119 protein-coding genes, 4 tRNA genes and 2 riboswitches (2 of these 125 running past the window's edge) are annotated in these 111114 nt (G+C 59.2%); of the genes, 69 read left to right on the top strand and 54 right to left on the bottom strand.

Features of this window, described 5'->3' with window-relative positions; translation table 11 throughout:
* From astB to astE, 3 genes are all read left to right on the top strand, one after another.
* A protein-coding gene (gene astB, locus GV818_RS07955) for an N-succinylarginine dihydrolase (protein WP_161756012.1) crosses the window boundary here: on the top strand, positions 1–498 show its 3' portion. Its footprint begins 849 nt before the window's first position; only the last 498 of its 1347 coding nucleotides appear in the window; its start codon lies beyond the left edge, outside the window; it ends in the stop codon at positions 496–498.
* A gap of 62 nt (positions 499–560) precedes the next feature.
* Positions 561–848 (top strand): topoisomerase II, encoded by a 288-nt coding sequence (locus GV818_RS07950; protein ID WP_161756011.1) that lies wholly within the window; start codon positions 561–563, stop codon positions 846–848.
* A gap of 12 nt (positions 849–860) precedes the next feature.
* Positions 861–1871 carry a succinylglutamate desuccinylase gene (gene astE / locus GV818_RS07945; RefSeq protein WP_161756010.1) on the top strand — a complete coding sequence of 337 codons (1011 nt, stop codon included), beginning with the start codon at positions 861–863 and terminating at the stop codon, positions 1869–1871.
* Positions 1872–1944: 73 nt separating this feature from the next.
* Here astE and GV818_RS07940 read toward each other — a convergent pair whose 3' ends face one another.
* Complete coding sequence (locus GV818_RS07940; protein WP_161756009.1) at positions 1945–2454, bottom strand: 6,7-dimethyl-8-ribityllumazine synthase; 510 nt, start codon at positions 2452–2454, stop codon at positions 1945–1947.
* A 117-nt stretch (positions 2455–2571) separates the two neighbouring features.
* Positions 2572–2742: riboswitch (FMN riboswitch) on the bottom strand.
* A gap of 220 nt (positions 2743–2962) precedes the next feature.
* Between GV818_RS07940 and ltaE the strand changes: the two genes are divergently transcribed.
* From ltaE to mgtE, 8 genes are all read left to right on the top strand, one after another.
* Positions 2963–3967 (top strand): low-specificity L-threonine aldolase, encoded by a 1005-nt coding sequence (gene ltaE / locus GV818_RS07935; RefSeq protein WP_161756008.1) that lies wholly within the window; start codon positions 2963–2965, stop codon positions 3965–3967.
* Between the two features lie 146 nt (positions 3968–4113).
* Positions 4114–6738: an alanine--tRNA ligase gene (alaS, locus tag GV818_RS07930; RefSeq protein WP_161776302.1), complete on the top strand. Its 2625-nt coding sequence runs from the start codon at positions 4114–4116 to the stop codon at positions 6736–6738.
* Between the two features lie 96 nt (positions 6739–6834).
* Positions 6835–8076, top strand: a complete 1242-nt coding sequence (locus GV818_RS07925) for an aspartate kinase (RefSeq protein WP_161756006.1) — start codon at positions 6835–6837, stop codon at positions 8074–8076.
* Positions 8077–8264: 188 nt separating this feature from the next.
* Positions 8265–8453 carry a carbon storage regulator CsrA gene (gene csrA / locus GV818_RS07920; RefSeq protein WP_002554426.1) on the top strand — a complete coding sequence of 63 codons (189 nt, stop codon included), beginning with the start codon at positions 8265–8267 and terminating at the stop codon, positions 8451–8453.
* 62 nt (positions 8454–8515) lie between these two features.
* Positions 8516–8606, top strand: a tRNA-Ser gene (locus GV818_RS07915).
* Positions 8607–8713: 107 nt separating this feature from the next.
* Positions 8714–8790 (top strand) — tRNA-Arg (locus tag GV818_RS07910).
* A gap of 72 nt (positions 8791–8862) precedes the next feature.
* Positions 8863–8939, top strand: a tRNA-Arg gene (locus GV818_RS07905).
* 422 nt (positions 8940–9361) lie between these two features.
* Positions 9362–10804: a magnesium transporter gene (gene mgtE, locus GV818_RS07900; protein WP_161756005.1), complete on the top strand. Its 1443-nt coding sequence runs from the start codon at positions 9362–9364 to the stop codon at positions 10802–10804.
* Between the two features lie 111 nt (positions 10805–10915).
* On the opposite strand, the gene GV818_RS07895 is transcribed toward mgtE, so the two are convergent.
* Positions 10916–11242 carry an Arc family DNA-binding protein gene (locus GV818_RS07895; protein ID WP_003204761.1) on the bottom strand — a complete coding sequence of 109 codons (327 nt, stop codon included), beginning with the start codon at positions 11240–11242 and terminating at the stop codon, positions 10916–10918.
* Positions 11243–11620: 378 nt separating this feature from the next.
* On the opposite strand from GV818_RS07895, the gene phnN reads away from it, so the two are divergent.
* Entirely contained in the window at positions 11621–12202 is a 582-nt protein-coding gene (phnN, locus tag GV818_RS07890) for a phosphonate metabolism protein/1,5-bisphosphokinase (PRPP-forming) PhnN (RefSeq protein WP_161776301.1), read from the top strand.
* Here the strand turns inward: phnN and GV818_RS07885 are convergent.
* A complete protein-coding gene (locus tag GV818_RS07885; RefSeq protein ID WP_161776300.1) occupies positions 12177–12356 on the bottom strand; it encodes a PA3371 family protein in 180 nt (59 codons plus the stop codon). The two genes, phnN and GV818_RS07885, sit on opposite strands and share 26 nt — an antisense overlap.
* A 23-nt stretch (positions 12357–12379) precedes the next feature.
* A complete protein-coding gene (locus tag GV818_RS07880; RefSeq protein ID WP_161756002.1) occupies positions 12380–12619 on the bottom strand; it encodes a hypothetical protein in 240 nt (79 codons plus the stop codon).
* Between the two features lie 290 nt (positions 12620–12909).
* On the opposite strand from GV818_RS07880, the gene GV818_RS07875 reads away from it, so the two are divergent.
* Both GV818_RS07875 and GV818_RS07870 read left to right on the top strand, forming a co-directional pair.
* Positions 12910–12986 (top strand) — tRNA-Arg (locus GV818_RS07875).
* A gap of 187 nt (positions 12987–13173) precedes the next feature.
* Positions 13174–14196 carry a hypothetical protein gene (locus GV818_RS07870; protein WP_161776299.1) on the top strand — a complete coding sequence of 341 codons (1023 nt, stop codon included), beginning with the start codon at positions 13174–13176 and terminating at the stop codon, positions 14194–14196.
* 251 nt (positions 14197–14447) lie between these two features.
* Here GV818_RS07870 and GV818_RS07865 read toward each other — a convergent pair whose 3' ends face one another.
* The gene (locus GV818_RS07865) at positions 14448–15071 is read right to left on the bottom strand and encodes a recombinase family protein (protein WP_161776298.1); all 624 of its coding nucleotides are present in this window, start codon (positions 15069–15071) and stop codon (positions 14448–14450) included.
* Between the two features lie 252 nt (positions 15072–15323).
* Between GV818_RS07865 and GV818_RS07860 the strand changes: the two genes are divergently transcribed.
* On the top strand, positions 15324–16211 hold the full coding sequence (locus GV818_RS07860) for a tetratricopeptide repeat protein (RefSeq protein WP_161776297.1): 888 nt from the start codon (positions 15324–15326) through the stop codon (positions 16209–16211).
* Positions 16212–16329: 118 nt separating this feature from the next.
* On the opposite strand, the gene GV818_RS07855 is transcribed toward GV818_RS07860, so the two are convergent.
* The 9 genes from GV818_RS07855 to GV818_RS07820 all read right to left on the bottom strand — a co-directional run bounded on the left by GV818_RS07855 (position 16330) and on the right by GV818_RS07820 (position 21011).
* Entirely contained in the window at positions 16330–16761 is a 432-nt protein-coding gene (locus tag GV818_RS07855) for a hypothetical protein (RefSeq protein ID WP_161776296.1), read from the bottom strand.
* Between the two features lie 72 nt (positions 16762–16833).
* Complete coding sequence (locus tag GV818_RS07850) at positions 16834–17439, bottom strand: tail assembly protein (protein ID WP_161776295.1); 606 nt, start codon at positions 17437–17439, stop codon at positions 16834–16836.
* Entirely contained in the window at positions 17436–18056 is a 621-nt protein-coding gene (locus tag GV818_RS07845; RefSeq protein WP_161776294.1) for a tail assembly protein, read from the bottom strand. Before GV818_RS07845 ends, GV818_RS07850 begins: the two co-directional genes overlap by 4 nt.
* 10 nt (positions 18057–18066) lie before the next feature.
* Positions 18067–18411: a hypothetical protein gene (locus GV818_RS07840; RefSeq protein ID WP_161776293.1), complete on the bottom strand. Its 345-nt coding sequence runs from the start codon at positions 18409–18411 to the stop codon at positions 18067–18069.
* Complete coding sequence (locus tag GV818_RS07835; protein WP_161776292.1) at positions 18408–18608, bottom strand: hypothetical protein; 201 nt, start codon at positions 18606–18608, stop codon at positions 18408–18410. The genes GV818_RS07840 and GV818_RS07835 overlap by 4 nt, the downstream gene beginning before the upstream one ends.
* Positions 18605–19051: a DUF5681 domain-containing protein gene (locus GV818_RS07830; protein WP_256679438.1), complete on the bottom strand. Its 447-nt coding sequence runs from the start codon at positions 19049–19051 to the stop codon at positions 18605–18607. Before GV818_RS07830 ends, GV818_RS07835 begins: the two co-directional genes overlap by 4 nt.
* Positions 19052–19054: 3 nt before the next feature.
* On the bottom strand, positions 19055–19891 hold the full coding sequence (locus GV818_RS07825) for a hypothetical protein (protein WP_161776291.1): 837 nt from the start codon (positions 19889–19891) through the stop codon (positions 19055–19057).
* A gap of 26 nt (positions 19892–19917) precedes the next feature.
* Positions 19918–20094, bottom strand: a complete 177-nt coding sequence (locus GV818_RS34085; RefSeq protein WP_177343012.1) for a hypothetical protein — start codon at positions 20092–20094, stop codon at positions 19918–19920.
* A gap of 467 nt (positions 20095–20561) precedes the next feature.
* Positions 20562–21011: a DUF2280 domain-containing protein gene (locus GV818_RS07820; RefSeq protein ID WP_161776290.1), complete on the bottom strand. Its 450-nt coding sequence runs from the start codon at positions 21009–21011 to the stop codon at positions 20562–20564.
* 349 nt (positions 21012–21360) lie between these two features.
* On the opposite strand from GV818_RS07820, the gene GV818_RS07815 reads away from it, so the two are divergent.
* The 4 genes from GV818_RS07815 to GV818_RS07800 all read left to right on the top strand — a co-directional run bounded on the left by GV818_RS07815 (position 21361) and on the right by GV818_RS07800 (position 22718).
* Positions 21361–21564 (top strand): hypothetical protein, encoded by a 204-nt coding sequence (locus GV818_RS07815; protein WP_017475873.1) that lies wholly within the window; start codon positions 21361–21363, stop codon positions 21562–21564.
* A gap of 380 nt (positions 21565–21944) precedes the next feature.
* Complete coding sequence (locus GV818_RS07810) at positions 21945–22163, top strand: hypothetical protein (protein WP_161776289.1); 219 nt, start codon at positions 21945–21947, stop codon at positions 22161–22163.
* 121 nt (positions 22164–22284) lie between these two features.
* Positions 22285–22470: a hypothetical protein gene (locus GV818_RS07805; protein WP_161776288.1), complete on the top strand. Its 186-nt coding sequence runs from the start codon at positions 22285–22287 to the stop codon at positions 22468–22470.
* Complete coding sequence (locus GV818_RS07800; RefSeq protein ID WP_161776287.1) at positions 22467–22718, top strand: hypothetical protein; 252 nt, start codon at positions 22467–22469, stop codon at positions 22716–22718. The genes GV818_RS07805 and GV818_RS07800 overlap by 4 nt, the downstream gene beginning before the upstream one ends.
* 98 nt (positions 22719–22816) lie before the next feature.
* Here GV818_RS07800 and GV818_RS07795 read toward each other — a convergent pair whose 3' ends face one another.
* The 4 genes from GV818_RS07795 to GV818_RS07780 all read right to left on the bottom strand — a co-directional run bounded on the left by GV818_RS07795 (position 22817) and on the right by GV818_RS07780 (position 24443).
* Positions 22817–23509 (bottom strand): hypothetical protein, encoded by a 693-nt coding sequence (locus tag GV818_RS07795; RefSeq protein ID WP_256679437.1) that lies wholly within the window; start codon positions 23507–23509, stop codon positions 22817–22819.
* A gap of 208 nt (positions 23510–23717) precedes the next feature.
* Positions 23718–23954, bottom strand: coding sequence for a helix-turn-helix domain-containing protein (locus GV818_RS07790; RefSeq protein WP_161776285.1), 237 nt, complete (start codon positions 23952–23954; stop codon positions 23718–23720).
* A 103-nt stretch (positions 23955–24057) separates the two neighbouring features.
* Positions 24058–24246, bottom strand: a complete 189-nt coding sequence (locus GV818_RS07785; protein ID WP_161776284.1) for a hypothetical protein — start codon at positions 24244–24246, stop codon at positions 24058–24060.
* Positions 24243–24443 (bottom strand): helix-turn-helix domain-containing protein, encoded by a 201-nt coding sequence (locus GV818_RS07780; RefSeq protein ID WP_161776283.1) that lies wholly within the window; start codon positions 24441–24443, stop codon positions 24243–24245. Before GV818_RS07780 ends, GV818_RS07785 begins: the two co-directional genes overlap by 4 nt.
* Before the next feature lie 162 nt (positions 24444–24605).
* Here GV818_RS07780 and GV818_RS07775 point away from each other — a divergent pair, with 162 nt between their 5' ends.
* Positions 24606–25103: a hypothetical protein gene (locus tag GV818_RS07775; RefSeq protein ID WP_161776282.1), complete on the top strand. Its 498-nt coding sequence runs from the start codon at positions 24606–24608 to the stop codon at positions 25101–25103.
* On the opposite strand, the gene GV818_RS07770 is transcribed toward GV818_RS07775, so the two are convergent.
* The 4 genes from GV818_RS07770 to GV818_RS07755 form a co-directional block, all read right to left on the bottom strand.
* Positions 25100–26311 (bottom strand): site-specific integrase, encoded by a 1212-nt coding sequence (locus GV818_RS07770; protein WP_161776281.1) that lies wholly within the window; start codon positions 26309–26311, stop codon positions 25100–25102. The genes GV818_RS07775 and GV818_RS07770 overlap by 4 nt on opposite strands.
* A 189-nt stretch (positions 26312–26500) precedes the next feature.
* On the bottom strand, positions 26501–27160 hold the full coding sequence (locus GV818_RS07765) for a DUF1266 domain-containing protein (RefSeq protein WP_161776280.1): 660 nt from the start codon (positions 27158–27160) through the stop codon (positions 26501–26503).
* A 7-nt stretch (positions 27161–27167) separates the two neighbouring features.
* Entirely contained in the window at positions 27168–28409 is a 1242-nt protein-coding gene (locus tag GV818_RS07760) for a hypothetical protein (protein WP_161776279.1), read from the bottom strand.
* Positions 28400–30736, bottom strand: a complete 2337-nt coding sequence (locus GV818_RS07755; protein ID WP_161776278.1) for a hypothetical protein — start codon at positions 30734–30736, stop codon at positions 28400–28402. Before GV818_RS07755 ends, GV818_RS07760 begins: the two co-directional genes overlap by 10 nt.
* Before the next feature lie 515 nt (positions 30737–31251).
* Between GV818_RS07755 and GV818_RS07750 the strand changes: the two genes are divergently transcribed.
* Positions 31252–32856 (top strand): tetratricopeptide repeat-containing response regulator, encoded by a 1605-nt coding sequence (locus GV818_RS07750; protein ID WP_161776277.1) that lies wholly within the window; start codon positions 31252–31254, stop codon positions 32854–32856.
* Positions 32853–33542: a sensor histidine kinase gene (locus GV818_RS07745; RefSeq protein WP_161776276.1), complete on the top strand. Its 690-nt coding sequence runs from the start codon at positions 32853–32855 to the stop codon at positions 33540–33542. Before GV818_RS07750 ends, GV818_RS07745 begins: the two co-directional genes overlap by 4 nt.
* On the opposite strand, the gene GV818_RS07740 is transcribed toward GV818_RS07745, so the two are convergent.
* Positions 33530–34459, bottom strand: a complete 930-nt coding sequence (locus tag GV818_RS07740; RefSeq protein WP_161776275.1) for a LysR family transcriptional regulator — start codon at positions 34457–34459, stop codon at positions 33530–33532. The genes GV818_RS07745 and GV818_RS07740 overlap by 13 nt on opposite strands.
* 318 nt (positions 34460–34777) lie before the next feature.
* Here GV818_RS07740 and GV818_RS07735 point away from each other — a divergent pair, with 318 nt between their 5' ends.
* Entirely contained in the window at positions 34778–36019 is a 1242-nt protein-coding gene (locus tag GV818_RS07735; protein ID WP_178124806.1) for a glutamine synthetase family protein, read from the top strand.
* Between the two features lie 73 nt (positions 36020–36092).
* The gene (locus tag GV818_RS07730) at positions 36093–37475 is read left to right on the top strand and encodes an MFS transporter (RefSeq protein WP_161755994.1); all 1383 of its coding nucleotides are present in this window, start codon (positions 36093–36095) and stop codon (positions 37473–37475) included.
* Between the two features lie 58 nt (positions 37476–37533).
* Here GV818_RS07730 and GV818_RS07725 read toward each other — a convergent pair whose 3' ends face one another.
* The 4 genes from GV818_RS07725 to flgA all read right to left on the bottom strand — a co-directional run bounded on the left by GV818_RS07725 (position 37534) and on the right by flgA (position 40121).
* Positions 37534–38280 carry a flagellar brake protein gene (locus GV818_RS07725; protein WP_161755993.1) on the bottom strand — a complete coding sequence of 249 codons (747 nt, stop codon included), beginning with the start codon at positions 38278–38280 and terminating at the stop codon, positions 37534–37536.
* Between the two features lie 96 nt (positions 38281–38376).
* Positions 38377–38844 carry a flagella synthesis protein FlgN gene (locus tag GV818_RS07720; protein WP_161755992.1) on the bottom strand — a complete coding sequence of 156 codons (468 nt, stop codon included), beginning with the start codon at positions 38842–38844 and terminating at the stop codon, positions 38377–38379.
* A 48-nt stretch (positions 38845–38892) separates the two neighbouring features.
* Complete coding sequence (flgM, locus tag GV818_RS07715) at positions 38893–39210, bottom strand: flagellar biosynthesis anti-sigma factor FlgM (protein ID WP_161755991.1); 318 nt, start codon at positions 39208–39210, stop codon at positions 38893–38895.
* A gap of 149 nt (positions 39211–39359) precedes the next feature.
* Positions 39360–40121 (bottom strand): flagellar basal body P-ring formation chaperone FlgA, encoded by a 762-nt coding sequence (flgA, locus tag GV818_RS07710; RefSeq protein ID WP_161755990.1) that lies wholly within the window; start codon positions 40119–40121, stop codon positions 39360–39362.
* 75 nt (positions 40122–40196) lie between these two features.
* On the opposite strand from flgA, the gene GV818_RS07705 reads away from it, so the two are divergent.
* The 6 genes from GV818_RS07705 to flgE all read left to right on the top strand — a co-directional run bounded on the left by GV818_RS07705 (position 40197) and on the right by flgE (position 45221).
* Positions 40197–41129 (top strand): chemotaxis protein CheV, encoded by a 933-nt coding sequence (locus GV818_RS07705; protein WP_161755989.1) that lies wholly within the window; start codon positions 40197–40199, stop codon positions 41127–41129.
* A gap of 43 nt (positions 41130–41172) precedes the next feature.
* Positions 41173–42000 (top strand): protein-glutamate O-methyltransferase CheR, encoded by an 828-nt coding sequence (gene cheR / locus GV818_RS07700; RefSeq protein ID WP_161755988.1) that lies wholly within the window; start codon positions 41173–41175, stop codon positions 41998–42000.
* 248 nt (positions 42001–42248) lie between these two features.
* On the top strand, positions 42249–42656 hold the full coding sequence (flgB, locus tag GV818_RS07695; protein ID WP_161755987.1) for a flagellar basal body rod protein FlgB: 408 nt from the start codon (positions 42249–42251) through the stop codon (positions 42654–42656).
* A gap of 3 nt (positions 42657–42659) precedes the next feature.
* Positions 42660–43103: a flagellar basal body rod protein FlgC gene (gene flgC, locus GV818_RS07690; RefSeq protein WP_161755986.1), complete on the top strand. Its 444-nt coding sequence runs from the start codon at positions 42660–42662 to the stop codon at positions 43101–43103.
* Between the two features lie 15 nt (positions 43104–43118).
* Positions 43119–43847 carry a flagellar hook assembly protein FlgD gene (gene flgD / locus GV818_RS07685; RefSeq protein WP_161755985.1) on the top strand — a complete coding sequence of 243 codons (729 nt, stop codon included), beginning with the start codon at positions 43119–43121 and terminating at the stop codon, positions 43845–43847.
* A 30-nt stretch (positions 43848–43877) separates the two neighbouring features.
* Complete coding sequence (gene flgE / locus GV818_RS07680; protein WP_161755984.1) at positions 43878–45221, top strand: flagellar hook protein FlgE; 1344 nt, start codon at positions 43878–43880, stop codon at positions 45219–45221.
* 248 nt (positions 45222–45469) lie between these two features.
* Here flgE and GV818_RS07675 read toward each other — a convergent pair whose 3' ends face one another.
* Positions 45470–48364, bottom strand: a complete 2895-nt coding sequence (locus GV818_RS07675) for a ribonucleoside-diphosphate reductase subunit alpha (RefSeq protein ID WP_161755983.1) — start codon at positions 48362–48364, stop codon at positions 45470–45472.
* 757 nt (positions 48365–49121) lie between these two features.
* Between GV818_RS07675 and GV818_RS07670 the strand changes: the two genes are divergently transcribed.
* On the top strand, positions 49122–49844 hold the full coding sequence (locus tag GV818_RS07670; protein WP_161776274.1) for a response regulator: 723 nt from the start codon (positions 49122–49124) through the stop codon (positions 49842–49844).
* Positions 49841–51451: an ATP-binding protein gene (locus GV818_RS07665; RefSeq protein WP_161776272.1), complete on the top strand. Its 1611-nt coding sequence runs from the start codon at positions 49841–49843 to the stop codon at positions 51449–51451. The genes GV818_RS07670 and GV818_RS07665 overlap by 4 nt, the downstream gene beginning before the upstream one ends.
* Before the next feature lie 11 nt (positions 51452–51462).
* On the opposite strand, the gene GV818_RS07660 is transcribed toward GV818_RS07665, so the two are convergent.
* Both GV818_RS07660 and GV818_RS07655 read right to left on the bottom strand, forming a co-directional pair.
* Entirely contained in the window at positions 51463–52188 is a 726-nt protein-coding gene (locus GV818_RS07660) for a 4'-phosphopantetheinyl transferase family protein (RefSeq protein WP_161776270.1), read from the bottom strand.
* 107 nt (positions 52189–52295) lie between these two features.
* The gene (locus tag GV818_RS07655; protein ID WP_161776268.1) at positions 52296–53087 is read right to left on the bottom strand and encodes a dienelactone hydrolase family protein; all 792 of its coding nucleotides are present in this window, start codon (positions 53085–53087) and stop codon (positions 52296–52298) included.
* A 145-nt stretch (positions 53088–53232) separates the two neighbouring features.
* On the opposite strand from GV818_RS07655, the gene GV818_RS07650 reads away from it, so the two are divergent.
* The 3 genes from GV818_RS07650 to GV818_RS07640 all read left to right on the top strand — a co-directional run bounded on the left by GV818_RS07650 (position 53233) and on the right by GV818_RS07640 (position 55975).
* Positions 53233–53835, top strand: a complete 603-nt coding sequence (locus GV818_RS07650; protein ID WP_161776266.1) for a hypothetical protein — start codon at positions 53233–53235, stop codon at positions 53833–53835.
* Between the two features lie 119 nt (positions 53836–53954).
* Complete coding sequence (locus GV818_RS07645; RefSeq protein WP_123726906.1) at positions 53955–54632, top strand: response regulator; 678 nt, start codon at positions 53955–53957, stop codon at positions 54630–54632.
* A complete protein-coding gene (locus tag GV818_RS07640) occupies positions 54629–55975 on the top strand; it encodes an ATP-binding protein (protein ID WP_161755976.1) in 1347 nt (448 codons plus the stop codon). Before GV818_RS07645 ends, GV818_RS07640 begins: the two co-directional genes overlap by 4 nt.
* Before the next feature lie 9 nt (positions 55976–55984).
* On the opposite strand, the gene GV818_RS07635 is transcribed toward GV818_RS07640, so the two are convergent.
* Complete coding sequence (locus GV818_RS07635; RefSeq protein ID WP_161776264.1) at positions 55985–56983, bottom strand: AraC family transcriptional regulator; 999 nt, start codon at positions 56981–56983, stop codon at positions 55985–55987.
* 332 nt (positions 56984–57315) lie between these two features.
* Between GV818_RS07635 and GV818_RS07630 the strand changes: the two genes are divergently transcribed.
* The gene (locus GV818_RS07630; protein ID WP_161755974.1) at positions 57316–58647 is read left to right on the top strand and encodes a dicarboxylate/amino acid:cation symporter; all 1332 of its coding nucleotides are present in this window, start codon (positions 57316–57318) and stop codon (positions 58645–58647) included.
* A gap of 148 nt (positions 58648–58795) precedes the next feature.
* On the top strand, positions 58796–59977 hold the full coding sequence (locus tag GV818_RS07625) for a CaiB/BaiF CoA transferase family protein (RefSeq protein WP_161776262.1): 1182 nt from the start codon (positions 58796–58798) through the stop codon (positions 59975–59977).
* 33 nt (positions 59978–60010) lie between these two features.
* Here GV818_RS07625 and GV818_RS07620 read toward each other — a convergent pair whose 3' ends face one another.
* Positions 60011–60505: a SprT family zinc-dependent metalloprotease gene (locus GV818_RS07620; protein WP_161755972.1), complete on the bottom strand. Its 495-nt coding sequence runs from the start codon at positions 60503–60505 to the stop codon at positions 60011–60013.
* A gap of 151 nt (positions 60506–60656) precedes the next feature.
* Positions 60657–61259, bottom strand: a complete 603-nt coding sequence (locus GV818_RS07615) for a Yip1 family protein (RefSeq protein ID WP_161755971.1) — start codon at positions 61257–61259, stop codon at positions 60657–60659.
* Between the two features lie 290 nt (positions 61260–61549).
* On the opposite strand from GV818_RS07615, the gene ttcA reads away from it, so the two are divergent.
* Positions 61550–62374 (top strand): tRNA 2-thiocytidine(32) synthetase TtcA, encoded by an 825-nt coding sequence (gene ttcA, locus GV818_RS07610; protein ID WP_161755970.1) that lies wholly within the window; start codon positions 61550–61552, stop codon positions 62372–62374.
* A gap of 59 nt (positions 62375–62433) precedes the next feature.
* On the opposite strand, the gene GV818_RS07605 is transcribed toward ttcA, so the two are convergent.
* From GV818_RS07605 to GV818_RS07595, 3 genes are all read right to left on the bottom strand, one after another.
* Positions 62434–63969: an ArnT family glycosyltransferase gene (locus GV818_RS07605; RefSeq protein ID WP_161776260.1), complete on the bottom strand. Its 1536-nt coding sequence runs from the start codon at positions 63967–63969 to the stop codon at positions 62434–62436.
* 132 nt (positions 63970–64101) lie between these two features.
* Complete coding sequence (gene arnT, locus GV818_RS07600; protein ID WP_161755968.1) at positions 64102–65754, bottom strand: lipid IV(A) 4-amino-4-deoxy-L-arabinosyltransferase; 1653 nt, start codon at positions 65752–65754, stop codon at positions 64102–64104.
* 343 nt (positions 65755–66097) lie between these two features.
* Positions 66098–66577, bottom strand: coding sequence for a histidine phosphatase family protein (locus GV818_RS07595; protein WP_372242071.1), 480 nt, complete (start codon positions 66575–66577; stop codon positions 66098–66100).
* Between the two features lie 36 nt (positions 66578–66613).
* Between GV818_RS07595 and GV818_RS34080 the strand changes: the two genes are divergently transcribed.
* Entirely contained in the window at positions 66614–67027 is a 414-nt protein-coding gene (locus GV818_RS34080) for a hypothetical protein (protein ID WP_178124782.1), read from the top strand.
* A gap of 203 nt (positions 67028–67230) precedes the next feature.
* Here GV818_RS34080 and GV818_RS07585 read toward each other — a convergent pair whose 3' ends face one another.
* The 4 genes from GV818_RS07585 to arsC form a co-directional block, all read right to left on the bottom strand.
* Complete coding sequence (locus GV818_RS07585; RefSeq protein ID WP_161776256.1) at positions 67231–67902, bottom strand: DNA-3-methyladenine glycosylase I; 672 nt, start codon at positions 67900–67902, stop codon at positions 67231–67233.
* Positions 67903–68028: 126 nt separating this feature from the next.
* Complete coding sequence (locus GV818_RS07580) at positions 68029–68451, bottom strand: DUF2069 domain-containing protein (protein WP_161755965.1); 423 nt, start codon at positions 68449–68451, stop codon at positions 68029–68031.
* On the bottom strand, positions 68444–69049 hold the full coding sequence (wrbA, locus tag GV818_RS07575) for an NAD(P)H:quinone oxidoreductase (protein WP_161755964.1): 606 nt from the start codon (positions 69047–69049) through the stop codon (positions 68444–68446). Before wrbA ends, GV818_RS07580 begins: the two co-directional genes overlap by 8 nt.
* Positions 69046–69399: an arsenate reductase (glutaredoxin) gene (gene arsC, locus GV818_RS07570; RefSeq protein WP_161776254.1), complete on the bottom strand. Its 354-nt coding sequence runs from the start codon at positions 69397–69399 to the stop codon at positions 69046–69048. Before arsC ends, wrbA begins: the two co-directional genes overlap by 4 nt.
* 138 nt (positions 69400–69537) lie before the next feature.
* On the opposite strand from arsC, the gene GV818_RS07565 reads away from it, so the two are divergent.
* Positions 69538–70002: a TlpA disulfide reductase family protein gene (locus tag GV818_RS07565; RefSeq protein ID WP_161776252.1), complete on the top strand. Its 465-nt coding sequence runs from the start codon at positions 69538–69540 to the stop codon at positions 70000–70002.
* A 60-nt stretch (positions 70003–70062) separates the two neighbouring features.
* Here the strand turns inward: GV818_RS07565 and GV818_RS07560 are convergent, their stop codons facing one another.
* The 4 genes from GV818_RS07560 to GV818_RS07545 all read right to left on the bottom strand — a co-directional run bounded on the left by GV818_RS07560 (position 70063) and on the right by GV818_RS07545 (position 74798).
* The gene (locus GV818_RS07560) at positions 70063–70467 is read right to left on the bottom strand and encodes an META domain-containing protein (protein ID WP_161755961.1); all 405 of its coding nucleotides are present in this window, start codon (positions 70465–70467) and stop codon (positions 70063–70065) included.
* On the bottom strand, positions 70464–70901 hold the full coding sequence (locus GV818_RS07555) for a hypothetical protein (protein WP_161776250.1): 438 nt from the start codon (positions 70899–70901) through the stop codon (positions 70464–70466). The genes GV818_RS07560 and GV818_RS07555 overlap by 4 nt, the downstream gene beginning before the upstream one ends.
* Before the next feature lie 90 nt (positions 70902–70991).
* Positions 70992–71981 carry a 2-hydroxyacid dehydrogenase gene (locus GV818_RS07550; RefSeq protein WP_161776248.1) on the bottom strand — a complete coding sequence of 330 codons (990 nt, stop codon included), beginning with the start codon at positions 71979–71981 and terminating at the stop codon, positions 70992–70994.
* Positions 71982–72044: 63 nt separating this feature from the next.
* Positions 72045–74798, bottom strand: coding sequence for a response regulator (locus GV818_RS07545; RefSeq protein ID WP_161776246.1), 2754 nt, complete (start codon positions 74796–74798; stop codon positions 72045–72047).
* A 218-nt stretch (positions 74799–75016) separates the two neighbouring features.
* Between GV818_RS07545 and GV818_RS07540 the strand changes: the two genes are divergently transcribed.
* The 7 genes from GV818_RS07540 (at position 75017) to GV818_RS07510 (ending at position 83261) form a co-directional block, all read left to right on the top strand.
* Complete coding sequence (locus tag GV818_RS07540) at positions 75017–75739, top strand: response regulator transcription factor (protein ID WP_161755957.1); 723 nt, start codon at positions 75017–75019, stop codon at positions 75737–75739.
* On the top strand, positions 75726–77099 hold the full coding sequence (locus GV818_RS07535) for a sensor histidine kinase (RefSeq protein ID WP_161776244.1): 1374 nt from the start codon (positions 75726–75728) through the stop codon (positions 77097–77099). The genes GV818_RS07540 and GV818_RS07535 overlap by 14 nt, the downstream gene beginning before the upstream one ends.
* 117 nt (positions 77100–77216) lie before the next feature.
* Positions 77217–78119, top strand: coding sequence for a cysteine synthase CysM (gene cysM, locus GV818_RS07530; protein ID WP_161755955.1), 903 nt, complete (start codon positions 77217–77219; stop codon positions 78117–78119).
* Positions 78119–79471 carry a 23S rRNA (uracil(1939)-C(5))-methyltransferase RlmD gene (gene rlmD / locus GV818_RS07525; RefSeq protein ID WP_161755954.1) on the top strand — a complete coding sequence of 451 codons (1353 nt, stop codon included), beginning with the start codon at positions 78119–78121 and terminating at the stop codon, positions 79469–79471. The genes cysM and rlmD overlap by 1 nt, the downstream gene beginning before the upstream one ends.
* A 122-nt stretch (positions 79472–79593) precedes the next feature.
* Positions 79594–81837 carry a GTP diphosphokinase gene (relA, locus tag GV818_RS07520; RefSeq protein WP_161776242.1) on the top strand — a complete coding sequence of 748 codons (2244 nt, stop codon included), beginning with the start codon at positions 79594–79596 and terminating at the stop codon, positions 81835–81837.
* A 24-nt stretch (positions 81838–81861) separates the two neighbouring features.
* Complete coding sequence (gene mazG, locus GV818_RS07515; protein ID WP_161776240.1) at positions 81862–82695, top strand: nucleoside triphosphate pyrophosphohydrolase; 834 nt, start codon at positions 81862–81864, stop codon at positions 82693–82695.
* 26 nt (positions 82696–82721) lie between these two features.
* On the top strand, positions 82722–83261 hold the full coding sequence (locus GV818_RS07510) for a DUF2058 domain-containing protein (protein ID WP_161755951.1): 540 nt from the start codon (positions 82722–82724) through the stop codon (positions 83259–83261).
* Positions 83262–83362: 101 nt separating this feature from the next.
* Here the strand turns inward: GV818_RS07510 and GV818_RS07505 are convergent, their stop codons facing one another.
* The 4 genes from GV818_RS07505 to purM form a co-directional block, all read right to left on the bottom strand.
* Positions 83363–83551 (bottom strand): hypothetical protein, encoded by a 189-nt coding sequence (locus tag GV818_RS07505; RefSeq protein ID WP_161755950.1) that lies wholly within the window; start codon positions 83549–83551, stop codon positions 83363–83365.
* A gap of 284 nt (positions 83552–83835) precedes the next feature.
* The gene (locus tag GV818_RS07500; RefSeq protein WP_161755949.1) at positions 83836–84549 is read right to left on the bottom strand and encodes a DUF3108 domain-containing protein; all 714 of its coding nucleotides are present in this window, start codon (positions 84547–84549) and stop codon (positions 83836–83838) included.
* 8 nt (positions 84550–84557) lie between these two features.
* On the bottom strand, positions 84558–85208 hold the full coding sequence (purN, locus tag GV818_RS07495; RefSeq protein ID WP_161776238.1) for a phosphoribosylglycinamide formyltransferase: 651 nt from the start codon (positions 85206–85208) through the stop codon (positions 84558–84560).
* 11 nt (positions 85209–85219) lie between these two features.
* Positions 85220–86278 carry a phosphoribosylformylglycinamidine cyclo-ligase gene (purM, locus tag GV818_RS07490; protein ID WP_161755948.1) on the bottom strand — a complete coding sequence of 353 codons (1059 nt, stop codon included), beginning with the start codon at positions 86276–86278 and terminating at the stop codon, positions 85220–85222.
* 385 nt (positions 86279–86663) lie between these two features.
* On the opposite strand from purM, the gene GV818_RS07485 reads away from it, so the two are divergent.
* From GV818_RS07485 to GV818_RS07460, 6 genes are all read left to right on the top strand, one after another.
* The gene (locus GV818_RS07485) at positions 86664–87713 is read left to right on the top strand and encodes a DUF2066 domain-containing protein (RefSeq protein ID WP_161776236.1); all 1050 of its coding nucleotides are present in this window, start codon (positions 86664–86666) and stop codon (positions 87711–87713) included.
* 37 nt (positions 87714–87750) lie between these two features.
* The gene (locus tag GV818_RS07480; protein ID WP_161755946.1) at positions 87751–88824 is read left to right on the top strand and encodes an AI-2E family transporter; all 1074 of its coding nucleotides are present in this window, start codon (positions 87751–87753) and stop codon (positions 88822–88824) included.
* Between the two features lie 229 nt (positions 88825–89053).
* On the top strand, positions 89054–89758 hold the full coding sequence (hda, locus tag GV818_RS07475; protein WP_007898944.1) for a DnaA regulatory inactivator Hda: 705 nt from the start codon (positions 89054–89056) through the stop codon (positions 89756–89758).
* A gap of 223 nt (positions 89759–89981) precedes the next feature.
* Entirely contained in the window at positions 89982–90602 is a 621-nt protein-coding gene (locus GV818_RS07470; RefSeq protein WP_161755945.1) for a C40 family peptidase, read from the top strand.
* A 164-nt stretch (positions 90603–90766) separates the two neighbouring features.
* Positions 90767–91300, top strand: a complete 534-nt coding sequence (locus tag GV818_RS07465; protein ID WP_161755944.1) for a C40 family peptidase — start codon at positions 90767–90769, stop codon at positions 91298–91300.
* 22 nt (positions 91301–91322) lie between these two features.
* Entirely contained in the window at positions 91323–91985 is a 663-nt protein-coding gene (locus tag GV818_RS07460; protein WP_161776234.1) for an O-methyltransferase, read from the top strand.
* Positions 91986–91987: 2 nt separating this feature from the next.
* Here the strand turns inward: GV818_RS07460 and GV818_RS07455 are convergent, their stop codons facing one another.
* Both GV818_RS07455 and GV818_RS07450 read right to left on the bottom strand, forming a co-directional pair.
* Positions 91988–93307: a PQQ-dependent sugar dehydrogenase gene (locus tag GV818_RS07455; RefSeq protein ID WP_161776232.1), complete on the bottom strand. Its 1320-nt coding sequence runs from the start codon at positions 93305–93307 to the stop codon at positions 91988–91990.
* 70 nt (positions 93308–93377) lie between these two features.
* Positions 93378–93959, bottom strand: coding sequence for a hypothetical protein (locus tag GV818_RS07450; protein ID WP_161755941.1), 582 nt, complete (start codon positions 93957–93959; stop codon positions 93378–93380).
* Positions 93960–94130: 171 nt separating this feature from the next.
* Positions 94131–94366, top strand: a riboswitch (cobalamin riboswitch).
* Positions 94367–94446: 80 nt separating this feature from the next.
* Here GV818_RS07450 and cobO point away from each other — a divergent pair.
* From cobO to GV818_RS07385, 14 genes are all read left to right on the top strand, one after another.
* Entirely contained in the window at positions 94447–95058 is a 612-nt protein-coding gene (gene cobO / locus GV818_RS07445; protein ID WP_161755940.1) for a cob(I)yrinic acid a,c-diamide adenosyltransferase, read from the top strand.
* Positions 95059–95068: 10 nt separating this feature from the next.
* Positions 95069–96421: a cobyrinate a,c-diamide synthase gene (locus GV818_RS07440; protein WP_161755939.1), complete on the top strand. Its 1353-nt coding sequence runs from the start codon at positions 95069–95071 to the stop codon at positions 96419–96421.
* On the top strand, positions 96414–97064 hold the full coding sequence (gene bluB, locus GV818_RS07435) for a 5,6-dimethylbenzimidazole synthase (RefSeq protein ID WP_161755938.1): 651 nt from the start codon (positions 96414–96416) through the stop codon (positions 97062–97064). Before GV818_RS07440 ends, bluB begins: the two co-directional genes overlap by 8 nt.
* Positions 97061–97969 carry an adenosylcobinamide-phosphate synthase CbiB gene (gene cbiB, locus GV818_RS07430; RefSeq protein WP_161755937.1) on the top strand — a complete coding sequence of 303 codons (909 nt, stop codon included), beginning with the start codon at positions 97061–97063 and terminating at the stop codon, positions 97967–97969. The genes bluB and cbiB overlap by 4 nt, the downstream gene beginning before the upstream one ends.
* Complete coding sequence (gene cobD, locus GV818_RS07425) at positions 97962–98954, top strand: threonine-phosphate decarboxylase CobD (protein ID WP_161776230.1); 993 nt, start codon at positions 97962–97964, stop codon at positions 98952–98954. Before cbiB ends, cobD begins: the two co-directional genes overlap by 8 nt.
* A complete protein-coding gene (locus tag GV818_RS07420; protein ID WP_161776228.1) occupies positions 98951–100402 on the top strand; it encodes a cobyric acid synthase in 1452 nt (483 codons plus the stop codon). Before cobD ends, GV818_RS07420 begins: the two co-directional genes overlap by 4 nt.
* A 41-nt stretch (positions 100403–100443) precedes the next feature.
* On the top strand, positions 100444–100965 hold the full coding sequence (gene cobU / locus GV818_RS07415; protein WP_161755934.1) for a bifunctional adenosylcobinamide kinase/adenosylcobinamide-phosphate guanylyltransferase: 522 nt from the start codon (positions 100444–100446) through the stop codon (positions 100963–100965).
* Positions 100962–102017, top strand: coding sequence for a nicotinate-nucleotide--dimethylbenzimidazole phosphoribosyltransferase (gene cobT / locus GV818_RS07410; RefSeq protein ID WP_161776226.1), 1056 nt, complete (start codon positions 100962–100964; stop codon positions 102015–102017). Before cobU ends, cobT begins: the two co-directional genes overlap by 4 nt.
* Positions 102014–102589, top strand: a complete 576-nt coding sequence (gene cobC, locus GV818_RS07405; protein ID WP_161755932.1) for an alpha-ribazole phosphatase family protein — start codon at positions 102014–102016, stop codon at positions 102587–102589. The genes cobT and cobC overlap by 4 nt, the downstream gene beginning before the upstream one ends.
* Position 102590: 1 nt before the next feature.
* The gene (locus GV818_RS07400) at positions 102591–103322 is read left to right on the top strand and encodes an adenosylcobinamide-GDP ribazoletransferase (protein WP_161755931.1); all 732 of its coding nucleotides are present in this window, start codon (positions 102591–102593) and stop codon (positions 103320–103322) included.
* A gap of 70 nt (positions 103323–103392) precedes the next feature.
* Entirely contained in the window at positions 103393–103797 is a 405-nt protein-coding gene (locus GV818_RS07395) for a MarR family winged helix-turn-helix transcriptional regulator (RefSeq protein ID WP_161776224.1), read from the top strand.
* Positions 103798–103848: 51 nt separating this feature from the next.
* Positions 103849–105051: an MFS transporter gene (locus GV818_RS07390; protein WP_161755929.1), complete on the top strand. Its 1203-nt coding sequence runs from the start codon at positions 103849–103851 to the stop codon at positions 105049–105051.
* Positions 105048–105170, top strand: a complete 123-nt coding sequence (locus tag GV818_RS34380) for a hypothetical protein (protein ID WP_256667466.1) — start codon at positions 105048–105050, stop codon at positions 105168–105170. The genes GV818_RS07390 and GV818_RS34380 overlap by 4 nt, the downstream gene beginning before the upstream one ends.
* A gap of 55 nt (positions 105171–105225) precedes the next feature.
* A complete protein-coding gene (locus GV818_RS07385; protein WP_161776222.1) occupies positions 105226–105777 on the top strand; it encodes a glutathione peroxidase in 552 nt (183 codons plus the stop codon).
* A gap of 92 nt (positions 105778–105869) precedes the next feature.
* Here GV818_RS07385 and GV818_RS07380 read toward each other — a convergent pair whose 3' ends face one another.
* The 3 genes from GV818_RS07380 to GV818_RS07370 form a co-directional block, all read right to left on the bottom strand.
* The gene (locus tag GV818_RS07380; protein ID WP_161755927.1) at positions 105870–107168 is read right to left on the bottom strand and encodes an OmpP1/FadL family transporter; all 1299 of its coding nucleotides are present in this window, start codon (positions 107166–107168) and stop codon (positions 105870–105872) included.
* Between the two features lie 144 nt (positions 107169–107312).
* Positions 107313–107795, bottom strand: a complete 483-nt coding sequence (locus GV818_RS07375) for a hypothetical protein (RefSeq protein ID WP_161756198.1) — start codon at positions 107793–107795, stop codon at positions 107313–107315.
* A 272-nt stretch (positions 107796–108067) separates the two neighbouring features.
* Positions 108068–108292 (bottom strand): hypothetical protein, encoded by a 225-nt coding sequence (locus GV818_RS07370; RefSeq protein WP_161755926.1) that lies wholly within the window; start codon positions 108290–108292, stop codon positions 108068–108070.
* A gap of 879 nt (positions 108293–109171) precedes the next feature.
* Here GV818_RS07370 and GV818_RS07365 point away from each other — a divergent pair.
* Together GV818_RS07365 and rmuC are read left to right on the top strand one after the other, a co-directional pair.
* The gene (locus tag GV818_RS07365) at positions 109172–109495 is read left to right on the top strand and encodes a sel1 repeat family protein (RefSeq protein WP_161755925.1); all 324 of its coding nucleotides are present in this window, start codon (positions 109172–109174) and stop codon (positions 109493–109495) included.
* Positions 109496–109670: 175 nt separating this feature from the next.
* Entirely contained in the window at positions 109671–111038 is a 1368-nt protein-coding gene (rmuC, locus tag GV818_RS07360) for a DNA recombination protein RmuC (RefSeq protein WP_178124798.1), read from the top strand.
* Positions 111039–111045: 7 nt separating this feature from the next.
* Here rmuC and GV818_RS07355 read toward each other — a convergent pair whose 3' ends face one another.
* Positions 111046–111114, bottom strand: partial view of a hybrid sensor histidine kinase/response regulator gene (locus GV818_RS07355; RefSeq protein ID WP_161776218.1) — the final stretch only. The gene runs 3405 nt beyond the window's last position; only the last 69 of its 3474 coding nucleotides appear in the window; its start codon lies beyond the right edge, outside the window — the gene reads right to left on this strand; the stop codon is at positions 111046–111048.

The raw sequence follows: 111114 nt of genomic DNA, 5'->3' as shown, positions 1-111114 counted from the left end.
GGCAAGCGCGGTGGCAACTTCCAGTCGATCTGTGTGCCGCGCTCGCAAGTCACGGTGGAGGACGCGGTGCGTTCCTACCTGTTCAACAGCCAACTGTTGTCCCGTGCCGATGGCTCCATGCTGCTGATCGTGCCGGAAGAGTGCCGGAGCAACGAGCGGGTCTGGCAGTACCTGCAAAACCTCACCCGCTCCGGCAGCCTGATCCGTGAGGTGAAGGTCTTTGACCTCAAGCAGAGCATGCAGAATGGCGGTGGCCCGGCTTGTCTGCGCTTGCGTGTGGCGCTCAATGAAACTGAGCTGGCGGCGGTCAATCCTGGGGTTATCATGACCGCGCCGTTGTACGACACCCTGACCCAATGGGTCGGCAAGCACTACCGCGACCGCCTCAGCGAAAGTGATCTGGTGGACCCGCAGTTGCTGCTTGAGTGCCGGACGGCACTGGATGAACTGACGCAAATCCTTAAACTGGGCGCGGTTTACCCCTTCCAGATCAATTGAAAGCCCGCGCCTGGTGCTTGCAACCGGGCGCGCCGCTTCACCCCCAGATGAGAGCTAACACCATGAGCGATACCCTGCAGCTGATCCTTGAAGACACCGATGGCACTCAACTGGAAACCTCCTGCACCCGCGTCGCGGTAATGTGGCAAGGCAAGGAACTGTGGATTCAACAAGACGGCCGTGGCCAGTTGTTGATTGGCGTGGACGTAGAAGAGGGCGATGCGGAATACGCCAACCTGCTGCTGCGTCCGTTGGCGACCAACCTGGTCAGCCTGCAACTGGAAATGGAACCGGCCGATGCTGGTGATGATGATCACGTGCACGGCCCTGACTGCGGCCACGATCACTAAGGAAGCCGCTCTATGCTCGCCCTCGGCAAACTGCTTGAACTGACCCTCGCCGGCCGCGAACCGGCAGAGAAGACTCAACTGACTGTCGACGGCGTGCGCATGCGCTGGCTGAGCGAGGGTGCGCTGGAAGTGCGGCCGCCCGAAGCGCGCGATAACGGTCTGGACCTGCTGCTGTCAGCGGGTATCCACGGCAACGAGACAGCTCCCATCGAGCTGCTTGACCGTCTGTTGCATGACATTGCCCGGGGCGATCTCAAGCCCCGCGCACGTATTCTGTTCCTGTTCGGCAACCCCGAGGCCATGCGTCGCGGTGAGCGTTTCGTCGAGCAGGACGTCAACCGGCTGTTCAACGGCCGACATGAATTGAGCAGCGGCTTTGAAGCCCTGCGTGCCTGCGAACTGGAGCGCCTGGCGGCGAGCTTTTTCAGCCTGCCGCAGCGTCAGCGCTTGCACTACGATCTGCACACGGCGATCCGTGGGTCGAAGATCGAGCAATTCGCACTGTATCCCTGGAAGGATGGGCGCCAGCATTCGCGCCGTGAACTGGCGCGCCTGCGAGCGGCGGGCATGGAAGCGGTGCTGCTGCAGAACAAGCCTTCGATTGTCTTCAGCGCCTACACCTACGATCAGTTGGGGGCCGAGTCATTTACCCTGGAGCTGGGCAAGGCACGGCCATTCGGGCAGAACCAGGGAGTGAATGTCGAGCGCCTGGAAACCCGCCTCAAGCACATCATCGAAGGCGCCGAGCCGCCGGCCGAGCAGGACAGCCTCGACGGTTTGAAGCTGTTCAGCGTGGCTCGGGAAATCATCAAGCACAGCGACAGCTTCCACCTGCACCTGCCGGCGGACATCGAAAACTTTTCCGAGTTGCAAGTGGGTTACCTGCTGGCCGAGGACATTGCTCAGACTCGCTGGGTCATCGAGGAAGAGGGGGCGCGGATCATTTTCCCCAATCCCAAGGTGAAGAATGGTTTGCGTGCGGGAATTCTGATTGTGCCGACCACGGCCGACAGCCTGGCCTGAAATAATTCGCCGGCGAGCCGGCTCCTACAGAGTGGTGTAGGAGCCGGCTCGCCGGCGATGTTCCTTCTAGCGGTTAAACCGCTACTGCGCGCTGCTCGTTACGACGCAGGGCACGAACCTTCTGCAGGGTGTCGGCGCAGGTTTTTGCCGCTTCCTGGCCTTTATGCACGAAGTGCTCGAAGAAGAACTTCTGATGTTCGTCGCCCGCGTGGAAATGATGCGGGGTCAGCACCACGGAGAACACCGGCACTTCGGTTTCCAATTGCACCTGCATCAGGCCGCTGATCACCGACTGGGCAACGAACTCGTGGCGGTAGATGCCGCCATCCACCACCAGGCCCGCGGCGACTATCCCGGTATAGCGACCGGATTTGGCCAGCAGCTTGGCGTGCAGGGGGATTTCGAAGGCCCCACCGACTTCGAAGAAGTCGATATCGCTTTCCTGATAACCCTGGGCGAGCATTTCCGTGACGAATCCCTGGCGGCTCTGGTCGACGATTTCCTTGTGCCAGCAGGCCTGGATAAAGGCGACGCGTTCATTGGCGTGGTGTTTGCTTTTGCTATCGATTGCGGTGGGTTGCATGTTCTGACTCCTGTTTGTATGAAAAACAGGGCATATATGAATCGAATGGGATTTAAGGGTGCGCGCAGAACCGACGTGGATTCCCCACGCCTGCCAGCAACGGCCCTTTGGTGCCAATCCCGTTCTCTCTTCATCCGGACTATGACCGTCGGCCCCGGAATCACACCGGGTCTGCTGTCCTTGTCGTCACCTGTGGCCGAGCCAGAGGAATCGCCAAGCGCTCGCGGGCTATGCGCATTGCGCGCAATTACCGCCGGTGGGGAATTGCACCCCGCCCTGAGAACGTTTGCCCGCGGACTTTTCGCGGGCGGTGATTTTTTAACACAGATCGGCCGGAGACGCATTGCGCCTTTTGGATAATTCCCATCGGTTTTTTCGCAGCCAGGCTCAGGGGGTTCTACAGTTGCTGCTTGATTAATTGTGCGGGCGACGGCAGTAATCCGTTTCGAAAGGGAGTTTTCCCTGTTTGAGGCGGACCTTGCCGGTCCCATAGTCGAGGCCAGATGTGATGAGCGTGATCGATCTTCGTAGTGACACCGTGACCCAGCCAACCCCGGGAATGCTCGAAGCCATGGCCAGGGCCCGTACCGGGGACGACGTGTATGGCGAAGATCCGACGGTCAATCAGTTGGAAGCCGAGTTGGCACGGCGTCTCGGGTTTGCCGCAGCGCTGTTCGTGCCTTCCGGCACCATGAGCAATCTGCTGGCGCTGATGGCCCATTGCGGTCGTGGCGATGAGTACATCGTTGGGCAGCAGGCCCACACCTATAAATATGAAGGCGGTGGTGCGGCCGTGCTTGGTTCCATTCAGCCGCAGCCGTTGGAGGTCCAGGCCGACGGTTCGCTGGACCTTGCCCAGGTGGCGGAGGCGATCAAGCCGAATGATTTCCACTTCGCCCAGACTCGTTTGCTGGCCCTGGAAAACACCATGCAAGGCAAGGTGCTGCCGTTGTCCTATCTGGCTCAGGCCCGAGCGTTTACCCGAGAGCGGGGCCTGGCGCTGCATCTGGACGGTGCGCGGTTGTACAACGCGGCAGTCAAGCTGGGCGTAGATGCTCGGGTGATCACCGAGCACTTCGACTCGGTCTCGGTGTGCCTGTCCAAGGGGCTTGGCGCGCCGGTGGGGTCGGTGTTGTGTGGTTCCGTAGAGCTGATCGGCAAGGCGCGGCGCCTGCGCAAGATGGTTGGTGGCGGCATGCGCCAAGCAGGCGGGCTGGCGGCGGCCGGTTTGTATGCGCTGGAGCACCAGGTGCAGCGCTTGGCGGATGATCATGCCAATGCGCAGTTACTGGCTGAGGGGTTGCGTCAGGCGGGTTACTCTGTCGAGCCAGTGCAGACCAACATGGCGTACGTACAGGTCGGCGAGCGTGCCGAGGCAGTCAAGGCGTTCGCCGCGGAGCGCGGCATTCGGCTCAGCGCTGCGCCAAGGTTGCGACTGGTGACGCATCTGGACGTCAATCGAGAGCAAATCGGGCAAGTGGTCAGCACTTTTGCCGAGTTTTCACGTAACTGACAGTGTTCTCCGTCCAATTGACTGTTTGTATCGTACAAACACGCTGTACCAAGTGATTAACGCCGATATAATGCGGCCCTTTGCCGTCGTTTCGTCTGTTGACGTTGCGCACAGGCCTTTGGCCGCAGTCTCCGTGGAAGAACCTAATGAAAAGCGCAGAAATCCGTGAAGCCTTCCTTCGCTTCTTCGAAGAGCAAGGCCACACCCGTGTAGCCTCCAGCTCCTTGATCCCAGGCAACGACCCAACCCTGCTGTTCACCAACGCGGGGATGAACCAGTTCAAGGACTGCTTCCTGGGCCAGGAAAAGCGCGCCTATACCCGCGCTGTCAGCAGCCAGAAGTGCGTTCGCGCCGGCGGCAAGCACAACGACCTGGAAAACGTCGGTTATACCGCTCGTCACCACACGTTCTTCGAAATGCTGGGCAACTTCAGCTTTGGCGATTACTTCAAGCGTGATGCCATCACCTTCGCCTGGAACTTCCTGACCTCTGACAAGTGGTTGAACTTGCCGAAGGAAAAGCTCTGGGTCACGGTCTACGCCAGCGACGACGAGGCTTACGACATCTGGACCAAGGAAGTGGGTGTTCCCGCCGAGCGCATGGTGCGCATCGGTGACAACAAGGGCGCGCCTTACGCCTCCGACAACTTCTGGACCATGGGCGATACCGGTCCGTGTGGCCCTTGCACCGAGATTTTCTATGATCACGGCGCCGACATCTGGGGCGGCCCTCCCGGCTCGCCGGAAGAGGACGGTGATCGCTATATCGAGATCTGGAACAACGTGTTCATGCAGTTCAATCGCACCGCCGATGGCGTGTTGCACCCGTTGCCAGCGCCGTCGGTGGATACCGGCATGGGCCTGGAGCGGATCAGCGCGGTGTTGCAGCACGTGCATTCGAACTATGAAATCGATCTGTTCCAGAGCCTGCTGAGCGCGGCGGCCAAGGCCATTGGTTGCACCAATGATGCCCAGGCATCACTGAAAGTGGTGGCTGACCACATCCGTTCCTGCGGTTTCCTGATTGCAGATGGCGTTCTGCCGTCCAACGAAGGCCGTGGTTATGTGCTGCGCCGGATCATTCGTCGCGCTTGCCGTCACGGCAACAAGCTGGGCGCCAAGGGCAGTTTCTTCTACCAGATCGTGGCTGCCCTGGTGGCCGAGATGGGCGAAGCCTTCCCTGAATTGAAGTCCCAGCAGGCACATATCGAGCGCGTGCTCAAAGCTGAAGAAGAGCAATTCGCCAAGACCCTGGAGCAGGGCCTGAAGATCCTCGAGCAGGATCTGGCCGAACTCAAGGGTTCAGTCGTGCCGGGCGACGTGGTGTTCAAGCTTTACGACACCTATGGGTTCCCGATGGACCTGACCGGTGACATCGCCCGTGAACGCAGCCTGACCCTCGACGAGGAAGGCTTTGAGCGCGAGATGGAAGCCCAGCGTGTGCGTGCCCGTTCTGCCAGCTCCTTCGGCATGGACTACAACAGCCTGGTCAAGGTTGATGTGGCCACCGAGTTCACTGGTTATCACGCCACCAGCGGTTCGGCCAAAGTGGTTGGCCTCTATAAGGGCGGGCAATCGGTCGACGTGTTGAGCGAAGGTGAAGACGGGGTGGTGATTCTCGACCAGACCCCGTTCTACGCTGAGTCTGGTGGTCAGATTGGTGACTGCGGGTTCTTGATCGCCGGCAACGCGCGCTTTGACGTGCGCGACACCACCAAGACCGGTGGCGCTTTCCTGCACCACGGCGTGCTGGCCAAGGGCAGCCTGACCGTTGGTGCTCCGGTTGAAGCCCAGGTTGATGCTGAAGTGCGTCATGCCACTTCGCTGAATCACTCGGCTACCCACTTGCTGCACGCAGCATTGCGCCAGGTATTGGGCGAGCACGTGCAGCAGAAAGGTTCGTTGGTGGACAGTCAGCGTCTGCGTTTCGACTTCAGTCACTTTGAAGCGATCAAGCCTGAGCAGATCAAGGCACTGGAAGATATCGTCAACGCTGAGATCCGCAAGAACACTGCGGTGGAAACCGAAGAAACCGACATCGATACCGCCAAGAAGAAGGGCGCCATGGCGCTGTTCGGCGAGAAGTACGGCGACAGCGTGCGCGTGCTGAGCATGGGCGGCGATTTCTCCGTGGAACTGTGCGGCGGTATCCACGCCAACCGCACCGGCGACATTGGCCTGCTGAAAATCACCAGCGAAGGCGGTGTGGCTTCCGGCGTGCGGCGTATCGAGGCGGTGACCGGTGCTGCGGCCCTGGCGTACCTGAACGCTGCGGAAGAACAACTCAAGGAAGCGGCGACCCTGGTCAAGGGCAGCCGCGACAACCTGATCGACAAGCTGTCGGCAGTGCTGGAGCGCAACCGCTTGCTGGAGAAGCAGCTCGAACAGTTGCAAGCCAAGGCTGCCAGCGCGGCGGGCGACGATCTGTCCGCTCAGGCGGCAGACGTCAAGGGCGTGAAAGTGCTGACTGCCCGTCTCGACGGCCAGGACGGCAAGGCGCTGCTGGCGCTGGTGGATCAGTTGAAAAACAAACTCGGTCGCGCAGTGATCCTGCTCGGCAGTGTCCATGAGGAAAAGGTCGTACTGGTTGCAGGTGTAACCAAGGACCTGACTGGCCAACTCAAAGCCGGTGATTTGATGAAGCAAGCCGCTGCGGCAGTGGGCGGGAAGGGCGGTGGTCGTCCAGATATGGCTCAAGGCGGTGGTGTTGATGCCGCTGCACTGGATGCCGCTCTCGCCCTGACCGTGCCATTTGTCGAGCAGGGTATTTAAGGCGCCGAGCCGGGCCCGTCGTCGAGTGGCGGGTCCTTGCGCTGTGCAGTTTGATTGTTAACGGGCGCCCCTTTACGGGCTGAGGCGGCTTAGAAAATGGCTTTGATCGTACAGAAATTTGGAGGCACTTCGGTCGGCTCTGTCGAGCGGATCGAGCAGGTCGCCGACAAGGTGAAGAAGTTCCGCGAAGCCGGCGATGACCTGGTGATCGTGCTGTCGGCGATGAGCGGCGAAACCAATCGCCTGATCGATCTGGCCAAGCAGATCAGTGGCGAAGCCAAACCGGTTCCCCGTGAGCTGGATGTGATCGTTTCCACCGGCGAGCAAGTGACTATCGCTTTGCTGGCCATGGCGTTGATCAAGCGCGGTGTTCCGGCGGTTTCCTACACCGGTAACCAGGTGCGGATTCTCACCGATAGCGCTCACAATAAAGCGCGAATTCTACAGATTGATGATCAGAGGATTCGCGGCGATCTGCAGGCCGGTCGTGTGGTTGTAGTTGCTGGCTTCCAGGGCGTTGACGAGCACGGCAATATCACCACTCTGGGACGTGGCGGTTCCGACACCACCGGTGTGGCGCTGGCGGCGGCCCTGAAGGCCGACGAGTGCCAGATCTACACCGATGTCGACGGCGTCTACACCACTGATCCACGCGTGGTACCCAAGGCTCAGCGCCTGGACAAGATCACCTTCGAAGAGATGCTGGAAATGGCCAGCCTCGGTTCCAAGGTGTTGCAGATCCGCGCGGTGGAGTTTGCTGGCAAGTACAACGTTCCGCTGCGCGTGTTGCACAGCTTTCAGGAGGGTCCGGGCACCCTCATTACTATTGATGAAGAGGAATCCATGGAACAGCCGATCATTTCCGGCATCGCCTTTAACCGCGATGAAGCCAAGCTGACTATCCGTGGCGTGCCAGACAACCCTGGCGTGGCCTTCAAGATTCTCGGCCCGATCAGTGCGGCGAATATTGAAGTCGACATGATCGTGCAGAACGTTTCGCACGATAACACCACCGACTTCACCTTCACTGTGCACCGCAACGACTACCTGGCGGCCCAGACCGTACTGGAAAACACTGCGCGGGAAATCAGCGCACGTGAAGTCGTTGGCGATACAGATATCGCCAAGGTCTCGATCGTTGGTGTCGGCATGCGGTCCCACGCGGGCGTGGCCAGCCGTATGTTCGAAGCGTTGGCAAAGGAAAGCATCAATATCCAGATGATCTCCACTTCTGAAATCAAGGTTTCGGTGGTGATTGAAGAGAAGTACCTGGAGTTGGCGGTGCGTGCGTTGCACACTGCTTTCGAGCTTGACGCTCCGGCCCGACAGGGCGAGTGATAGGTGTTTGAAAGGGGCGCGGTCTGACCGCGCCCTTTGTGTTTTTGATCGGCGCGGGAGAAAACTGTTCTTTTGCCCGTGCTAGTCAATACTTAGGCGTGTAGGACTACAGCCGACCCGGTTGTGGGCCGACACCCTTTTTTTTGCAGACTGTAGTCCCTGAAAATGTAATGCGTGAGGAGAAAGGTATGCTGATTCTGACTCGTCGGTGTGCAGAAAGCCTGATCATTGGTGATGGAGAAATCACTGTGACCGTGCTCGGCGTCAAAGGTAATCAAGTGCGTATTGGTGTCAACGCCCCCAAAGAAGTGGCGGTTCACCGTGAGGAAATTTACCTGCGAATAAAGAAAGAGAAGGACGAAGAACCAAGCCATTAATTTTTATCGTTTTTTTTGTTTGCAAACGGGGAGAAAGCTGGTTAATATACGCCCCGTGTTGCGGAGAGCTGGCCGAGTGGCCGAAGGCGCTCCCCTGCTAAGGGAGTACACCTCAAAAGGGTGTCGGGGGTTCGAATCCCCCGTTCTCCGCCATTATTTGTTTAGTACGTTGTAATCTGGCTTCTTCTGTAAGTTGTTGAAATTACTAGAAAAAGAGCTTTACAAAAAGATTTAACGGCCTATAATGCGCGGCAACAAATGCACTCGTAGCTCAGCTGGATAGAGTACTCGGCTACGAACCGAGCGGTCACAGGTTCGAATCCTGTCGAGTGCACCATTTAAGAGTTAGTTGCAGTGATGTAGTTAACTTTGCTTCAGCCAGTTGTGGTCTGGTCTAAAAACACAAAATGCACTCGTAGCTCAGCTGGATAGAGTACTCGGCTACGAACCGAGCGGTCACAGGTTCGAATCCTGTCGAGTGCACCATACATCAGAAAGCCCGCATCGTAAGATGCGGGCTTTTTGTTTTCTGCGTTGTATATTTCTGCCTCTCCTCTCTTCTGATTCATTTCTCTGGAACGGTGTCGTCCTGGCGAAGTCGAATTCAGTGTCCATATGCCTGCACGCGGACTTTTTTCTCCAGGTGTGTGTTTTCTTTTTGCACCTGTGCGTCGCAGTTTTATAGATTCGGTTACTGCTCAGGTTTATGCCGCAAGCGCTTGTTCTTGCCGCGATTTTTAGCGTTTAAAACCGCCAGGCGGTGTATGATTGCGCCCGTCAGCCCCGCCGGGGCTTGTGGAATACCTCCATGGACTTACCCAGTAGTTGCTCAGTATCCCGTTTTTACAATCATGAACTGACTGATTGATCCTTCCGGCGTGCTCCTCTGCTGGGAGTGGAGTTCGCCTATGACCGAAGTAGAAGTAAAGAAGACGCAAGAAAGCCTGCAGGACCGCCTCGCTCAAGTCGTTGAGCTGTTACAGCGCCAGCGGGTGGTCGAAGACCTGACGCACCGTCAGGAAGGCCATCATCAAGACCGGGTCGAGAACCTGGTCCATCGGCAGAACCTTGTCGAGCTGCAACGCAAGCTCGATGACCTGCACTCCGCCGACGTTGCCTACATCCTCGAAGCCTTGCCTCTGGACGAGCGTCTGACCGTCTGGCAGTTGGTCAAGGCCGAGCGTGACGGCGACATCCTTCTCGAAGTATCCGATTCCGTACGTGAAACCCTGATCGCCGACATGGACGATCACGAGCTCCTGGCTGCCGCCAAGGAGATGGACGCTGACGAACTTGCTGACCTGGCTCCCGAGCTTCCGCGAGACGTTGTCCATGAGCTGATGGAGACCCTCGACGGCCAACAGCGTGAGCGCGTTCGCTCCGCGTTGTCCTATGACGAGGAGCAGGTCGGCGCACTGATGGACTTCGAGATGGTGACCATCCGCGAGGACGTCAGCCTAGAAGTGGTTCTGCGGTATCTGCGCCGGCTCAAAGAATTGCCAGGCCACACCGACAAGCTGTTCGTGGTGGATTACGACGGCGTGCTCAAGGGCGTGCTGCCGATCAAGCGCCTCTTGGTCAATGATCCGGACAAGCAAGTGGCAGAAGTCATGGCCAGTGACCCGGTGAGCTTTCATCCGGATGAAGATGCCTATGATGCGGCCCAGGCATTTGAGCGTTATGACCTGATTTCGGCTCCGGTAGTCGACAAGAATGGCAAGCTGATCGGCCGTTTGACCATTGACGAAATGGTCGACCTGATTCGTGAGGAAAGTGAGACCGAAGTCCTCAATATGGCTGGTCTGCGCGAGGAAGAGGATATCTTCGCTTCGGTGTGGAAGTCCCTGCGCAACCGTTGGGCTTGGTTGGCAATCAATCTGATTACCGCCTTCGTCGCGTCGCGAGTGATTGGCTTGTTCGAGGGCTCCATCGAAAAGCTGGTGGCGCTGGCCGCCCTGATGCCGATCGTTGCAGGTATCGGCGGTAATTCGGGTAATCAGACCATCACCATGATTGTGCGGGCAATGGCTCTGGATCAGGTAAGCACCGGTAATACCTCGCGCCTGATGCGCAAGGAGTTGGCGGTCTCCTTGATCAACGGCCTGGTCTGGGGTGGGGTGATCGGCATTGTCGCCTACCTGCTCTACGGGAGTTGGTCGCTGGGAGTGGTAATGACGGCTGCCATGACCTTGAATCTGCTGCTGGCGGCCCTGATGGGGGTCTTGATCCCCATGACCTTGGTACGACTTGGGCGCGATCCAGCGATGGGGGCGAGTGTGATGATCACTGCGATGACGGACAGTGGTGGTTTTTTCATCTTTCTCGGCCTGGCGACGATCTTCCTGCTCTGACTCGTCCCTTGCATAGGTTTTGCCCGCGAAGCGCCTTTATGGCGCTTCGTTGCTTATTCGGCGGGCAAAAAAAAGCCAGCAACTAGGCTGGCTTGAGCATTCTGGGTCGAATCAGGTGGCGTCTGCGGCCATTTCAGCGTCATGGGCGATCAGCGAAACCAAAGCGTTTTGCTGGCGATGTGAAAGTTGGCGGAAACGCTGAAGCAGTTCGCGTTCATGCAAGGACAGCTCGGGGCTGTCCAGGCGCATGCTCAACTCTTCACCCAAGGCGCCTTCCTGAATAAGACTTTGTTCCAGGCGCGCGATGATTTCGGAGTTCATGCTGCGGTGATGATTGCGAGCCACCTCGGCAATGCGTTCACGCATCCCGTCTGGTAGACGTACGACGAACTTGTCAGCCGTACGGCTGGAATAAATTGCCTGTTTCAATGGGCGCATATATTTAACCGGTTAGTTCAGGGGAGCGGTTCTCGGAATTGGCCGCGGGCTGTCTTTTAGGACAAGCCTGATTGCCAAATGTTCAACCTGAATTGTTAAGAGGCCCGCATCATGCCTCAAAATTGCCAGATCATTGGCGTCAATTCTGTGACAAATATTGAACTGGATAAAGGCGTTATGCCAGCACCAATTATCAGAAATGCGGACTGGTTTGAAAAGATCGCTGATCCGCGTTATTGACCGCATTCTCCCTCCTGGTGGGAGTGTCAGTGCACTAGCGAAGGTGCATGCTATGCGGGTGAGCTACGTAATCCCTACCTGTTAGAGGATAGTGGCAAATGGCCGATTTACTAGTTGTGCTGTCTGGGGCAGCGACCTATGCCAGGTAGACTGATTTACATGATGGGGCCTTCAGGGGCCGGCAAGGATAGCCTGATTGATGCAGCCAGGCAGCCTTTAAGTGTTTTGCGTTGTAAGGTCGCAAGGCGGGTGATCACGCGCTCTGCGGAGTCTGTGGGCGAGGAGGCCCTCGAGGTCTCTGAGCTGGAGTTTGAGCGGCAGGTGGAGCGGGGTGATTTCGCCTTGTTCTGGCGGGCCAATGGCCTTGGGTATGGCATTCCCGTGGAGATTGATTGTTGGCTGGAGCAGGGCTGTCATGTGCTGGTCAACGGTTCCAGGGGCTATTTGTCCCTGGCCCGAGAGCGTTATCCCGATTTGATTCCGATAGTTCTGACTGTGGATACGGAAGTATTACGCCGTCGTTTGCTGCGTAGGGCTCGGGAAAGTCTGTCGGAGATCGAAAGCCGTCTGCAGCGTAATGAGCTGTTCGCCAGTGCTGCCTGGCTCGACGAAGAGTCGGTTGTGCGTCTAGATAACTCGGGAGAGTTGCAGGTTACTTTGCAGCGGTTGCTGGAAATACTTCGTCAGCGGGGCGTTAGCGCAGCACCGGGTCAAACTTGATCTTGCGTCCGGCGATCAGTGCCAGCAGGAGCAGGCTGGAAAATGAGCCGCAGGCGATCAGCAAAGCACTGCCGAGAGTCTCTTCAGGCAACAAAGCTGCAGCGAATCCGCTGAGCAGCGTCAGTATAAGCAGGCTTTTGGCTGCAGTGGACATGTGTAGCTCCTGATGTCTTGATCTCAAAATACCCAGTTTTCAGCTTGTGTATTGGCTGACCGCTGCGGGTTTTGTCCCTCAGTAACCCGGGTTGCGACTCCAGGCTGGATCTGGGTGTTCATGACTGCCAGTTGTGGTGCCTGGCTTTGGGGGTGACGGGCAGTTGCACTCCCAGTCAGTTCAGCGTTGTCTGCCGGCTGAAAGTGAAAGGCCATCAGTATTGCGATGGCTATCGCGTTCAAGAGAAACAGGGCGCTGCTCATGGGCGTGATCTCCGCGGTGTTTTATCCGTTGATAAAGCAGGCCACATGCCAAGAGTCTACATGCCATTAAATCCTTTAAAAACAACTAGTTGTGTTGTTTAAAAAAGCAAAGGCAATTGCATTTTGCAATGATGGCATTTTGCAGTGATGCAATTTGCACGAAGTTGTTGCCGGTCTGCTGACGGCTCTTGGTGTCTCGTGCAAAAAGCCCTATGGATGACATGACAAATGCGGCCTTGGCCGTTAACATGCACGCCGTCATTCGCGCCGTGTCAGGCGCTCGCCGTTCAGTCTCAGTAGCTCAATTGGATAGAGCATCCCCCTCCTAAGGGGAAGGTTGGCAGTTCGAACCTGCCCTGGGACACCATATTTCATGGGCTCTTCAGCTGAATTTGAGTTGCCCCAGCCAAACCCATGGGTGCATAGCGGGTGCAACAGCGGACCTTTCGGGGCTCGTTTTGCGTCTATGACCCTTCTTCCATCGTCTTTGCGAACATTGCCTACACTCGAGATTGCCGAGAATGACCTCGCGCTCGTTTGGGAGTGTTTCCACATTGACTATCAACATTGCGATCGCCACATACGACGCCATTGTTCTCGGCTGTGACAGTCTTTCCAGCCAGGTTGAGCAGGCAATTTTACCCTTTCGTAATGGTGGTGGATTCGCCCGGGATGCCGACGGAAACGAACTCATTGACGCTACTGGCCATAAAGTAGTGTCAGCTGCTGAATTGCGCCCTTACGTAACCAACGTCTTTGGCGGCGCTCAGAAGATGTTCTGCCTGTATGAGGACGAGGACACAACAGTGGCAGCGGTAACTGCGGGGATGGCCACTCTGTGCGGCGTGACCATCGCCGGCGTTGCTAACCGCTTCAAGAAGAAAAACTCGGGAGAGGGGACTGTTTATCGCACCGTTGAATCCGTCGCTGCCGCATTCTTGGCACACGTTCGTCAAGAGTGGGAGGCGGAGGTGGAATATGAAACCGCGGCTGAGGAGCTTCGGCCTTACTTTCCTGACGTCCAATTTATAGTCGGTGGGTATGGCACGGATGATGCTACGAGTAAGGTATTCAAGCTTTCTGTCAATTCCGGAAAGCTAGAGGAACAGTTCACTTGGAAAAGCCGATCAGGTACGTGCTTCGTAGGGCAGTCTGATTTTGTAGAGCGCCTATTGGTGGGAGTGGATGGCAGGCTAGCTGATCAGATCGATTCGACCGTTGGTCAATTAATGTCCAGTCAGACTCAGGCAATTGTGCAGGTAATTACTGATCAATTAAGGGCTGCAGGTGTCGAAATACCTGAGGGGATGACATTCGTGACGCCAGATTTCCCCATTGAGCTACCATGGGGGGAAAGCGTTGCCCGTATTGACTTTGGAAATCTGCCTGCACAGTATGCCGTCGATTTAGCGGAGCTTTTAGTCAATTTGCAGTCAGGAATGCAGCGCTTCGCTAGTGCCGTAGCTACCGTAGGTGGAAGGACGCACATCGGTGTGCTTAAGAGAGGCGAGAAGTTCGTCATGCTCAACGAGCCCAAATTAGTACATAACCACACGGGTTATTCTCATGATTTATAGCATCCGGGATTCATCTGGTCAGATCGGATCAAAAACACAAGAGGAGCGCGGAAGCTTCGAGCGGTCGTTTGCTTGTTCCGATCGGAGTGGCGCAATTCCTTCGTTGCAGGACGCGCGCCCTCCGACGCAACCCAGCACCCCAGTTAAGGGCTGCTCTGCAACCTTTCGCAATGGAATGATCGAAGTCGCTTGAACCATGCTTGAGATTGCCTAAAGGTCGGCTACCAGCCGACCTTTTTATTGGCTGTAAATTAGCTCGGTTTGGAAAGACCATCGCGAATCCTGAGTACTGTAGTGGTCGAACAACTCGCGTGCCGAGCGGTTGCGCGGATGCCTAGGCCTGCGCCGAGCAGTTCAGTCACGCGCTTATGTAGATCGGCGTTGATGGGGCGGCCCTGATACTTGCCAGCAGCCTTGGCCTTTTCGATGCCCTGGGCCTGGCGTTCGCGTCGCTGCTCGTAATCCTTACGGGCTATAGCTGCCATCATTTCCACCAGCATCGAGTTGATGGCACCCAGCATCCGCCCGGTGAATTCGTCACCCTTGGTGTCCTGCATTCCCTGGTGGCTTGTTGGCAGATCGAGCGCGACGATGCGCAGCCCCTTGGAGTCAATCGCAGCCTTGAGCTTCTGCCAATCCTCCACAGGAAGGCGTGAGAGGCGGTCTATTGATTCCACCAGCAACACATCACCTTTGCGAGCATCCTTGAGCAGGCGCAGCAGCTCAGGCCGGTCCGCGGTCGCTCCGCTGGCGTTCTCTAGGTACTCGCAGGCAATGACTTTGTTCTGGTCGCTCGCAAACTTCTCGAGAGCCGTACGAGCGCGGCCGGCATCTTGCTCGTCGGTTGAGGCTCTGAGGTAAGCGCGGATGAACATAATGCAACCTGTATCAGTTAGGGTGTTGTCCTAACACTGTTGCATTTTGGGTGTTACATATCAAGTGAAAAGGCTGGTAAAGGCATAATCTGCCTGTATCAGCCTAGGCATACTGTAATTGGTGCGCGTTAGATGGAAGGCGATCTGATTGACGACTGCAGATGCCCCGGACGGCCCGTCCTACTTCCAATCGTTACACTTGATTTGCTTGAACCGGCATAATGCCTTCATTTCAATGGATGAAATTCAGCTATGTTCAAAAATCTTTCTCTCCTATTGTTTTTGACTATGATCACGGGCTGTCAGAGCGTGATCCGCTCTGCCGATTCTGACTCCTCCTCGCTCGTTGGCTTGCGATGCGTGATGACCGCCGGTAAGAAGCCCTTTGAGCGGGACAATTTGAGATACATCGAAAGCAATGCCGATGATGGGAATGCAACGTGCAAGGCAGTGCTGGGTAAGATGTATCAAGAGGGTGGATACGGCGTCGATCAAGATTTCAGTAAGGCCCGGGCGCTGTTTGTCGAGTCTGCCAAGCTGAATCCGACCAGCAACGCTCTGTTAGGGCGGATGGCTGAGCGCGGCGAAGGTGAGCCAGTGGATTACGTCAAGGCGCGCAAACTCTATCGCCTCTCGGGCGAGAATGCCGCGGTGCCGCTGGGGCGGTTGATGGAGGAGGGTAAAGGTGGCCCGAAGGATGTGCCTGGAGCCTTTGCACTCTATCTGGAGTCGTCCAAATACTGTGGTGATGATGCCTGGGACGCGATGGATGGCTTGCGCAAACAGGGCCAGCCGCTCAGTGAGGTGCAGGCGAATCGATATCGGCAACTCTGGGTGGCAAGTTTCCTTAAACTGCAGATGCGCCGTCTGGCTGTTCGGGAAGTGTTCGAGGCTGTTAATGCTAAAGGCGAAGCTCAAAACGTGACGCTGTCCTATCGCTTCAAGGCAAACAGCGGTGCACCTCTGATTACGATGATCAAAGGTTCCGGCGATGCCAATGTGGATAGTTGGGTCATGAAGGCTGCGTCGCGGATCACGATGGGGGACCACGCGCCATTGACTGATAGCTCGGGCAAGTATGAGATCACTGCGCCGCTTACATTCTCACCTCGGAACACTCAGGGTTTGCAACGGATGTGAGGGCGCGAGCCCAGCAGAGGATTGTGCGTCTGGGTGTGGCTGATGGGGTTGTGGAGTGGTGAAAACGCCACAGTGTGTAGGTTTCAACACACTGTGTTGTTTTCGACACGGTGGAAGGTCAAAGAGAGGTTGGGCGAATATCCAGGCCGACATTGGTGTCACCACCGATCCTGAAGCGCTTTGTTTGCCCGGCTTTTAGAATGGTGGCTTGCTCCTTGAGTGCGCCCGACCAGCTACACATTCCCGATCCATTCTCATCGGCACCCAGGCCTACCAGATGCTCTCCAGGAGCAACGTACAAGCTGACCACTTCGCCAGTATCGATTCTGGCGACGGCCCGACCGTCGATGTGAACCGCAACAAAGCACCCGCCACCGACGAAACCAGTATCGCGCGCAATTTGTATGGTTGAATACGGTGTTACGGGCTTGTTCCCGTAGGTCAGCACCCTATCACCAGGAACAGGTTTAGCCTGGTCGAACGAAACTGGGGTGGTTGAGCATCCGCTCATCAGGGTAACCAGGGCGACAACAGCGGTAATTTTCAGCATGAGAGCTCCTATCCATGAGGCGGCCACTTTAGCACCGCCTGTATAGACCGGACACATGGTGCCGAATGGCTCCTACATCTGGTCCTCGGCGTAAATGGCAGCGCTAATGATCGCCCCACCGACACGGCGCTTGCCGTAGCACAGCGGAACCGGGTTGCCCGATGCCGTGGTGTTCTTGGCGCTACCGAAGGCGTAGCCGGGAGTATTCTCGGGAGCTGCGCTAGTCTTGAGGCCGCCAGCCTGAGGGCTGAGTATTTGGATTACGCCGCCCAGTGCGAGGGACGCGCCCATCATCATCATTCCTGACGTAAACGGCGTCGCCGTGCCACCAGATGCGTAAGTCAGAACCGCGCCAACGGCAAGCAAGACGACGCCTACAACCGTTTGAAGAATGCCGCCGCGTTTACTCCCTTCAATTACAGGAGCAATGATGATGTCACCTTCACCTTGATAGTGAAGCTCTGACTCACCGATGTTTTTCTTGCCTAGAAAAACAGCGAACACCAAGCCTTTCGACTTGGCATTAGAAATGAACCGCTCGAAGCCCGGGATCTGCACACAAAGTGCTTTGATAGCCTCTGCGGGGCTGCGCACAGCCAGCGGGTAGGATTTTCCGAACTGCCGCAACTGGCCATAGAGCTTTACGGTTCTGATCGGCTGGCAATAAATGGCACTCATGCTTTGTCCTCCGCGTAGATGCCCGCGCTGATAATTGCCCCGCCCCACCGGCGTTCGCCGATGCAGATGGGCACTGGATTGCCACTGGCTGTGGTGTTCTTGGCCGAGCCAAACGCATACGACGGAAGATTGTCTGGGGCCGCGCTTTGAGATAGGCCTTTGGCTTGAGGGCTTAGCATCTGGATCACACCACCGATCGCAAGGCCGTAACCGGCGGCCGCCATGGCGCTAGTAAATGGTGATGCCGTCCCGCCAGACGCAAAGGTGATAAACGCTGCGGCGGCGATCAAGACCACCCCCACAACCGTCTGCGCCAATCCCGCACGCTTACTGCCGCCGATCACCGGAACGATTTTCAATGTTCTGACGCCGCCGCGATCAAAGTCTTTTTCCCCTACGTTCTTTCCATTGCGGACGATGGCAAATCTCATGCCTAGCCGATCTAAACGGGAAATCTCCTCGGCAAAACCATCCACTGTCGCCCTCAATGCCCTGAAGACTTCCCATGCGTTACCGGTTTCGAGCTGATAATCCTTCTGCCGGAAGAACTTTCTTCCCAAGATGTTACTGAGCTGAATCGTTGTCCTGGGCTTGTAATGCGCTGCTGTTGCGGCCATTTGTGCTTTCCTATGGGTTGATTACTGGGGCTTCTAAACCCAGGCGGATGGCGAGGAGGGATCGCGACATACGCGCCTGGTCGAATGTCACCCGCTCTCGCCTTGGGTCGTAATTCCAAACACGGTCATAGATCACCTGGTAGGCCCGTGCGCCCCGGAACGTGCCGCGCAGCAGATCGGCAGAAACTCGCGCCTCATCCTCGGTGAAGAATGGTCCGTCAATGACGACCTTCTGGCCGTCACGGGGGTGTTGGACTTCCCATACCAGATAGCCCGCATCCGGGCCCTGTCTCAGTGGGTGCGATGCAAAACGGCTTGTCTTGCACGCCTCTGTGAAGCGCTCTTGAAAAGTCACTTGCTGGTACTCCGGATCGTTGGTGCGGTCGTTTCGTCAAAAACGGCACTGAGCGTGTCTTCTTTGCGGGATTCGCCTCCACCGGCGGCCTCCGCGGCTAGCTCATCCATGAGGTCACTGATTGCGCGCACGTCCCTGTTGAATTGGGTAGTCCCGGTCTGCTGGCGCAGCTTGGCCACCTGGCTACGGATGCTCATCGCTGCATACCCTCCATCTGCTGGCGGAGCTCTTCGACGGCCTTCTGTAGCTCCGCTACCTCGATCACTCGCGCGACGGCGCCCAGGCCCTCAATGAGAGAGCGACCTTGGTCGGGGGGAAGGCTGCCGGCCGCCACTGCGCGCAATATCGACTTGGCGGCGCTGGGCAGGTCGGTGTCGTCGAGGTCGAAGCTGACCACCTCGGCGGTGGCCTTCACTGGCGGCACCAGTCGCTCCAGGATCAGGCGGCACGCCTGCATATCGCCCTTCTTGGCGGCGGCCAGGATCTTGCGCGTTACCGCATCAGCACCTGCCGCGAGCTTCTCCCGGATGGCCTGGGTCTGGCCTGAGCGCCCCCCAGGGTTGCCGGAATGGCCGGGAGCGAATCGCCCCCCGGCAACCCGGCCCGGCGCCGCATCCATGGGTGGCAACGGCTTGGCCAATGATTAAGCCTCTGCGCCGGGTTGATCGGGAGCGGGTTTTACGGATTGGCGGGTGGGCATTTTCGCGAGCCATTCGCGAAGCGCTTCGGAGCCTTCGCAGCCCGATCGCCACTTCTCAAACCGGCCGGTATACCCGTTCGAATTGGCAACCATACCGCTGAGTGCAACGCCGGCATTGGAGGCTGTGGCCAGAACGTCGTCGTAGACCGCAAGCATTTGCTTGAGATCTTCGATGTCCTCGGCGCGTGATGCGGCAATACCTGCACGCGACAGGCTTTCGGCGACATCGGGGGATAGCCCGGAAAGCATCGGGTTTGCCCGGAGCACCGCCTCTACGATGTCGGGATGTCCACCGGCGCGCGCCTCAGTAACCAATGTGCGACGTTCCTCCTGGCTCAGTCCGCGCACGATGGCCCGGAGCTCTTGGTCAGCGAGAAAGCCAACTACATCAGAGCTTGCGCGCGGCGTAACCGGCGCGAAGCCCTCGGCGACAGTTTGGGCAAGCGCGAGCATATCCTTGGCCACCTTTTCCATTGCCGGCATGAGCGCTGGCGCTATGCCATCGATCTGCTCCTTACCCAGGCGCTCTACAGCGGATGCGTTCAGGTCTTTGTTATTGCGAACGGAGAGAATTTCCTCGCCGATATCCTTGAAGGTCTCCAACGCCAGACCCTGCAGGTGGCGCACCGACTTGAACAGGCCGCCGGCTTGCCAGGTGCACTTGGTGCCGTCTGGTCGCTGGATGCCGAATGTGCGGGCCTCGATCCGAGCGTGGTCATATTCGGAGTAGTGCAGGTTGGCCAAGCCAACCTTGAGGACAGAGCGTTTGCCGATATTCATTGAGTTACCTTTGATGTGTGGGCCGATTAGGCTGCGTCGACGTGAAGCGGGCGGTTCTCAACAAGCGCGATCAGCAGAGCGCTTGCTTGAACGCTTCCTTGTTCGGCGGCTGAACGCAGGCGGCCCCACGCGGCATTGATTTCGGCGCGGGTGGGCTTGGCTTGTGGGCCACGGGGTTTGGTAGTGCTGGCGCTGACTGACATGATCAATCCTCTGTGAGCTGTTGAAAGCCTTGCAAAGCTCACATTAGGCAGTATCTGGGCGCATATCCAGTGCTTTTAGGGTGCACCTCATGTGTTACACGTAGGTGGACGGAACCGGACTGAAATAGTTGGTTTTGGTGGGATTGGAGAGGTGGATTTTGTTGCAGTAAGTCTGCATCAGCCAAAATGATACAGGGCCGGGTTTCCGGCTCAGTCCGAACTCAGATTGAGGATGGAGCGGGGAGGGCTGACATCCCATTTCGGTAGATCAGGTTCTCGCGCCACGTTTTGCGAGATATGAAAACGTGGCGCGGATTTGATGTGTCCAGATTTGGACGCATCTCGGTTTTCGCTGATCGGTCGTCGAGCAGTCGTCGAATGGTCGTCGATTTGTGTTCATCCCCCATTGGGGGTTGGGCTTTCATGGGGTGTTTCCCCAATGGGGGAATACCTGCTCCGACCTGCTGTCAGGCGTCCTTGTGCGGCGCCAGGACGAATTCAACCTCCACGCGACCTGCGGGACAGGCCTGGCCGTCGGTCTTGGCCCTGCGGCTGGTGTAGATGTCGCCGCACTCCTTGGCTGCCTGCTCCAGTAGCTTCATGGCCATCACAATGTGCCCACGTGCCTCGGCCTCTTCATGCATTCGCCCAAGCGCACGCAGCCTCATGGACCGGTTAGCGATCGGCTCCTTGACGACCTCAGACCTGAAACCGTTTCTGGTGTCTTCGAACAGCGTCACCCAGCGCTTCGCCAGGCCCTTGCTGCTCTTGCGGGTTGGGTCGTGGGCTTCGACGTGCTGCCGCGACACGACCACGCCGAAACCTTCCCTGACGGCCGTTGCGACCTGTGAGGGCGAGTCGAAGCACGCCAGGGACTGAACGATGAAGGCTTTGATTTCGTTGTTAAGCGCGGCCATGGGCTGGAATCTGTCTAGGGTCTGTCAAGAATCCTCATGGTTGCCCAGGTGGCGCGCAATGGCAATGCCGGAGAGCGCACGTTAGGTAACGGTAAAGTAACGTTAGAAGCGTTACCGGCCAGTCAGGCCCTACGGTCCGATTCGGCTCATATGGTCTGTCTCGCAACGCCCGGGCTGAGTACCGAGAAAATCGGAATCACTCCCGATCTGCCAGATAGACCAAACCGTCTCAGTGAGACCAAATCGTCACACAGCGCGATAATTTCCTGTCTTTTCGTGATTTTGTAGCGTTTTCACCTGCATTGGCGTGGCAATATCCTCAAAACTGAGGACATTCCCAGGAGCCCCTATGTCAGTCATCGATTGCGATTACCTGCCCGACCCATCCAAGACCGCATTCCCGCCAGAACTGGCGCTGCTGATCGTGCGCAAGGCCGCCTCAATGGCCGAGGCATTCGAACAGCAGGCCCTGGACCAGTTGACCAAGGACGCCATCTCAGCAATATCCGCCGGTGCCGATCCGCGTCAGGTCATCCGGCAGATGCGGCTATAAGCGAGGTATTCCACCATTGGTGGAGAAGGTCCGGACGAACTTCCGGATATCAAATCCAGAAGGGTCAGATTTAAAATCGAACCCTTTTACGACTTGCTCGCGAAACTACCGGCATTCCGGTAGATGTCCGTGGCGCTCGGCTGTGATTTCAGCTCAGCACGAAGCGTGGACCAGTCGTGTACGAAACTACCCAGCACCCGGGTAGATAACGGAAATCCTTCCGGCATCTCCATCCCCCAAAGCTGGGGCCAGCTCCCAAGCATTCGGGAACTGCTACGGACGTAGCATTTTGGGGGCTGCAATTATTTTTCACCCACCCATTGCGTTACCGGTAATGGAGTGACATTATGGTTTCACGTTACCGGTAATGAGGAGTTCAGATGGCAGACAACCCAGAAAACCCGAACACACTGCGCCAACGAGCATTCAAGGAGCGACAGAAAGCGGCGGGCTACAAGAACACCACGGTGTGGATTCACACGGAGACGGAGCAGGAGGGTAAGCAGGCAGCACGCGACGGGAAGCCACTCAAGCCGATGGAGTCGAAAGACCCCTTGAGCTGGGCGGCGGGTTGGATCAGCGAGAAGGGTAAGCAGTAACCGGCGAAAAGTTTCGCCGATTGAATCGATGACCCAGATTTGGGCCATCTCAAAAGAGGTGCCAACCCGGTGTGCAACCACCGGGCCGGCTATCACACGACGAAACTTGAAGGTACACGCCATGCAATTTAAACAGAATATCATCCAAATTTTGGACGCGCACGGTCAGGTCATCACCACCATGGTACTGCCGGCCAATATCAAGCTGGCCCAGTTGGCACCGCTGAAGATACTCGGTGACATCAGCGTGAAGGTTCTCCCGGTCGCTCTAGCGTTCAGCGGGCTGAGCGTAGGGGGTGCAGCATGACTGCCGCCGACAAGTCTGTGCGCAACGTCGCGTCTGATGCTTTCGAGCATTTGCGGGGCTGTCAGGAGATCCTGCAGCAACTGGAGGCGCTGATGATCGCTCTCAAGGATTCTGCACCGCAACGCTCCAACCAGGCGCGTCTGGCCTCGCTCGGTGCATTCGTTGCAATGGACCACGCCAACGTCGTCGACTGCTTCATCGAGGACTACGGGCAACTCTTGGAGGTGGACCGCGAAGGAATTGACTGAACAACTACGAAGCGTTCGTTGTATCAAGGGCACTACCCCGTAACAGGGTGGTGCCCTTTTTCATTGGCGGGCGGTTGGTGCCATCTCGGCAAAGTGGATCAGGTGGAGCTGTACGCCTCCAACCACTCATCAACACTCTGATCCTGAGGAGACTTAGGGGTAGGTAAATCAGTTATCGAGGCTGTCTTGTTATCGTCCCTTCTTGTTAACTTGTTTTCGTAGTTTGAAACACACGTAGTTCGAATCGGCTGTAACCCGTGCAGTGCATGGGTTTGCGCTGTTTCCTTGTGCCCTGACGTTGTGCCCTCCTTGTGCCCTAGTTGTGCCTCAGTTGTGCCCAAGTTGTGCCCTAGAACTGCTAGGCGCGCTTGGTCTGCGGTGATGATCACGGGTTGGAGAGACTGCACATTAAGCCGGTCCTTTTTCACCTCGCCAGTCAGCAAGATGCTGGACAGCTTTCCCATGCACTTGTGGAACCGCTGCATCCGCTCAGGCAGTGGTAGACCAGCGCCCTGCCAGAACTTGCAAAACTGGCTTCGCTTGCCGACACGGAACTCACCGGCTGGAAGAGGTGCGCCAGCTTTGCCTCCTACCGTTGTACGTTTGCGGGTCAGGTCCACATTGAAAATGGCGTAGGCAGTTTCGCCAGTCAGTACCGATGTGAAGCGAAGGGTCACGCCGGCCGATTTGTGCTCTCCGTACCGGCCCGTGCTGTAGCCTTCATACCTGAATGCATCGACTCCAATTGCCGCCAGTACCGATCGGCAAATCTCCAGTGCTTTTTGATCCATCCACTCAGGCGGTACGGGTTTGCCGCTCGCCGGTTGAATGGCGAGCTGCCCAAGCTCGATGCTAACCGTGTCCCCACGGCTAAGTAGTTTTGTGGCTAGGCATTCCACTGAATCGACCTCAGCGTAATCCGGCTGGGTAACCAAACCAGTAGTTCACAGGCAGGCGCGGGGGTGTCCTCAAAACTGAGGACACCCCCGCTTTTCTGGTTTACGACGCTTCGCGCATGAGGATGTACTTGGCGACGCGGTGAGGCGGCCGCCCCGGCTCGGTGGACTGATGCGTCCAGTAGGTCTGGATTTCGTGCCCCTTTTTCCTGAGGCGGCGGATGGTGCTTGGTGGTTGAACGATGTCGAGTGCCTGGGCGGCCTCGACAGAGGTGATCGGGCCGTTTCTCAGCGCGTCGATCATCTTGCGGTCTTGCTCAGTTGAAGAATGGCGTGTCATAGTTTGCCCTTCACGTTGGTGCTATCCAGTGTGTTTTCGCCTAGGCGGTGTTCCCGCACCGCCTTGGCAACTTCTCGCGCGTTCCTGCGCAATTTCTCCCTGATCATTTGTCGCTCGGCTCGTCGACGAAGCGACTTAGAACAAGCCATAGGACGGCGGATTTCTCCTCCTCCCAGCGCTTGTACAGTCGTTCGTATTTGGTGGTAGTGGTGCTCATCCCCTGCAAGGCCCGGAACGTGTCGCAGGCGGACTGAAGCATCAGCTGCTCGTTATCGGTAAATTCCAAGATCATCGCGCACCTTCTTTCGCTGCCCGCTCAATCCAAACCTTAAGTTCGGTCATCAAAATCAAGCGACGCCGGCCAAGCTTGAACGTTTTGATTTCTCCCTTGGCAATCAACTCATAAACGCCCGATCGCGAATATCCCACGATCCGAGCTGCGTCTTCGACGCTAACGGACAAGGCTGCTGGTTGTTCTGCTGCAAGCATTTTGACTCTCCATCGACCATAGGATTTGGGTGGTCGTGGATCAATCCTAGTTTGATTGAATACTGTACGTCAACTGATGCTACATGATTTGTATGAACGTATGGACTCGGTCGGACGTACGGATTAGGATTGCCGCTCGATTTATGGCTCGGAGATTCTGAAATGGCCAAGAACAAACCCAATCAAGGATCGCGAAAGACAGAAACACTCACCCTCCGGTTAGACCCGAAGGTCAAATTCACGATTGATGTCATATCTCGGGTGAAACGGCAGTCAATTACTGGGGTGGTAGAGGCTGCAGTCGAGGCGTTGGTTTTTGATCTTGACGTCCCATTTCATGATGGTGGGAACACAGAGAGTTGGTCGGTAGCTAGTGCCGTAACCGAGGTGTGGTCTACGGACGAAAGCGAAAGATTTATAAACCTTTGCTACCACCTCCCTAACCTTCTCACGTACGAAGAGCAGCGAATCTGGGAAACCATCAAGGCATCCCCGGTGTTTCTGGATAAGGGGGCTGCAAAGATAGGAACCGATTGGCAGATCGAAGGTGTAGGGCGACTGGATCGGGGATACATCCGGATGTTCTGGAGCAACCTGTTAGAGCACATGGAAGAAAACAAAGAGAGCCGTACTATCGTGCCCTTTGAACCTCCTTTTTAAATTAGCTCTACAGCAGCAGCTTTTGTGCCGGGCGCGAGATGGGCATATCTCAGCGTCATCTTGATATCAGCGTGCCCCAGCAGATCCCGCACCGTGTTAAGTGGCACTCCGGCCATTACCAAGCGTGACGCGAAGTCGTGGCGCATATCGTGCCAGCGAAAGCCCTCGATATTGGCTCGCTCTAGCAGCTTGAGCCAGGCGCTTTTAACGTCCTCCAGACGGCCGCCTTCCTGACTCGGGAAGACGTATCGAGATTTGCCGGCCAGCTTCTTCCATTCCTCCAACACACGCACCGTTTCCTTGTTCATAGGGATGTGTCGTGTGTCGCTTGTTTTGGTTGTGGCGCCGGCGGCAGTAATCGTCTTCGTTTGGAAGTTCACCGCGGACCATTTCAGGTCGAACAGCTCTCCACGTCTCATGCCTGTATTCAGCGATACCAGGACCATAGGCTTTAGGTGGTCGGTGAATGGGACCTGCAGCAAGCTCGGCATCAGTTCCTTGCCGCGATCCGCTCTCCACTTGTTAGCACTCTCGCGCTCCACCCGCGCCTCGTCTTGACGGGCGTCGAGTGCTTCCCGAAGTCGTTTGGTCTCTTCAGCATCTAAGTAGCGGACCAGTCCCATCGAGTCGACCTTTAAGGCTTTGAGCCTGTCCATCGGGTGTGCATCGATGTACTCCCATTCAACGGCTCTGCTGAATACGCCGCTGATAGAGCCCATTTTGCGGTTGACCGTCGACGGCTTGTTGCCCGACTGCATCCAACCTGTACGGATCTGGTCCAGGTCGCGGCCGGTGATTGCGTCGAGGCGCTGGGGCATGATTGCTTCGAAGTTGTGGTCGAGCGTGTGCAGCGTTTTTTCATGCCCTTTGTGGTGCGTCTTGAACCAAGGCATGTATTTGTCATCGATGAACTCGCGTAAGGAGGGGAGGGTAGCGCCTTTACGTTCTTGGGTAACGGCTAGCGGTTCCCCCAGGGTTCTTGCCTCTGCGAGATATTGAGTAGCTTCCGCTCGCGCTTGCTCCAACGTCAGTATGCCAATGCGACCCAATGTCTTCTTGCGGCCCCTGGCCCAGGTCACTACATAGGACTTGGCGCCGGCGGCAGTGACGCGCACGAACAGACCGCCGACGGTGGTATCGTGGACCTCATATTCCTGGCCGGTTATCTGCAGGGACGCCAGCAGCTTGGCGGTGAGCTTCTCTTTCAATTTGTTCCCATGGGTGCATGGTGGGTGCAAAAAGAACTATACGGCGTCGTATTTACGGACACAACCGGACGGGAAGCCCAATAAATAAAGGGCTTGACCAGGCGGGCGGGTGGCTCTAATGACCCTCCTAAGGGGAAGGTTGGCAGTTCGAACCTGCCCTGGGACACCACTCCATTCTCCTTCGTCGCCTCACTGCGCCACTGGACAGAACGCCGGTAACCCTTGCCAGGCAACGCCTGCCCAAACGCCGCTGCCAGGGGCAAGTAGCCGGTTCAGGCTCGCCTCATCGAATGCTTCTCCCAGGGAGTCGGCCCTGAATGCTGCCACCCACTGCTGACGTCCGAGCATGTAGGCCTTGCCGAAATCCTCCCAGCTGTTGAAGCAGTCCCGGGCTCGTTGAGCATTGAGCAGCATGATGCGCCATCCGGTCTCGGGCTCGATCCAGTTCATCAGCATGGCGCAGCGAATAAAGAAGGCGCTTCGCACGCAGGCGAAGGCCATTGCTGCGCGTGGGTCATCGGTCGCATTCAGGCCATGCAGGTCAACACCAAACCAACGCCGTTCCAACGTACCGTTCAGGTGCTCGCTGACTTCGTCGTCGGTGGCGTTGCTGCGAAAACCGATCTGGTGCAGCAGTGGAGCCCTGAGTGAGGTTTTCGCCTGGTCCATGAAGTGGGTGGTGTCGGGGTCGAAGAAGCCGGTCATCCCCCTGGCGTCGACCATGGGTTGTGCCAGTGTCAGTGCCCAACGTTTGCGTGGGGTGAACATCAGCAGGGAGATGGGCGGCTGGCGGCGAAAGTAGCGCCAGACCAGCCAGGCGCCGAATAGCAGCGCAATTATCGTCATCATGGTCGTTTCACCGGGTTCTGGTTTGCCAGGCTGCGATTTCCTCGGCCAGGGCGGGGGACATGTCGGTCCAGGGCACGCCTTCGGTCTGGTACCGCGGATCGTCGGCCTGACGTGGTGGCCAAGGGGTTTTCTTGAAAATGTGGCGGGTGGCGTACTTCACCGATGGTGCTTGAGGAGAAACCTCCAGCAGTAAGTCGGACTGACGGGCTGCCACCAGCCATTCGACCATGGCTGAAGGCGCGTCCAGTCGATAGAACAGTTGTGGATAGCGAGCGACCAGGCGGGTCTGAGCCTCAGGGTCGCTGACGTCCTCAATGCGCAGCCAGCCCGACTCGGTGCGCGCGATGCCGATGGCAATGCAGTCGGCCGGGGTTTGCTGGTCGGTGCCTATGGCGTTGAGGAACAGCAGCAGATCCTGGAAGTAGCGTTCTACCGGTGGGCGGTTCTGCTTGCCTTTGACTTGCTCCACGGTGAGTGCGCCGTTGCCCTGGATGATCAGGCTGACGGTTATGTGAGGCTGGCCCTGAGCATCGCGAAGACTGAATACGCGCATGCCCTGTTGCTCCACGGCTTCGGCGTAGCGTTCGCCGTAGCCGCCGGTCAAGGCTCGGCGATTGGCGAACTGGCCCAGGCAGTGGCGCATCACGTAGCTTTCAAAGGCCATCTCGGCCCGTAGCAGCGCGCTGTCCGGGCGTAACTCCACCCAGCTGTGCTCGGCGCAGGTCACCGTCGTAGTCAGGGCTTCGGTCGAGCTCTGGCGCCAGCCCTGGTCGACCCGGGCGGACATCTGCGCATGTTCTTTTTCCCACAACGCCAGCGCCTGCGGGCAGGTGATGCGATCAAGCTTGCCTTCCAGTGCCGTGCCTTTGCGCGAGGTCAGGAACTCCACCAGCAAGGCCTCCTGGTGGAGCAGTTGTGGATCCAGTGGATCGATCCAGACCAGCGTGGCCAAGGTTTCAGAGGATGTCTCTGTGGGTGTTTTGGCTGTGGCACTAAAATACCCGGCGACCCAGTTCGGCAAGGCTTCGGTGCCCAGGGTTACACCGGCTTCTTCCAGGGTCTGGATCCGTCGTGCGGGTTCGAAGTTGCCTACCAGATGCCGATAGAAGTGATTCAGTAGCCAGCTTTGCACTGGCACTTCATCGTCACGCCCCTGGCTCCGCTGGCGGATGCCGTCTTTGAGTTGCTCGGCATTCAACAGGTTGCGTGGGGCGTAGCTGGAGGCGCGTTTGTCGACGCTTACTTCCATATCTGCCACCAGCTTTTCTTGCCGGAGGGTTGTTCCGGCGCTTGAAGCTCTGCCAGGAGCTGCTCGGTCCGGGCCCGGCACTCCACGTCGTAGTCATCGTGCGGGGTGCATAGCGCCAGAGTCCGTGCGCAGTAGTCGATGGCCTCGGCGGTGCGTCCACGCGCCTTGAGGAAATCTACCGAGCAGGACATGACCGAAACCTCGTTCATGGCCAGTACCAGCGGCTCGTAGCGTTGCCAGAGGCTATCGGCGTTATCCGGATGAGCGTGGGCCAGGTAGCGCGCCACCCTGATCCGGGCGAACAGTGCCGAGCTGTCCAGTTGCTGGTCGTTGACTCCTTGCTCTTCTTGCCACTTGAGCAGGCGTTCGAGCCAGATGAGGATTTCACTGTCACGGTCCAGCGAGTACAGAGCGTATGCCAACGGGCCCATGTAGTCATTCGGATCATGGCGGCTGTAGCCGAACTCCATCGAGTAGTGCCACAGCTGTTCTGCGGCTTCGATGATGCCGGGTTGGTCGTTCATACCGATGCGGGCACTGAGCAGGCCATTGTAGTGCTCAGCGAACGAGCTGGCGGCGATGCCGCGCAGGTGCAGGTCGATGGCTTCCTGGTAGCGCTTCTGTTCGTTGTAGCAGCGGTAGTTGATTGCCAGGTTGTTGCAGAGCATGGAATAGAGGTGCGCGCAGGCATCGAACGGATGGCCGTTACCTGTGGCGAAGTAGCGCTCCATATGCGCCTGGCCTTGCTCGTAGGCGTCTTTCTGCGCCTCGCGCAGCAGCGAGTAGGCTTCGTTTCGGGCGTCTGTCGGCAGCTTGTCCGCTTCAGCTTCTGTCAGATCGTCGATGGTCAGCGCGTAGTTGTAGGCGTATCTGCCGCTGGCCAGGATCGGCTTTGGCAGTTTCAGTGTTTCGATCACTCCCAAGCTTTTGACCCGCGCGGCAAACAGCGAATAGGCGCTGCGATTGTCCTGCAGGCGGCCGGCCTGAATGGCGTTTTGTAGCAGGCTGACTTCTGTGGCAGCGTCGATCAGGCCGCGCTCTCCATCATGCACGGCGGCCAGGCGGATGATCCAGGGCTGGTCGGGGGCGCGGCGTTGCGCCTCGGCCCGCGCCTCGGCAAACAGCGGGTCGAGCAGCTCTGGGTCATCCATGGCGCGATACAGGGCCGTCAGTAGCGGAGTGGTTGTGGGGTCGATGGATTCGATGGCCGGCAGGGCCGAGAGAAAGCTCTGCAGTACCTCTTGGTTGATGCAGGCGCGCATCACGCAGATCGGCCACCAGGCGCTGTGGTCTTCGGGATCTTGCAGGCGATGGAGAACCAGGCGGGCGGTGGCCGGCCACATTTCGGTTTGTCTGTCATACACGTCGATGAAGGCTCGGTGCCCGGCTTCATCGATGCGTCCGGCTTCTATCAGCCAGGGCAGTTCGTACTCGATGAAGTTGGTACCGCCGTCGGAGTCCAGGCTCAGCGCTGCAGCGTTGCAGATTTTCAAGGCTCCGCTCAGATCGTCCTGGGCATACAGGGCGCGGGCGGCCAGGCGTGCAGTACGCACCTCCCATTCGCGGCGCCGGGGCAGAGAGAGGCCGGCGGTCAGTTGGGCGATGGGTTGCTCGAACAGCGCGAGGCGTAGCGGGACGATATCGATCAGTGCGTTGCCCAGCCACAGCCAGTCGCCTTCATCGATGTCCTGTTCGGGGCTGGCAGTACGCACGGCGTTGACTGCATCCAGTGCGGCACTGCGGGCTTCGTCCTCACGCTCGTGGGCGGCCAGCACCCGGGCGCGGCGCCGATGTTGGTCGGCAGCGTCCCAGGCCCGTAATGCAGCGCGCGCAGGATTGACCAGAGTCAGCGCGTAACGCACATCGATGGTTTTCAGTGCGACTTCGGCGCTGCCTTGTTCCAGCTCGTCGAAGATCCGGTAGCGACGGTAGTGCTCAACGTCGAAGTCCAGAGTTTGCGTAGCCATCTGGTTGAGTTGCTCGAGTACCTCGAGAAGGGTCGACTCATCGTCGAGATAACTGGCGATTCGCAGGCGCAGGATGGCCAGGTTCATTTTCAGCTCAGCTTGGGCTGGCTGATGCGTGGCTTGCAGCAAGGCGTCGCCGTCCTGATCGATGACGGTCTTGGCCGCTGCTGAATCACCGGCCTGCATCCAGAGTGTGTGCAGGCGGTCGATGGATGCCAGCGAGTTGGCCTGCAGCGGTTGTGCCTGCAACTGGGCCAGCAAGGCATCGGTTTCCTGCTCCTGCTCTTGCTGTTGGGCCTCAAGGCGGTCCATGAACTGTTCCAGTTCAATGCCGGTTATCGCACTGCTGTTATGCGCCATCGTTAACTCCATTTGATAATGACCTGCGCATCGCTTGATGCACTGCCTGGCAGACCGGCACTTCCTCGTCGATGATACCGCCGTCGGGTGCCATGCCGATCCCTCGACACCCGGGTTGCAAATCTGTACAGCGTGCAGCTGATGGATCATTTGCCCCTTGGCCGATACCGTGCACAGCACTGGCATGGCAGGCAAAAACGATCGAGGTTTTGAGGCGCAGCACGCTATCAGGTGAAGTTTCAGAATCCAAGGTTTCAACAGCGGAGTGAGCAGTTTTCAGAGAGTTTTTTCGGGGGCGGATGGATTCTTGCGAACACCTATAAGGGAATGCCAAAGCCGGCCGATAACTTCAGTGGACAATTGTGTTCCCAAGTCGCGATCTGTATCACAGGGCGACTGGAAAATGGTTGATAGCCCGTGGCCAGCAGCTATTATCTGCGCGCCAAAAACAGGCTGTGAAGCCGGGCGGGTCCTGGTGTCTGTGGATTGATCTTCTTACTTGCCTGGAATCTTCGATGCTGGCGTACCACCAAAAGAGCTTTTTGATCGTCGATGATTTCTCGGACTTCCGCAGTTCGGTGCGTTCGATGTTGCGTGAGCTGGGTGTCAAGGATGTGGATACCGCCGATACTGGCGAACAGGCCCTGCGCATGTGTGCGCAGAAGCGCTACGACTTCATCCTCCAGGATTACCATCTGGGCGACGGTAAGAAAAACGGTCAGCAGGTGCTGGAAGACTTGATGCTGGAAAAGCTCATCAGTCATGAAAGCGTGTTCCTCATGGTCACTGCCGAGAGCAGCCAGGCCATGGTGCTCAGTGCTCTGGAGCACGAGCCTGACGCCTATCTGACCAAGCCTTTCAACCGCTCCGGCCTGGCCCAGCGCCTGGAGCGCCTGCAGCAGCGCAAGACTCTGCTCAAGCCGATTCTTCAAGCCCTTGACCGGGGCAAGCCGGTGGAAGTGCTTAACGCCTGCATCGCCCTCTGCAAGCAGGACCCGCGGTACGCGCCCCTGTGCCTGCGTTACCGGGCGGATGCCCTGCGCGACATGCATCAGAATGAGCCCCTGGAGCGCCTGTACAACAGTATTCTGGCGGACCGGCCTTTGCCTTGGGCCTATGTCGGGCTGGGGCGCTTGCTGTTCAAGCGTGGCCAAGCAGGTGAGGCCAAGGCGGTGTATGAAAAGGCCTTGAAGGCATTTCCGATGATGCCCGGGCTCTACGACGGGTTGGCGGATGTGCTGGTTGCCGAAGGCGATACCAAGCGCGCCCAGAGCGTGCTGGAAGAGGCGGTGCGCCTGTCGCCGCTGGCCGTGCGTCGTCAGGCGTTGCTGGGCAAGCTGGCCATGACCAACGAAGATTTTGACAGCGCCTCCAGAGCCTATCGCCAGGCGGTGTACCAGGGCGCGCAGTCGCGCTTCAAGGACCCGGAAAGCAACCTCGGCCTGGCCCATGCATTGATCAGCAAGGGCAGTGAGAAGGGCTTGGACACTCGCACTCGCCTGGAGATCAACCAGACCCTGAGCGCGGTGGCCAAGGAGAACCCCAGCGATCCGGGCCTGCAGATCCGCGCGCGACTGATGAAGGCCACCAGCCTGTTACTCAATGATGCGGAAACCGCTGAAAAGCTCACCGAGCAAGCATTGATACGCCTGGACGGCATGGAGCAATTCATGAGTCCCGAAGCGGCGCTGCTGGTGGCCAAGCAACTGCAGATGCTGGGGCAGGCCAGTGCGGGTGCGTCGATGTTGAAGAACTGTGCGGAGATCTACGGCGATGATCCGAAGGTCATGCAGAACATTGCCAAACTGACCGACGACCCGACGATCCTCAGTTCGTCCAATGCGGCGGCCGACATCAACCGTCAGGGCGTACGTAGTTACAAGGGCGGCAATCTGGTCGAGGCCCGGGACTTGTTCCGAAAAGCCCTGGCCATGCAGCCGAAGAACATCAGTATTGCCCTGAACATGGCACAGTCGCTGTTGCACGGCGCGGACGCCAATCCGGATGCGGCACTCCTGGAAGAATGCCAGGCGTGCCTGAAAATGGTCGGCATGATGCCCGATACCGACGCGCGTTTTCTGCGCTATCAGAAGCTGCGAAGCAAGGCGTTTGGCGAATGATCGAAAAGCAACAGGTGCTCGACTTTTCCACGGTGATCGCATCCACCGTACATGACATGAAAAACTCCCTGGCCATGCTGATGCAGGCTCACGCCCAGTGGCTGGCACGCTTGCCCGAGGCGCAGCAGGCGCCCGAGCAAGGAGTGATCGACTACCAGTTTGCGCACCTCAACGGCATGCTGGTGCAGTTGTTGGGGCTGTACAAACTGGGAGTCAACCAGTTGCCGTTGCAGCCGGCCTACCACGAGCTGGATGATTTCATCGAAGCGCAGTTGGTGAGTCATCAGGAGGTCTTCAAGAGCCGTGGTATCTCTGTCGCCTACGAGGTCGATCCGTTGAGTCCCCTGGGCTTTTTCGATCGTGAGCTGATTGCCTCGGTGTTGGCCAACTGCATCAACAATGCGATCCGCCATGCGCGTCATGCGTTGTTGATCACGGTCAGTGATGAAGAGGGGCAGGTAGTGCTGTCGATCAATGACGACGGCGAGGGCTATCCCCAGGTGATGATCGAGCGTCAGGCCGACTATGTTCAGGGCATCAATCAAAGCAGCGGCAGTACCGGGCTGGGGTTGTACTTCGCCGGGCGTATCGCCGAGCTGCATCAGCGCAACGGCGTGTGCGGGCATACCCTGATCAGCAACGGTGGCCCTTTGGGCGGTGGCCTGTTCAAGATTTACCTGCCCTGAGCGCTGGTGTTGCCCAGTTCTTGCCCGGCCAGATCCAGGCATTCGAGAAAGGCGGCCAGCGCCGCTTTGGGTTCCTGTCCCTGGCGAGTGATGCAGTGGAAGCTCGAGCGATAGGCCAGGCGCTGGGGTAGCAGGGCGCGCAGTTGGCCCTTGGCGACCCAGTTGGCGGCGTAGTGGCTGGGCAGATAACCCAGGTAGGTGGTCGAGAAGATCAGCGTTGCGATGGCTTCCATGGTGTAGGCGCTGACGGTCTGGTTGAAGGGCAGGTCGTGGGGCCGTTGATTTTCCGCCATATAGCCTCGACCCACGTAATCGGCGGCGCAGATGTCTTCCATGGTCAATGCTTCATCGCGGCGTAGAAACAATGGATGCCCGTTGGCGCAGTAGAGGTTCTGTTCTTCATCGAACAGGTGCTGATAGTGCAGCCCCGACAGTTGATGGTGGAAGGCGCCGATGGCCAGGTGCAGGCGCTCGTCGAGCACTGCCTGTTCCAGCTCATCGGGGCGCATCAGGTGCAGGTTCGGACGCACTTGTGGCAGGCGACGACGCAAATGATTCAGGGCCAAAGGCAGGGGCGCGCAGGGCAGGCTGACCAGGCTGTCGACGCTGCCGATCTGCAGGTGTTCACGGGCTGCCGGACCTAGCCGGTTGGCATGCTGGCGAAAGCGCTCGATGTCAGTGAACAGCAGTTGCGTGGCCTCGAACAGTTCCTGGCCCTGATCGGTCAGCTGAAAGCCGCTGCTGCCCCGTCTGCACAATGAGTATCCCAGGCGTTCCTCAAGATCGCGCACTACCACGCTGAGTCGTGACAGGCTGGTGTTGAGTCGTACTTGAGCTGCGGTGAAACCACCGGCTTCAACGATGGCGCAGAAAACCCGCAGCATCCGCAGGTCGATATCGGCAAGGCTTCCCAGCATGCGGGCCTCCATCGGTCAGGCTAGGGCAGGCGATTGAGCCTACTCCTTTCGCTGAGTGGCTGGATACTGGCTGTGTATCGGCAGTGAACGTGCGGGTTGTTTGCCGATGTGCAGACGGTTGGGGATTTTATTCTCGCCTGCTTGAAATCCTGAACGGGTGGTGCGTATTTTGTACGGGTCGCCGTTCGCGGCTCGTATAACAACAAGGATTGAGTCATGACAACCGATGGCCACAGTTCACTCGCCGAGCGATTGACGGGCATTGATGAGATTGAATGTGTCACTGCGGATTTGAATGGCGTACCGCGGGGCAAGGTGATGACCGCCGAGGGATTCCTTGAAGGGCGGCGTTTGCAGATGGCACGGGGGGTGCTGCTGCAATGCATCATGGGCGGTTACCCGCCTGCGCGTTTTTACGGCAGCGACGACGGCGACCTGGCGCTCAATGCCGATCCACAGCAGATTCATCGCCTACCCTGGAGCCAGGCTCCACGGGCGCTGGCTATCTGTGATGCGGATGAGCTCAGTGGCGAGAGTTCGCGACTGTCCACCCGTGGTCAACTCAAGCACGTGGTCTCCCGCTATGCGGCGCTGGGACTGGCGCCGGTGGTGGCTACGGAGCTTGAGTTCTTTGTGTTCGCTCCCAACGACGATCCCGCGGAGGTTTTCCGGCCACCAGTGGGGCTGGATGGTCGGCGGGAGGAGGGCTACTCGGCATTCAGTGTCAGCTCCAACAACGGCCTGCGACCGTTCTTCAAGGAGGTCTACGAGTGCATGGCCGCTCTTGGCCTGCCCCGCGACACCTTCATGCACGAGATGGGCGTCAGCCAGTTCGAGATCAACCTGCTGCACGGCGATCCGCTACTGCTGGCGGACCAGACGTTCCTGTTCAAGCACCTGCTCAAGGAAGTGGCGCTCAAGCATGGCCTAATCGTGGTTTGCATGGCCAAGCCACTGGCCCATACACCGGGCAGTTCGATGCATATTCACCAGAGTGTGGTGGAGATCGGTAGCGCTCGTAACGTCTTCAGTGACGAAACTGGGCAGCCGACGGCGATGTTCCGTCATTTCATTGGTGGCCAGCAGGCGGCAATGGCGGATTTCACGGCATTGTTTGCCCCCAACGTGAACTCCTATCAGCGCTTGTGCCATCCTTACGCTTCGCCGAACAATGCCTGCTGGTCCCATGATAATCGGGCGGCTGGGTTGCGAATCCCGGCCAGTTCGCCGGTGGCGCGACGGGTGGAGAACCGCTTGCCGGGCGCGGATGCCAATCCGTACCTGGCGATTGCCGCGAGTCTGGCAGCGGGCTTGCATGGGATCGAGAATGAGCTGGAGCCGACGGCTGCTATCCAGGGTGAATTTACAGTGCCGGACAATTTGTCATTGCCCTGTACCTTGCATGCGGCGCTGGAGCGTCTCAAGCGCAGCCAGTTGGCCAGGGAACTGTTTGGCAACGAGTTCATCGAAGGCTACATCGCTTCGAAGACCATGGAATTGACCAGCTTCTTTGATGAAATTACTCCCTGGGAACGGCGTGTGTTAGCGGCCCAGGCATAACCGAACCGTCGCTGGTCGGGCCCCGTCTTGCCAGGGGGCCGGTACCTCATTCAAGGAGCCGCTCGGAACGCCGATGCGCCAAATCTGGAAATCCTTTCGAGCGCTTTATTTTGCCTCGCTGATGATGCTGATCGGCTCGGGTCTGCTCAGTACTTATCTGGCGTTGCGTCTGGCCGCCGATCATGTCGATAGCCTGTGGGTGGGCGCGCTGATGGCGGCCAACTATTTCGGCCTGGTTCTGGGGGGCAAGCTGGGGCATCGGCTGATTGCCCGGGTCGGGCATATCCGCGCCTACGCCACCTGTGCCGGGATCGTTGGTGCAGCCGTGCTCGGGCATGGGTTGGTGGACTGGCTGCCGGCCTGGCTGGTGCTGCGGATGATTGTTGGCCTGGGAATGATGTGCCAGTACATGGTCATCGAAAGCTGGCTCAACGAGCAGGCCGATGCCAAGCAGCGTGGGTTGGTCTTCAGCGGCTACATGATTGCCTCTTATCTGGGGTTGGTTCTGGGGCAGTTGATTCTGGTCATGCATCCATCCCTGGGGCTTGAACTGTTGATGCTGGTAGCCCTGTGTTTTGCCTTGTGCCTGGTGCCGGTGGCCATGACCCGGCGTATTCACCCGGCGCCTTTGCATCCGGCGCCGATGGAGCCGCGGTTCTTTATCAAGCGGGTGCCGCAATCCCTGAGTACGGTGTTGGGTTCTGGGCTGATCGTCGGGTCGTTCTACGGCCTGGCGCCGCTCTACGCGTCGCAGCAGGGCCTGAGTACCGAGCAGGTGGGCCTGTTTATGGGTAGCTGTATTTTTGCTGGCCTGGTGGTGCAGTGGCCGCTGGGCTGGTTGTCCGATCGTTACGATCGGGCGCTGCTGATACGCTGCTTTGCGTTGTTCCTGGCGGTGGCAGCCTTGCCCTTGGCGATATTGCCTGCGGTGCCGCTTGAGGTTTTGTTCGTCCTGGGATTTTTCTGTTCCCTGGTGCAGTTCTGCCTTTATCCGTTGGCGGTAGCCTTCTCCAATGATCATGTCGAGGGAGACCGACGGGTATCGCTGACGGCGATGCTGTTGGTGACCTATGGCGTGGGGGCGAGTATCGGGCCGCTGGCTGCGGGGGTGCTGATGAAGTTGTTCGGCAGTCAGATGCTCTACGCCTTCTTCAGTTTCTTTGCGCTGGTCCTGGTTTGGCGGATCCGGCCAAAGGCTGTGACCAATCTGCATCAGGTGGACGATGCGCCACTGCATCACGTGGCGATGCCGGACAGCATGTCCAGTTCGCCTTTGGTGGCGGCCCTCGATCCGCGAGTGGATGAGCAGGTGGTTCAGGATCAAATGCAGACCACGCCTGCGCCAGACGCGGCACCTGGGGAGCCGGAGTCAGAGGCGCCCGACATGCCAGAAGTGGTGGATGAGGTGCCGCTTGAGGAGTGCGCGCGGGATCATCTCAGTGGGGCCAGGCCTTAGCGCCAAAAAAAACGGGCAGTGCCGCAAGGCACTGCCCGTTTTCATTGATGCCTGGTGATTAGATGTCGTCTTTATCGAAGCGCCGCGCTTCGCGCTGCAGTTGATAGACGAAGCGCTCGACCTGACGCTGTACCAGGCCGCTCATGTTATGAAAGCGCACACCGGCAAAGGTCGTGTTGATGCGTTCCTCATGGTGCAGGTAACGCAATTCAACTGGAGCGGTCATGCTGCCGAAGGGCAGGGCTGCGATAAAGCGCTCATAGACCTGGCCCAGTTGCAGGTGCGAGGAAATGTCGCCGTCGAAGCGCAACTTGCAACCGGTGGCGGAAATGTCCAGCAGTTTGCCGTTGAGGGGCGATTTTAGTTTCTCGCCGCTAAGTTCGATATCCACCAGTTGTGCCAACTTCAGTGCGGCACGGAAGGCGTTTCGACGTTGGTGGTAAACCACTTCGTCCGGCAGCGCGGTATGGTAGCAGCGGCCGCCGTTGGATTCATCCAGGGTTGGCAGGCCGTTGCTTTCCCAGGCAATGCGTACACCCTCATGGAAGCCTTCAACGCGAAATGGCTCGCCCGCCAACATGAAGCGTTCGCCGTCGCGGGGAATCATCTCGTCGAGGGCAATCATGTTGCTCTCGCGGTCGACTTCCACCAGATAGCTTTGGAAGCGCTGGCTACGCTCGTGGAAAGTGATGATCAGTGGGTCATGGCTCTCTTGCAGCAACCGCAGGTTGGAGGAAATTTCCAACGCAGTGGTGAGCACCTTAGGTGGCTGCGGAGCATCTTCCGCGTTTGAGGCGTTGAACACGGTTCATCAATCTCCAGACAAAATACAACAACACGCATGAGCTGGCATTTTGCCAGCATGTTTCACGGCTTGGTAGCGCGCGCTCATTTTTGGGGCTTAAGCCTGACTGAGTGGGCGGGGCTTCGCAAGCATTGAGGTAGAGCCGCGGGCGTCATAGAGGGCTGGAGGTTCGCCGCCATTGAGGATTTTCAACTGGTTGGCGGTGGTGGCTTGCTGAATCTGGATCGATCGACCGTTGAGCTCGTTGGTGGCTTGGCAGTCGGCCAGCAGTTGGGTAAGGAGATTGCCCTGCTCAAGCAGTTGCTCACCCAGGCTTGAGTGGCTGGCCAGTTGCTCGAGGCCGGCTCGATTGGTCGGCAGGTTCAGGCTCGCGAGGATCTCTGTGCGTTTGCGGCCATGCTGTTCCAGCAAAATGACCAGGGCTTGCTTCTGCGCCAGAATATTTTCCAACAGCGGCATGTCGCGGCCGTGCAGGGCTACGGATTCGGCTTTCAGCAGCTCCAGCAAGTGTTGAGCTGGAGCAAAGTCATCGTTGATCAGTTGCAGTAGATTGGTGTCGTGCATGGCTGGCCTTGGGGGTTAAGCGTCCAAAAGCCTAGCGCAAGCCTGTGGCTAGCGCAGGGCTTCGAAATTAAGCAGTTTGCTGGCTATACGGTTGCTATCGACCTTATAGCTGCCATCGGCAATGGCTTGCTTCAACTCGGCCACCCGGGCTTTGTCGACAGCAGGCTGATCGCGCAGCTTGTCAGTGATTTTCTGCAACTGTTGAGCCTCATTGCTGAGGTGTACTGATTCTCCGCTTTTGCTGGTCTCGGCCGAAGTCGTCAGCGGCGTGGATTTACCGGCATCGCCGGTTTCCTTGCTGGCGCTAGTACGCGTACTGCCTGTCAGTGAAGGGGAGCTGTTTAAACGGCTGAAGTCGATGACCATGATGGAGAAAACCTCTGGGTATTTGGACGCTTGCCATGTTTTCGGCCAAACCCTGAAAAACTTTAGGCCAAATCTCGACAAGCCAGCGCAGGTATCTGCGACCCGTTATCGACCACAGTTTAGGGAACGAGTGGGCCTAGCGCCAGTCACTACATAGCCACTTCCACTTGTCCGGGGGCGGTGACGCGCGCCTTGATCACTCGCTGCGAGTTCAAGTTCTTGACCCGGATCTGCTCGCTCATGCCGCCGTTGGACAGCGCCTCGCCCGGCATTCGTACATTCAAGGTGCCGCTGCGTGCCGAAATCACCACCTGGTCGCCTTTGCGCACCACTTCGGCCTGCTCCAGGTGAGCCAGGGTGATGAGTTGGTCGGCTACCATTGGTCGGACAAGTTTCTGCCCAATGGCTTGGTCCACCGAGGTCAAGTAGCCCTGATTGTTCTGGCTGATATCCCGCTCACGCAATACCACATCGTCCGGTTCGATGATTCCAGTACGTTTAAGGGCGCGCGAGCTGGTAACAACTTCGCGAAACAGTTTGACCTGCGCCGGTACAAACACCGTCCAGGGCGAGGCGCCTTCGCAGCGTACCTTGACCGTGACCCGTCCTAGTGGCTGCGCCGGACTTTCCAGGCTTGCTGTCAATTCCTTGTCGCAAGCGGGCATGTGCATGCGCGGGTCCAGTTGGTTGACCTGGATTTCGTAGCGTCCTTCCGTTTGACTGGTGGCCAGATAGTCTTCTACCGTGAATTCAAGAAACCCTTGAGTGACGCCGATAAGAAGATCAGGCAGGGTGAGCGAGTCAGCAACGGCAGGGCTGCCAGGGTTTAAAATGCACAGCGCCGACAACCCGCAAAGCAATTTGCGGTAGTGTGATGTCAGGCGTCGGAAAAATGTCGTTTTGGCGTTCATAACAGTTAAAAAGCAAGCCCCGTGCCGTTTAGTAATGAGCGTGCGTCGGATCTTAAAGCTTTGGGGAGTCTGGGCATGGCTGGTGTAATGGATTCGGTGAACCAGCGCACGCAATTGGTTGGGCAGAATCGCCTGGAGCTGTTGCTTTTCCGTCTTGATGGGGGGCAGCTCTACGGGATCAACGTATTCAAGGTTCGCGAGGTGCTGCAATGCCCCAAGCTGACCGTGATGCCCAAATCCAGTCCTGTGGTGTGCGGTGTCGCGAATATTCGAGGGGCGACCATTCCGATCCTGGATCTGGCAATGGCCACTGGCTCTGGCGGATTGAAAGATCAGAGCAATCCGTTCGTCATCATCACTGAGTACAACACCAAGACCCAGGGGTTTCTGGTGCGCTCAGTGGAACGCATCGTCAATATGAACTGGGAAGAGATTCATCCGCCGCCCAAGGGTACCGGGCGTGATCACTACCTGACGGCGGTGACCCGGGTGGATAACCAACTGGTCGAGATCATCGACGTGGAGAAGGTGCTCGCGGAAGTCGCACCTACTTCCGAAGCGATTTCGGTCGGTGTGGTGGATGTCGAGACCCAGCACAAGGCAGTTTCCCTGCGGGTGCTAACCGTCGACGACTCGTCGGTGGCGCGCAAGCAGGTCACTCGTTGCCTGCAGACTGTGGGTGTTGAAGTGGTAGCCTTGAATGATGGTCGGCAGGCACTGGACTATCTGCGCAAGTTGGTGGATGAGGGCAAGAAGCCGGAAGATGAGTTCCTCATGATGATTTCCGACATCGAGATGCCTGAAATGGACGGCTACACCCTCACGGCCGAGATACGCAACGATCCACGCATGCAAAAGCTGCATATCATCCTGCATACTTCGTTGTCAGGCGTATTCAATCAGGCGATGGTGAAGAAGGTCGGTGCCGATGACTTCCTTGCCAAGTTCCGCCCTGATGACCTGGCATCCCGGGTAGTCGACCGGATCAAAGCAGCAGACCATAGCTGAGGGCACCAGCCCTTGGCGAACATAGATTTAAGAGGCGGCAGCATTGTCTACGGGTAATTTGGATTTTGAACAGTTCCGGGTCTTCCTGGAAAAAGCCTGTGGTATTTTGCTCGGGGAAAACAAGCAATATCTCGTCTCGAGCCGTCTCAACAAACTGATGGAACAGCAAGGCATAAAAACCTTGGGTGAGTTGGTTCAGCGTATCCAGACCCAACCTCGCAGCGGATTGCGCGAGATGGTCGTGGACGCCATGACGACCAACGAAACCTTATGGTTTCGTGACACCTATCCGTTCGAGGTATTGAAGAACAAGGTGCTTCCCGAGGCGATCAAGGCCAGCCCCAACCAGCGCCTGCGGATCTGGTCGGCCGCCTGCTCGTCGGGGCAGGAGCCCTACTCGCTGTCGATGTCCATCGATGAGTTCGAGCGCAGCAACATGGGACAGTTGAAGATGGGGGTGCAGGTTGTGGCCACCGATCTGTCCGGAACCATGCTCAATAACTGCAAGACCGGCGAGTACGACAGTCTGGCGATTGGTCGTGGCTTGTCGGCCGAGCGTCTGCAGCGCTTTTTCGATCCCAAGGGGCCGGGGCGCTGGGTGATCAAGGCGCCGATCAAGAGTCGGGTGGAATTTCGCTCGTTCAACCTGCTGGACAGTTATGCCAGTCTCGGCAAGTTCGATATCGTATTTTGCCGTAACGTGCTGATCTACTTCTCGGCCGAGGTCAAGAAGGACATCCTGATGCGCATTCACAGTACTCTGAAGCCGGGTGGTTACCTGTTTCTGGGGGCTTCCGAAGCGCTCAATGGCTTGCCAGACCATTATCAGATGGTGCAATGCAGCCCGGGGATCATCTACCAGGCGAAGTAAGCAGCGATTGCGCAATGAAAAAGGAGGCCTATGGGCCTCCTTTTTTATGCGCGTCATTTGAGCTGTACAGGCTGAAAGCGGCAGAGCGATTGCCGCTTTGCCGGCGTTTCGCGGAAAGTCATTGCCGCTTTTCTGGCATTGCCGCGGCATCTGCGCCAGCAATCCCTTGATTTACGGGGCTTGCGGACTTGGCACGCAGCTTGCTACATCCAGGTTACGAAAAATCAGGTCACCCAAAGGTTTCCGACATGAGCATCAGCTTCGATAAAGCGCTCGGTATCCACGAACAGGCTCTTGGCTTTCGCGCCAAGCGTGCCGAAGTACTGGCCAACAACATCGCCAACGCCGATACCCCGAACTACAAGGCTCGGGATCTGGACTTCTCCGCGGTGCTCGCCGAGCAGAACGACAAGGTTAAGAACGGCGCTTTCGCGTTGAACATGACCAACAACCGGCATATCGAAGCGCAAGGCTTGAGCGGTGGCGATGAGTCCCTGCTGTATCGCACGCCGATGCAACCCTCGATCGACCAGAACACCGTGGATGCCCAGCTTGAACAGTCGAGCTATGCGCAGAACTCAGTGGATTTCCAGGCCAGCTTCACGCTGCTTAATAGTAAGTTCAAAGGGCTGGTTGCAGCCCTGCGCGGAGAGTAATCCATGTCCCTTGCCAGTGTTTTCAATATTGCCGGTAGTGGCATGAGCGCTCAGACCACCCGTCTGAACACCGTCGCCAGTAACATCGCCAACGCCGAGAGCGTGTCGTCAAGCATCGATCAGACCTATCGCGCTCGTCATCCGGTATTCGCCACCATGTTCCAGGGCGCGCAGAGCGGTGGCACTGATTCGCTGTTCCAGAATCAGGATGCTGCAGGCCAGGGCGTACAGGTGCTGGGCGTGGTCGAAGACCAGAGCAATCTTGAGGCCCGCTACGAACCTAATCATCCAGCCGCCGACGCCAAGGGTTATGTCTACTACCCCAACGTCAACGTGGTGGAAGAGATGGCCGACATGATCTCCGCCAGCCGTTCGTTCCAGACCAATGCGGAAATGATGAACACCGCCAAAACCATGATGCAGAAGGTCCTGACCCTGGGTCAGTGATAAGGGGCGAATCCAATGAGCGTTACTGATACCACCAACGCCCCATCCCTCAAGGATGTGCTGGCCAATTCGTCGAAAAAAACCACGACCACCAGCGCCGATGGCCTGGCGGCGGCCACTAACAGTGCGACCGGCAAGCAGTCCCTGGGCAAGGATGCGTTCCTCAAGCTGTTGGTGACTCAGCTGAACAACCAGAACCCACTCGATCCTCAGGACAACAGTGCGTTCGTTGCCCAGTTGGCGCAGTTCTCCACCCTCGAGGGCATTACTACCCTCAATACTTCGGTGAACTCGATCACAGGCAACTACAAATCGTCCCAGGCCTTGCAGGCTTCTTCCCTGGTGGGCCGTTCGGTCATCGTGCAGACCGGTACCACTCAGGTGGATACCAGCAAGAGCATGACCGGCTCGGTGACCGTACCGTCCAGCGTGAGCTCGGTCACCGTGACCGTCACCGACAAGGCTGGCAACACCGTCAAGACTATCGACATGGGCAGTCAGAAAGCCGGCAATGCCAGCTTCGTCTGGGATGGCACCAAGACCGACGGTACCAAGGCAGATCCGGGTAATTATACCTTCAAGGCCAGTACCACCATTGATGGCAAGGGCACTGACTTGGTCACCTACCTGCCGGCAACGGTCAACAGCGTCACTATCAGCCAGACCGGTGGTGAATTGATGTTGAACCTGGCCGGTATGGGCAGCCCGATTGCCCTGTCCAAAGTACAAACCATTGGTATCTAGAGCCGACTAAACCGGCACAAGGAGTGGAATATGTCTTTCAATATCGGCCTTAGCGGTCTCTACGCTGCCAACAAACAGTTGGACGTTACCGGCAACAACATTGCCAACGTCGCGACCACGGGTTTCAAGTCATCTCGTGCAGAGTTCGCCGATGTGTACTCGGCCACCAAACTGGGCAGCGGCACTCAGGTCGTGGGTAACGGTGTGCGCCTGGCCAACGTTTCCCAGCAGTTCACCAACGGTGATATCAGCAACACCGGCAACGTGCTGGACATGGGTATCCAGGGCCAGGGTTTCTTCGTGCTGAGCACCAACGGTTCCCTGACTTATACCCGTGCCGGTACTTTCAAGACCGACAAGGAAGGCTACATCACCAACAGTGATGGCACTGCTCGCCTGCAAGGCTATGCGGTCGACGCCAACGGCAAGATCGTCAACGGTGTGCTGACCGACCTGCGGATCGATACCTCGAACCTCGCACCGAAGCCGACCGACTCGATCTCCTCGACCATCAACCTGGATTCCAACGCAACCCCGATCAATACTGCCGCGACAACTCCGGCGTATGTGTTCAATCCGACCGACAACACCACCTACACCAAGCAGTTCAGCACGCCGGTCTACGACACCCAGGGCAACAAGCACGTCATGGATCAGTACATGATCAAGACGCCGAATGCCAACACTTGGCAGACCTATACCCTGATCGATGGTCGCAATCCGGATGGCTCGGCCTTCAGCATGGCCAACCAAGCACCGATCACCATGACCTTCGACTCGTCGGGTAAGCTGCAGGCTGTGACTCCGCCAACCCCGGCGACTGGCAGCCAGTTCACCGTCGTCGGTAACAACGTTGTCATGTCTGCTGCCGCCTGGACTCCAGGTACCGTTACCAACGGTGTATTCGCCCCCAACGGTGCCAAGGCCGCGCCGAACGGTGTCAGCATCGACATGACCAAGACCGGTTCGGTGTTCGGTGATAGCAACCGTTCGGTGATCGCGCAGAATGGTTACGCCACCGGCCAGATCAGCAGCCTGACCATCGACGGCACTGGCGTCATGCTGGCCAACTTCAGCAACGAGCAGACCAAGCCGATCGGTCAGATCTCCCTGGCAAGCTTCACCAATGAGCAAGGCCTGCAGCCAGTTGGCGGCACCAGCTGGAAAGAAACCTACTCGTCCGGTATTCCAGGTTATGACGCGCCGAAGACTGGCACCCTGGGGGCGATTCAGTCCAACTCCCTGGAAGAGTCCAACGTCAACCTGACCAACGAACTGGTCAACCTGATCAAGGCCCAGAGCAACTATCAGGCGAACGCCAAGACCATCTCCACCCAGAGCACCATCATGCAGACCATCATCCAGATGACCTGATGCCGGTGGGTTGAAGCGCTGTACGAAAAGCCCCTCCTGGAGGGGCTTTTTTGTGCCTGTTCCCTGCAGAATCTACTGCTGTAGGAGCTGGCTTGCCAGCGAAGGCGGCCTCGGAGGCAGTGCCGCCTAGATTCTCTTCGTCGGCAAGCCGACTCCTGTGGGTTTTTCGCAGGCAAAAGAAAACCCCCGATAAGCCGTAGGCGTATCGGGGGTTGTGGCAGGTGCCTGCAGGCACCTGTCAGCTCAGCTTATTGGCAAGCTTCGCAATCCGGCTCGTCGATGGCGCAAGCCTTCGGCACTGGAGCGGGGCCGGCAGGAGCGGCCAAGACCGAGTCGTCACCGTGGTTGCCGCCGCTGGAAACGGCGTTCAGCTTGCCGGTGTTGATGGTCGACTTCTCGGTGCTGGTCGCGGCCAGGGCACGGAGGTAGTAAGTGGTTTTCAGGCCACGGTACCAAGCCATGCGGTAGGTCACGTCGAGCTTCTTGCCCGAAGCGCCGGCGATGTACAGGTTCAGCGACTGAGCCTGGTCGATCCACTTCTGGCGACGGCTGGCGGCGTCGACGATCCACTTGGTGTCCACTTCGAAGGCAGTCGCGTAGAGCTCTTTGAGTTCTTGCGGGATGCGCTCGATCTGCTGCACCGAACCGTCGTAGTACTTCAGGTCGTTGATCATCACCGAATCCCACAGGCCGCGGGCTTTCAGGTCGCGAACCAGGTACGGGTTGATCACGGTGAATTCGCCGGACAGGTTCGATTTCACATACAGGTTCTGGTAGGTCGGTTCGATCGACTGCGATACGCCGGTGATGTTGGCGATAGTCGCGGTCGGTGCGATGGCCATGATGTTGGAGTTACGAATACCTTTCTGCACGCGGGCACGTACTGGCGCCCAGTCCAGGGATTCGTTCAGGTCAACGTCGATGTACTTCTGGCCACGCTGCTCGATCAGGATCTGCTGCGAATCCAGCGGCAGGATGCCTTTGGACCACAAGGAGCCCTGGAATGTCTCGTAGGCACCGCGCTCGTCGGCCAGGTCGCAAGAAGCCTGGATCGCGTAGTAGCTGACCGCTTCCATGGACTTGTCGGCGAACTCTACCGCAGCGTCCGAGCCGTAAGGAATGTGCTGCAGGTACAGCGCGTCCTGGAAGCCCATGATGCCCAGGCCAACCGGGCGGTGCTTGAAGTTGGAGTTCTGCGCCTGTGGTACCGAGTAGTAGTTGATGTCGATCACGTTATCGAGCATGCGCACGGCGGTGTTCACGGTGCGTTGCAGCTTGGCGGTGTCCAGCTTGCCGTTGGTGATGTGGTTCGGCAGGTTGATCGAGCCCAGGTTGCAAACGGCGATCTCGTCCTTGTTGGTGTTCAAGGTGATCTCGGTGCACAGGTTCGAGCTGTGGACCACGCCAACGTGCTGCTGCGGGCTACGCAGGTTGCACGGGTCTTTGAAGGTCAGCCATGGGTGGCCGGTTTCAAACAGCATGGACAGCATCTTGCGCCACAGGTCTTTGGCCTGGATGGTCTTGAACAGCTTGATCTTGCCAGGGTACTGCGACAGGGCTTCGTAGTACTCGTAACGCTCTTCGAAGGCCTTGCCGGTCAGGTCGTGCAGGTCCGGCACTTCGGAAGGCGAGAACAGGGTCCACTGGCCGTCATCGAAGACACGCTTCATGAACAGGTCAGGGATCCAGTTGGCGGTGTTCATGTCGTGGGTACGACGACGGTCATCACCGGTGTTCTTGCGCAGCTCGATGAACTCTTCAATGTCCATGTGCCAAGTTTCCAGGTAGGCACATACAGCGCCTTTGCGCTTGCCGCCCTGGTTGACCGCTACGGCGGTGTCATTGACTACTTTCAGGAACGGTACAACGCCCTGGGACTTGCCGTTGGTGCCCTTGATGTACGAACCCAGTGCACGCACCGGAGTCCAGTCGTTACCCAGGCCACCAGCAAACTTGGACAGCATGGCGTTGTCGTGGATTGCGTGGTAGATGCCCGACAGGTCGTCCGGCACGGTAGTCAGGTAGCAGCTCGACAGCTGTGGACGCAGGGTGCCGGCGTTGAACAGGGTCGGGGTCGACGACATGTAGTCGAAGGACGACAGCAGGTTGTAGAACTCGATGGCACGGTCTTCTTTGTGCTTCTCTTCGATCGCCAGGCCCATGGCCACGCGCATGAAGAAGATCTGCGGCAGTTCGAAGCGGATACCGTCCTTGTGGATGAAGTAACGGTCGTACAGGGTCTGCAGGCCCAGGTAGGTGAACTGCTGGTCGCGCTCGTGGTTGATCGCCTTGCCCAGTTTTTCCAGGTCGAAGGTGGCCAGAACTGGGTTCAACAATTCGAACTCGATACCCTTGGCGATGTAGGCCGGCAGTGCCTTGGCGTACAGGTCGGCCATCTCGTGGTGAGTGGCGCTTTCGGCGACCTGGAGGAAGCCCAGGCCTTCGGCACGCAGGGTGTCCATCAGCAGGCGGGCGGTGACGAACGAATAGTTCGGCTCACGCTCAACCAGGGTACGGGCAGTCATCACCAGGGCGGTGTTGACATCGGTCAGGGCCACGCCGTCGTACAGGTTCTTCAGGGTTTCGCGTTGGATCAGGTCGCCGTCGACTTCTTCCAGGCCTTCGCAGGCTTCGGTGACGATGGTGTTCAAGCGGCCCATGTCCAGCGGCGCCAGGCTGCCATCGGCGCGGGTGATGCGGATCGATGGGTGGGCTTGTACCGGCTCTTCGCTGGTGGAGCGGGTGGCGCGTTCCTTGGCTCGGGAGTCACGGTAGATCACATAGTCACGGGCGACTTTCTGTTCGCCGGCGCGCATCAGGGCCAGTTCGACCTGGTCCTGGATTTCTTCGATGTGGATGGTGCCGCCTGAAGGCATGCGACGTTTGAAGGTTGCGGTGACCTGTTCGGTCAGGCGCGCCACGGTGTCGTGGATTCGCGACGAGGCAGCGGCGGTGCCGCCTTCAACTGCGAGGAACGCTTTGGTGATAGCGACGGTAATCTTGTCATCGGTGTAAGCAACGACAGTGCCGTTACGCTTGATCACGCGCAATTGGCCAGGTGCGGTAGCAGACAGATCCAGGTTGGAATCGGCGGCCTGCGGCGCATTGACCTGCGAGTTCTCGCGAGTTGTGTCGGTTTGCATGGGTGTCTCCACGTTCTCTATGTTTGTTTGGGCACCATTGAGGTGCCCACCGTTCCGTCCTGAAGCACTACAGCCGGCAGAGGCCGGGCATAACGACTTCGGGACAGTTCAGGAAGGGGGCTATGGGCGCCGCTTCCATGCCGAAGTCATGGGTGTCGAGCCAGTGCTCGGCACCTTGTTCCTGATGGGTGACAGTCTCTTGCTGCAACACCCGTACCGTTTTCCCCTGAGTAGGGAGGAAAACGGCGCCATCCGCACACGCGGTCTTGGTCTTCTAAATCAGCGATTGGTTCCACCAAACAGGAGCAAGAAAAGGGCTTGAGTTTCTTGTCTGATTTGTGTTTGGTATTTTGTGAAAAACCCTAGATATAGGGATTTTTAGCCGCCGGGATACAAGATAATGCGTTTTGGGGACTGATTGCAACGTACTGCCTGTGGATAAGGCTGTGCGTAAATTGTGTATGAATCGGGTAAGACTCATGCAGCCCGCAGTCCCCGTGCATGCAACCGTTTGTCACTGTTTTTTACGTCCAGAAATTACCGTGGGCGGATTTTTGCGGGCGCGAACCCTATCACAAAAAAACGTCCTGACCGAATCGTTTTAGCCGCTTGTGTGGAGCCCCGCGCCGGTTGCTACAATCCGCCGCGATCTACTGGGTGTTATCTGCCTTTCTCATGGCAAGTTATCCGCCTTTTTCATGACAAAAAGACGGGTGTCTTCTTTCCGACGGTGTGCTGGCAATAAAAGAGGTCGAGCATGGAGCAAGAAGCCTGGCAGGTACTGATTGTCGAGGATGACCAGCGGCTGGCTGAGTTGACCCGTGAATACCTGGAGAGCAACGGCCTGCAGGTGGCGATTGAGGGCAATGGAGCACTGGCCGCCGCGCGGATCATTGCCGAGCAACCGGATCTGGTGATTCTCGACTTGATGCTGCCGGGAGAGGACGGCTTGAGCATCTGCCGCAAGGTTCGTGATCGTTATGACGGACCTATCCTCATGCTCACTGCCCGCACCGATGATATGGACCAGGTCATGGGTTTGGACCTGGGTGCCGACGACTATGTCTGCAAGCCGGTACGTCCACGGCTGTTGCTGGCGCGGATCCAGGCCTTGCTGCGCCGCAGTGAAGCGACAGAGCCTGTGGCGGAGAAAACCCGACGCCTGCAATTCGGTCCCCTGGTGGTGGACAACGCCCTGCGTGAGGCGTGGCTGAGCGACGCCGGGATCGAGCTGACCAGCGCCGAGTTCGACCTGCTGTGGCTGCTGGTAGTGAATGCTGGGCGGATTCTTTCCCGAGAGGAAATCTTCACCGCGCTGCGCGGTATCGGCTACGACGGGCAAGATCGCTCCATCGATGTGCGGATCTCGCGCATCCGGCCCAAGATCGGTGATGACCCCGAGCACCCGCGACTGATCAAGACCATTCGCAGCAAGGGGTATCTGTTCGTCCCTGAAGCCGCCGCCGACATGTCCCTGTGAACTCGATCTTTCTGCGTATCTATGGCGGCATGTGCGCCGCGCTGATTCTGGTGGCGTTACTTGGGGTGCTGGCCCTGCATCTGCTGAACCAGGTGCGCAGCGAGCAATACCGCGAGCGTCTGGCCCACGGGACCTTCTCGCTGATGGCAGATAACCTGCAGCCGATGAGCGAGATCGAGCGTCGTCGGGCGCTGGCGGTGTGGGAGCGGCTGCTGGGGATTCCCCTGAGCTTGAAGACGTTCAGCCAGACTGACCTGGACAGCAGCCAGCGTGGTCGGGTGCTACGCGGCCAGGCGCTGGTAGAGCAGATTGGGCCATTTGCCGCTCGGGTCTATCGCCTGGTCAGCGAGAAGGAGCAGTTGCTGCTCAGTGCCGAAGTGCAACAGATCAGCGAGCAATTGGCCCGGGCCACCATCTATCTGCTGGCTGACGAACTGGTGCGTTATCCGGTGGCAGAGCAGCCGCAGCGTCTGGCGGCATTGAAGGAAGCCAAGGGCTTCGGTTTCGATATGCACTTGTCCACCCTCGACGCCGCGGACATGGACGAGGATCAGCGCCGGCGGGTGGCCGAGGGCGATACGGTAATGGCCCTGGGCAAGGGCGGCGATTCGATCCGGGTCTTCGCCGGACTGGTGGGCACGCCCTGGGTGCTGGAGATCGGTCCCCTGTATCAGATGAATCCTTATCCTCCCGAATGGCTGGTGCTGATTACCGTGTTGGGCCTGAGCCTGATCGGTTTGATCGTCTATCTATTGGTCCGTCAGTTGGAGCGACGCCTCAGTGGCTTGGAATCCGCGGCCACGCGGATTGCCAAGGGCAGCCTGGAAACCCGGGTGCCGGCCCGTGGTGCGGACTCGGTGGGGCGCCTGGCGGCGGCATTCAACGGCATGGCCGAGCACCTGCAGCGCTTGCTGGCGATCCAGCGTGAACTGGTGCGGGCGGTCTCCCACGAGCTGCGCACACCAGTGGCGCGGCTGCGTTTCGGTCTGGAGATGATTGCTTCGGCGAGCACCGATCAGGCGCGGCAGAAGTACCTGGATGGCATGGATAACGATATTCAGGATCTCGACCGACTGGTGGACGAGATGCTCACCTATGCGCGCTTGGAGCAGGGCTCGCCGGCCTTGAACTTCCAGCGTATCGACCTGGATGCCCTGATCAACCAGGTGATCAGCGAGCTGGCGCCGTTGCGGGCCAACCTCAAGGTCCAGCGTGGCTTGTGCCTGTCTGCCGCAGAGTGTGATGGTGCCTGGGTCGAGGCTGAGCCGCGCTATCTTCACCGGGCGCTGCAGAACCTGGTGAGCAATGCCATGCGCCATGCGCGATCCCAGGTGACCGTGAGTTATCAGGTGGGCCAACTGCGTTGCCGAGTGGATGTGGAAGATGACGGTCCTGGCGTGCCGGAAAGCGCCTGGGAGAAGATCTTCACGCCGTTCCTGCGCCTGGATGACAGTCGGACCCGGGCCTCCGGCGGCCATGGGTTGGGGCTGTCGATTGTGCGGCGGATCATCCATTGGCACGAGGGGCGTGCCCTGATCAGCAACAGCAAGAATCTTGGAGGCGCCTGCTTCAGCCTGAGTTGGCCTCGACAGCAGGAGCCCCATTGAGTGTGAAAGGGTCAGGCCTTGATGGCGATCAGGCTTAGCAGTTGATCGCCCTCGACGGCGAATTGGCCCAGTAGCTCGCGTCCGTGGTGCCATTCCTCGGACAAGTCCGTGAGCAGGCGTACCCGCACCTGGCCTTCCGGGCTCCACTCCAGCACTTCGGCGTGTTCGAAGTAGAAGCTTTTGCGCACCAGCGGATACAGGGTCTTGAACAGGCTTTCCTTGATCGAAAAGGTCAGGGTCACCGCCAGGGCCTGCTGCTTGGCTGTCAGTTGGCCCCGGCGTTGCAACTCCGCGGGGGTGAGAATCTGCTCTGCCAGCTTGGCTGCGCGCTCTTCGCTCAGCAGTGTTTCCAGGTCCATCCCCAAGGCTTGCCAGTGTTGCTTGTCGGCGACGATGGCGGCAGCACGCCCGCTGCTGTGGGTGATCGAGCCGCAGATATGCGCAGGCCAGATCGGTGCCCGATCGGTATCGATGGGAGGCACCCAGTCCAGTTGCTGCAACTGGCGCAAGGCGGCCCGGGCACACAGGCGTCCGGCGAGGAATTCAGTCTGGCGCTTGGCCACCGAGCGCTGGATGCTCGGCGGTGCTTCAATTCCGCTGCGTTGGAAGTCATCCGTGGTCAACTGCCCGGGGTTGAACCGGGTGCTTAGCCAAAGGGTGTGGGGCAAGGCTTGCGGCAATGGCCAGGAAGCGTCCAGTGGGGTGCAGCAGGCTGGTAGGGGAGGGAGAGCATTCATGGTCGCTAGTGTGCCGGGTTGCGTTCATCGAGGGTAGTCGTCCATCGCGCGAGGGGTTGCCGCAGAGCCGTTGCGGCAACTCCATAACGCACGGGTTCGAGACGCTGTCAGCCGAACAGCTTCTTGAAGAAGGCTTGCATGTCCGCCCAGGAATGTTCATCGGCGGCCTTGTTATAGCCGATGTCCAGGCCGCCGTGTTCGCCATGGCTCAAGCGGTCGGCATCGGGATTACTGAAGCCGTGTTTGGCGCCTTCCAGGCTGACAAATTGATAGTCGGCACCGGCCTTGTCCATCTCTGCCTTGAAGGTGGCGACGTTGTCGGCCGTGACCATGCTGTCCTGCGCGCCATGCTCCACCAGGATTTTTGCTTTGACACTGCCAGGCGTCGCCGGTGCTTGTGTGACCAGGGCACCATGAAAACTCACCACGCCGGCCAGTGGGAGGCCCTGGCGGGCAGCGTCGAGGACGACCTTGCCGCCAAAGCAGTAACCAATGGCTGCGAGTTTTTGCGGGTTGGTCTGCGGCTGTTGCCTCAGCAGTTCAAGGCCGGCATCGAAGCGCGCGCTGGCGGCGGCACTGTCCTTGAGTGCGGCCTGCATGAACGCCATGGCGTCTTGCGGGTGTTCGGTGTGCTTGCCTTCGCCATACATGTCGATGGCCAGTGCGCTGTAGCCCAGGGCGGCAAGGTCCCGAGCCCGGCGCTTGGCGTAATCGTTGAGCCCCCACCATTCGTGGACCACGACCACGCCTGGGCGAGGACCCTGTACGGCGTCGTCGTAGGCGTAGTAGCCGATCAGCGGGGTGCCATCGGTACTGCGATAGGGGATTTCCTGGGTCTTGATTGCAGCCTGGCCGAGGTCGCTGAGGGTTAACAGAAAGACAGCCAAGAGCACGCGCATAGGAGGAACTCCGGTTGAAAAAGTGTCAAAACAGCCTAGTCGATCTGGTTCAGGCGAGGTTAAGGGTGTGTTCAGGGGGAGTTCAGGGCGGGCTGTTTACTCTAGCCCCGTACCCAAAAAGCCTATAGTGCAAAGGAAACTTCCTATGACTTTATTGAAAAAAATGCTCCTGGCCTTTACCGTTCTCGGCGCCAGCGCCGCTGTCCAAGCGGCTGATAGCAACTTCGCCAGCCTGACTTTTGGCCAGACCAGCGACAAGGTCAAGAAGTCCAGTCAGCTCAACAGCAACCTCGGCCATCCGAACGCCGATGGTGTGATTGGCAAGGACAACACTTGGGGTGTGCGCTTCGGTCAACAGAATGACCAGGGCCGCTACTACGCCACTTACGATTACGTTTCCGGCTCCCACAATGGCATTAAACTGCGTCAGCAAAATCTGCTGGGCAGTTACGATATGTTCCTGCCGGTGACCAGCAGCACCAAACTCTTTGGCGGCGGCACCGCAGGCCTGACCAAGCTGACTCAGGAATCTCCAGGGTTCAGTCGTGACAGTGATATCGGTTACGCGGTAGGGGGGCAGGCCGGTGTCCTGCAACAGGTTTCGCAAAATACCTCGGTGGAGCTCGGCTACCGTTACCTGCGCAGTAATGCCGGGACCGAGATGAGTGAACGCGGTGGCAGCAAGCAGGGTTCGCTGAGCCTCACCAGCAGTGCCCAGACTTACCTGTCGGCCAACTACGCTTTCTGATAAGCGGTTTGGCCTGACCCGCGCCGGATCGTGCCTTGGGCACGGTCCGGCGTTGTCGCATCAATCATCAGGGCGCAGGGGCGCCCATGGAGATGCTGAATTTTGCCTGGGAGCGCGTTATGAAATTGCTGGTCGTTGAAGATGAAGCGCTGTTGCGCCATCACTTGCAAACCCGCCTCACCGACAGCGGTCATGTGGTTGAGTCCGTGGCGAACGCCGAAGAGGCGTTGTATCAGACCGAGCAGTTCAATCACGATCTGGCGGTGATCGACCTGGGCTTGCCCGGCATGGGTGGGCTGGACCTGATCCGACAGTTGCGCGCCCGTGGCAAGACCTTTCCGATCCTGATCCTCACCGCCCGCGGCAACTGGCAGGACAAGGTTGAGGGCCTGGCCGCCGGTGCCGATGACTATGTGGTCAAGCCGTTTCAGTTCGAAGAGCTGGATGCGCGGCTCAATGCATTGTTGCGGCGCTCCAGCGGGTTCACCCAGTCGACTATCATCGCCGGCCCGTTATTGCTGGACTTGAACCGCAAGCAGGCATCCCTGGATGAACAGCCCCTGGCCCTGACTGCCTACGAATACCGGATCCTCGAATACCTGATGCGTCATCACCAGCAGGTGGTGGCCAAGGACCGGCTGATGGAGCAGCTGTACCCGGATGATGACGAGCGCGATCCGAACGTTATCGAGGTACTGGTTGGGCGGTTGCGCCGCAAGCTGGAGGGGCCGTCGGGCTTCAAGCCGATCGATACGGTGCGCGGCCTGGGTTATCTGTTCAATGAGCGCTGCCGATGATTCGATCGCTGCGCCTGCGGCTGATGCTGGCGGCCACCACCTTGGCGGTGCTGTTCATGCTGGCGTTGCTGCCGGCCATGCAGGGGGCTTTCAGTCTCGCGCTGCAGGACTCCATCGAGCAGCGTCTGGCCTCCGACGTCACTACCCTGATTTCCGCCGCGCGGATCGAAAACAACCGTCTGCAGATGCCGGCGCAGTTGCCTGACGAGCGCTTCAATCTCGCCGACAGTCGGCTGCTGGGTTACATCTACGACCGTGAAGGGCACCTGGTCTGGCGTTCGCGAGCAACCCAGGAAGAGAACATCAACTACCGGCCGCGGTACGACGGGCGCGGTAATGAGTTCGCCAGGATCCGCGAAGCCAATGGCCAGGAGTTCTTCGTCTACGACGTCGAGATCAAGTTGCTAGGGGGCAAGAACGCGGCGTTCAGTATTGTTGCGCTGCAGCCGGTACGTGAGTATCAGCAGACCCTGGAAGGGGTTCGGGAGAACCTCTATCTGGGGTTTGGCGCGGCGCTGCTGGTGCTCCTGGCATTGCTCTGGCTGGGGCTGACCTGGGGCTTGCAGGCCCTGCGGCGCTTGAGTCAGGAGTTGGACCAGATCGAGAGTGGCACTCGCCAGAGCCTGAGCGAGGAGCACCCTCGAGAGCTGCTGCGCCTGACGGGCTCGTTGAACCGCCTGCTGCAAAGCGAGCGTGAGCAGCGCGCCCGCTACCGGGACTCCCTGGATGACCTGGCCCACAGCCTGAAAACCCCGCTGACGGTGTTGCAAGGCGTCAGTGAGGACATGGCGCAACGGCCTCAGGATCGTGAACAGGCTTGGGTCCTGCAGGCGCAGATCGAGCGTATGAGCCAGCAGATCAGTTACCAGTTGCAGCGTGCCAGCCTGCGCAAGAGTGGCCTGGTGCGCCACCAGGTTCATTTGCGACCGTTGCTGCAAAGCCTGTGCGACACGCTGGACAAGGTCTATCGCGACAAGCAGGTGCGGGTGTCGTTCGATTTGCCCGAACACTGCCATCTGCCCATCGAGCATGGTGCTTTGCTGGAGTTGCTCGGCAACCTGCTGGAGAACGCTTATCGCCTATGCCTGAGTTCGGTGCGCATCAGCGTGCGCGAAACCCTCGATGGCTCGCAGCTGTGTGTGGAAGACGATGGCCCGGGAGTGCCACCGGATCAGCGGGCGCGGATCCTCCAGCGCGGCGAGCGTCTGGATCGTCAGCATCCGGGGCAGGGCATTGGCCTGGCGGTGGTCAAAGACATCATCGAAAGCTACGGTGCGCAACTGACCCTGGGTGATTCTGCCTTGGGCGGTGCGGCCTTCCGAATCCATTTTCCGGCCTTGTGACGCTCCCCCTCACTGCTCCCGAGCGCGATAGGCACCCGGAGTCAGGCCGGTCCATTTCTTGAACGCGCGATGAAAGGCCGAGGGTTCGGAAAAGCCCAGTTGCTCGGCGATCTGTTGCAATGACAGGTTGTCGCGGCCGAGGTGGTAAATGGCAATGTCGCGGCGCAGTTCATCCTTCAATTCTTGAAAGCTCGAGCCTTCTTCCCGTAGATGCCGACGTAGGGTTTGCGGGCTGATGTGCAGGTGTTGGGCCACGCTTTCCAGGTCCGGCCAGCGCTCACGGTCGCGGCTGAGCAGGTGTCGCAGCTGGCTGCTGAGGCTGTCGCCCTCATCCGGCCGGGATAGCAGGTCAGCGGGGGAGCGTTCGAGGAAGTGCTTGAGGGTGCGCTCATCCTGCAGCAGCGGCATGCTCAGGTAGCGACTGTGGAACAACAGGCTGCTGCGATCTTGCGCAAATTGCAGCGGGCAGGGGAAGAGCAGGTCATATTCTGCGCCGTGCTCAGGCTTTGCATAGCTGAAGCAGGCTTGCTCCAGGCGGATTCGACGGCCGATCAGCCAACTGGCCAGGCGGTGCCAGATCACCAGCAGGCTTTCACTGAGAAAGTGATCGGGGTCCCACAGTTCGGAATCATCCAGGCTCAGTCGAGCCATTTCCCCTTCGCGTGTCAGGTACAAGCGCGGGGCTTCCGGGAATAAGCTATAAAATAATAAGCCGCGATTGAGTGCTTTTTCCAAGGTGCGGCAGTGGATCAGTGCGTGACACATCATGGCAAAGGTCCCGCGTTTGCTGGGGCGATGACCGAACCCGAGGTATTCATCGTCCAGTTCCAGCCACAGTTGCTGCAGCAGTCGGGTGAATTGCTCGGGGGCGATACGGGCCTTGGGCTGATTCAGCAGTTCGAGGCTGATCCCCAGCTGTTGCAGGAGTGGCGCGCAGTCGTAGCCACGGCGGCGTGCCCCGCCTAGGGCGGCGCGGGCAAAGTGGCTGGCGATGGTGCGTTCGCGCATGCGGGATGGTCCGTCCGTTGAGTGGCGGATGTTAGCCAGCCGCTCGGCAAGGGACAAGGCGGATATCCGCCAAATTGTAGGACGAGAGCCGGTGAATGGGCGGGAATCCGCCATGTTCACTGTGCGAAATGGATGCAAAGGTCGGCCCGACCCCTGATGTCTAAAGGCCTGCAGGTTTTTTTGACGAGATGGCACGGGCTTTGCGATAGAGCCGAGAGATCTGCCAGCACGCAGCTCGACACAACAAATCCCTCCAGCGCAGGAGGGTTCGCACTATAGGCACCGCATGCATCGACGGAAGGTGTATGCCGGGGCTCTTGAGGAACTTTGCAATGACGACTCGTCAGCCACTGTACAAATCCCTGTATTTCCAGGTGATCGTTGCTATCACCATCGGCATCCTGCTCGGTCACTTCTACCCGCAGACCGGCGTTGCCCTCAAGCCTTTGGGCGATGGGTTCATCAAACTGATCAAGATGGTCATTGCGCCGATCATTTTCTGCACCGTGGTGAGCGGTATTGCCGGCATGCAGAATATGAAGTCAGTGGGCAAGACTGGCGGCTATGCGCTGCTGTATTTCGAAGTCGTCTCTACCATTGCCTTGCTGATTGGCCTGGTCGTGGTCAACGTCGTGCAGCCGGGCGCGGGCATGCATATTGATGTTTCGACTCTGGATGCCTCGAAAGTCGCGGCCTATGTGACTGCGGGTGCCGATCAGAGCATCGTCGGCTTCATCCTCAACATCATCCCGTCGACCATCGTCGGTGCCTTCGCCAACGGCGATATCCTGCAAGTGCTGATGTTCTCGGTGATCTTCGGTTTCGCCCTGCATCGCCTGGGTGCCTATGGCAAGCCGGTGCTGGATTTCATCGACCGTTTTGCCCACGTGATGTTCAACATCATCAACATGATCATGAAGCTCGCGCCCCTGGGTGCGCTGGGCGCCATGGCCTTTACCATTGGTGCCTACGGTGTGGGCTCCCTGGTGCAGTTGGGCCAGTTGATGATCTGCTTCTACATCACCTGCGTAGTGTTCGTACTGGTGGTCCTGGGCGCTATCTGCCGCGCTCACGGCTTCAGCGTGATCAAGCTGATTCGCTACATCCGTGAAGAACTGCTGATCGTGCTGGGGACTTCCTCCTCGGAATCGGCACTGCCGCGCATGCTGATCAAGATGGAACGCCTGGGTGCCAAGAAGTCGGTGGTCGGCCTGGTGATCCCAACCGGTTACTCCTTCAACCTCGACGGTACTTCGATCTACCTGACCATGGCTGCGGTGTTCATCGCCCAGGCTACTGACACCCATATGGACATCACCCACCAGATCACTCTGCTGCTGGTGCTGCTGCTGTCCTCCAAAGGTGCTGCTGGCGTGACCGGCAGCGGCTTCATCGTCCTGGCGGCAACCTTGTCGGCCGTGGGGCACTTGCCGGTAGCTGGCCTGGCGCTGATCCTGGGTATCGACCGCTTCATGTCCGAAGCCCGCGCCCTGACCAACCTGGTGGGCAATGCCGTGGCCACCTTGGTGGTCGCCAAGTGGGTCAAGGAACTGGATGAAGATAAGCTGCAGGTCGAGCTGGCTTCCGGTGGTCGGGCGATTACTGACACCCGTGAAACCGATGACCTGGGTGTGGCCGAAGGTCCGGCACCGAGCATCAAGTAAGCGTCACTGAACATGAGAAACCCGCTTCGGCGGGTTTTTTATTGCCTGGCGCTTGAGCGCAACGGTCAGTGAGGCTGACCGTTGCGGTAATTGTTGGAGCGCTCACGGCTGCCTACTCTGTGGGCAGTCGATCAACAGGAGAGGGCATATGCAAGGGCCGTTGGTGTCACTTAAGGTACTGGATTTCTCTACTCTGTTGCCGGGGCCGTTCGCCTCGCTGCTGCTGGCGGACATGGGCGCCGAGGTGCTGCGTATCGAGTCACCAACTCGCATGGACCTAGTGCGGGTGCTGCCGCCCCATGACAGTGGGGTGTCCGCCAGTCACGCCTACCTCAACCGCAACAAGCGCAGCCTGGCCCTGGATCTCAAGCGGCCCGAGGCACTTGAGGTAGTCCGGCAGTTGGTGCACGACTACGACATCGTCCTTGAGCAGTTCCGCCCGGGGGTGATGGAGCGCCTCGGCCTGGGGTATGAGGCGTTGAAGGCGATCAACCCACGGTTGATCTACGTCTCCATCACCGGTTATGGCCAGACCGGGCCTTACCGGGATCGTGCCGGGCACGATATCAACTACCTGGCCCTGGCCGGGTTGGCCAGCCAGACCGGGCGCCAGGACCAGGGGCCATTGCCCCTGGGCATTCAAGCCGCGGATATTGCCGGGGGCTCGCTACACGGTGTGATCGGTCTGCTGGCGGCAGTGATCGCCCGCCAGCACAGCGGCCTGGGCCAGCGCCTGGACGTGAGCATGACCGATTGCGTGTTCAGCTTGAACGCCATGGCCGGAGCCGGTTACCTGGCTTGTGGGGTTGTGCCTGGGATGGAGCAGCAGGTGCTCAATGGCGGCAGTTTCTATGACTACTATCGCAGCCGGGATGGCCGTTGGCTGTCCGTCGGTAGCCTGGAGCCAGTGTTCATGCAGCAGCTATGTCAGGCGCTGGGACGGCCTGAGCTGGCAGCCCAGGGTTTGTCTTCCAGGCCTGAGCAGCAACAGGCCCTCAAGCAGGCCTTGCAGTTCGAGTTCGAAAAACACGACTTCGCCGAGCTTTGCCAGTTGTTCTCAGGGCTTGATGCTTGTGTCGAACCGGTGCTGAGCCTGGCCGAGGCGGTGGCACATCCCCAGTTGCAGGCCCGCCAACTGGTCAGCCAGGTGCCCCGTGGCGATGGCAGCTTCCAGGCGCAAATGGCCTGCCCGTTGAAGTTTTCCGAAGGCTTGCCCGAGCCGCGACACATCGGTGCCCAGTTGGGTGCGCATTCGGCTCAAGTACTTGCGGAGTTGGGCTATAGCCCGGAACGTATCGAGGAGCTGCGGTGCAGTCGAGTCATCGCGTAGGAAGCTGATTGCCGACGAAGCGCTTTCGTCCCTTCACTCGACTCGGGTTTCCCCGCTGTAAACCAGGGTGTGCCGGCAGCGTCGGCACAGGTAGCGGCGCCCCTGGGCCACCAGCCTGTGGCGTTGTGCGGAGAACGGGAAGTCGCTCTCGGCACAGGGACAGCGGTAGATGTAGCGGGTCATGCTACGGCGTTTGATCTCATAGGTGTGGCAGCGATTGGGCGGCAGTTCGTACACCCCGCGCATGATCAGTTGCCATTCTTCGCCGTGGGGCTGAATGCGCTCGCCGAACAGCTGATGGGCGATCAGGTGCGCGACCTCGTGGGCCACGGTCTGCTTGAGGAAATCCTCGGTGTTTTCCCGGTACAGCTGCGGATTGAAGCGCAGCAGGTTTTCATGCAAATGAGCGACTCCGGCTTTCTGGCCGCGCAATTTGAGGCTGACCACCGGGCGTTTGAAAGGGCGTTTGAAAAAGGATTCAGCGAGTAGGAAACAGTCTTCGACGCGGGTATTGAGTGGCTCGGGCATGCTTAACGGTTCTCCAGAGCGACTGAGTATGCCGCAAAGACCGGAGAATCCGAATCCTCCGGGCGCCGAATGGTCGTCAGATCGTGCCCATAAAGAAGGCCGCCTTGCGGCGGCCTGTGGTGGCAGACAGAGGATTATTATTGGTGTGGCGTCAGTTGGTGTACACGGGGCCGACGCCCAGGCCCCAGACAATCACGGTGAAGGCCATGATCGCTACCAGTACCACCAGTCCCACCGCCAGTACCGAGCTGGAAAACAGGAATCCCTCATCCGACGGGATGTTCATGAAGGTCGGCAGCCCGACGTAGAGCAGGTACACCGTGTAGCAGATAGCTGCGGTGCCGACGATCATCCCCAACCACATATGGGGGTACAGCGCCGCCAGGCCTCCGACGAACAGCGGTGTCGCGGTGTAGGTGGCAAAGGCCACGCAGCGCGCCAGGCTCGGGTTGGCGTCATAGGTGCGAGCCATCCAGTGAATGAAGGCTCCCATCACCGCCACGCCGCCAAGCATGGCCAGGTACGACATGATGGTCATCCACAGGGCGCTTTCCATGGTCAGCATCACTGGCGCGCGACTGCCGATGACCCAGCCAACCTGAGTGGTGCCAATAAACGCCGAGATTGCGGGGATCGCCGCCAGAACCAGCGTGTGAGTGAGGTACATGTGGCTGATGCTTTCCTCGGCATCGCCACGGATGTCTCGCCATTCCTGATCGGGGTGGGTGAAGAGTCCTACGACATGATGAATCATGGTCAGTCACTCCTTGGTTATTGCCATCGCCCCCCAACGGAGCGCTTACAGCCAAGTGGCACAGTCAGTTAGGTCTACATATGCGTGCGACCTTATGTCGCAGTATAGGGAGGAGTTTTCGTCAGATGTGCGCACCTTTAGAGCAAATTGCGCTGTAAACCCCTGGGTTAATCGCTAGCGTCTCTGTCACCCGGGGGCTGTAGCCGCTGCTCGGGGGCGCTTTCGCGGGGTTGGGGTTTTTGCGTAAAATGTCCGGCTTTTCGTCACACACCTCGCGGATTTCAAGCGCCATGGGCACTCTTACGGTCAACCAGAACAAACTGCAGAAACGCCTTCGCCGACTGGCGGGCGAAGCGGTCGCCGATTTCAACATGATCGAAGACGGTGACAAGGTGATGGTTTGCCTGTCCGGTGGTAAGGACAGCTACGCCATGCTCGACGTGCTGCTGCACCTGCAGAAGGTGGCGCCGATCAAGTTCGAGATCGTTGCGGTGAACATGGACCAGAAGCAGCCGGGCTTTCCTGAGCATGTGTTGCCGGCCTACCTCAAGGCGTTGGGGATCGAGTACCACATTGTCGAGAAGGACACTTACTCGGTGGTCAAGGAGCTGATACCCGAAGGCAAGACCACCTGCTCGCTATGCTCGCGCCTGCGCCGCGGCACTCTGTATACCTTCGCCGACGAAATCGGTGCGACCAAGATGGCCCTGGGGCACCATCGCGACGATATCGTCGAGACCTTTTTCCTCAACATGTTCTATAACGGCTCACTCAAGGCCATGCCGCCCAAGCTGCGGGCCGATGACGGGCGCAACGTGGTGATCCGGCCACTGGCCTACTGCAGCGAGAAGGACATCCAGGCCTACTCCGACCTCAAGCAATTCCCGATCATTCCTTGCAACCTCTGTGGTTCCCAGGAGAACCTGCAGCGTCAGGTGGTCAAGGAAATGCTGCAGGAGTGGGAGCGCAAAAGCCCGGGTCGTACCGAGAGCATCTTCCGAGGCTTGCAGAATGTGATCCCGTCACAGCTGGCGGATCGCAATCTGTTCGACTTTACCAATCTGCGTATCGATGACAGCGCCGCATCGCGCTTCGTCAACCTGGTGAACCTCTGACCCACCCGTATTGAGCCTTTGCTGCGACGCCGGTGATTACCGGTGTCGCAGCGCAGTTTTCAAGCACCTGGTACCTGAGGGATAAAGGCCACGCTGCCCTCTGCGGATTTCTTGGCCAGGCGCTCGCCGTTGGTGGGGGTTGTGCGAATCATCTGATGATCGCCACTCAGGTAGCTCAGCATCAGCGGTTCATTCTCGCTCTGTTGCACGAAAATCAACGTGCGTTGGGGATCCCAGTGCTGGCCGCTGGTCTTATCCAGCCAGGCCATGAAGTCTGCACTGTTGCCTGTGCGAGGAAAGTCCAGGGTTTGCGCCACGTAATAGAACGGCATCCCCTGATTCTGCAGGTACATCGGCAACTTGTTGTCCACCTCGATCATCACCATGCGCCATTGGTTCCAGGGGGCGATGCGACTCGCCTCGGCTCTGACCTGCGCGCTGAACTGGAGCACACCGCCGCCGCCATTGCTCCAGGGGTAGGCAATCCCCAGTACCAGCAGTAGCACTCCAACTGCGCTGGCAAAGCCGATGACCCAGCGCCGCTCGCTGGGTTTGCCGCTGGCGCGTCTTTGCTGCAGGTGTCGGCTCAGCCACCAAGCCCCCAACAATTGGGCGAAGGGCACCAGTGGCAGGACGTAGTAACTGCGCCGGCTACCGCTGGCGGTGAAGAACAAAAACAGCAGGCCCAGAGCCCAGACCAGCCAGCGCTCGTTGGGTTGCAGCTGGCGCCAGTGACGGGCGGCTACCCAGAGGCCGATGATCCAGCAAGGGGCCCAGGGCAAGGTATAGGCCGGTAGGTAGATCAGGTAGGTGTAGATCGGCCCGACATGATCGAACGGGTCGAAGAAGCGCACCACATTTTCGCGGAAGACCAGGCTCAGGCCGCTTTCGCCGTAGGTCGGGGCACCGTACAGGTGCGAGAGTACGAACGGCACCATGTAGAACAGGCCGGCAATCAACAGCGCCAGGCACAGGCGCAGATTCAAGTGGCGTTTCCAGCGACCCTGGCTCAGCAGATGAGGCAGCAGAATCAGGCCCGGCAGGACGAAACCAATCAGGCCCTTGAGCAGCGAAGTCGCCGCCAGCAGCAGGAAGAACACGCTGTAGCGACCCAGGCGTGTGTCTTCCGGGCCACGCCAGTACCACCACACCGAGGCCAGGACGCCGCATACGGTGAGAATGTCGGCAGTGGCCACCCGTGCCCAGAACGCGAAGTAGAACGTGGTGGCCAGCATCCAACCGGCGATCAGTCCGGTGCCTTTGTGAAACAGTCGCTCGCCGATCAGATACACCAGCCAGATGCTCAACCACGCGGCGAGCACCGACGACAGGCGCAACGACCAGGGCCCCAGCCCCCCCATCAGCCAGGCGCTGGCGGTAATCAGCCAGTAGGACGGCAGGGGTTTGTCGTAGTAGGGGCTGCCCTTCAGATAGGGATCGAAGTAGTCGCCACTCTGCAGCATCTGCAATGCGATGTTGGCCCAGCGAGTTTCCGGCCCCCACAATTCACGGGAACCCAGGCCCAGCAGCAGGATCAAGGCCGATACGCCGAGGAGCAGGATCAGCGCCTTGCGCTCGCTGTTGTAGAAATTCATACACGGGTTTCCCAAAGGAGGAGGTCGAAAGAGTCGCAGTCATCCATGGCGCAACTGCACCTAAAAAAACGCCAGCGCCAACCGCAGTCGACGCTGACGCTGTACCTCATGCGTCAGGGGAGCCTGTGCAGGTCAGGGTTGGCTCTGTGGCAGGATCAGGATCAGTATGTTGCCTTCCTCGTAGCGTTTGCCGCCGGTCGGCAGCAGTGCCACTTCCTCATTCTCGACCACGTCCTTGACCCGCATGACTACGCCCACCGAACCCAGCTTGCGTGCTTCGCTCACCCATTGTCCGACGTCGGCCATGTTGGTTTTGCGCTGCGCCGAATCAGGATAAGCCAGGCCATATTTCAATTCGCCCTCGGTGTTGTACAGCGTCACCTCCGGGCGTTGCAGGCGCCAGGCCAGGGCCGAGGCAGCCCCCAGGTCGTTACTCAGCAGGGTCTTGGTCTGCTTGAGTTCCTCGATGTGTTCCTTGATGAACTGGTCCGGCATCTGGTTGTGCACGATGAGCCCGGGCATACCCGCTGGCAGCAGGGCGACCAGCAACCAGATACCCAACGCTGGGGCTGCCCAGTAGTGCAGGGGCTTGGAGGCCGGTAGCAGATTGGCGATGATCCAGCCCATCAGCATGATGAATACCAGGGACAGGCTGAGCATTTCGTTGTGGCCATAAACCGGCCGGGTCAGTTGGATGACCAGCAGCGCCACCATTGCTCCGACACCAATCAACAGGTTGAGCAAGCTGTTGAGCCGAATAGCGCGACTCTGCAGGGCGTTCACTCGGTCGATCAGGGTGTTGCCCATGAGTACGGCCAAGGGCAGCAGGCACGGCATGATGTAGGTTGGCAGCTTGCCGCGGCTCAGACTGAAAAAAACCAGCGGCAGCAGGAACCACAGCAACAGGAAACCAGTTGCCGCCTGGCGTTTATCTTTCCAGGCTTGAATGAATGTAGTGGGCAGGAGGGCAGCCCAAGGCAGGCTGGAGGCTACCAGCAGAGGCAGGTAGAACCACCAGGGGCGGGTGTGTTGCGCATTGTCGGCGGCGAAGCGGCGAATATGCTCATGCCAGAAGAAAAAGCGCCAGAAGTCGGGCTCGTGAGCATGAATGCTCAGGACCCAGGGCAGGCTGATGCCGATTGCTACTACTACTGCTACCAGGCCATAACGCAGCAATTCACCAAGGCGACGCTGCCAGAGCATGTAGGGCAGGGCGATGAGTACGGGTAGCAGCCAGGCGAGGAAGCCCTTGGTCATGAAACCCATGCCGCAAGCGGCACCCAGCACGGCCCAGGCCAGCATGCGACCGCGGCGGGTCTGGCTGTCCAGGGCGAACCACAGCGCCACCAGGCTCAGGTTGACCCATAAGGTGAACTGCGGATCCAGGTTGGAATACCCCGCTTGCCCGGCAATCAGGCCAAAGCTCATGTACAGCAAGGCCGCAGTGAAGCTCTTGCGCGGGTCGTTCCACATCCGGCGGGTGATCAGGTAGGCCAGCAGTACGCTCAAACCGGTGCTGAGGGCCGAGGCGATGCGCACCCCAAACAGGTTGTCGCCGAATACCGCCTGCCCGATGGCAATCATCCAGTAGCCGGCAATGGGTTTCTCGAAGTAACGGATGCCCATGAAATGTGGCGCAACCCAGTCCCCGCTCAGCAGCATCTCCTGGCTGATTTGCGCGTAGCGGGTTTCGTCGGGAATCCACAAGCCGTGAGTGGTCAGTGGGAGCAGGTAGAACAGGCCGAAGGCCAACAACAGAAATGGCAACGCCCAACGCTTGGTCATGCCGTTTTCGCTCCTGCAAGCAGTGCAGTCATGAGGCGTGGTGCTCGTTCCATAAGCTGGGGGCGTAAAGTGCGGTGCATTGCTGTCCTCGAAGTCAGGTAAGGAGTTCAACGTACAAGTTCTGGTGTCGGAGCTCACTGATAATCAGCGATTGCCGCATCAGCAGATTTCTCAAAATAAACCATAGCTTTCATCTGGTCTTTCAGGCGTTTTTGAGAATGCTTGTTATAAAGAGCTGGCACTAATTGCTAATAGTGCAAAACACAACAAAGTCAAATAAATAACAGGCTGGCTAGTCTGTCTGTCAGCTGAGTGAAGTCTGTTGTTGTGTTGTTAAAAATAGTTACAGATTGTTGGGCATCTCTTTAAGTACCTGAGGCCAGTTTCTTGCATTCATGATTCCCACTACTTGCATTTCACCGTCTGCGGTCAGGGTCACGAATAACGAACTGGTGTATTCACTGGCCAGGGCGTGGGCGAATCCCAGATGGCTTTCCAGATCACTGATGCAGCCGCTGTGGGTGACCAGGATCAGGTTACGTCCTTGAAGCTTGTGGGCTTTAATATCCCTTTCAAGGTTCTTGCCACAGGTCACCAGCCATTCCTGGGTTCTAGGCGCTTGATTGAACATGGACTGTGTGGTTTGCAGGGTGCGCGTCATGGGGCTGCTCAGGACATCCGTATGCTCCATGCCAAGAGTGCGAAAGGCCTGGCCCAGTTCGCTGGCTGTGACGCTGCCAAGCTGGGTGATGCCGTCCGCAGGGCCCAGGCACGGATTGGCAGAGCGATCGCAGCGCTCTGAGTGACGCACCAGAACAATCACCTGGCCGGCTCGCCAGTGCTCATAGAGACCGCTCTGTTGCATCTGGTTGTCGAGGGCCAGGTCTTGAGGGGTTGCAGGCCACAACATAAAGCCGCTGACCACGATAGTCAGGGCGACCGCAATCGCACTGAAGATGATTTTTCTGGAGCGGCGCATGCTGGCGGTTTTAGCTTGGGGGCCGGCTTGCAGAGTATTGACCACGTCGTTTACCTGAATATGTTTTTGAGAGGTTTTTTAATTCGGGTTGAAACTAATGTTCTGCAACGAACCGGCACGCGCACCGGCATCAGCGCCGCCACTAGAGCCAACTTAAAGAAGGCCAGGTGGGGGAATGGTGAAAGCAATGTGAAAAAAACGAATGGCATAGCGCCGGCCTGTTTTACGCCAGACAGCAAACGTTCAGGTTACGAGTTTGAGAAAAGCGTTACCCGCCAAGCGATGGGCGAATGAGCTTCGCGTCCTGCAGCTATTTTTAATGGCGCTGTTCTTATCGGTATGACAAGCCGAAGAAACTGTAGCTGAGAAAAAAACTTCTGTGGAAAAACTGCAGGTTAGTTCAGCTTTCTGTCAGCTAGAGACGCGAGGAGATGACTGCTTCAGTCCGGTGTCCGGAGACGAAGCAGTGCGGGAGGCAAGAGTAATGACCAGCGGGCTTAGTGGTTGACGGTATAGGTCAGCATGGCTGAAAGCTGGCACAGCGGCCTGCCACTTTCGTTCTGCCATTGGTTGAACACGTCTTGTACCAAGGCCTGGTCGCGTTTGCTGCTGGGCACTTTGTCGATGATGTTCTGCGCGCTGAGTGCGGCGACCACATCCCAGGTAGGAATGAAGGTGTCTTTGCCCACCATGCGCAGGAAACGTGGCGCCGAGAGGCCACCCATCTGATTGCCGTGTTTGGCCAGGTACTGCCAGAGCCCGGTAATGTCCTGGACCGGCCAGTCGGCGATAAAGGCGCCGAAGCGGGTGTGTTGCTGCTCCACGTCGAGGATCATCTGGGCGTTGCGCGGGACGCTTTTGAGCTTACCCAGATGGCGAATGATTCGCGTGTCCTGCATCAGCCGCTCCAGGTGCTCGGCGCCCATCAGCACCACCTTGTCTGGATCGAAGCCAAAGAACACTTGTTCGAATGCCGGCCATTTGGCATCCACCAGGCTGTGCTTCAGGCCGGCACGAAAGACCCGCAATGCCAGGGTCGACAAATAGCGATCGGCGCTCAGTGAACGCAGATAGTCATCACTGGCTGGCGTTGGCAGCTGGGCTTCCAGTGCCGCGGTGGAGCCGAAGCGGTTAAGACAGTATTCATTCAGCCATTTGTAATCGTGCATGCCTGCTCCGGGTCGGTGTGGGAGTGTCGCTCAGCGAGTCTGTCGATCAAGATTGGGGCGCGAAACGACGATGCAAGTTCCCCGGAGCATTGCCTTGCGTTCCGGGGAACTCGTGTGCCTTCAGGATCAGGCTGGGCTTGCGCCTTCGCCGGCAAGCCTGCGGTTGAGCTGGAAGCGCCAGCGCACGTACAGCAACGCCGAGGTGAACACCGCCAGGCTAGCGAACATCTCCAGCAGGCCGAACAGCTGGCGATTCGGATCGTAGGCCGCCAGTGCACCCTTGATGAAGTACAGGTTGACCACGAAGCACATCCACGAATGTCCGCGAGCACTGCCACTGAGCATGCCGGGCGCCATCAGCAACAGAGGCAGTAACTCGATCAGCAGGATCACCCAGGGCCGTGCGCCGTGCAGGTCGGCTATCAGCAGGTAATACACGCAGAGCAGGCCTACCAGGCCGAGAAAGCAGATCAGGCTGAGGACCCGGGTTACCCGGACCCGGGGTTCCAGCCACTCCACCGCAGGCAGGATTTTCGGCTTCTTAGCCACGGCCGCTCTCCAGTTGCTGGGCGGTTTTCGCCAGGCGCAGGCCCAGGGCCCGGCACAGCGCGATTTCGTGCTCGTCCAGCGGGCTCTTGCCGTCCGCCCCGGCATGATGGCTGGCGCCGTATGGGGTGCCACCGCCACGGGTTTCCAGCAAGGCCGACTCGCTGTAGGGCAGGCCAGTGATCAACATGCCGTGATGCAACAGTGGCAGCATCATCGACAACAAGGTGGCTTCCTGGCCGCCATGCAAGCTGGCGGTGGAGGTGAACACTCCGGCGGGTTTGCCCACCAGTGCGCCGGTCAGCCAGAGGTTGCTGGTGCCGTCGAGAAAGTATTTCAACGGTGCTGCCATGTTGCCGAAGCGAGTCGGGCTGCCCAGGGCCAGGCCCGAGCAGTGCTTCAGGTCATCAAGGCTGGCGTAGAGCGCGCCGCTCTCGGGGATGCTCGGTGCCACGGCTTCGCACTCGGCGGAAATTGCCGGGACGGTGCGCAGTCGGGCTTCCAGGCCCGCCTGCTCGATGCCTCGGGCGATCTGCCGGGCCATCTCGTTGGTCGAGCCATTGCGGCTGTAGTACAACACCAGGATATACGGCGTGCTCAAGGCAGAATCTCCAGCACATTTTCCGGCGGCCGGCCGATGATGGCCCTGTCAGCGGTTTCGAGAATCGGCCGTTCCATGAGCTTCGGGTGCTGGGCGATGGCGGCAATCAACTGCTCTTCGTTGAGGCTGCTGTCTGCCAGGTCGAGGCTTTTGTACTCATCTTCACCCGTACGCAGTAATTGACGCGCACTGATACCGAGCTTGCCCAGCAGGCTGCGCAGTTGGGTTGCGTCCAGTGGCGTTTCCAGGTAGCGGACCACGGTTGGAGCCAGGCCGCGTTGTTCCAGGAGTTCCAGTGCAGCACGGGATTTCGAGCAGCGCGGGTTGTGATAAAGCGTCAGATCGGTCATGTGCGGGTCGCATCTTGCGTAAGGTGGCGGCTATTCTACCCGGGCGACGGGCTCTCCTGAACCTTGGGAGTCGATAGGTCGCAGCAACAAGGGTTACCGATCATTTTTCAAGACCTCCTTCAAGACAGGAAACGGTGCATGGCAAGGCAATTGGCAGCAATATTGGCGATTTTCACCACCTTGCTGCTTGGCGGCTGTGGCAATGACTACGGGGTTGACCAGTACGGTCAGAAAGTCGCTGCTGAACGCCTCGATAAACAGTGGCTGGTGCTCAACTACTGGGCTGAGTGGTGCGGGCCTTGCCGGACAGAGGTGCCTGAGTTGAATGCCTTGAACGAGCAGCTCAAGGGGCAGTCGGCGACGGTGCTGGGAGTCAACTTCGATAATGTTCAGGGCGATGAGCTCAAGAGCGCCAGCGAAAAACTGGGTATCAAGTTCACTGTGCTGGCGCAGAACCCAGCTGAGATTTTCGAGCTGCCACGTAGCGAGGCGTTGCCGGTGACCTACATCATCGACGACAAGGGCAAGGTGCGTGAGCAAATGCTGGGCGAGCAGACTGCGGCGGGCGTGCTGGAGAAGCTGCGGACTCTGCGCGGTCATTGAAGAAAGGCCGGGATTCTTGTAGCTGCCGGCGCAGGCTGCGCCAGCGGCTACAGAATGGTGTCAGCCTTCTTCCAGCCACCAGCGCAGCGGTTTGCCTTCGGCCGGCCAGAAACGCAGCTGTTCGATCGGTGAGACATCCCAGCGCTCGACGGTTTCCAGTGCCTGGAGGAAACGCCGCTCCTGCTCCATCAATGCCGGAGCGCAGAGTTTGCGGGTGCTGCCCACCTTGCCGAAGCTGAGCTTGTCTGCATCAAGGGTGTAAGGCGCGAACCAGTGGTTGCAGCCACCATTGCCATAGGCACGGCCATCGGCGCCCAGAGTGATGGTCAGGTGGCTGTAATCGATGAGCGGCCGCTCACCGATCCATTCCAGGACGTAACTGCGATCTTGCTGCAGCTTCAGCGGCTCGGCGGCGCAGCCCATCAGGCTGGCCCCCAGTGCCGCAGTCAGCGCCAGGTGTTTCATTGTCCGGCCTGCTGGCATTTCGGGCAGAGGTGGCGTTCGCCCTCGCTGGCCCAGCCCAGTTCGGCAATCCGAGCGCTGGCTGCAGGCTTCTGAGCCTTGTTGCCGAGCTTGGCGTCTACCGCGAACTCGAAATTGAGTTCGGCGGCGCAGCTGTCGCAGTTGACTTGCCATTGATGAATTGCCAGTTCACCGAACACCGGGCCACGGGCCACGGCGACCCACTGGCCGAGTGGATTGATCAGGTGGCGGACGGTCTCTACCGTCAGGCGCATGGACAAGTCCTTGCTGCCCTTGAGGGTAACCAGTAGCACGTCGTCGGTACGGATCGAGCCACCGTTACCGGTGACTTGATAGCGCCCCGGCACCAGGGCGCGGCATTCGATCAGGGTGTGTTGCGGGTTCATCAGGTTGTAGCGGAAATCGTGTTCGACCATGGGTCCTCCAAATCTGCCGCGTATGCTAGCACGGGCCCCTGGGCCGCAGGTTGCGGGCTGATGACCTTCGATCAGCCCGTGCCGGGGATTTTAGCCATGGACCTGATTCTGTGGCTGGCCCGCGGCCCAACTGGCGATGTTGTGCAGCGTGGTGTCGGCGATGGCTGCCAAGGCTTCGTGGGTCAGGAATGCCTGGTGCGCGGTCACTATCACATTGGGAAAGGTCAGCAGCCGAGCCAGTACATCATCCTGCAACGGCAGGTCGGAACGGTCCTCGAAGAACAGTTGGGCCTCTTCTTCGTAGACATCCAGCCCCAGATAGCCCAGTTGGCCGCTTTTCAGGGCTTCGATCAACGCCGGTGTGTCCACCAGTCCGCCGCGGCCGGTATTGATCAGCATCGCTCCCGGTTGCATGTGCGCCAGGCTTTCCTGGTTGATCAGGTAACGACTGTCGTCGGTCAGCGGGCAGTGCAGGCTGATGATCTGCGCCTGGGCCAGTAGTTCCGGCAGGCTCAGGTAACGGGCTCCGAGGGCTTCGACGGCGGGATTGGGAAAGGGATCGTAGGCCAGCAGTTGGCAACCGAAGCCGGCCATGATGCGGGCGAAGGTGGCGCCAATCTGCCCGGTACCGACAATCCCCACGGTCTTGCCCACCAGGTCGAAGCCGGTCAGGCCGTGCAGGGTAAAGTCGCCTTCGCGGGTACGGTTGTAGGCTCGGTGCAGGCGGCGGTTCAACGCCAGGATCAAGGCGACGGCATGTTCGGCCACCGCATGCGGTGAATAGGCCGGGACCCTTACTACATCCAGGCCCAGGCGCTTGGCTGCCGGCAGGTCGACGTGATTGTACCCCGCCGAGCGCAGGGCGATCAGCCGCGTGCCGCCGGCTGCCAGTTGTTCCAGTACCGGGGCGCTAAGATCATCGTTGATAAAGGCACACACCACTTCGTGGCGTTCGGCCAGGGCCACGGTGTCCAGGCTCAGGCGGGCGGCCTGGAATTGCAGCTCAATGCCTGCTGGCAGGTGGGTACCGAGAAAACTCTCACGGTCATAATTCTGGCTGCTGAAAAGAATCGTCCGCATGCTTGCATCCTTGTTCAAGGCGCTCAGCATGAAGGCTGGGCGCCGGGCGGGTCTTGCTCTGGGTCAGGCGTTGCTCCGTGCCGCGGTGGCCAGGCGGCCGATGGCATGGTCCAGTTCATCCAGTGCGGCAAAGGCCTTGTTGTCTTCCTGCTTGAGCAGGGTTTCGCTGCGCTGGCAGGCCGCACGCAACTGCGGTACTCCACAATAACGGGTGGCGCCGTGCAGCCGATGGACGCGTTCGATCAGCGTGCCATGGTCATTGGCGGCCCGCGCTACGTTGATCGCTTCGCGATCGGCCTCAAGGGATGCCAGTAGCATGGCCAGCATGTCGGCTGCCAGATCGGCCTTGCCGGCCGCCAGGCGCAGGCCTTCGTCCGCATCCAGCACCTGCAGTTGCTGTCCCAGCTCCGGGCGTTCACCGGCCCGCTCCGAGCCTTGGTTACGCAGCGCCAGGCCGGTCCATTTCAGAACGACCTGGGCCAGTTGCCGCTCACTGATGGGTTTGGTCAGGTAGTCGTCCATGCCGCTTTGCAGCAGGGCGCGTTTTTCGTTGGCCATGGCATGAGCGGTGAGGGCGACAATGGGCAGTGGCGTGCCGTGGCGCTCGCTTTCCCATTGACGGATCGCCTCGGTACTTTGCCGACCGTCCATGCCGGGCATCTGTACATCCATCATCACCAGGTCAAAAGGCTCGTTCTGGATCGCGTTCAACGCAGCGTAGCCGTTGTCCACCGCCAGTACCTTGGCGCCCATGTCTTCCAAGAGGGTCTGGATTAGCAGCAGGTTGGCCGGGTTGTCGTCGACGCACAGGACCCGTGGCGCGCGACTGGAGAGAGGCTCTTCCGGTTCGCTGCGGGCCCGGCGTGGAATGACCAGGTCGGACAGGGCACGGCGCAGTTTTCGGGTACAGGCCGGCTTGGCCTGCAACTGGCTGTGAGGATTGGGCACCGAAAGCTGGAACAGTGTTTGTTCGGTGGTCGGGCACAATACCAGGACCTTGCAACCCAGATGCTCCAGGTCCCAGATATGCTGGCTCAGGCGCTCCGGTGACATGTCGTTGCTGGTGATCCCGAGTACCGCGAGGTCGATGGCCTGATCACTTTGATGCACCCCGGTAATACCATTGGTCAGGGCCTCCAGGGTGTTGAACGGCGTCACTTCCAGGCCGCAGTCCTCCAGTTGGTGCAGCAGGGCCTGACGCGCCAGTTCGTGATTTTCCAGTACCGCTACGCGCCGCCCCAGCAGTGGCGGGCCGGGCAGGTCCTCGGCATCGTCACGGGTTTTCGGCAGGTTCAGGCTGATCCAGAATTCCGAGCCTTCACCCGGTGTGCTGTCGACCCCGATTTCGCCGCCCATCTGTTCGATCAGGCGTTTGGAGATCACCAGTCCCAGGCCAGTGCCGCCAGGTTGTCGCGACAGCGAGTTGTCGGCCTGGCTGAAGGCCTGGAACAGGGCGCGCACGTCCTGGTTCGACAGACCGATGCCGGTGTCCTGGATGCTGATGCGCAGTTGCACACTGTCTTCGTGTTCTTCTTCAAGCATGGCGCGGGCAACGATGGTGCCTTCGCGGGTGAACTTGATGGCATTGCTCACCAGGTTGGTGAGGATCTGCTTGAGCCGCAACGGATCGCCGATCAGGGACAACGGGGTATCGCGATAGACCAGGCTCACCAGCTCCAGCTGTTTGGCATGGGCGGCCGGAGCGAGGATGGTCAAGGTGTCTTGCAGCAGATCCCGAAGGTTGAACGGAATGCTGTCGAGCACCAGTTTGCCGGCTTCGATTTTCGAGAAGTCGAGGATCTCGTTGATGATTCCCAACAGGCTGTCGGCGGACTTTTCGATGGTGCCCAGGTAATCCAACTGACGGGGCGTCAGCTCGCTTTTCTGCAGCAAATGGGTGAAGCCGAGAATGCCGTTGAGCGGCGTGCGGATCTCGTGGCTCATGTTGGCCAGGAACTCCGACTTGATCCGGCTGGCCTCCAGGGCCTCTTTGCGCGCCAGATCCAGCTCGATGTTCTGGATCTCGATGGTTTCCAGGTTCTGGCGCACGTCTTCGGTGGCTTGATCGATGCTGTGTTGCAGTTCTTCATGGGCATTTTGCAGGGTGCCGGCCATACGGTTGATGCCGGAGGCCAGCTCATCCAGCTCCTGGCTGCCCAAGGGTGGCAGGCGAGTTTCCAGGTTGCCATCCTTGAGTTGCGCCACGGCCTGCTTGATCTGGCTCAGCGGAGTATTGATGGTCCGCCCCATGCGTACCGCCAGCAGGGCGGTGATTCCAAGGCCGGTGGCGATCAGCAGCAGGCTGGCGAACAGACTGCGATAGCCGCGCAGCAGCATGCCGCTGTGGGACAGCTCCAGTTCGACCCAGCCCAGTAGGCGGTCGGACTCATCGGGAATCAGGTCGCCGGCGAGGTTGCGGTGACGGCCGAAGACCGGCAGTTGATAGCGGGTCGCGTCATTGCCGGTGCGTTGCAGCATGTGGGTGTTGTTACCGCTGGGCGGCGGATTGAGCATGCTGGGGCCGGCGTGGGCCATGAGCGTGCGATCAGGGGCGAGCAACGACACTGCGCGTACGTCTTGCTGCTCCAGGGCCTGGGTGGCAATGCGTTCGAGCATCAGGGTGTTGTGATTGCCCATCGCCGGGGCTACCAGGGAGGCCAGTTGCTCGGCGATCATTTCGCCGCGTTGCAGCAGTTGGGTCTGCAGGTCCGAGAGCTGCATCCAGGTGAAGTAGCCGCCCAGCACCAAGGCCATCAGGCTGGTTGGCAACAAGGTCAGCAACAGTACGCGGCCTTTGATTCCCAGTTTCTTGAGCACGCAACTCTCCTGCTTCCACGCTGTTTTGAAAGGTCGACGGGCACGTCCGTGATGCGCCACCTGCGCAGTGTAACGATTTGCCGGGGGCTGATCTTGGCAAATTGCGTTCCGCCAGCCGAGCACCTGCAGGAGGCGAGGGGGCTGCGACCAAGGCATTGGTTGCCGCGATCCAGGCAATCTTGAATAATTGCTCAATTGAGAATTACTTGCAGAAGCCAATGACTCCCGTATCTGTTGAGCCTCCCCGCATCCTGACCATTGAAGACGACCCAGTGCTTGGTGCCTACGTGCATGAACAGTTGGGGCGCTGCGGTTTTGCCGTGACTTGGTGCCAGAACGGTCTGGAAGGCTTGGGGATTGCCCGTCGACAGGCCTTCGATGTGGTGCTGATGGACATCCTGTTGCCGGGGATGGACGGTTTGACGGTGCTGACGCATTTTCGTCAGAGCCATTCGACCCCGGTATTGCTGATGTCGGCCTTGGGGGCGGAAGCCGATCGCATCAGTGGTTTTCGCCTGGGGGCCGATGACTATCTGCCCAAGCCGTTCAGCATGGCCGAGTTGCGGGTGCGCATCGAGGCCATCTTGCGACGGGTGGCATTGGATCGACGCCCAACGCCGCCGGTGCTCAGCAGCAATTTGCAGAGCCTGCGATTCGATGATGAATTGTGTGATGTGTTCTTTGCCGAACAATGGGCGGGCCTGACCCGCAGCGAATTCCGTCTCCTGGAAACCTTGCATCGCAATGCCGACGAGGTGCTGAGCAAGGCCTTCCTCTATCAACATGTGTTGCAGCGTGGCTATGCGGCTCACGATCGCAGCCTGGACATGCATGTCAGTCAGATTCGCCGCAAGCTCAAGGCGTTGGGTTACAGCGAGCGTGAAGTGCGGACGGTGTGGGGCAAGGGGTATGTGCTGAGTGCCTTCGATGAAGTGGTCTAGCCTGCCCGGTCGGCATTCATTGTTCTGGAAGCTGGCGCTGTTGCTGGTGGCTTTCTGTCTGCTGATGATTTGGCTGAGCTGGTCCTGGGGGCGTTATGTGGAGCAGCGGAACCTGTACCTCTCTGATGAGGCCCGGGTCACTCTCGGCACCTATGCGCGGCAGGCCGAGCAAGCTTGGAAGAGCGGGCAGAATACCGGGGTCGATGCCTGGATTCAGCAAATGGCCAGCCGGGAAAAGAGCTGGATCGGGGTCATTGGCAGTGACCTGCAATCGTTGAGCAGCTATCCGCTGACCCCGAAAGAAGCTCAGCACCTGACCTTTCTGCGGAGCGCGGATTGGCCGGTGAGCCGGCATGCTCGTGGCCTGCCGTGGCTGAACATTCCATTCCCCGATGATCCGTCCCTCGGCAGCCTGGTGATCGAGTTGCCGCAACGCTTCATGCCGGGGCGTTATCGGTTGTTCTGGCAGGTGGTGACCAACGGGGTGATCCCGGGGCTGTTCACGCTGTTGCTGTGTGTCGGCCTGTACCGCTTGCTGGTGGTGCCGCTGAATCAGTTGCGCGAGCAGGCCAATGCCTGGCGTGCGGAACAATTGAACGCGCGGCTGTCCACTGAAACGACTCAGCGCAAGGATGAGTTGGGAGATCTGGGGCGGGCGTTCGATCAGATGTCCGAGCGCTTGCAAAGCACCGTGGCGGTGCAGCAGCAGTTGCTGCGGGACCTGTCCCACGAACTGCGCACGCCCTTGAGCCGCCTGCGGGTAGCGTGCGACGGCGAGCAGGACCTGGCAGCCCTGCGGGAGCGACTGGCCCGAGAAATCGATGGCATGCAACGCCTGGTGGAGGACAGCCTGCAACTGGCCTGGCTGGACACCGAGCGTGCGCCATTGCCTGAGGAGCAGATCCAGATCCAGGCACTGTGGGAGATGCTCAGCGAGAACGCCTGCTTTGAAAGCGGCTGGTTGCCAGAGCAGTTGCGTTGCCGGTTGGAAGCGGATTGTTGGGTGCGCGGGCATCTCAATAGCCTGGCCCAGGCCCTGGAGAACATCTTGCGCAATGCCATTCGGCATTCACCGCCCGGGGCGTTGGTGGTCCTCGATGGGCGGCGCGATGACGCGTATTGGCATCTGTGGCTGGATGATCAGGGGCCGGGGGTGGCCGAGTCGGAGCTGGAGCGGATCTTCGCTCCCTTCATTCGTCTCGACGGATCGCGACCCGGAGATGGTGGTTTCGGCTTGGGCCTGAGCATTGCGCGCAACGCAGTAGAGCGCCAAGGGGGGCTGCTGTGGGCGCAAAATACAGGGCATGGATTGCGTATCCATCTGCGCCTGCTGGCAGTCAGGTCGCCGGCGCCGGCCTGAGTGCGCTGACTGTCGGCCTTATATCAATAAGCCATAAGCCCCGTACTTTGCGTGATATGGCGCTAGGACGTTTGCCGGTATGATAGGCGCCCCCGCAGTCTGGATTGCGAATACGCCATGACCTTGCAGTACCCAACCATTGCCGATTGCGTCGGCAACACCCCGCTGGTTCGTTTGCAGCGCCTGCCTGGCGCCACCAGCAACATCCTGCTGCTCAAGCTTGAGGGCAATAACCCGGCGGGTTCGGTCAAGGACCGTCCGGCGCTGTCGATGATCACCCGTGCCGAGTTGCGTGGGCAGATCCAGGCCGGCGATACCCTGATCGAAGCGACCTCGGGCAATACCGGGATCGCCCTGGCCATGGCTGCGGCGATCAAGGGTTACAAGATGATCCTGATCATGCCCGACAACTCCAGCGCCGAGCGCAAGGCGGCGATGACTGCCTATGGCGCCGAACTGATCCTGGTGAGTCAGGAACAGGGCATGGAAGGCGCCCGGGACCTGGCAGAGCGGATGCAGGCCGAAGGCCGCGGCAAGGTGCTCGACCAGTTTGCCAACGGTGATAATCCGCAGGCCCATTACACCGGCACCGGCCCAGAGATCTGGCGCCAGACCGAGGGTAGTATCACGCACTTCATCAGCTCGATGGGGACCACTGGCACCATCATGGGAACCTCGCGTTACTTGAAAGAACAGAATCCCGCAGTGCAGATCGTCGGCCTGCAACCGATGGAAGGCTCGGCGATTCCCGGTATCCGTCGTTGGCCCGAGGAGTACCTGCCGAAGATCTATCAAGCCAGTCGCGTCGATCGGATCGTCGACATGGCCCAGAGCGAGGCCGAGGAGGTGACCCGGCGTCTGGCTCGTGAAGAAGGCATTTTCTGCGGTGTGTCCTCCGGCGGTGCGGTAGCGGCGATGCTGCGCTTGTCGCAGGAGGTTGAAAATGCGGTCATGGTCGCGATCATCTGTGACCGTGGCGATCGTTACTTGTCGACCGGTATTTTCGATGCGCCCAATTGATGGCTAAGCACGAGAGAGGCCTGCGCTTCCAGCCTGCTGGCGGCACCCGGGCGCCACAGGTTCCTGTGGGCAAAAAACAGCGTCTGAGCATCCAGCGCTTGGCCAACGACGGTCGCGGCATTGCCTTTGTCGAGGGGCGCACCTGGTTCGTCAGCGGTGCCCTGGCCGGTGAAGAAGTCGAAGCGCGAGTGTTGGGCGCCCACGGCAAAGTGGTGGAGGCCCGTACCGAGCGGGTTTTCAGCGCCAGCGAACTGCGCCGTCCGGCGGCTTGTGCTCATGCCGGGCGTTGCGGCGGGTGCAGCGTCCAGCATTTGCCCCATGCAGAACAGCTTGCCCTGAAACAGCGCATGCTTGCTGAGCAGTTGAGCAAGATCGCGGGTGTTGAACCCGAGGTTTGGGCGGCGCCCTTGAGTGGCCCGGAGTTCGGTTATCGACGTCGTGCCCGGGTGGCGGTGCGCTGGGATGCCAAGGGCAAGCACCTGGCAGTTGGGTTCCGTGCTGCCGGCAGCCAGGACATTGTCGCCATCGACGATTGCCCGGTGTTGGTACAGGCATTGCAGCCCATCATGAGCCGCTTGCCGGCGATGCTGCGACGCTTGAGCAAACCTCAGGCGCTGGGGCATGTGGAGCTGTTCAGTGGCTCGGCCCTGGCTGTGCTGCTACGGCATATGGCGCCTTTGTCCGAGAGTGATCTTGGAATCCTCAAGGACTTCTGCGACTTCCATCAAGCGCAGTTGTGGTTGCACGGTGAAGGCGAGCCGCAGCCGTTCGATCCATCACAGGCTCTGGGTTATCGCCTGGAATCGTGGGATCTGCAGCTGGCTTATCGGCCTGGAGACTTCGTCCAGGTCAATGCCGGGGTCAACGAAGCCATGGTGGCCCAGGCCCTGGAGTGGTTGGCGCCACAAGCCCACGAACGGGTGCTGGACCTGTTCTGTGGCCTGGGCAACTTTGCCTTGCCGTTGGCCCGACAGGTACGGGAAGTGGTGGCGGTGGAAGGCGTGGCAACCATGGTGGCGCGAGCCGCGGAAAATGCTCTCAGCAACAATTTGCATAACACGCGCTTTTTTCAAGCCGATTTATCCCAGCCTCTGAGTGCTGCCGAGTGGGCCGATGAAGGCTTTTCTGCGGTACTCTTGGACCCACCCCGTGACGGTGCTTTCGAGGTGGTCCGCCAGTTGGCGAGCCTGGGTGCCAAACGGTTGGTGTATGTGTCATGCAACCCGGCAACTTTGGCCCGTGACACGGTCGAATTGATCAAGCAGGGCTATCGGTTAAAACGTGCCGGGATTCTCGATATGTTTCCTCAGACGGCGCATGTCGAGGCCATGGCGTTATTCGAAGCGAGCTAGGATGGCTTGTCTAATCCGACTGGCCTGTCAGGCATGGCTCGCTGGCCCTGCGAGCAAGGCCTGACAGTTGAAGGTCAGCGATTTGACGCATTGAATGTGCGTCGTAGGGAAGGTAAAGCAAGATGGTACAGGTGAGAGCGCACCAGCCGATCAACACCGACGGCAGTATCAATCTCGAGGCATGGCTCGATCATACGGTCAGCGTCGATGTGGCACTGGATCGTGAAGCCTTGAAAGAAGCCTGCGAGTTCGCTCGTGAGGCAGAGTTGCAACACATCGCGGTCAAGGGGCAGAGCTCCGAGGATGTGTCGAGTTTCAGTACCGGCCTGGGGATCGCAGAGATCCTCGCCGACCTCAAGCTGGATCAGGATTCGCTGGTTGCCGCGGTGCTGTACCGCGGCGTCCGTGAAGGCCAGATCCAGTTGCCGGCGGTCAGCCAGCGCTTTGGTACGGTGGTGGCCAAGCTGATCGATGGCGTGCTGCGCATGGCCGCCATCACCGCCAGTCTCAGTCCCCGTCAATCATTGGTACTTGGCACTCAGGCCCAGGTGGAAAACCTGCGCAAGATGCTGGTGGCCATGGTCGATGATGTGCGGGTCGCACTGATCAAGCTGGCCGAGCGCACCTGCGCCATTCGCGCGGTGAAAAGCGCCGACGAAGAGAAACGCAACCGGGTTGCCCGGGAGGTCTTCGACATTTATGCGCCCCTGGCCCACCGCCTGGGCATTGGGCATATCAAATGGGAACTGGAGGACCTGTCTTTCCGTTACCTGGAGCCCGAGCAGTACAAGCAGATCGCCAAGTTGCTGCATGAGCGGCGCCTGGATCGCGAGCGTTTCATCTCCGACGTGATGAACCAGCTGCAAAACGAACTGCAGGCCACCGGGGTCAATGCGGACATCAGCGGCCGGGCCAAACACATCTATTCCATCTGGCGCAAAATGCAGCGCAAGGGCCTGGAATTCAGTCAGATCTACGATGTGCGTGCAGTGCGGGTGCTGGTGCCGGAAATGCGCGATTGCTATACCGCGCTGGGTATCGTGCATACCCTGTGGCGGCACATTCCCAAGGAGTTCGACGACTACATCGCCAACCCCAAGGAAAACGGCTACCGCTCGCTGCACACTGCGGTGATCGGTCCCGAGGGCAAGGTGCTGGAAGTACAGATCCGCACCCATGCCATGCACGAAGAGGCTGAGCTGGGGGTTTGCGCGCACTGGAAATACAAGGGTACCGACGTCAAGTCCGGTTCCAACCATTACGAAGAGAAAATCTCCTGGTTGCGCCAGGTGCTGGAATGGCACGAGGAGCTGGGGGATATCGGCGGCCTGGCCGAACAGTTGCGGGTGGATATCGAGCCGGACCGGGTGTACATCTTCACCCCTGACGGTCACGCCATCGACCTGCCCAAGGGCGCCACACCGCTGGACTTCGCCTACCGGGTGCACACCGAGATCGGCCATAACTGCCGGGGCGCGAAGATCAACGGGCGCATCGTGCCGCTCAACTACAGCCTGCAGACCGGTGAGCAGGTAGAGATCATCACCAGCAAGCACGGCACCCCGAGCCGCGACTGGCTGAACCCGAACCTGGGTTATGTCACCACTTCCAGGGCGCGGGCGAAGATCGTCCACTGGTTCAAGTTGCAGGCGCGAGACCAGAACGTCGCCGCCGGCAAGACTTTGCTGGAACGCGAGCTGAATCGTCTTGGCCTGCCGCAGGTGGACTTCGACAAGCTGGCCGACAAGGCCAACATGAAGACTGCCGAAGACATGTTCGCAGCCTTGGGGGCGGGCGATCTGCGGCTGGCGCAACTGGTCAACCTGGCCCAGCAGTTGGTGGAGCCCGAGCGCGGTAACGAACAGTTGGAGCTGATCCCACGCAAGGCTACCGGCTACAAGCCAGGCAAGCGTGGCGACATTCAGATTCAGGGTGTGGGCAACCTGATGACTCAGATGGCTGGCTGCTGTCAGCCGTTGCCGGGGGATGCGATCGTCGGTTACATCACCCAGGGCCGGGGCGTGAGCATTCACCGCCAGGATTGCGCTTCGGTGCTGCAGTTATCCGGTCGCGAACCAGAGCGGATTATCCAGGTCAGCTGGGGGCCGGTGCCGGTGCTGACCTATCCGGTGGATATCATCATTCGTGCCTACGACCGTTCCGGCCTGCTGCGTGATGTGTCCCAGGTGCTGCTCAACGAGCGGATCAACGTGCTGGCGGTCAACACCCGCTCGAACAAGGAGGACAACACTGCGTTGATGTCCCTGACCATCGAGATTCCGGGGCTGGACGCGTTGGGACGCCTGTTGGGGCGGATTTCCCAGTTGCCGAACATCATTGAGACCCGGCGCAACCGGACCCCCTGATGCCTGTATGAAATGGATGAACTGATGTACAGCCTTGAAGACCTGCTCCACCTGATGGCGCGCCTGCGGGACCCGCAATACGGCTGCCCCTGGGACATCAAGCAGAATTACGCCAGCATCGTCCCCCATACCCTGGAAGAGGCCTATGAAGTGGCCGACGCTATCGAGCGCGGCGACTTCGACCACTTGCAGGGTGAGCTGGGGGACCTGCTGTTCCAGGTGGTGTATTACAGCCAGCTGGCCCGGGAGGAAGGGCGCTTCGAATTCGACGGAGTGGTGGACAGCATCACTCGCAAACTGATTCGGCGTCACCCTCATGTGTTCCCCACCGGAGATCTGTATGCGTCGCTGGACATCCCGCGGCTCAATGAAGAGCAGGTCAAGGAACGCTGGGAGCAGATCAAGGCCGAGGAGCGCGCGGAGAAGTCCGACGCCCCTCAGCAGTTGTCCTTGCTGGACGATGTGCCGGTAGCCCTGCCGGCCTTGTCCCGCGCCGCCAAGTTGCAAAAGCGTGCGGCCCAGGTCGGTTTCGACTGGCCGGAGACCCTGCCAGTGGTGGACAAGGTCCGCGAGGAACTGGATGAAGTGTTGGAGGCCATGGCCGACAATGACCCGGCAGCGATCACCGATGAAATCGGCGACCTGTTGTTTGTCGTGGTTAACCTGGCCAGGCACCTCAAGGTTGATCCGGAAACGGCCTTGCGTGGCGCCAATGCCAAGTTCGACAGACGCTTTCGATTTATCGAGCAGGCATTGCGCGATACCCGTCGTCCCATGGAAGATTGCACCCTCGAAGAGTTGGATGCCCTGTGGGGCGAAGCCAAACGTCAGGAAAAGAATTTGCCCAGCTGTGGCTGAGGCCGTTGCCTAAGTGAGTAAGTACCATGAGTATTTCCCTTCGCGACCAGTTGCTCAAAGCAGGGCTGGTCAATCAAAAGCAGGCCAAGCAGGTCGGCAAAGACAAGCAGAAGCAGCAGCGTCTGGCCCACAAAGGTCAGATCGAGCTGGATGATTCCCAGCAGCGCGCAGCCCAGGAAGCCATGGCCGAGAAGGTCAAGCGTGACCAGGAGCTCAACCGTCAGCAGCAGGAGAAGGCTGAGCAAAAGGCTCGTGTGGCACAGATCAAGCAGTTGATCGAAGTCTCGCGTTTGCCCAAGCTGACCACTGAGGACTACTACAACTTCGTCGACGACAAGAAGGTCAAGCGCCTGTCGGTGAATACCCTGATGCGCAACAAGCTCAGCAGCGGCTCTCTGGCGATCGTCCATCATGGCGGCGGTTATGAGGTGATTCCACGCGAGGCGGCGCTGAAGATCCAGGAGCGCGACCCGCGTCGTATCGTGCAGCTGAACACGCCTACCGAGGCACCGGATGAGGATGATCCGTATGCGGCCTATCAGATTCCCGATGATCTGATGTGGTAAGCCACCACTGACGAAAAACCCCGCTCATGGCGGGGTTTTTTGTTTATGGGAGAGGCGGGTGATCCGCGTGGAGATCCCGGCACTCCTGCGCTGACGTCGAGTCAGGAACTCTGGGGCGCGCGGTTCTGCTCGAGCTTTTCCAGTTCAGCCTTGTAGCTGTGGGCATCGGTCTCGGAGTGGAACATGCCCACCAGCAAGTCTTGTTGATGTACATCCCAGATCCGTACACCCGCGGCTACGCCTTCATGGGACATATGTGAATCGTCGCGTTCAGTTACTTTTACAGTCATCTGCTAGCTCCAATCTCTGTTGATCTGCAGCAAGGCGTGTGCAGGACTCTGTTATATATTTTGTTAGCTTGCTAAGTAAATTGCCTGGAAATGCAACAGACCCTTGCAGGATTGAAGATAATCCTGTGGCCCGCGGAAACCGTGACATTTGGCCGCAGGGCGGGAAGTTTCATGACAAAAGTTTCATCTTCGCGGCCTTGCTTTACGCTCCAGCGGCCGGGCCTGCCAGTAAATCCAGAGCAAAAAAAAGCCCCGCATTCGCGAGGCTTTGTTCTGTCTCAGGCTCAGCTGCCTTTGACCGTCTTGCCGTTGACGGTGCCGTTGAGGAGCATGATGTTGTACTCCTTGCCGTCGGTTTCCACCTGCTGCAGGCGCACCAGCAGATAATCCCAGTCCTTGGCGAACCACATCACGGTGGTGCGTTTGCTTTGTGTCGGATCGCGCACGCGCTCGACCTTGATTGCATCGATCTGGCCGGCCTTGGTATCGACCTTCTCCGAGCCCAGGACGCGGAAGTCATAGGTATCGACTTCGCCGCCATCGACCACCTGATAGCTCATGGTCTTCTTGCCCGCGGCCACGTCATGCTGCAGGGCCAACTGGTAGGTGGATTTGTCCACCATGCCGCTGTTCAGTGGCAACTTGACCGCATCGCCACGGTCGGTGCCAGTGACCATCTTCGCGTTCCAATCGAAGTCCAGGTCGGCTTTCTTGGCCTTGCCCAGACCGCCACGCTCGAAGTGATAGGACTGGGGCACCAGAGTGTCCTTGTCCAGGGTCAGGGTGCTTTCCTCGCTCAGGCTGGCGATCATCATCGAAGCCTTGAAGCTGAGTTTCCAGGCGCCGCTGGCGGTTTTTTCCAGGCTGCGTTCAGCAGTGCCGCTCATGGGCAGCTGCTTCCAGTCAGCGGTGTAGCTGGCGGAGAACGGGTGAAGGTCTGCCGCCTGCACAGCTGGCAGGGCGAACAGAGCACAAGCGAAGAGCAGGGCGCGACGCATAAAATCTCCTAGGTTCGAATCAAATAGCCGCTGGTGGCCAGTAATTGACCATCCAGTAAAGCACCCTGATCGCCGAGCGTCAGCCGACCTTCGGCAAACCAGCGTACGGCCATGGGGTAAATCCGGTGTTCCTGGGTGTGCACTCGCTGCGCCAGGCTTTGCGGCGAGTCGTGCAACTCTACCGGGATCACAGCCTGTACGACCAGTGGTCCGCCATCGAGTTCCTCGGTGACAAAGTGCACGCTGCAACCGTGCTCGGTGTCTCCGGCCTCCAGCGCACGCTGATGAGTGTGTAACCCTTTGTATTTGGGCAGCAGCGAAGGATGGATATTCAACAGGCGGCCCTGATAGTGGCGGACGAACCCGGCGCTGAGAATGCGCATGAATCCGGCCAGCACCACCAGTTTCGGTTGGAAGGTGTCGATCAGTTCGATCAGCCCTTGATCGAAGGCCTCGCGGCCTTCGAAGGTGGTGTGATCGAGGAAGCGGGTAGCGATACCCGCCTCCTTGGCGCGCTGCAGGCCATAGGCGTCAGCGCGGTTGGAGATCACGGCAGCGATGCGCACCGGACTGTCGTCGGTTTGCGCGCTGTCGATCAGGGCTTGCAGGTTACTGCCGGTGCCGGACAGCAGCACCACAACATCACAGGTCGGCGACATCCGCTCTTGCATCAGTGGGCCTTGAGGTTCTTCAGTTCGACCTGGGCCGCGCCTTCGGCGGCGGCGGCGATCTGGCCGATGACCCAAGGCTGCTCGCCGGCTTCACGCAGGACCTTCAGGGCATTTTCAACCTGGTCCTGAGCTACGCAGATAATCATGCCTACGCCGCAGTTCAGTACGCGGTGCATTTCGTGTTCGTCGACGTTGCCTTTCTCTTGCAACCAATCGAAGACTGCCGGGCGTTTCCAGCTCGCCACGTCGACCACGGCCTGGGCGCCTTTTGGCAGCACGCGCGGGATGTTGTCCAGCAGGCCGCCACCAGTGATGTGGGCCATGGCCTTGACTGCGCCAGTGTCCTTGATCAGCTTCAGCAGCGGTTTGACGTAGATGCGGGTCGGGGCCATCAGCAGCTCGGTCAGTGGCTTGCCGTCCAGCTGGATGCTTTCGATGTCGGCGCCGGAGACTTCGATGATCTTGCGGATCAGCGAGTAGCCGTTGGAGTGCGGGCCGGAGGAAGGCAGGGCCAGCAGGGCATCGCCGGCGGCAACTTTCGAGCCGTCGATGATTTCGGCCTTTTCCACGACGCCGACGCAGAAGCCGGCCAGGTCGTAGTCTTCGCCTTCGTACATGCCAGGCATTTCAGCAGTTTCGCCGCCGACCAGGGAGCAGCCGGAGAGTTCGCAACCTGCACCGATACCGGTCACCACTTGAGCGGCGGTGTCTACGTTCAGCTTGCCGGTCGCATAGTAGTCGAGGAAGAACAGCGGCTCTGCACCACAGACCACCAGGTCGTTGACGCACATGGCCACCAGATCGATGCCGATGCTGTCGTGCTTGTTCAGGTTCAAGGCCAGGCGCAGCTTGGTGCCGACGCCGTCGGTGCCGGAAACCAGTACAGGTTGTTTGTAGCCGGCCGGGATTTCGCAGAGGGCGCCGAAACCGCCCAGGCCGCCCATGACTTCCGGGCGCGCAGTGCGCTTGGCCACGCTCTTGATGCGTTCGACCAATGCTTCACCGGCGTCGATGTCTACACCGGCGTCTTTGTAGCTCAGGGAGGGTTGCTTGCTCATGATCCAGGCCTTTAGGGGGGATTCAGGGGTATCGACCGAACCAGTGAGACTGCCGAAACACTGCGGGCGCAATCGCCGCAAAAATGTTTCAGGGTGCCCAGCTGATGCCGGTCTGCGAAGGCGCGCGATTTTATCAGGCTTGAGGGGCAGCGGCCATCCTCGGGCCGACGGGTAGAGGTATATCGGGTTAAAAAAACCCTGATTGGCCGTGTTGGTGCTCCTGCCCATGCCTGTATAAGGTATAGCGCTCAAGTGGCTATCGTTATGACAGCGCGAAAACAATCGGGCGAGAGGTGAATGTTTCGCCGGGGCTTGTGGTCACAGCCTTGTTCGCAGTGAGTCATGCGCGCTGTTTCAATCGTTTTTTTGTCGTCGGGAATCTTCCATGCGTCTGGGTAAATTTCTGTTTGTGGGCTGTTTGTCATTGGTCAGCCTGGCGAGTCATGCCGAAACCCTCAATGGTCTGTATCAAGTGCGTGAGCCGGTGAGCAGCCAGGCTCCTGAAGAGCGGGATCAGGCCACCCAGCGGGCGTTGGAAACCCTGGTGCTGCGCCTCACGGGTGACCCCAAGGCAGCGCAGGGGCAGGGGCTGGCGGCGATCCGCAAGGACCCGCAACAAATCATCAGCCAATACGGCTACGACGCCGGGCCGCCGGAAAGCCTGCAGGTGGATTTCGATCCGGTCAGCACCGATCGCGCCCTGCGGCAGGCGGGGCTGTCGCTGTGGGGCAGCAATCGGCCGTCGATCCTCGGTTGGTGGCTGAGCGACTCCACTGAGGGTTCAAGCCTGGTGGGAGATGGCCAGGCCAGTGCTGCGCCCTTGCGGCGCGCGGCCCAGCATCGCGGCTTGCCACTGCGTTTGCCCCTGGGGGACCTGAACGAACAGATCGTCGCCACCGCGCCGAATCTTGAAGGCACCGATCCGGCCCCTTTGCGTGAGGCCTCGGAGCGTTATGGCGCCGATGCTCTGCTAGCGGTACATGCCCGTGAAGAGGGCGGTCAATGGCAGGCCAAGTGGCGACTATGGCTGGGGGACCAGAAAGAGCAGGGCTCTGTTCAGGGTGCCGATACTGCGGCCCTGGCCGATGCGGTGCTGCTGGCGGTGAGTCAGCGTCTGGCGCCGCGTTTCGTCACCCGTCCGGGTGCATCCAGCGAGCAGTTGCTGGAGGTCCAGGGTATGACCCTGGAGCACTACGCGGCACTGGGGCACCTCCTGGAGCCTTTTGGTGCGCAGTTGCATCGCGTCGAGGGTGACCGGATCGTCTATCGAGTCAACGGCAGTGCGGAGCAGTTGCGGGCGCAATTGTCGCTGGCCAAGTTGCAGGAGCTTACCGCCGGTGAGGCCCAGGCTTCGCAGATGCCAGTGCAAGGTGCTGATGGGGCGGTGCCAGCGGTTGCGCCAGCTCCTGAAGCGCAACTGCGTTTTCGGTGGTAGCGGGTTGTTTCCTTCTATATAGAAGCTGGAGTGGTTTATGGCAGATACGCGTCGTTGGGTCTGGTTGGGCGGGGTAATCCTGGTCTGTGGGTTCGTCTACCTGCTGCACCCGATCCTCAGTCCGTTCCTGGTGGCGCTGTTGCTGGCCTACCTGTTCGATCCGCTGGTGGATCGGCTAGAGAAGTGGGGGATGTCCCGTACCTGGGGTGTGGTAGCGGTATTCGCGCTGTTCACCTTGATTGTCATGACGCTGCTGTTGGTGCTGGTACCGATGTTGGCCAAGCAGTTGGTGCGGCTTTATGAGCTAGCGCCGCAGATGCTCGATTGGGTCCAGCACAGTGCCATGCCCTGGGTGCAGTCCAGGCTGGGGCTGGCAGACGGCTTCTGGAAGTTCGACAAGGTCAAGGCGGCAATCAGCGAGCATATGGGGCAGACCAGCGACATTGTTGGTGTGGTGCTGAGCCAGGCCACCGCTTCAGGGTTGGCGCTGATCGGTTGGCTGGCCAACCTGGTGCTGATCCCGGTGGTCAGCTTCTACTTGCTGCGGGACTGGGACTTGATGATGGCCAAGATCCGCAGCCTGCTGCCGCGCAACCGCGAGGAGCAGGTAGTGTCCTTGGCGGGTGAGTGTCATGAGGTGCTGGGGGCTTTTGTCCGCGGACAATTGCTGGTGATGCTGGCCCTTGGGGTGATCTATGCCGCGGGCCTGATGCTGGTGGGGCTCGAACTGGGTCTGTTGATTGGTTTGATTGCAGGACTGGCGGCGATCGTGCCGTACATGGGTTTTGTCATTGGCATCGGTGCGGCATTGATCGCTGGTCTGTTCCAGTTCGGCGGCGATCTGTACCCGATGATAGGTATCGTCGCAGTGTTCATGGTGGGGCAAGCGTTGGAAGGCATGGTGCTGACGCCGTTGTTGGTCGGTGACCGTATTGGCTTGCACCCGGTGGCGGTGATTTTCGCGATTCTCGCTGGTGGCGAGTTGTTCGGTTTTACCGGGGTGTTGCTGGCCTTGCCCGTGGCTGCGGTGATCATGGTGTTGGTGCGTCACGTGCACGATCTGTACAAGGGCTCCGGCCTCTACAGTGGTGCTGAAGACCCTGATCTGTAAGGCGGGTAAAGAGCTGGTAAATGCTGGGCGTCCTTGATGGGCGCCCAGTCATGAGCTTCTGTTGACGGTCATCCGGTCTGTCAAAGAATCCCTTCCGACGGCTTTCGGCTGATGCAAACCTTTGATTTTGCTTGTGGTCTGCTGCATTGTGCGCTCGGCGTCACGGGTATAAACTTTGCAAACTTTACACAGAGGCCACTAACGGTTCGTTTGGAACTGTTCAGTCAGCATGAAACCGATTCAGCTGCCCCTAGGTGTGCGTCTGCGTGATGACGCCACCTTCATCAACTACTACCCAGGCGCCAATGCCGCAGCACTCGGCTACGTCGAGCGCCTATGCGAAGCCGACGCCGGTTGGACCGAAAGCCTGATCTACCTCTGGGGTAAGGACGGTGTGGGGCGCACGCATTTGTTGCAGGCGGCCTGTTTGCGTTTTGAGCAGTTAGGTGAGCCTGCGGTATATCTGCCGCTGGCGGAGCTGCTGGATCGCGGTATCGAGATTCTCGACAACCTTGAACAGTATGAGTTGGTCTGTCTGGATGATTTGCAGGCGGTGGCCGGCAAGGCTGATTGGGAGGAGGCGCTGTTCCATCTATTCAACCGTCTGCGTGACAGTGGGCGCCGTCTGTTGATCGCGGCCTCGACTTCGCCCCGTGAGTTGCCGGTGAAGTTGGCGGACTTGAAATCCCGCCTGACTCTGGCGCTGATCTTCCAAATGCGTCCGCTTTCCGATGAAGATAAATTGCGTGCCTTGCAGTTGCGTGCATCCCGTCGCGGTCTGCACCTGACCGATGAGGTCGGGCATTTTATCCTGACCCGTGGTACCCGCAGCATGAGTGCCTTGTTCGAGCTTCTTGAGCGTCTTGACCAAGCCTCATTGCAAGCCCAGCGCAAGCTGACAATCCCGTTCTTGAAAGAGACCCTGGGCTGGTAAAACCGAGGCCTGCAGCGGTTTTTTCCTAGGGTTTTGGCATATTTCAGGCGTCAGAAAACGCGCCTTTGGAAGGGTTTCCAGAGGCAGGCGGACTTAAAATGGGCTTAAAGCCTTAGATGTACGAAAGAAACTCATAAGTCACATTCTGATCGATTGAATTTGCAAATGAGGGCGATAGAAGGCATAGTCGCGGCTTCATTTATTTCAAGCCACGGTCGTGCCCATGCTAAATCGCTTCGCACCCCTCGTGCCTCTCGCACTCGTCACCCTGTTGTTTGGTTGCGCTTCTCACACTCCGGTGTCCCAGCAGCAGCCCGCACAACAGACTCAAGTCTCCGCAAAGAACCAATCTTCCGCTGTTTATCAGGAAGAGCTGGCAACTGAAAAGGAACTGGCAGAGTTCTCTGACAGCAAGCCTTACCAGTTGCCAGTTCTGGCTGACAGCATCCTCGAGCGCGGCATGTCCCTGATCGGTACTCGCTACCGTTTCGGCGGTACCTCGGAAGCCGGCTTCGATTGCAGTGGTTTCATCGGCTATCTGTTTCGTGAAGAGGCGGGTATGAACCTGCCGCGTTCCACTCGCGAAATGATCAACGTAAAAGCTCCTCTGGTGGCGCGTAACAACCTCAAGCCGGGTGATCTGCTGTTCTTCAGCACCAACGGCCGCGGGCGCGTCAGTCACGCAGGCATCTACCTGGGTGATGATCAGTTCATCCACTCCAGCAGCCGACGCAGTGGCGGCGTGCGGGTTGATAGCCTTGGCGATAGCTACTGGAGCAAGACCTTCATCGAAGCCAAGCGTGCACTGGCCATGGCGCCGACCGTGGTTACTGCACGCAAATAAGCGGACTATTTGTAGGGCGAAGTTAAAGTCTTACTTGAAGTTTGGCGCGTAGGCGCTAGAATCCTGATCTATTGTTGAAACTAACCGCGTAAGCCTTGCTTACGCGGTTTTGTTTTCAGTATCACGGCAGAGAAAGCCGCATCCCGATCAGGATCGTTCAGCTTATGTCGACCTCAGCCCGTTTCGCGCTCATTGCCCTCGCCGCGCTGCTCAGCGCCTGTGCCAGCCGTACTCCGCCACCCGCGCCTGCGGTGCGTGCTCCGGTGTTCAACTCCTCGCAGTCTTTCTCCCCGGTTGCCGAAGACGTGCTGTTTCGTGCCTTGGGCCTGGTAGGCACGCCTTATCGCTGGGGTGGCAATACGCCGGATTCCGGATTCGACTGCAGCGGCCTGATCGGTTATGTCTACCGGGATGCGGCGGGCATTTCGCTGCCGCGTTCGACCCGTGAAATGATTGGCATGCAGGCTCAGGATGTCGGCAAGAATGCCTTGCAGACTGGCGACTTGATCTTCTTCGCTACCAATGGTGGTTCCCAGGTCAGTCATGCCGGGATCTATGTCGGTGAAGGGCGTTTCGTGCATGCGCCGGCCACGGGCGGTACGGTGAAGCTCGACAGCCTGTCCAAGGCCTATTGGCAGAAAGCCTACCTGAGCGCGAAGCGCGTGTTGCAGCCGGAACACCTGGCGCACAATCCATAACCCTTCGCTGGTCGAGGTGCTTGTGACCGCTCGGACGCTCAACCTCGACGATGCCCTGTACCAATACCTGCTGGATGTCTCCCTGCGCGAAACGCCCTTGTTGCGTCGCCTTCGCGATGAAACCCAGGCGTTGCCTACCGCCCGCTGGCAGGTGGCGCCCGAGCAAGGACAGTTTCTCGCGCTGCTGGTGAAGCTGATCGGTGCTCGCCGGGTGCTGGAAGTCGGCACCTTCACCGGCTACAGCGCCTTATGCATGGCTCAGGCGCTGCCTGAAGGCGGTTCGCTGATCTGCTGCGACATTCCTGGTGACTACAACCTCACTGCACGCCGTTATTGGCAGGAGGCGGGGCTCAGTGAGCGCATTGATCTGCGCCTGGCTCCGGCCCTGGAAACCCTTGCCAGTCTGGAGCGGGCGGGACAGCTGGAGTGTTTCGATCTGCTCTTCATCGACGCCGACAAGGCCAATTATCCCGCTTATCTGGAGGCTGCGTTGCGCTTGCTGCGGGTGGGAGGGCTTGCCGTGTTCGATAACACCCTATGGAGCGGGAGAGTGCTAGAGCTGGCTTCTGCCAGTGACGATACTCGAGCCATCCAGGCGCTCAATCGCGCCTTGAAGGATGACCCGCGTATCGATCTGTCGCTGTTGCCTCTGGGCGACGGCTTGACCCTGTGCCGCAAGCGCTGAGCTTAGGGGGCCTTGGCGGCGGAGACTCGCCAGATCTTGTTGCCGACATCATCGGCGACCAATAACGCCCCTTGCTGATCAATCACGACTCCTACCGGGCGGCCCAGGGCTTTTTCATCGGCATTGAGAAAACCGCTGAGTACATCGACAGGTTGTCCCTGGGGTTTGCCCGTACTGAAGGGCACAAATATCACCTTGTAGCCGCTATGGGGGTTGCGGTTCCAGGAGCCGTGCTGGCCGATGAAGGCTCCCTCGGTGAAGGGGGCGGGAAGTTTGCTGCCTTCAGCGAAAGTCAGTCCCAGCGAAGCGGTATGGGGTCCTACGGCGTAGTCCGGTGCGATTGCCTTGGCTACCAGGTCGAGGTTCTGTGGTTTGACCCGTACATCCACGTGCTGCCCGTAGTAACTGAAGGGCCAGCCGTAGAAGGCGCCGTCCTTGACCGAGGTGATGTAGTCCGGCACCAGGTCGCTGCCGATCTCATCCCGCTCATTCACCGCGGTCCAGAGTGCTCCGCTGACAGGTTCCCAGGCCAGGCCGTTGGGGTTGCGCAGGCCGGTGGCGAACAGTCGATGCTCGCCGCTGGCACGATCCACTTCCCAGATCGCTGCCCGGCCTTGTTCTTTGTCCAGGCCGTTCTCGCCGACGTTGCTGTTGGAGCCCACGGTGACGTACAGCTTGCTCCCGTCCTTGCTGGCGATGACGTTTTTGGTCCAGTGGTGGTTGAGTGTGCCGCCGGGCAGGTCGAGCACCTTGGTGCCGGGGGCGCTGATCCGAGTGTCACCGTCCTGGTAGGGGAAGCGCAGCAGCTTGTCGGTATCGGCTACATACAAGTCATTGCCCACCAGGGTCATGCCAAAGGGGGAGTTGAGGTTTTCCAGGAGCACGGTACGGGTTTCTGCCACGCCGTCGTGATCCAGGTCCCGCAGCAGGGTGATGCGGTTGGCGCTGGGTGCGGCGGCGCCGGCGCGGCTCATCACCTTGCTGGCAATCCAGCCACGGATGCCCTGGCTGTCGTCCGGCTTGGGCGGTGCATTGGTTTCTGCCACCAGTACATCGCCGTTGGGCAATACGTAGAGCCAGCGCGGATGGTCGAGGTTCTCGGCGAAGGCATTGACTTGGGTGCCGGCCGCTGCCACGGGTTTTCCGTCTTGAGGCCAGCCAATGGCCGGGGCGATGTTGACGGTGGGGATCAGCGTCGGGTTGGGTTCCGGCAGTTTGGGGTTCGGTCCGGTACCGTCCGAGACCTGCAGGCTGGAGGTCTCACCGCAGGCGCTGAGGCCGGCGGCGATGGCGATAAGCAAGGTGTGTCGAAGTTTGAGCATGCTGATTTCCCTATGAGTGCATGGACATCGTAGTCATAGAGGAGCATAGCCAGTCGATGGTTCCACCTGGTCAGCGAGACTCCTTGAACAATACCGCGATCCCGGGATGGTAGTTGCCGGCTTCGTTGCGCAGCTTGCGATAGGCGTAAGGGAAGTACCAGGCTACCGCGCAGCAGTGTTCTTTCTGCAGTTCGTCGAGCATGTCCTGGAGCTCTTCGGGGGTGGCGCTGTGTTGGGCTTTTTGCGGAGCGACGAACAGGCAGCCAAGCTTCAGGTCGCTGGCGTAGCTGATCTTTTTCGCATCAAGGGCAGCGTCCAGCAAGGCCTGGGTCAAGTGCAGGCTGTTGACCCGCGGCCAGCGCTGGGTGGCCTGGATATAGGCGCGTTCGTCCTTGGTGGCCAGATACAGGTCGGTGCGAGCGTTGCGGGCGCCTTCTTCCTGCTGCTTTTTGCTGGGGCTGTGTTCCAGGCTGACCATCTCTGCCATCCAGGCGGCCGCGGAGAGCAGTCCAAGGTTGGCTCGCTCGTCGAACCAGTAGGGCGTTTCGTTATCGCCGCGAATCGTGTTGTAGCGGTCAATGCAGTCGAACCAGCGTTCCAGCATCGGGCGCAGGAATTCCAGTTTCGGGTTGCTGATGATCATGCCTTGCATCGGGGTCCGTCCTTATTGTTGTCTGGCAGGATAGTGGGGGGGTGATTTGTGGCCATTTGATATCACTGTGATCAGTGTGGCACAAGATTGGCGTCAGTTTGTTGATGCAGTGCAGTTTTCTGGTGGACTCGACGGCCGGCTTTAATTGACGCTCCACCCCCAACCCTCTAACCTTCGCGACTTGTTTCAGGTGCTCTGTGGCCGGTGGTCGACAGAGTGAAACAGGGAAGCCGGTCAGGGCCTGTTCCAGCGATGGAGCCGGCGACAAATCCGGCGCTGCCCCCGCAACGGTAGATGAGTCAAGACTGCGCCAGGTGCCACTGTGTCGGGGACGATATGGGAAGGTGCGCAGTCCGGCAGTGATGCCCCTCATGAGCCCGGAGACCGGCCTGATCCATCCAACGGCATCACGGTGGGCGATGCCAGGCTTATGCCGTCTATTTCTTTTCCTGCCCGCCGTTCCCCAGCCCCAACGGAGAGCTGCCCCATGAGTGATTCCCCTGATCGTGACGAGCGCCATCTGGCGCGCATGTTGCGAAAAAAAGCCGTGATCGACGAACGCATTGCCAACTCACCCAATGAGTGCGGCCTGTTGCTGGTGTTGACTGGCAATGGCAAAGGCAAGAGCAGTTCGGCCTTTGGCATGCTGGCGCGGTCCATGGGCCACGGCATGAATTGCGGTGTGGTGCAGTTCATCAAAGGTCGTAACAGTACTGGCGAAGAGCTGTTTTTCCGGCGTTTTCCGGACCAGGTGCGCTTTCATGTGATGGGCGAGGGCTTTACCTGGGAAACCCAGGATCGTCAGCGCGATATCGCCGCGGCTGAGGCTGCCTGGGCGGTATCCAAGGAGCTGTTGAGCGACCCGAGCATCGGTCTGGTGGTACTCGATGAGTTGAACATCGCTCTCAAGCACGGCTACCTGGACTTGGATCAGGTGCTCAGTGACCTGCAGGCCCGTCCACCGATGCAGCACGTAGTGGTGACAGGGCGCGGGGCCAAGCCGGAGATGATCGAGCTGGCAGATACCGTTACTGAGATGGGCGTGGTCAAGCACGCTTTCCAGGCCGGTATCAAGGCACAGAAAGGTGTTGAGCTGTGAGTGTGAATTCATGACCGATGTTCGTCATTGCCCGGCGGTATTGATTGCCGCACCGGCTTCCGGCCAGGGCAAGACCACCGTGACCGCAGCGCTTGCCCGTCTTCACCGTAATCAGGGGCGCAAGGTCCGGGTATTCAAATGCGGTCCGGACTTTCTCGATCCGATGATTCTTGAGCGTGCCAGCGGTGCTCCGGTCTATCAGTTGGACATGTGGATGGTGGGCGAGCAGGAAAGTCGTCGGCTGCTCTGGGAGGCTGCAGGCGAAGCCGACCTGATCCTTATCGAAGGGGTCATGGGCTTGTTTGATGGCACACCCTCCAGCGCCGATTTGGCGCGGCACTTCGGCGTGCCGGTGCTGGGGGTGATCGATGGCACTGCCATGGCCCAGACCTTTGGCGCCCTGGCCTTGGGCCTGGCGCGCTACCAGCCAGACCTGCCGTTCGCCGGGGTGCTGGCCAACCGCGTCGGCACCCTGCGTCATGCGCAGTTGCTTGAAGGCAGCCTTACCGAAGGTTTGCGTTGGTATGGCGCTTTGTCTCGGGAGACCGGCATCGAGCTGCCCAGTCGCCACCTGGGGCTGGTGCAAGCCAGCGAGCTGAACGACTTGGACCTGCGTCTGGATGCTGCTGCCCAAGCCCTGGCCAGTAGCTGTGAAGTGGCGTTGCCGCCGGCGGTGGATTTCGCCGCGCCAGCGCCAGTAGTGTGCGAGCCGCTGCTGGAAGGTGTGCGTATCGCCGTGGCGCGCGACGAGGCGTTTGCCTTTACCTACGGTGCGAGCCTGGACCTGTTGCGGGCAATGGGCGCGCAGTTGAGTTTCTTCTCGCCCATCCATGATCGAGAGTTGCCCGAGGCAGACAGTCTGTACCTGCCCGGTGGTTACCCCGAATTGCACCATCAGGCGCTGGCGCAGAACACTTCGATGCTGGACGCCATTCGCGCCCACCATGGCGCCGGCAAGCCGTTGCTCGCCGAGTGCGGCGGCATGCTGTATCTGCTGGATTCCCTGACCGATGTCGAAGGCCGGCGTGCCGAACTGCTGGGGCTGCTGCCCGGTGAGGCGGTGATGCAAAAGCGTCTGGCGGCCCTGGCCCTACAGGCGGTGGAGTTGCCGGAGGGCAGCTTGCGTGGCCACACCTATCACCATTCCCTGACCAGTACCGAGCTTGAGCCGATTGCCCGGGGTGTGAGCCCCAATGGCGGCCGGGGAGCGGAGGCGGTGTATCGCGATGGGCGGATGACGGCTTCTTATGTGCACTTCTATTTCCCGTCCAATCCGGCGGCGATGGCGGCTTTGTTTGTTCCGGATGGGATTGACGCTGTTGTCGGCACGTCGGTGGTTGTCGAGGGTGTGGCAGGTGAGTGAGAAGGGTTTTTCTGCGGCGGAGCGCGAGGCGGTCTATCGCGCCATCGCCGAGCGGCGCGACATGCGTCATTTTGCCGGTGGCAGTGTGGCGCCCGAGCTGTTGAGGCGTCTACTGGAGGCGGCGCATCAGGCACCCAGCGTGGGGTTGATGCAGCCTTGGCGTTTTATCCGTATCAGCGATCGCCTGCTGCGCGGGCAGATCCAGCAACTGGTGGAAGAGGAGCGGGTGCGCACTGCCGAGGCGCTGGGCGAACGTTCCGACGAGTTCATGAAACTCAAGGTCGAAGGTATCAATGACTGTGCCGAGGTGCTGGTAGCGGCATTGATGGACGGACGCGAGCGGCATGTTTTTGGTCGTCGGACCTTGCCGGAAATGGACCTTGCCTCCCTGTCCTGTGCGATTCAGAACCTCTGGTTGGCAGCGCGTAGCGAAGGCCTGGGAATGGGCTGGGTGTCGCTGTTCGAGCCGCAGGCCCTGGCCGACCTGCTGGGGTTGCCGGCTGGCGCCAAGCCCTTGGCGGTGTTGTGCCTGGGGCCGGTTACCGAGTTTTACCCTGCACCAATGCTGGTGTTGGAGGGCTGGGCACAGCCGCGGCCATTAAGTGAGTTGTTGTATGAGAATTACTGGGGAGTGAGTCAATGAGTGTGGCGTTGCTGAGTGTCGCTGGGGTAGCGCTGGATGCGCTGCTGGGCGAACCCAAGCGCTGGCATCCGCTGGTGGCGTTCGGCCGTCTGGCGGATCGTATCGAGCAACGTTTCAATGCCGCCGGCCGCGGCTGGCGCAGCCATGGCGTCACCGCCTGGGTCCTCGCGGTGCTGCCCTTGACCCTGCTGGCAACCGCACTTTCCTGGCTGCCTTATATCGGTTGGCTGGTGGAAGTCCTGGCGCTGTATTGCGCCTTGGGGCTGCGTAGCCTCGGCGAGCACGTCGAGCCTGTAGCTCAAGCATTGCGCAGTGACGATCTACCAGAGGCGCGGCGTCGGGTAGGGTTTCTGGTGAGCCGCCAGACCAGTGAACTGGACGCGACTGAAGTGGCGCGCGCAGCCACTGAATCGGTGCTGGAGAACGGCAGTGATGCAGTGTTCGCCGCATTGTTCTGGTTTGCCGTGGCCGGCGTGCCGGGTGTGGTGCTCTATCGTCTGAGCAACACCCTGGATGCGATGTGGGGCTATCGTAACGAGCGTTTCGAGCGCTTCGGTTGGGCGGCGGCACGGATTGACGATCTGCTCAACTACATCCCTGCACGGCTGGTGGCGCTGACCTATGCCCTGCTGGGCAAGACCCGCTTGGCACTCAAGTGCTGGCGTCGTCAGGGCCCGACCTGGGACAGTCCCAACGCCGGTCCGGTGATGGCGGCTGGAGCGGGCGCGCTGGGTGTGGAGCTGGGCGGTGCGGCGATTTATCACGGTGAGTTGCATCAACGTCCGCAGCTGGGCGAGGGCGAACCGGCGGACGCCAATTCGATTGATCGCGGCTGGCAACTAGTGCAGCGAGGCGTGTGGCTATGGCTGCTGGTTCTTTGCCTGGGGGCTGAATTCTATGCTTGAACACGGCGGACGGTTGCGCAAGGCGGCCCAGGAATACGGCATTGCCGAAGAGGCCTGGCTGGATCTGTCCAGCGGACTGGCACCTTGGCCATTCCCTCTGCCGACCATCCCCATGCGCGCCTGGGCACGCCTGCCGGAGACCGATGACGGCCTGGAGCAGGCGGCCTGTGCCTATTACGGTGCCAGCGAAGTGTTGCCGGTGGCCGGTTCCCAGGCGGCGATCCAGTTGCTGCCGCGCTTGCGGCGAGCGGGCAAGGTCGGCGTGTTATCACCCTGTTATGCCGAGCACGCCGAAGCCTGGCGTCGTAGTGGCTATCGGGTGCGTGAGGTGCTGGAGCAGGAAGTGGATTTCTTCCTCGACAGCCTTGATGTTCTGGTGGTGGTCAATCCCAATAATCCCACGGGCCTGAGCCTGACCCCGGAACGCCTGCTGGACTGGCACGGGCGGTTGGCCCAGCGCGGCGGCTGGCTGGTGGTCGATGAGGCCTTTATGGATAACACCCCGGACCTGAGCCTGGCCCGTCATGCTGATCAGGTCGGGCTGATTGTGTTGCGCTCGTTCGGCAAGTTTTTCGGTCTGGCTGGCGTGCGCCTGGGTTTTGTCCTGGCCGAGCGCCATTTGCTCAAGCTGTTGGCCGAGCAGGTCGGGCCCTGGGCGGTCAGCGGGCCGACCCGGATTCTTGGTCAGGCTTGCCTGCGGGATGTCGCCGGGCATACCCGGCAACGCTTGCGCAGTGAGGCGGCGAGCCAGCGCTTGGTGGGCGTCCTGGAGCGTCATGGATTCAAGCCCCAGGGCGGTTGCGCCCTGTTTCAATGGCTGATCACCGCCGAGGCCGAGCGCCTTTATCAGTTCATGGCGCAACGCGGCATTCTCCTGCGGTTGTTCGTGCACAACAGTAGTCTGCGTTTCGGCCTGCCCGCCGACGATGCTGAATCGATGCGCCTGGAGCAGGCGTTGCTGGCTTATCGCAAGGAATACCCATGAGTACGTTGATGGTACAAGGCACCACCTCGGATGCGGGCAAGAGCACCTTGGTCACGGCCCTGTGCCGTTGGTTGCAACGCCAGGGTGTCAGCGTGGTGCCGTTCAAGCCGCAGAACATGGCGCTCAACAGTGCCGTGACCGCTGACGGTGGCGAGATTGGCCGGGCCCAGGCGGTACAGGCCCAGGCGGCCAATCTGGCGCCCCACACCGATATGAACCCGGTGCTGCTCAAGCCCAATAGTGATACCGGCTCGCAGGTAATCATTCATGGCCGGGCGGTCACCAGCATGAATGCTGTGGCCTATCACGACTACAAAGTCATCGCCATGCAGGCGGTATTGGCCTCCCATGAGCGTCTGCGAGGCGCCTATCAGGTGGTGATGGTGGAAGGCGCCGGCTCGCCGGCGGAGATTAACTTGCGGGCTGGCGATATCGCCAATATGGGGTTTGCCGAGGCGGTGGATTGTCCGGTGTTGCTGATCGCCGATATCAATCGTGGCGGAGTGTTCGCTCACCTGGTGGGTACCCTGGAATTGCTGTCTGCCAGCGAGCAGGCGCGAGTCCAGGGTTTCATCATCAATCGTTTTCGTGGCGACCTGGCGCTGTTGCAGCCAGGGCTGGACTGGCTGCAAGCCCGTACCGGCAAGCCGGTGATCGGCGTGTTGCCTTATGTCATGGACTTGCACCTGGAGGCGGAGGATGGCATCGACCAGCGCCAGGCCAGTAAAGACGAGCAGGTACTGAAGGTGGTGGTGCCGGTGTTGCCGCGCATCAGCAATCATACGGATTTCGATCCGTTGCGCCTGCATCCTCAGGTGGACTTGCAGTTCATCGGCCCGGGGCAGGCGATTCCCGCTGCTGACCTGATCATTCTTCCTGGTTCGAAAAGCGTGCGCGGTGACCTGGCTTATCTGCGGGCCAATGGCTGGGACCGAGCTGTTTCCCGACACTTGCGCTATGGCGGCAAGTTGCTGGGGATCTGTGGCGGCCTGCAGATGCTTGGTGAGCAGTTACACGATCCTCTGGGCTTGGAAGGGGTGGCGGGTTCGAGTCCGGGCCTGGGCCTGCTGGCCTTTGAAACCGTACTCGAAGAAGAGAAGCAACTGCGCAATGTCAGCGGTCACCTGACCTTGGAAAATGCTCCGGTCAGTGGCTATGAAATTCACGCTGGGGTTACCCGAGGGCCGGCTCTGGAACAAGCGGCGGTGCTGCTCCAGGACGGTCGCAGCGATGGCGCCTGCAGCCTCGACGGACAAATTTTCGGGACCTACCTGCACGGCCTGTTCGAAACCCCGGCAGCCTGTAGTGCACTGCTGCGCTGGGCCGGCCTGCAGGATGTGCAGGAGGTGGATTACCACGCCCTGCGTGAGCGCGATATCGAGCGTCTGGCGGACTTGGTCGAGTGTCATCTGGATACCGGCGCGTTGCGTCGGCTCTGCGGTCTGTAGGCCCGGAGCCCCGGCCGACTTCTTTTCAAAGGTGCCTAAGCATGTTGCAACTGATCCTCGGCGGAGCTCGTTCCGGCAAGAGTCGCCTGGCTGAGAAGCTGGCCACGGACAGCGGTCTGGCGGTGACTTATATCGCCACTAGCCAGCCTCTGGATGGCGAGATGAGTCAACGTATCGTCCACCATCGTGAGCGGCGTCCGGCGCAGTGGGGCTTGATTGAGGAGCCGGTGGAGCTGGCTCGGGTGCTGCAGCAGAGCGCAGCAGGCGGCAGCTGCCTGCTGGTGGATTGCCTGACCCTGTGGCTGACCAACCTGTTGATGCTCGACGATGCCAAGCGTCTGGTGGCAGAGCGTGAGGCTTTGCTGGAGTGCCTGGCAACGTTGCCGGGAGAAATCATTTTTGTCAGCAACGAAACCGGAATGGGTGTCGTACCGCTGGGCGAATTGACTCGCCGCTACGTGGATGAAGCCGGTTGGCTGCATCAAGCCCTGGCCGAGCGTTGTCAGCGTGTGGTGCTGACTGTTGCCGGCTTGCCCCTGACTTTGAAAGGAACTGCATTATGAGTAACTCCTGGTGGCTGAACCCATGCAAGGCGATTGATGTTCAGGTGGTTGAGCAAGCGCTGGAGCGTCAGCAGCAATTGACCAAACCGGCCGGTTCCCTCGGGCGCCTGGAGCCTTTGGCCGTGCGCCTGGCGGGTTTGCAAGGACGGCTCAAGCCCAGCCTCGAACAGGTGTGGATCGCCATCTTTGCCGGCGATCATGGTGTGGTCGCCGAGGGGGTTTCCGCTTATCCGCAGGAAGTGACTGGGCAGATGCTGCTGAACTTTGTCAGTGGCGGCGCCGCGATCAGTGTGCTGGCCCAACAACTGGGGGCGCAGCTGGAAGTGGTCGATCTGGGAACGGTGACACCTGGGCTGAACCTGCCTGGTGTCCGTCATCTGAACCTGGGGCTCGGCACGGGCAATTTTGTCCAAGGCCCGGCAATGACCCGGGCTCAGGCCGAGCTGGCACTTGAAGCCGGCCGCGCCAGCGCGTTGCGTGCCCATGCCAACGGCGCCCAGCTGTTTATCGGCGGTGAAATGGGCATTGGCAACACCACTGCTGCCAGTGCCATTGCCTGTGCCTTGCTGGATATTCCGGCGGCGCAGTTGGCCGGACCCGGCACCGGCCTGGATGCCGAGGGCGTCAACCATAAGGCCCGGGTGATCGAGCGTGCCCTGACGGTGCATGCCGCTTGCCGAGGCGATGCCTTGCAGAGCCTGTTCAGTCTTGGCGGTTTTGAAATAGCGGCTTTGGTGGGGGCTTACTTGGCTTGCGCCCAGGAAGGTATCGCGGTGCTGGTGGATGGTTTTATCTGCAGTGTCGCAGCCTTGGTGGCGGTGCGCCTGAATCCGTCTAGTCGTCCATGGCTGTTGTTTGCCCACCAAGGGGCCGAACCCGGGCATCGGCTTGTGCTACGCATTCTGGACGCAGAGCCGTTGCTGGATCTCGGCCTGCGCCTGGGCGAAGGCAGCGGCGCTGCATTGGCGGTGCCGTTGCTGCGGCTTGCCTGTGATCTGCATGGGCAGATGGCGACTTTTGCCGAGGCGGCCGTGGCGGATCGTCCGGCATGACCTTGCATCTGGACCTGCTGCGCCACGGTGAGACCGAGTTAGGAGGGGGCCTGCGCGGCAGTCTGGACGATGCGTTGACCGTTCGTGGCTGGCAGCAGATGCGTGAAGGGCTCCAGGGTCGTGGCCCGTGGGACCGGGTGGTCAGTTCTCCGTTGCAGCGTTGTGCGCGTTTCGCCGAAGAGCTGGCGGCGCAGTTGCAGTTGCCGTTGACCCTGGAGCATCACCTGCAGGAGCTGCATTTTGGCGTATGGGAAGGGCAGAGCGCGGCGGCGCTGATGGAGACCGATGCCGATGCGTTGGGGCGTTTCTGGTCCGATCCTTATGGCTTCACTCCTCCTGAGGGCGAGCCGGTAGAGGCATTTTCCCGGCGGGTCCTGGGGGCAATCGACCGCTTGCACCAGGCCTATGCCGGGCAGCGTGTGCTGCTGATCAGTCATGGTGGAGTCATGCGCCTGTTGCTGGCTCGGGCGCGGGGTTTGCCTCGCGAGCAGTTGCTGAATGTCGAAGTGAGTCACGGTGCATTGTTCAGCTTGAAGGTGGTCGCCGCGGGTCACTTGAGCGAGGAGGGCTGAAATGTTGCCATTCTGGATTGCCTTGCAGTTTCTCAGCAGCTTGCCGATCCGCCTGCCGGGAATGCCCCAGCCTGAAGAGCTGGGGCGCTCATTGCTGTTCTACCCGTTGGTGGGGTTGCTGTTCGGCATGCTGTTGTGGGCGTTGAACGCCTTGCTCGGCGGCACTCCCTTACTGGTACATGCGGCCCTGCTGCTGACGGCTTGGGTCTTGCTCAGTGGTGGCTTGCACCTGGATGGGTTGGCAGACAGCGCTGATGCCTGGCTGGGGGGCTTCGGTGATCGTGAGCGAACCCTGAGCATCATGAAGGACCCTCGCAGCGGACCGATCGCTGTAGTGACTCTGGTGATGGTGCTGTTGCTCAAGTTCACCGCCCTGGTGGCGCTGATCGAGCAGCAGCAAGGTTTTGCCTTGTTGTTGGCGCCGCTGATTGGACGTGCGGCATTGCTGGGGCTGTTTCTCGGCACGCCTTATGTACGTGCCGGAGGGCTGGGGCAGGCTCTGGCCGATCATCTGCCGCCGCTGGCTGGCCGGCAGGTGTTGGGCCTGAGTGTGCTGGCCTGCCTGTTGCTGGGAGGTTACAGCGGGTTATGGGCGATGCTGCTGGCGGTGGTAGCGTTCTTCTGGTTGCGTCAGTTGATGATGCGGCGCTTGGGTGGCACCACTGGGGATACCGCAGGTGCTCTATTGGAGTTGCTGGAAACGACTGTGTTGTTGGCAGTGGTGGTGTTTTGAGCAAAGCGTCGACTGGGCGATTTTTCCGAAAAATCTTGCTATGGATTAATCACGGGTATATACACGCATCATGCTTCCCTCTCAGTGTTTATGCACCAACCTGCGTCGCGCCGCACGTGGCGTCAGCCGGTACTACGACGGTGTCCTCGATGGCTTCGGGATCAATGTCGCCCAGTATTCCTTGCTGAACAATCTACTGCGCCTGGATCAGCCAAGCATCTCTAGCCTGGCGGAAGCCATGGGCCTGGATCGCAGCACTCTGGGGCGCAATGTGCGGGTGCTGGAAGCCGCCGGCCTGGTCAGGTTGATGGAGGGTGACGACCAGCGTAACCGTCTGGTGCAACTGACCGAGGCGGGGCGCGAGCGGTTGATCGCCGCGCTGCCTGTTTGGGAAGCTGCCCAGCAGCGTCTGATCGATCGCCTGGGTGCCGAGAAGCGTGAAACCTTGTTGGCCTTGCTGAACGAACTGGCTTGATGCCAGTTTGTTTGAATACAAGCGGGTATATACCCGTAACTGGAGAATAAGATGTCATCGATGTGGCGTACCAGTGGCTGGGTGCTTCTCGGCAGTGCATTGATCCTGGCTCTGTCGCTGGGCATCAGGCATGGCTTTGGCCTGTTTCTGCCACCCATGAGCGCACAGTTTGGCTGGGGGCGGGAAGTGTTCGCCTTTGCCATTGCCCTGCAAAACCTGATCTGGGGTCTAGCCCAACCCTTTACCGGGGCCTTGGCCGATCGCTTCGGTGCCGCGAAGGTAGTGCTTGTCGGTGGTGTGCTCTATGCCGTCGGGCTGGTGTTCATGGGGTTGTCGGATTCGGCCCTGTCGCTGTCCCTGAGTGCCGGATTGCTGATCGGTATTGGGTTGTCCGGTACTTCCTTCTCGGTGATTCTTGGTGTCGTCGGCCGGGCTCTGCCGCCGGAGAAGCGCAGCATGGGCATGGGCGTTGCCAGTGCAGCGGGCTCTTTTGGTCAGTTCGCCATGCTCCCGGGAACCTTGGGCCTGATCGGTTGGTTGGGCTGGTCGACGGCACTGCTGGTGCTCGGGGTGTTGGTGGCACTGATCGTGCCGCTGGTGAGCATGCTCAAGGATAAGCCGCTGCCAGTACTGGGTCATGAGCAGAGCCTGTCGGAAGCGTTGCGTGAAGCCTGTTCACATTCGGGATTCTGGCTGCTGGCGTTCGGTTTTTTCGTCTGCGGTTTCCAGGTGGTGTTCATCGGGGTGCATTTGCCCGCCTATCTGGTGGATCAGCACCTGCCGGCCACGGTCGGCACCACGGTGTTGGCGCTGATCGGGTTGTTCAATATTTTTGGCACCTACACCGCAGGTTGGCTGGGCGGGCGGATGTCCAAGCCGCGACTGCTTACCGGCCTGTATCTGTTGCGAGCGGTGGTGATCGGTTTGTTCCTGTGGTTGCCGGTGACTCAGACCAGCGCCTACCTGTTTGGCATGGTCATGGGTTTTCTCTGGCTGTCCACCGTGCCTTTGACCAACGGTACGGTAGCGACCTTGTTCGGGGTCAGAAACCTGTCCATGCTCGGTGGGATTGTCTTCCTGTTCCACCAGTTGGGGGCCTTCCTCGGGGGGTGGCTGGGAGGCGTTGCGTATGACCTTACCGGGAGTTACGACTTGATCTGGCAGGTAGCGATTCTCCTCAGTCTGCTGGCCGCTGCCCTCAACTGGCCGGTGCGCGAGCTTCCGGTAGCACGTCTTCAGGCGAGCACAGCGTGAAGGCCTGGATCTTCTATGGTGTTGGCCTGGTTGTCGGCATCTTGCTGTTGCTGCTGGCCTGGTGGGGCTGGCATCGCGGCGGGCTGGCCGTGATGCAGTTGGGCATGGGCGCTTGCTAGGCAGGCACCGCGGCGAGTAACGTCGGGGTCTGTCGATTATTCAAGGACGCGGGACATGGCTGTGCGCTGGTTTGCTATTCCAGCTTTGCTGGCAACATTCGCCGGCTCGGCGTGGGCTGCGGATTGTCCGTCGTTGCTGCAGGGGTCGCTGCCCAAGTTGCACGCCAAGGAGTCCATTGATCTGTGCCAGCGCTTTGCCGGCAAGCCATTGGTGGTGGTCAATACCGCGAGCTTTTGTGGATTCGCCCCGCAATTCAAAGGCCTTGAGGCGCTGTATCAGCGTTACAAGGATCAGGGGCTGGAGGTGGTGGGTGTGCCCTCCGATGATTTCAAGCAGGAGTCCAAGGATGGTGCAGAGACCGCCAGGGTCTGCTACGTCAATTATGGTGTGACCTTTGTCATGACCGAGCCGCAGAAGGTCAGGGGCGCAGATGCGGTGCACCTGTTCAAGGTGCTGGCTGAGCAGAGCGGTGCGCCGAAGTGGAATTTCTACAAGTACGTGGTGGATCGTCAGGGGAAGGTGATCGCCCATTTTTCCAGTCTGACCAAACCGGATAATCCTGAGTTCATCGAGGCGGTGGAGCAGGCGTTGGCATCGAAGTCTTGAGTGTCTGAAGCGGCAGGAATAAAAAAGCCCCGGGTCCTGAGACGCCGGGGCTTTTTCATTCTGCATGCCAGGCAGTTGTCTGGCACCGAAGGTTAGAAGCGATAGGTTGCACCTACGCCGAAACCGTTTGCGCTGTTTTCGTACTCGGCGTTGTAAGTCTGGCCGAGTGCGTTTTTGCGGTTGATGCTGACCTTTTCTTCCTTGAGGTAAGAGTAAGCCACGTCGATGGTCAGGTCGTCAGTCGGGCTCCAGCCGGCACCGAAGCTGAGGATGGTCCGGTCACCGGTAGGGATACGTGGCGAGCGGTCAGTGTTGTTGGTTGGCGACTGGTCAAAGGTCAGACCTGTACGTACTACCCACTGCTTGTTCAACTGGTAGGAGGTACCCACGGCGTAAGCCCAGGTGTCGTGCCAGTTCTGGTCTTCTTTGATGGTGCTCAGGCCGGCCGGAGCAAAGGCACCGCCGTTGGCGGCGGTTACACCTTCGTTGTTGACAGTGATGTCTTTCAGGCGGCTCCAGCGGGTCCAAGTGGTACCGGCATAGAGTTTCCAGGCATCGCTCATGTCTTGAGTGACCGACAGGTCGTAGGACTCAGGGGTTGTAACCTTGAGGGAGGCGTCGTAACGGTTGCTTTTCAGTACCGAGAACGGGCTTCCTGCGCCTGCAGTGCCTGCACCGGCATAGACGTCAGTATGACCTTCCAGTTTGTAATCCACTTTGGAGTGATAGGTCAGGCCAACGCGAGTCGTGTCGGTCGCTTGTACCAATACGCCGATGTTGTAACCCCAGGCGGTATCGTCACCCTTGATCTTGACGTTGCTGGTGTTCTGGGAAAATGGCGGCTGCAGGGCCGATTCCAATACACCGGAAATGCGGTTGATAGTCGGACCAAAACCAATCGATACCTTGTCATTGAAGGCATAGCTTACGGTTGGTTGGAGGGTCACTACCTTGACTTCACTTTTGCTGCCGAAGTTACGGCCCTGGAAGTTGCTTTCGTAGTTGGTCACCAGGCCGAACGGTGCATAAACACCCAGGCCGAATGCCCAATGTTCATCGATAGGCTTGACGTAGAAACCCAATGGCACGGCCGTGAAAGGAACCATGTCACCGTTGTTGGTACCCTTCTGAGTACCACTGGTGTGCTTAATGTCAGTAGATGCGTCAATGGCGGCAACACCAACAGTCACTTGTTGGGTCTTGAGACGGGACATACCGGCAGGGTTACCAAATACAGTGCTTGCATCATCGGCAGCAGAAGAGCGTCCTGCAAAACCAGTCCCCATGCCACTGATGCTTTGTTCGTTAAGGGCAAAGCCACTGGCGAAGATCTGGCTAGATGCCACGGCAACAGCGAGGCTGATGGTCGATTTGAGCATTACTTTTTTCATTATTAGAACTCCTGGTGATCACCGAGGCGAAAATTACCAACATTTCGGCTTCGGCGCTATAGGCTGAAACAGTTGATTTAGAGTGTTTTTGTAGGACAATCCGACCAAAATCGGGTTTTTTCTCCGATTTTGTAAAAGTCATTGTCAGCAGGCGACCTGGCTCGGGGGGGCAATACAGGTTTGCCAGGCACAGGTGAAATCTCTCAAACGTCCTTGTGGTTGAAAGGTCTTCCTCCAGATGCGGGCCATGCCGAGCAGGTCGTCGGCAGCGGGGAGTGGGGTGTGTTGTGCTTCTACCAGCAACCAGGCGATTGCAGTGGCATACCGTAGATTGACTGTGAGCTCCAGCTGCGGTCCGCTGAGGAACGCATGTTGGCTGGCCAACCCGCGAACCAGGCTGGCCCGTTCAGGGTCAAGTGCCAGGTAATGGTCCCAAAGAGCTCTGTGGCGGGGCTCGGTGATGCGATACAGGCCATGGCCACGTCGATCGTGCAGGGCCGAGCCCAGCGCCGACTGGCTGGCGGCAATTCCTAGTAGCAAGGCTTCAGCGGTTTTGCTGTGACAGCCCAAGTACATCAGTGTTGGGCGGATCACGTAGCGACACAACTCGCTGGCGGCGATACCCATAAATCCCTCGACGGGTAAAAGTGACCGGTGAAACCTGATGAGGCTTGGCAGCGATAAAAGATTCAGGCTCACCGGAAGCGGGTCATGCCGCCTGACTTGAAGTGTAGTGTCATATCTATCTTGTAAAGGTTTGTTTTTAAAATATTTCCGTTCTCTTGTTATAAGCCTTATATCGATTGGTGCTTTGGCTGGATTGCTGGGTGGACAAGCAGCAGGCAATAAAAAGCCCCGCTAGCAAGCGAGGCTTTTAGGTTTTTCAGCAATCTGGCGTATCAGGCAACCAGGGCCTGGCGGGTACGATCGATCACTGCCTGCAGCGGTTCGGCGCTGGAGTATTGATCGGGGTACAGGCGTTCGCTGTGACGGGCGATGCCATGTTCGTTGACCAGGGTGAAGCTAAAGCAGCCTTTGCGGGTAGCCATGATCAGGCAGTTCAACGGTGCAAAGGCGTGGGTGAGGGTGCGAATGGCATCCTGAGTCTGGATTTGAGTAGACATAATTATTAGGTGTTCCTACAAATGACACGGTTAAGAACCGTGCAACGTTAAAACGTTCCAGTAGCGCCGACCACCATTGGTCAAACGAAGAACCTGACTGGAACAAAGCCGCCAGTTGCAGCGCTTTAATAAGGTTGCGCTAGGGCTGGCAGGTAGGTACTTAGGAGGGCAGGCAACACAACAAGGGCAAAGGTTCTGGGCCCAGGGTGGAGATCCTGATCAATTTGCAGGTTGGTTCGGTCAGAGTAATTAACTCGTGGGCTGCTTTTGAATTCTGTTCAAGAGCGGTACATGAGTACGAGTTTTACCTGGAAACCAGCGAGGTGGTCGGTCCTTGATGTTCGACATTGTTCTCGCTTGGAGAAGGTGTCGGCGGGACTTGTTCGACCAGAATTGACTTTCAGCTTGGTACTAACGGCGAGGATTCTATTGGGTTGAACGAGATAATGCAAGTGTGCTAGGAAAAATCCCACTGGCGGAGAAAAACCGTCGTATTGAATGCGTGACTCTCAACGTTGACGCGTGTACGAAAACGGTGCGTTACCGGCATTGTTTTTGGCGCAGTTGTGCACACTTGTTGCGCAGCGTGTCACCGCCTTGTCACCTTCCCTGTAGTCTGCCCCATAGCCTGTCTCGAGAATTTAAGTCAATGAAAAACATCGGTTTTTTTTACTGGTGAAAAAAGCGTCAGTTTGACTGAAAGGCCCGTCTCATGGGGGTTTTGGAGGGTTGTATAGGGGTTGTCCACTGAGTTATCCACAGCTTCTGTGGATTGTCCCAAGCGCTTGCTCTAGGGCGGGCGTGTTGGCTCTTTTAGACTTTACCCTTGCGAAAAAAGGAGTAGAGTGGCGCGCCTTCCGATCTGCCCCACAGTGCTTTATGAAGTTTCGCTCAGTATCACCTTCTGTTACCGCAACCCCTGCCAGTGTTACCGAATCCAAGCGCTTCTCCCTGCGTGTCGCTTTGTGGCTATTAGATAGCCCACGGCTTGGACATAACCCCAACGTCAAGCATTTCGCCGGACGACTGCTCAAGCAGCCAGCCCGCGAAGGCGTGGTCGCAGCACAAAGCCGCCTTGGCCAGTTGATGTGCCGTGAGTGCGGCAACGCCCGGGACCGCCGTATCGGTCATGATTTATTGCGCCAGGCTGCCCGTGCCGGCGACCTTCGCGCTCAGCGCGAGCTGGGCCGGATCGAAGACTGAGCTGTCCAACACCTGGTGGCTTGGTTAACCTTCATTTCTTATTTCGACGGCAGGAGTCGCTATGGCTATGGACTTGACCAGCATGCTGCTTGGCCTGGCGGGTGCCGCGCTGCCGCTGCTGGCGTTGGTCTGGCAACTGCAACGTCGTGGGAGCTCCAGACAGACTGAGCTGTCCCTGCTGGAGGAGCGCCTGGCCACGGCCCAACTGGCCCAGGAAGGACTGACAGCGCAATTGGACGCTTGCCGGGACGAAGTCAGCGACTTGAGTCAGGCCAATGCCCTCAAACAAGCGGATCTGGCTGCGCTGCGCCGAGAAGTCGAGCTGCTGCAGATCGAGCGCGATAACGCCCGGGATGCCGCCCACGCCTGGAACCTGGAGCGTGCGGCCAAAGAGAACGAGTTGCGCCGGCTGGATGCCCACGCCGCCTCACTGAATGCCGAACTCCGTGAGCAGCAGGAGAGTCATCAGCAGCGCCTTACCGATCTGCAAGGTTCCCGGGATGAATTGCGTGCACAGTTCGCTGAGCTGGCCGGCAAGATTTTTGATGAGCGCGAGCAGCGTTTCGCCGAGACCAGCCAGCAGCGTCTCGGGCAATTGCTGGACCCGCTGAAGGAACGCATCCAGTCCTTTGAAAAACGGGTCGAGGAAAGCTACCAGGCCGAGGCTCGGGAGCGTTTCTCCCTGGCCAAGGAGTTGGAACGCCTGCAGCAGTTGAATCTGCGCTTGAGTGATGAGGCCACCAACTTGACCCGCGCTCTCAAGGGGCAGAAGACTCAGGGCAATTGGGGGGAGCTGATTCTCGAACGGGTACTGGAGCACGCTGGCTTGGAGAAAGGCCGCGAGTACCAGACTCAGATCAGCCTCAAGGGACCGGACGGCGAACGTTTCCAGCCCGATGTGTTGATCATGCTACCGGGTGACAAGCAGGTGGTGGTGGACTCCAAAGTTAGCCTCACGGCCTATCAGCAATACGTTGGCAGCGATGATCCGCAGGTTGCCCAGACGGCCTTGAAGCAGCACGTGCTGTCCCTGCGTAATCACGTCAAGGGGCTGTCCGATAAAGACTACAAGCGACTCGAAGGCCTGCACAGTCTCGACTTTGTGTTGCTATTCGTGCCCATTGAGGCGGCGTTCTCCGCTGCCCTTCAGGCCGAGCCCAACCTGTTTCAGGAGGCTTTCGACCGGCACATCGTCATTGTCAGCCCCACCACTCTGCTTGCCACGCTACGGGTGATCGACAGCCTGTGGAAGCAGGAGCGGCAGAGCCAGAATGCCCGGGAGATAGCCGAGCGTGCGGGCTGGCTGTACGACAAGTTCGTACTGTTCATCCAGGACCTGGACGAAGTCGGCAATCGCCTGCAGCAATTGGACAAGGCCTACGCCGCGGCACGCAACAAATTGACCGACGGCCGGGGCAATCTGGTCAGTCGCAGCGAACAACTCAAGTTGCTCGGGGCCAGGGCCAGCAAGAGCTTGCCGGCGGACTTGCTGGAGCGGGCGATGACCGACGCCGAAGGGCGTGAGCTGGAATTGCCGGAATAACCGGTCATCAACCCAAGGGCAGATGCCGGCTCAGCAGGGCGCGCAACGCCGCGGGCTTCACCGGCTTGGCCAGATA

Source organism: Pseudomonas sp. Fl4BN1, assembly GCF_009908285.1.
GTDB lineage: Bacteria > Pseudomonadota > Gammaproteobacteria > Pseudomonadales > Pseudomonadaceae > Aquipseudomonas.
The sequence above is the reverse complement of the archived record's forward strand: the minus strand, read 5'-3'. Positions and strand labels throughout refer to the sequence as shown.

Coding starts and splice junctions, on each gene's coding strand:
- GV818_RS07950 (WP_161756011.1), top strand. CDS start 561: ATGAGCGATACCCTGCAGCTGATCCTTGAAGACACCGATGGCACTCAA.
- astE (WP_161756010.1), top strand. CDS start 861: ATGCTCGCCCTCGGCAAACTGCTTGAACTGACCCTCGCCGGCCGCGAA.
- GV818_RS07940 (WP_161756009.1), bottom strand. CDS start 2,454: ATGCAACCCACCGCAATCGATAGCAAAAGCAAACACCACGCCAATGAA.
- ltaE (WP_161756008.1), top strand. CDS start 2,963: ATGAGCGTGATCGATCTTCGTAGTGACACCGTGACCCAGCCAACCCCG.
- alaS (WP_161776302.1), top strand. CDS start 4,114: ATGAAAAGCGCAGAAATCCGTGAAGCCTTCCTTCGCTTCTTCGAAGAG.
- GV818_RS07925 (WP_161756006.1), top strand. CDS start 6,835: ATGGCTTTGATCGTACAGAAATTTGGAGGCACTTCGGTCGGCTCTGTC.
- csrA (WP_002554426.1), top strand. CDS start 8,265: ATGCTGATTCTGACTCGTCGGTGTGCAGAAAGCCTGATCATTGGTGAT.
- mgtE (WP_161756005.1), top strand. CDS start 9,362: ATGACCGAAGTAGAAGTAAAGAAGACGCAAGAAAGCCTGCAGGACCGC.
- GV818_RS07895 (WP_003204761.1), bottom strand. CDS start 11,242: ATGCGCCCATTGAAACAGGCAATTTATTCCAGCCGTACGGCTGACAAG.
- phnN (WP_161776301.1), top strand. CDS start 11,621: ATGCCAGGTAGACTGATTTACATGATGGGGCCTTCAGGGGCCGGCAAG.
- GV818_RS07885 (WP_161776300.1), bottom strand. CDS start 12,356: ATGTCCACTGCAGCCAAAAGCCTGCTTATACTGACGCTGCTCAGCGGA.
- GV818_RS07880 (WP_161756002.1), bottom strand. CDS start 12,619: ATGAGCAGCGCCCTGTTTCTCTTGAACGCGATAGCCATCGCAATACTG.
- GV818_RS07865 (WP_161776298.1), bottom strand. CDS start 15,071: ATGTTCATCCGCGCTTACCTCAGAGCCTCAACCGACGAGCAAGATGCC.
- GV818_RS07860 (WP_161776297.1), top strand. CDS start 15,324: ATGTTCAAAAATCTTTCTCTCCTATTGTTTTTGACTATGATCACGGGC.
- GV818_RS07855 (WP_161776296.1), bottom strand. CDS start 16,761: ATGCTGAAAATTACCGCTGTTGTCGCCCTGGTTACCCTGATGAGCGGA.
- GV818_RS07850 (WP_161776295.1), bottom strand. CDS start 17,439: ATGAGTGCCATTTATTGCCAGCCGATCAGAACCGTAAAGCTCTATGGC.
- GV818_RS07845 (WP_161776294.1), bottom strand. CDS start 18,056: ATGGCCGCAACAGCAGCGCATTACAAGCCCAGGACAACGATTCAGCTC.
- GV818_RS07835 (WP_161776292.1), bottom strand. CDS start 18,608: ATGAGCATCCGTAGCCAGGTGGCCAAGCTGCGCCAGCAGACCGGGACT.
- GV818_RS07825 (WP_161776291.1), bottom strand. CDS start 19,891: ATGAATATCGGCAAACGCTCTGTCCTCAAGGTTGGCTTGGCCAACCTG.
- GV818_RS34085 (WP_177343012.1), bottom strand. CDS start 20,094: ATGTCAGTCAGCGCCAGCACTACCAAACCCCGTGGCCCACAAGCCAAG.
- GV818_RS07820 (WP_161776290.1), bottom strand. CDS start 21,011: ATGGCCGCGCTTAACAACGAAATCAAAGCCTTCATCGTTCAGTCCCTG.
- GV818_RS07815 (WP_017475873.1), top strand. CDS start 21,361: ATGTCAGTCATCGATTGCGATTACCTGCCCGACCCATCCAAGACCGCA.
- GV818_RS07810 (WP_161776289.1), top strand. CDS start 21,945: ATGGCAGACAACCCAGAAAACCCGAACACACTGCGCCAACGAGCATTC.
- GV818_RS07805 (WP_161776288.1), top strand. CDS start 22,285: ATGCAATTTAAACAGAATATCATCCAAATTTTGGACGCGCACGGTCAG.
- GV818_RS07800 (WP_161776287.1), top strand. CDS start 22,467: ATGACTGCCGCCGACAAGTCTGTGCGCAACGTCGCGTCTGATGCTTTC.
- GV818_RS07795 (WP_256679437.1), bottom strand. CDS start 23,509: ATGGATCAAAAAGCACTGGAGATTTGCCGATCGGTACTGGCGGCAATT.
- GV818_RS07790 (WP_161776285.1), bottom strand. CDS start 23,954: ATGACACGCCATTCTTCAACTGAGCAAGACCGCAAGATGATCGACGCG.
- GV818_RS07785 (WP_161776284.1), bottom strand. CDS start 24,246: ATGATCTTGGAATTTACCGATAACGAGCAGCTGATGCTTCAGTCCGCC.
- GV818_RS07780 (WP_161776283.1), bottom strand. CDS start 24,443: ATGCTTGCAGCAGAACAACCAGCAGCCTTGTCCGTTAGCGTCGAAGAC.
- GV818_RS07775 (WP_161776282.1), top strand. CDS start 24,606: ATGGCCAAGAACAAACCCAATCAAGGATCGCGAAAGACAGAAACACTC.
- GV818_RS07765 (WP_161776280.1), bottom strand. CDS start 27,160: ATGATGACGATAATTGCGCTGCTATTCGGCGCCTGGCTGGTCTGGCGC.
- GV818_RS07760 (WP_161776279.1), bottom strand. CDS start 28,409: ATGGAAGTAAGCGTCGACAAACGCGCCTCCAGCTACGCCCCACGCAAC.
- GV818_RS07755 (WP_161776278.1), bottom strand. CDS start 30,736: ATGGCGCATAACAGCAGTGCGATAACCGGCATTGAACTGGAACAGTTC.
- GV818_RS07750 (WP_161776277.1), top strand. CDS start 31,252: ATGCTGGCGTACCACCAAAAGAGCTTTTTGATCGTCGATGATTTCTCG.
- GV818_RS07745 (WP_161776276.1), top strand. CDS start 32,853: ATGATCGAAAAGCAACAGGTGCTCGACTTTTCCACGGTGATCGCATCC.
- GV818_RS07740 (WP_161776275.1), bottom strand. CDS start 34,459: ATGCTGGGAAGCCTTGCCGATATCGACCTGCGGATGCTGCGGGTTTTC.
- GV818_RS07735 (WP_178124806.1), top strand. CDS start 34,778: ATGACCGCCGAGGGATTCCTTGAAGGGCGGCGTTTGCAGATGGCACGG.
- GV818_RS07730 (WP_161755994.1), top strand. CDS start 36,093: ATGCGCCAAATCTGGAAATCCTTTCGAGCGCTTTATTTTGCCTCGCTG.
- GV818_RS07720 (WP_161755992.1), bottom strand. CDS start 38,844: ATGCACGACACCAATCTACTGCAACTGATCAACGATGACTTTGCTCCA.
- flgM (WP_161755991.1), bottom strand. CDS start 39,210: ATGGTCATCGACTTCAGCCGTTTAAACAGCTCCCCTTCACTGACAGGC.
- flgA (WP_161755990.1), bottom strand. CDS start 40,121: ATGAACGCCAAAACGACATTTTTCCGACGCCTGACATCACACTACCGC.
- GV818_RS07705 (WP_161755989.1), top strand. CDS start 40,197: ATGGCTGGTGTAATGGATTCGGTGAACCAGCGCACGCAATTGGTTGGG.
- flgB (WP_161755987.1), top strand. CDS start 42,249: ATGAGCATCAGCTTCGATAAAGCGCTCGGTATCCACGAACAGGCTCTT.
- flgC (WP_161755986.1), top strand. CDS start 42,660: ATGTCCCTTGCCAGTGTTTTCAATATTGCCGGTAGTGGCATGAGCGCT.
- flgD (WP_161755985.1), top strand. CDS start 43,119: ATGAGCGTTACTGATACCACCAACGCCCCATCCCTCAAGGATGTGCTG.
- flgE (WP_161755984.1), top strand. CDS start 43,878: ATGTCTTTCAATATCGGCCTTAGCGGTCTCTACGCTGCCAACAAACAG.
- GV818_RS07675 (WP_161755983.1), bottom strand. CDS start 48,364: ATGCAAACCGACACAACTCGCGAGAACTCGCAGGTCAATGCGCCGCAG.
- GV818_RS07670 (WP_161776274.1), top strand. CDS start 49,122: ATGGAGCAAGAAGCCTGGCAGGTACTGATTGTCGAGGATGACCAGCGG.
- GV818_RS07660 (WP_161776270.1), bottom strand. CDS start 52,188: ATGAATGCTCTCCCTCCCCTACCAGCCTGCTGCACCCCACTGGACGCT.
- GV818_RS07655 (WP_161776268.1), bottom strand. CDS start 53,087: ATGCGCGTGCTCTTGGCTGTCTTTCTGTTAACCCTCAGCGACCTCGGC.
- GV818_RS07650 (WP_161776266.1), top strand. CDS start 53,233: ATGACTTTATTGAAAAAAATGCTCCTGGCCTTTACCGTTCTCGGCGCC.
- GV818_RS07645 (WP_123726906.1), top strand. CDS start 53,955: ATGAAATTGCTGGTCGTTGAAGATGAAGCGCTGTTGCGCCATCACTTG.
- GV818_RS07640 (WP_161755976.1), top strand. CDS start 54,629: ATGATTCGATCGCTGCGCCTGCGGCTGATGCTGGCGGCCACCACCTTG.
- GV818_RS07635 (WP_161776264.1), bottom strand. CDS start 56,983: ATGCGCGAACGCACCATCGCCAGCCACTTTGCCCGCGCCGCCCTAGGC.
- GV818_RS07630 (WP_161755974.1), top strand. CDS start 57,316: ATGACGACTCGTCAGCCACTGTACAAATCCCTGTATTTCCAGGTGATC.
- GV818_RS07625 (WP_161776262.1), top strand. CDS start 58,796: ATGCAAGGGCCGTTGGTGTCACTTAAGGTACTGGATTTCTCTACTCTG.
- GV818_RS07620 (WP_161755972.1), bottom strand. CDS start 60,505: ATGCCCGAGCCACTCAATACCCGCGTCGAAGACTGTTTCCTACTCGCT.
- GV818_RS07615 (WP_161755971.1), bottom strand. CDS start 61,259: ATGATTCATCATGTCGTAGGACTCTTCACCCACCCCGATCAGGAATGG.
- ttcA (WP_161755970.1), top strand. CDS start 61,550: ATGGGCACTCTTACGGTCAACCAGAACAAACTGCAGAAACGCCTTCGC.
- GV818_RS07605 (WP_161776260.1), bottom strand. CDS start 63,969: ATGAATTTCTACAACAGCGAGCGCAAGGCGCTGATCCTGCTCCTCGGC.
- arnT (WP_161755968.1), bottom strand. CDS start 65,754: ATGACCAAGCGTTGGGCGTTGCCATTTCTGTTGTTGGCCTTCGGCCTG.
- GV818_RS07585 (WP_161776256.1), bottom strand. CDS start 67,902: ATGCACGATTACAAATGGCTGAATGAATACTGTCTTAACCGCTTCGGC.
- arsC (WP_161776254.1), bottom strand. CDS start 69,399: ATGACCGATCTGACGCTTTATCACAACCCGCGCTGCTCGAAATCCCGT.
- GV818_RS07565 (WP_161776252.1), top strand. CDS start 69,538: ATGGCAAGGCAATTGGCAGCAATATTGGCGATTTTCACCACCTTGCTG.
- GV818_RS07560 (WP_161755961.1), bottom strand. CDS start 70,467: ATGAAACACCTGGCGCTGACTGCGGCACTGGGGGCCAGCCTGATGGGC.
- GV818_RS07555 (WP_161776250.1), bottom strand. CDS start 70,901: ATGGTCGAACACGATTTCCGCTACAACCTGATGAACCCGCAACACACC.
- GV818_RS07550 (WP_161776248.1), bottom strand. CDS start 71,981: ATGCGGACGATTCTTTTCAGCAGCCAGAATTATGACCGTGAGAGTTTT.
- GV818_RS07540 (WP_161755957.1), top strand. CDS start 75,017: ATGACTCCCGTATCTGTTGAGCCTCCCCGCATCCTGACCATTGAAGAC.
- GV818_RS07535 (WP_161776244.1), top strand. CDS start 75,726: ATGAAGTGGTCTAGCCTGCCCGGTCGGCATTCATTGTTCTGGAAGCTG.
- cysM (WP_161755955.1), top strand. CDS start 77,217: ATGACCTTGCAGTACCCAACCATTGCCGATTGCGTCGGCAACACCCCG.
- rlmD (WP_161755954.1), top strand. CDS start 78,119: ATGGCTAAGCACGAGAGAGGCCTGCGCTTCCAGCCTGCTGGCGGCACC.
- relA (WP_161776242.1), top strand. CDS start 79,594: ATGGTACAGGTGAGAGCGCACCAGCCGATCAACACCGACGGCAGTATC.
- mazG (WP_161776240.1), top strand. CDS start 81,862: ATGTACAGCCTTGAAGACCTGCTCCACCTGATGGCGCGCCTGCGGGAC.
- GV818_RS07510 (WP_161755951.1), top strand. CDS start 82,722: ATGAGTATTTCCCTTCGCGACCAGTTGCTCAAAGCAGGGCTGGTCAAT.
- GV818_RS07505 (WP_161755950.1), bottom strand. CDS start 83,551: ATGACTGTAAAAGTAACTGAACGCGACGATTCACATATGTCCCATGAA.
- GV818_RS07500 (WP_161755949.1), bottom strand. CDS start 84,549: ATGCGTCGCGCCCTGCTCTTCGCTTGTGCTCTGTTCGCCCTGCCAGCT.
- purN (WP_161776238.1), bottom strand. CDS start 85,208: ATGTCGCCGACCTGTGATGTTGTGGTGCTGCTGTCCGGCACCGGCAGT.
- purM (WP_161755948.1), bottom strand. CDS start 86,278: ATGAGCAAGCAACCCTCCCTGAGCTACAAAGACGCCGGTGTAGACATC.
- GV818_RS07485 (WP_161776236.1), top strand. CDS start 86,664: ATGCGTCTGGGTAAATTTCTGTTTGTGGGCTGTTTGTCATTGGTCAGC.
- GV818_RS07480 (WP_161755946.1), top strand. CDS start 87,751: ATGGCAGATACGCGTCGTTGGGTCTGGTTGGGCGGGGTAATCCTGGTC.
- hda (WP_007898944.1), top strand. CDS start 89,054: ATGAAACCGATTCAGCTGCCCCTAGGTGTGCGTCTGCGTGATGACGCC.
- GV818_RS07470 (WP_161755945.1), top strand. CDS start 89,982: ATGCTAAATCGCTTCGCACCCCTCGTGCCTCTCGCACTCGTCACCCTG.
- GV818_RS07465 (WP_161755944.1), top strand. CDS start 90,767: ATGTCGACCTCAGCCCGTTTCGCGCTCATTGCCCTCGCCGCGCTGCTC.
- GV818_RS07455 (WP_161776232.1), bottom strand. CDS start 93,307: ATGCTCAAACTTCGACACACCTTGCTTATCGCCATCGCCGCCGGCCTC.
- GV818_RS07450 (WP_161755941.1), bottom strand. CDS start 93,959: ATGCAAGGCATGATCATCAGCAACCCGAAACTGGAATTCCTGCGCCCG.
- cobO (WP_161755940.1), top strand. CDS start 94,447: ATGAGTGATTCCCCTGATCGTGACGAGCGCCATCTGGCGCGCATGTTG.
- GV818_RS07440 (WP_161755939.1), top strand. CDS start 95,069: ATGACCGATGTTCGTCATTGCCCGGCGGTATTGATTGCCGCACCGGCT.
- cbiB (WP_161755937.1), top strand. CDS start 97,061: ATGAGTGTGGCGTTGCTGAGTGTCGCTGGGGTAGCGCTGGATGCGCTG.
- cobD (WP_161776230.1), top strand. CDS start 97,962: ATGCTTGAACACGGCGGACGGTTGCGCAAGGCGGCCCAGGAATACGGC.
- GV818_RS07420 (WP_161776228.1), top strand. CDS start 98,951: ATGAGTACGTTGATGGTACAAGGCACCACCTCGGATGCGGGCAAGAGC.
- cobU (WP_161755934.1), top strand. CDS start 100,444: ATGTTGCAACTGATCCTCGGCGGAGCTCGTTCCGGCAAGAGTCGCCTG.
- cobT (WP_161776226.1), top strand. CDS start 100,962: ATGAGTAACTCCTGGTGGCTGAACCCATGCAAGGCGATTGATGTTCAG.
- cobC (WP_161755932.1), top strand. CDS start 102,014: ATGACCTTGCATCTGGACCTGCTGCGCCACGGTGAGACCGAGTTAGGA.
- GV818_RS07400 (WP_161755931.1), top strand. CDS start 102,591: ATGTTGCCATTCTGGATTGCCTTGCAGTTTCTCAGCAGCTTGCCGATC.
- GV818_RS07395 (WP_161776224.1), top strand. CDS start 103,393: ATGCTTCCCTCTCAGTGTTTATGCACCAACCTGCGTCGCGCCGCACGT.
- GV818_RS07390 (WP_161755929.1), top strand. CDS start 103,849: ATGTCATCGATGTGGCGTACCAGTGGCTGGGTGCTTCTCGGCAGTGCA.
- GV818_RS07385 (WP_161776222.1), top strand. CDS start 105,226: ATGGCTGTGCGCTGGTTTGCTATTCCAGCTTTGCTGGCAACATTCGCC.
- GV818_RS07380 (WP_161755927.1), bottom strand. CDS start 107,168: ATGAAAAAAGTAATGCTCAAATCGACCATCAGCCTCGCTGTTGCCGTG.
- GV818_RS07375 (WP_161756198.1), bottom strand. CDS start 107,795: ATGGGTATCGCCGCCAGCGAGTTGTGTCGCTACGTGATCCGCCCAACA.
- GV818_RS07370 (WP_161755926.1), bottom strand. CDS start 108,292: ATGTCTACTCAAATCCAGACTCAGGATGCCATTCGCACCCTCACCCAC.
- GV818_RS07365 (WP_161755925.1), top strand. CDS start 109,172: ATGAAGTTTCGCTCAGTATCACCTTCTGTTACCGCAACCCCTGCCAGT.